The following is a 115343-nucleotide window of genomic DNA, read 5'->3' on the forward strand; positions in this document are numbered from 1 at the left end:
CCCGGAACACAGCCACCCCCAGCCCCCATCCCACCCGGAGCAGCCCTCACCCTCGCCGTCACCCGACCACACCCACCAGGCCCCTGATGCCGCCTCCGACGAGCCCGGGATCGTCACACCAACGGGTGCCTACGTCGGGCTCGGCCTCGCCGCGCTGATCACCGCCGCGTGGGCCACCCTCCAGCTCCGCCGCCGCATCCGCTACCGCCCAGGCACTCCTCGCCACCACGAACCGGCCATCGCGCCCATCGTGCGCACCCTGCGCGCCACCGTCCACGACCGGGCACACCCCTCCGCACCACCCACCGACACCGAAGAAGACCCCGAACACCTGGCCCTGGAACCGGCACCCACCACGCCCCCGCCTTCCGTGCCCGAGGTGGCTGCCGTGCGCGAGCACGCCCACCGCCTCGCCCACGCCACCGCCGCCGAAGACGGACCCGCCACCGGTACCCGCGACGGGCACGCCCTCGCCGTCGACCTCGCCCGCACCCGAGGACTCGGCCTGACCGGACCCGGCGCCCACCACGCCGCCCGCGCCCTCCTGATCACCATCGTGGCCAACCACCACCGCCCAGGCGCCGACCCCACCCGGCTGCTGATCCCCGCCACCGACGCCGCCCAACTCCTCGGCCCCGACGCAGCCCGCCCGCCGCACCCACCGCGGCTGCACCTCGTCGACGACCTCGACGCCGCCCTGGAGGTGATGGAGCACCAGCTGCTCACCCGCACCCGCACCAGGGCCGACAGCGAAGTCGCCTCCACGGAGGACGAACTCGTTCTCCTGGCCACCCCTCAGCCGCAGTCCGCCCGGCGGCTGCAGGCCATCCTCGACAACGGCTCCACCCTCGGCATGACCGGCATCCTGCTCGGCCCCTGGCAGCCAGGATCGACGCTCCGCGTCCGCGACGACGGCCGCATCACCGCCACCAGCCCCGACACACCCCAGGCCCTGGCCGCAGGCGCACGACTGTTCACCGTCCCCCAGACGGACGCCCGCGACCTGCTGAACCTCCTGCGCCAACCAGACCTGGCCACCCCACCACCGAAACCCGCCCCCCACCGCGCGGTCAGCATCGCTGAGACCGGCAACCCGGCACCCGCCCCACCCACCTCACCATCGACCCCGAACCCAGCCGACGACGAGAAGAACGAGGCCGAGGACGACGACCCCACCGCAACGCCCGACAGGCCGGAGTCCACCCCGCCGAAGCACACCGACGGCGAGCCTCACCCCCAGGCTCCACCGGCGCCGCGAGCCGCCGCCCCCTCCCGGCTGGCGGACCTGGCGGTGCTCGGCCGGGTTCGCCTCACCCACCACCAGGGAGCCGACAGCACGGCCGAGATCCGGCTGGCTCCACGGCAGCGCGAAGTGCTCGCCTTCCTCGCCCTCCACCCCCGAGGCGCGCACCGCGACGTCATCTGCGCCGCGCTGTGGCCCGACTCCCGCCAACCACGCAACACCTTCCACGCCACCGTCAGCCAACTCCGCCGCACCCTCACCACCCACGACGACGCACTCGCCGACCTTCTCCAACACCACGACGGCACCTACCACCTCGACGTCGACCACGTCCACGTCGACCTGTGGGAACTCCACGACCAACTCGCCACCGCCGCCACCAGCGACACCGAGCAGCAGAAGACCGCACTGCGCCGCATCGGCGCTCTCTACGACGACCTCGCCACCGACCTCCACGGCGAGTGGCTTCACGCCCCCCGCGAAACACTGCGCCGGGACGTCCTCGACGCCCACAGCACCCTCATCCGCGAACTCCTCCGATCCCACCCCGACACCGCCGCCCACTTCCTCGAACAAGCCCGCCGCATCGACCCCTACAACGAAAGCCTCTACCGCGACATCGCCCAACTCCAATCCCGCACAGGTCAGCACGACAGCATCCCCCGAACACTTGCCCTCCTGAGAACCTCCCTCGCCGAAATCGACGAAACCCCCAGCGTCGAAACGCTCAGATTCTTCGAGATAACCCGCGACAGGCACACGAGGAACGCGCCGAGGTAACTCTCCCTCAAGCTCACCTCTCGATCCTGTACAAGGCCCGTCGCCTGGCGACGGGCCCTCGCGGCTCCGTTGATCAGAGCGGGGCCCTTGACCGGGCCTCGATGGCGATGAACTGCGGTGGCCCCGGAGTGTCGGCGTGGGATGTCAGCCAGTGCCCTTTTCTCGTCGTTCCCGTTCGAGATATGCCTGGGCAGCCGCCCGCTTCTCGCGACGGAATCGTTCCGGGTCGGTGTCGTATTTCGTGCAATCGGCTTGCCAGCGCTCAAATGCCAGAACGATGTCCTGGTCGGAGTGCAGATAGTCGTCGCCGGTTCGGTCTGTCGGATGAGATGGGTTTGGGCCGACCGTGAGCCCGAATCCGTGCAGATAGAGAAGTGCGGTGTCGACCATGGGATCGCTGATGGGGACGTTGCCGACCCACTGTGCCGCCCAGGCGTGGATGTCTTCGCGGGTCATGTTTCCGTCGATGAGGGCTCTCCAGCGGGCGGCCACGTCGTCTCGCGAGGGAGGAGGAATATGATCAGCCATCAGAACCACTCTCCCGAGTCCACTCGCCTCTGGACGTAGTTGTTAGGTGCATTGAATCTCGTGATCGGTTGACCGCTCGGGTTCGAGGCGTCCTTGATGACGATATCGGAGGTGCCGTCTCCCTTGTCGAGGACTTTGATCATGTTCCCGTTGTTGCTGTTGATGTACATGTCGCCGTCTCTCCAGACGACTGCTTCATCGATGTTGTCTCGTTCTCCCTTGCGGACCGCGTTGTGCACGTCTCGCGGGCTCGTTGAGCCGCTACTGCGGGGCGGGCCGCTGCCGCTGTTGGCTTCGTTGAGGGCGATCGTGGTTCCGCCGCCGAGGATGCCGGCGGCGATGGCGTAACCGCCGAGGTTGGCGCTGATCGCGGCACCGCTTCCAGCGGTGCCGCCACCGACGAGGGCCAACGCTCCCGCGCCTGCGGGCGGGAAGAGCGCGAACAGGCCGACCGCGAACAGGGCCAGGCTCAAGCCGAACAGGAGCTCGTCCAGCGCGGCGAACAGCGAGGCGGCCTCGGTGTCGAGGACCTCCTCGTCGAGCGCGGTGCCGGTCAGGCGGATGAACAGGAGCCAACTGCCCGCGAGCAGCCCGCCGACGGCGGCGGCGAGCCGGAGCCCGAGGGCGGCGGTCGGCTCACCGATCGGCTGGGCGCGCGTGGAACGCCAGGAGCGGATCAGCCAGACCAGCACCACCAGCGTGAGGGCGAGGGAGACAACGGCGGTGACGAACAGGAGCGTCAGGCCGGCCGGCCGGGTGAACCATTCGCCCAGCTCGCGGGTGGAGGGGAAGTTACCGATGCCGAGGTAGAGCAGGGACGGCAGCGTCAGCAGCAGCGAGAGGCCCAGCAGCACCCAATGCGCTGTGCCGCGGCGCGCGGCGCGCCGCCCGGTCGTGACTGCGGAGCGGATGCGGTCGGTGTCCCAGTGGCCGTGGACGGTGGCGTTGTCGATGAGCGCGGCGGTCTCGGCGATCGCCGCGCGGAGCGGCTCGATCTCGGACAGGCGGTGGGTCGGGGTGCGCGCGGCGGCGTAGCAGAGGGCGCGGCGGGCACGGGCGAAGCGCAGCACGGCCAGCGTGGTGTGAGGGAGGTAGCGGTTGGCCGGGGCGGCCAGGCCGGCGACGCGGTGGCGGTGCTCGCCGGCCAGGAGGACGCCGGGGACGGTGGCCTTCCCCCAGCGCAGGTGCCGCCAGTCGATGACCATCGCGAGGATCAGCAGGCAGGTCGCGGTCTCGACCATCCCGTCGTCCGCGGCGGCGACCACGTCCCCCGCCCAGCCGGGGAAACCCTCGACGCCACGGTTGTTCACGCCCCAGTGGTGTGCGACGGCGGCGGCCAGGGGGACCACAGCCAGGCTCCTGCGCCAGGCACGGGCACGGAAGAACAGGCCCACAGCCAGGCCGTCAGCGATGCCCCACGGCACGTGGCGCACCGTGCCGATCGTGGCGTCGAAGCCGAGACCCAGATCGACCACGCCCGTGGAGGACGGCAGCCAGGAGGTGAACGCCTCGCTCGGGAACGGGTAGAACGGCGCGGTCAGACTCAGCCGCGCCTGACCCATCCAGCCGCCGTCGATCTCCGTCAACGACGCCGGGTCCGGTGGATGGTTGAACAGCGTCTCCAGCAGCCCGAAGCCGGCACCCACCGCCGCGCCGAGCACAACGAAGTCCGCCACGCCCCACTGCCGGCGCATCCCCAACCACCCGGCCACCAGCAACGGTAAGACCTTCGCCAGTTCCTCAACCAACGGCGCCACGTGCCGGGAGACGGTGGTGGAGACCTCCTCAGGCACCCCGCCGGCCTCGACACCGATCCGCCACCAGGCCAACGTCACGACCAGCACCAGCACGCCGGTCCCGTAGGCGCCGACGACGAACCCCAAGAGGATCGTCGAGACGCGCGAGGCACGCACCGGCCAGGACAGTAACGCCAGCTGCAGCACGCCGTAGACGGCCACCCCCACCATGATCAGACCCACCGGGCCTCCCCACCCCTTCCGAGACCGACGATCGTGACTGTGCGTGTCACGCCAGTCGCTATTCCTATCGGATCGTAGGGCAGCAGGCATCGGCGGGGGGACCGAAGTCCCGTGTCGCCACGGCACCATGCGACAGCCACCTGCCCGGCGACCCGGTGGACTCCGCGCACCGAGAAGGGAGAGCGAGACACGATCTCCGCGTGGGCGGGAGAAATTCGAGGAGGATGAAGGCGGCCGGCGCCCGTGGCCGAACTCTCTGATGACCTCACGCCACAGAGGAAAAAAGGGGGCTTCAGGAGATGGTAAAGGGTGCAAGGCGAAGGCTCTCTCGCCCGCTCTCCCTGGCCGCCGTGGCATTGGCTTCGAATTTTGAGACGCGTGCCCTGATACCAAAATCTCGGCGAATCAGAGTGGAGGTTGAGTGCACGGCGTAATTCTCGCCCGAACCCCCTGTCGGTCGAGTCGAACAGGACCACGTTTTCCGGCCACAAGAAGGATCGAGCCCGGATACTTGTCCTCGCCCCTCCAGCTTCCCGTCTCGCTACCCACCGGCCTTCCCACCCGGGTGCCCGCCAGACGGGAACCCCCCAACAAGCACCTTGTCGCAGGTCAGCTGCTTCTTTTCCCCTTCCCGTGTGACGCCCGACTGTACATACAGACGTATGTCAACAATAGTTCTGCGTGGGTGCGGGCGTGGACCCGGTTTCCTTTTACGCTGCCTCCGGATTTCTATTTTAGTATCCGCCCGGTCGGGAATGCCCTTGTCGTTCGGCATGCCTTTTCTGGCTCCGTTCACCCTGCGCGCGCTTCCTTTGTCGTCGCGTCCCGTCCATCTTGATGGCGACCGCAGAAAAGATCTTGAAATTATCTGCCTCGCGGGGTTCTCATGGGCTCGGACATGCGCTAGAAAGGAAAGGCGTTGAGGCGCAGCGCAAAGGGCGCGCGTCTGGAAAGTATCGGAGTACGTTCATGGCAGAGCAGATTTCCACAGCGACAAGCGACGACGTTACCGAAATTTGGGACATTGCGCCCGAAGATATGGCGCGTGTGCGTCCCGAAGATTTCCGAGACCTCCAGGATCTGGCACGTCGGTACTGCCGTGTTGTTGACTCCACCCGGTCACGCAAGCGCATGAACGGCAGCGCCACGGTCGCACCGGGCGGGCGGGCGCGGTACGGCACGGACGACGTCAGCGACGACGTGACGCAGGACGCCGTGATGATCTTCGCCAAGCGGCTGGGCAAGATCATCGACACGTGTGAGGCTGCCGCATGCTGGCTGGAGACCCGCGAGGCATCCGCGTGGCAGTACACGCGCCGCGACGGACGGGTGATCGTCATCACCCGCACGACCCTGCACAGGTGGGCGGTGAAGGATGCCGCCCGCCGGAACGGGTACCGGCTCGACGTCGCGCCTGACGCCATCGACGCCATCCCCGGAGCACAGACCATGCGCGGCGTGCCCCACGCGGACACGCTGGCCTCATTGGCTGTGACCCCCTACCTGGCCGGACAGAGCGAAACGATCTTCCGCACCGCATGGGGGGACGGGACAGACTTCCCCACCCTCGGCGTGATGCTGCGCCTTGGGAACGAAGCGAGCGATCTCAACCGGGCCGGGGTCATCAGCCACGCCGCGCAAGCGATCCACGGCGGGCGGCGTGACTCCCGATACAAGGTGCGCCGTACCCGCGATGCCGCCCGTGAGGAGTGGCGTGAATTGCGTGCCGCACTGGACTCGGCACGTGACGCCATGATCTACGAGTCCACGCGCGGACGGTAACCGTTTTCCTGCGTGAGAGCCGGGTCACGACGACTCGGCTCTCACGCATGCCGGAAACACCCGGCACAAGAAATTTTGAAGAGATGGGGACCGCGATCGACGATCGGGACTCCCGCGCCGCCGTATTCAGGTGAAGGGCACACAGCAGACCCGCAACAGCATGCGTGCCACACGATCCGTGCTGGCGCGCCCGTGCAATGGTTCTGCTGGCCGCTCCTCCGATTCTAGGTGGGAAGTTGATCGCCGACGGGTCAGATTCGGCGACACGATGACACTGTCAAACTCTCGTTGATTCTCTGACATGCGTTCGTTAGATCAGGCGCTGTCGCGTCCATGTAGCTGAGAGCCGTGGTGACCTTCCGTGGTGCCCGGGGCGCATTGCCTGTTCGGTGACCGATGTTCCGTGTGTCGAAGCGCGCGGAGAAAAAGAATCTTGAAAAAGGTTGCGTTGCGATCGACGATCGGGTCGTCCCGGTCGCCGTATTCAAGTAGAAGCGCGACCAGCGACCACAGCGCGGTTGCGCTTGGGAGGCGATGAACCCGCCGACACCGAGGGAGGATCATGTATATTCGCGGAGTTTCCCTGAATGATTTCTGGAGGATCGTGGACGTCGTCTCATACCGGAGCTACGCGGGAAACGTGACTGTGTCAGCGGATGCCCATTCCTCCGGGCGCGGCGCCGTGACGGCCCGCTTGCGCGTGACGGACAGTCGAGGTCTGGGCGCGCGAACGGCAGCGTCGGGGCGACACGGGCCGTATGCCTGCTGGCATGCCTACCGGGATGTTCTTGCGGCCGTGTTCAGCAAGGCGCCGCACGCCACGGTCCGGACGGCGCTTGCGACGTACCGGGGAGAGAACGGGTTTGAACACGACTACCCAAACACTGCCTATCGGAACGTGGGCTCTGAGATAAATCCGGTACACATGGCGCAGTTGTGCGTCCGCGCCGGCTGCGGGGATCGACCTGCCGCCTGGGAACCGCAGATCAGCGAATCGGTGGAGACCGACATGGTGGAGCGTATCCGCCGCGAGCTGCGACGGGCGGAGCATATGGCTTCAGAGCCGTTGACCTTCGAGGGGCCGGAATCCCTCAACGGCGTGCCTGATCTGGCCTACAGCGGTCGCTGAGCCCGCTTTTCAGTCTCCCTCCGGGATTCCGTGGCGCATGGGCGTTTCTTCTGCTCACGGCGCCGGGGCGCCCATGCGGTCCCACGCCACCAGCGGGCGACCGGGGGGCACGCGTCCGCGCGCCACCGTGCGTGATCCAAGAACCATGTCGACGCCTGATTACGCCGCGACCACGGTCTGTCGCACGCCGTACGGGAGAAAGTAAAGAAACGGAGTCACGGACATGATGGATGGGCCCCGAGTCCCGGGCGCCATGCGGGAGTTTCGCGTGTGGCGCGAGAACGGTGACCTGATAGGCGTTCACGCCACCTACGACGATGCCGCTGACACGCTGCGCACCGCCGCCACAGCCGACATCGCGCGGTTCGGTGAACAGTCCGCCGCCAGCGGCGTGCTGTCCACCTTCGGCTACTCCCTCCAGATCATCGAGGACGACCAGGACATCACGCAGGGTTTCGCGATCAACAATCCGGAGTGCCCGTTGGACGACGTCGAGATCGTCGGGCAGGGGTGATGAGAGCGATGCATCTTCACGTCGGTAGCAACATCCCCGGATGCCTGCCGCAGACGGCTCCGGCGTGCGTGGGTGACCTTGACGACGCCGTGGAGTTCCTGCGCGCGGAACTGCGGGCCGTACAGGACGACTTCTACGAACGCTGTATCGAGTGCCACTTCGACGCCACGGGTGACCCGTGCGGGTGGTGCGACGTGGCCGGTGACGTGGAAGCCGCGCTTGTCGCGATCGCGGATGGTGACGCGGCGTACTGGCTCCGTCGTGTCCCGGAGATCGGCTGGGTCTTCCGTCCGCCGGAAGGCCCCGACATCCACTACTGGTGCGTACGCCTGAGCACGACGGCCACCGTCTGCGAACTCGCCGACGCACTCACGCTCTAACCGTCCACAACAACCGTTGCGGGCACACCGAACCGCCCGGCACCCACGCGCACGGGTCATGTCGCAGTTCGAGGGCTGCCCCCCATGGAGGCCGAACCGAGCGGTCGGGCAATTCGTTCGAGGCGGGCTCCGCTACCCCACTACCCCTTTTCCCACGGCCTGATCCGGCGCCGTCCGGCGCGTCACGGAATAGATTTAGCCGAGGGATCGACGATCGGGCCGTCTACGCCGCCGTATTCATACGAAGGGACAATCCAATGCCCCAGCGGCTCCGCTATTCCCTTATACGCGGCTGCCGTCGCGGCTCGTAGAGTTCCTGCCTCATGAACACCATTTTCCATCACTCCTGAGAAGGGGGATTCGGCATGTCCAGGGAAACGTTGGAATGGCTGAATCAGAACACGTTGATCGGATTCACCGAGAAGCGGGGAACGGCCTGGCACTACCACCGTGGCCTGCAAGGCAGCGAGCCCAACCACTACGTCGGGCCGATCCCGGTCGAGAGCGTCCACCACCGACTGTTCCACTGGGAGGCGGTGCCCAGCGACGTCTACGTGACCAACCCGCGCACCGGCCAGCCCGAACGGGACGAGGAGAAGGTGGCCTTCTGCCGCAGCGACACCGGCCGGGTACTGGGGTACTTCGGCACCGGCTACGAACCCCACCCGTACGCGGAGTGGCTGTTGGACAAGGTCGCCATGCTGCTCGACGGCGAGCTTTCGATCGGTTCCGCCGGGCTGCTGCGCGGCGGAGCGGTCGCCTGGGTGAGCGTGGAGGTGCCAGAGAACGTCGTCACCCCCGAGGGAGTCACCTTCCGCCCGCACCTGCTGGCCGCGACGAGCTTTGACGGCTCGCTGGCCACCACCTACAAGCGGGCCATCACCAACGTGGTGTGCGACAACACCATGTCGGCCGCGCTCGGTGAGGCAGGCCAGACCATCAAGGTCAAGCACTCACGCCGCTCGGCACTGAAGGTAATGCGGGCCCGCGACGCTCTCAACCTCGTCTACCAGGTTGCCGACTCCTTCTCCGACGAGGTGGCCCGGCTGTGCCGGGTCACAGTGACCGACCGCCAGTGGCAGCAGTTCCTCGACGCACACGCCGCGCTCCCCGAGGCGCCGGGGCGTGGGCGCACGCTGGCAGCTAACAAGCGGGAAACTCTCAGCCGGCTGTGGACGCGTGACGAACGCGTCGCCCCGTGGCAGGGCACCGCGTTCGGCGTGCTCCAGGCCGTGAACACGTGGACGCACCATGAGCAGTCCGTGCGCGGCTCCACCCGCCCCGAGCGCAACGGGCTACGCGCCGTGACCGGCGCCATCGATGACCTCGACCGCGCCACCCTTACCACCCTCATGACCGTTCTGGACCGCCCTGACCTGGTCCGCGCCGCCTGAGCCCACCCCGGGCAGGCCCGCCCGGGACAGGGGCATGCCGCAAAGCCCGGCCCGCGCCGGCCTTCACCGGGCCTGCGCGGGCGGGGAAGGGCTGGACGCGCCGCCCCGGCGGCATGACGCGCTGCGGTACCGAGCGCCGCCCCCCGGGCGCCTGCATCGTTGCGCCCCACCGTCCCAGCTCACGTCAACGCGGCACCGCATCGGTGCACGGTCGACATGCCATCGGTGTGCCGGCGCCTCGCGCGACATCGCGTGCCTCCCGCGCCACGGCACCCACGCCCTTCACGCCCTGATCGGTTGGGCGCCGCCGGTCCCCCCGGGACTCCACGGCGCTCGCCGTCTTTCCACTGGTTCCTGGAAGGGATGAAGCCGTGATTCCCCTTGACGTATCCGCGCGACGGCGTGGGCACTTCGTACGCAACATCCTGCGGGTGTGGCAGTCGGCCACCGTCGAGCAGGAACAGCGCGGACGCGCGTGGTACCCCGCAGCCCACCAGCTGGCCGCAGAGCTCACGGGCGGCGACGCGCGGGCAGGCGCCGGGGTGATCGCTGCCCTGTCCGCCAACACCTCCTGGCAGCGCAACCTCGCGCTGGCACGCACGGCCTGCGGACACGGTCTGACGCGCGGGCATCTGAAGGACGCGCTGACCAAGGCTGCGGCCATCGCGGCGGGAGCCGATCCGGCTCAGGTGCTTCCGATGACGCGGAAGACGGGACAGTTCTTCTGGTGCATCGCTGACCCGACCACTGACGAGGCGGTTGTCATCGACCGGCACGCCCACGACGTGGCCGTCGGCCGCACCTACGGCAGCCGGGAACGCGGGCTTTCCAACGCGCGCCGGTACGCGCTGCTGGCTGACTGCTACCGCCAAGCGGCACGGCGACTGGGCGAACTCCCCAGCACGGTGCAGGCCGTCACGTGGGTCGTCCACACCGACCACATCGCTGGCACCAGCACACGCTCCTCCCACCCCCACGCCTGGCCCTCCCCCCTTCAACCCCCTCGCCCGACCGCGACGTCAGCAACGTGACGCAACAGCACGCGCGACAACACGAGCCTCCGGTTCACAGCCCGTCTCGGGTCCCCCGGTCAGATCGTGCGGTTCCGGTGCCCACGGACCATCCCCAGGGCCATCCGTGGCAGCGCCGGCTTGTTTGTTCTTCGATCAAAATCCGAGAAAGGAGACAGCAATCTATGGGATACACACACTATTTCAGCTATGCGCCGCGCACGGACAGCTTCCGCGCAGCCTGGCCACAGATCGTCAACGACACCCGGCGCATCGTGAACCACATCATGGACCTCGGCATTCCGCTCGCCGGCCCTGACGGGAAGGGATCACCGGAGGTCACGCGTGAGGGAATCAGGTTCAACGGCAAGGGAAGAGATGCCTATGAAGCGCTGGCGATATGGCCTCACCCTCCCTCGCCCGACGACGATGCATGGCAGGCTTCTCAGTACAACAAGCGGCGCTTTGTATGGTACTTCTGCAAGACCGCCCGGCATCGGTATGACGTCGCTGTCGCAGCGACCCTCCTGCGCTGCCATCAGCTCGCATCCGATGCGTTCGTAATCGGCAGCGACGGGCGATGGGAACTCGAATGGCGCCACGGCTCATTCTCGGCGCGGAGTGTTGTGGAGGATCTGTTCGCCACGCGAATGGATCTTTCTCCCTTTGGCAGAGACACCGTGGACGGGCCACCTTCTGTCGATCCGATCTGACGAGCGAAGGCCGCGTCATGCCTTCCTGTGTCAATCGGTTGCGCGTGACTGTATGTGATTCAGGTTGGTCGCATGCGCCCACGACTGGCACCAATCAGAAACTGCGCAGGTACTGACCGGTCATTCCCTTAACGATCAGCTTCGAGGAGATGAAGCAGTGAGTGAAACCTACAGTCGGGAAGAGATTTCCCAGGCCGTCAACACGGGCGCGGATCTCGTCCTGATGGAATTCGACCTCGGCGACCGCGACACGGACCTGTTGGCCCTGGTGATCAACGCCGCCCTAACTGTGCTCGACGTCCCCGAAGCGACGATGAACGACGTCGTGGAGTCGTGCTACGGCGAATCGCTTGACGACATCCGAGGCTGGTGGGACTTCTCATGAAAACGAACACAGACTGACCTTCCAACGCCCTCGACCGGCCACTTTTTGGCACGCTGCCCTACCACCGCGACGACTCACCTGACGTCACCACCACAAGGAGGTGCCGACCCATGAACCGACCCCTGTCCGATGACGACTGGTTCACCTCGGTAGTGGGCTGCCAGCCGCACAGGCTGGGCCCCTACCCTGCCGAGATCACCGCCGAACGCCTCAACGGTGTGCCCGAAGCGCGGTTCACCCGCACCGCAGTCGATCAGATCGCGCGTGACATCATCCGACACGCGAACCCTCGCCACCCCACGCTTCGCCTGAACGGGGATGTCGCCGAGATCCGAGCCCCGCTGGCCAGCCCTGAGCGCGGCCAGCTCCTCGCCCGGGTCGAGCCCGACACGAACGACTGGTACCGACTGGGCCGCGAACCCTGGCCGTGGACGGAGCACACCGACGACGACCACCCCCGCTTGCACGCGCTGCTCCGGGACATGGCGCACCATGGCTACCCGCCAGCGGGATCACAGGAGTGGACAGTGGCGTTCGACGACCACGGCTGGCGGATGGTCGTGTTGGCAATCTTCCCCACCCCGGCTGACGAGTCCCTCCACTCCGACCTGTGGCTCACCCTCTATGACTCGGCACTGGCCAGTTATGAGGTCACCGCTCCCGACGCGTCCAGCGCCGAGCTGGCCGCACGCCGGTTCTTCGCCGCCGACCGAGTGGCGGCCGATCCCCATTCCAGCACCCAGCTGCTCGCCATGCCGAGCACGCGTATTCCCGGCCCTTCCGAATCCTGAGCCCCTACCCCAACCCCGGTGATTGCTGGCGGCTCGCATCGCTATCACCCAACGCCGCACACCATTCTCAGTATTCACAGGAGGCTGTGAGAATGCCCGACACCAAGACCGTTCCTCCGCTGACCGTCGCAGAGTTGCGAACTCTGATGCGAGATGTCCCGGGGGACACCATCGTCGTCCTTTCTGCCGACAGCGAGGGGAACCGTTACTCGCCGCTGTTCGAGATAGCAGAAGGAATGTACGACTCGGATGAACTCCTGGGCGACGTCTATCCCATCCCTGAGCAGCTTCGGCAACAACCTGAACTCCGCACCGTCTATCCGAACGGGATACCCGCGACCGCCGTGTCCGCTCTCATCCTGTATCCCCAGAGTTGACATGCACCCTTCTTCTGCCCCAGCCGCACCAACAAACGCAAGCACGAGAGTAGAACTCTCACAGCCACAGCGAATCCTTGACCTGTTGCTGACCGCACCACTCACGGGAACGCCGCCAGCACGCCACCAAGTCAAGCTCGCGCCCTGGACTCAGGGCTCCCTCCCTCAAGGGTGACGACGCCGATCTCCGCCCGGTCAGTGCTCGACCACCACGCAGGTCTGCCACCTCTCAGATGACCCACCGACGGATCGGCCCCTACGAACACGCCTCGCGGTCGAACGGCTCACCCTTTTCGACTCTTCTCCAAAAATCGGTGAAACATGACGAGAGACAAGTCAGACCTCGCCTGCCTACTTCAAAACATCGCAAACATCATTCCTGTGGAACACATGGAATGGGCAGAACAGGAGATACAGTCCGCCCAGGAACGGCACGGCGAAAGAGGTCGAGGACCGATCTGGAACAGCTGGCGACTACTTCGCCCGAACCGGCCGCTCGTGACGCCAGAGCGCCTTTATCGCGCCCATTGCAGAGAGATTCTGCAACGCGTCGCCCTCGGGGAAGACACGCGTGTGGCGACGGACGCTGAGAAGCTGGCAACCCTGTCAGCGGCCAGCACGGCATCTCCCCTCCCTGAGGGCGCAGTGTGCCTCTACTTCCGAATCTACAAACGATTGTTCTCGAAAAGCTGGGACGAGGACGTCGCCGCATCTCTGGACCTGGAGGCTTACGAGCGCATTCATGGACAAAGTGCTGACGACTATGACGCGTGGCTGAATACGAAGCTGTATCAGAAGGAGCGCACATGACGGACCGATCAAAACCCAGGGAGCCTTTTCGAGGCCCCTATGGTGGAACTATCAGCCACGTGCCGAATCCGCGCGACCATCATGGCTACCGGTACATCGTCGCCTGGAGCGCGGCGATGGGCTCCTACGCCTCCTACATCAAGGACAGGTGCGACGAAGCCCGCGCCGACGACGCACCCAAGGACGCGGTGTACCGGAGGAACGACGGCACCTGGGCCAGATTCGATAGGACGTGGCCCGACGCCGAGCGCTACCAGTCGTATGTAGACGCCATGATCCGCTACGAGAACGACGACCCGGCACGCCGGACGGGACGCGGCACGTGAGCCGCCCCCACGATCCCGAGGCCGAGGCGAAGCCGGACGCGACCGCGCCGTTGGCCGGCTGTCTCCCGGCGTTCGCGCGGCACAACGGATACCCGCCGCGCCACGGATGGCTGGCGAAGGCCCACGCCGCGCTGCGCGAGGATCCGCTGGCCTTCTCGCGCCGCGATGCTCCTGTGACGCTGGGCGTGGGATCGTCCATGGTGCCCGCCCTGCGGTTCTGGTCCCGAGCCTTCGGCCTGATCGACGAGGACGAGCGCGTCGGCCGGCACACGCTGGCCCGCCCCACCCGGCGGGGAACCTGGCTGCTGAACGAAGACGAAGGCGCCGACCCCTACCTGGAGGACCCCGCCACGCTGTGGTTGCTCCACTGGTGGCTGCTGAGCGCGCGGCCGTGCCGCGTGCCCACCTTCCGCTTCCTGTTCGGGCACTGGCCGAGCTCGCGCTTCACGCACAGCGAGCTGCGCACCGCCGTCCAGAACGCCGCCATTACCACGGGTTGGCCCCGCCCCGCTGACCGCCGCGTCTCCCGCGACATCACCGCGCTGACTGCCATGTACGCCACCACGCCGCACCAGCGGGAGCGGCCGTCCGGAGGTGAGGTGGAAGAGTTCGTGAGCAACCCGTTCCGCCAGCTCGGGCTCCTGTCCGCGCCCTCCCGGGCTGACGGTGCGCGGCCCGGCACCACGGCAGGACGCGGCAGCAGCAGGGGAAGCGAGCTGCTGGTGCACCGGTTCCGGGGCGCGACGGCTCCCCGGGTGGTCCTGACCTACGCCTGCCTGCGCTACGCCCACGACTGCGGATTCCTGGGGCCCGGAAGCATCGCGCTGGCCCGGCTGCGCACCGAGCCCCGAAGCCCCGGCCGGCTGCTGCTGGCGGACGACCGGGCGCTGCGCGCCGCCGTGGCAGCCACCGCACAGACCCCGGCCGGGCGCGGCATCGACATCACCACCTCACCGGCCGGCGAGGACGCCGTGTGCTTCGCCGCCGCGCCAGCCACCGTCGCCGATCGCCTGCTGACCGCCCACTACCGCGTCCCGAACGGCCCGGACAGCGACCGCTGAAACGACCCGCGAGCCGCGTCGAGGCGGCGAGCGGCGAGCCCCCAGTCCACGTGGCTTCACCCGGAAGGGGCACGCACGCGCACACAGCCGGACCGTTCCGAGACCACTGGTCGCCGGCGCGCCGGGGCTCCGGGGCGGGCGCCGCCCGGAGGCGCCTTGTCGATCCCGAGATGTCTTGTCGATCGGGTGGTGCGGTCCTTTGATCCCTATCACGTGAGGAGAGCATGTTATGCCCGTATCTGCGATGACATTCCCGGAGGGAGGGGCCGGCTACCGCGACGTCGTGCCACGGTATCTGGCCGGACCCGGGAGCAATCTGCGCTCGGTGACCGAGCCGTTGGAACTCGGCGGCTGGTGGTCGTTCACCGACCATCGCGACACCCTCCGCTACCTCTCACCGGAGCAGGACCGCTGCGTTGCCTACCTGCCGGAGGAACACCTGGAGACCCCTCCGCATTCGGACGAGCTGCACCGGCTGTGGCACGTGTGGGGACGTGATGCCACCGCGGGCCCCGCCAGGTGGCATGCCACCTTCACGATCCGCTGCCCGGTGGAACTGATCGCCGCCGCGACGACGGCTCTGACGCTGCCCGAGGCCGACGAGGACCACGAGGACACCGAGCGCCAGCCGGCGGCGGGCGACCAGCAGGCCGCGGCGGTGCTCATCGAGGCTGGCTGGCGGTCCCGTTCCACGCACCGGGGCGTGCGCTACACCGCCCCCGGCGGGCAGGCCACCCTCCTGCGCCGTGCCATACCCGAGTTCGTGGAGGACTGGCAACGCTCCCACCTGGTCGCCTGGCGCGCGGCGGTCGCCGTGGACGTGGACGAACCCGTCCTGTGGCGGGCCGAGTTCACCGCCGATGTCCCTCGCGCCCTGCTCGCGGCGTTCTGCGGCGCGCTGGCGGACCCCACGCCCCTGCCCCGCCGCGACCGTGACCTCGATGACACCACCCGCCCCTACCTCCACCTCACCTGACCGCAGCCACGGCGCGTTGTCACGCACGTCCGACCGTGGGCGGCGCACCCGTCGCGCAGCGGTCCGCCTGGGTCGGTTTACCGCCGTGGATGCGGCAGACTGCCCTCCGGGGATTAAGGAGGCGTGCGGTGAGGATCAACCTGGACCAGGCCGTGGAAGTCGCCGAGCACCTGCTCGCCGAACTGAACAAGCTCAACGGGTCCGAGCCGGACGACGCGCCGACCAGGGCAGCACGCCAGCAGCGCGCGGAGATCACACGCACCCTGCTGTATCTGTCGCATCTGGGGGACCGCCTCTCCGTGGAGATCATGGGCGCCTACCACGACTACAAGCGGCAGGACATCCGCTCCGGAGGCGACACGGCCGGTGAATGAGGCGACGCTCGACCTGCTCGACGCCGTCGTCGCCCGGCTGGAGCAGGCCATCCGGGCCCGCGACTGCCCCGCCATCGTCACCCTGGCCGGCGAGCGGACGCTGACCCTCTCCGACTACGACTACCTGCGCGACGAGCGGACCGCCACCGCGTTCGAGAACCGCGTGGCCGATCACGCCCGCACCCTCAACGCCCGACGGTGGGTCTTCGCGGTACCCCAGGTCTGGTTGGAGACACCGGAGGGTATCTCCGCACGGGCCGTGTCCAACCACCCGCTGCGCGCGGGCGAGCAGGAAGCCATCACCTGGACCGCCTGCGACGTCACCGAGGGCGTGGACTACGGCATCGTGCCCTACACCCGACGCCCGAGCGGCGAACCCGTCTTCGACGACCCCGAAGTCTTCACCGTCGCCGTCACTCCGGGCCCACGAGCACCGGGCGCGACCCTGCTTCGCGCCCTGACGCAGCACGACGAGGACCACCCCCCACCCGCCGTCTGAGACCTCAGGCTCCCACCCCACCGCAACGATCGCGTGTGCGGGATGCTCCGCGTCGGGCAACGGGGCCGTCCAACGATCGTCGCCAGGGGGCGCGTCTGCGCTGCGCCGATGGCAACGCCGCGCGTTGAGCGGCATCGTCGGACCCCGCCTCTGATCACCGCCCGACGACGGCATCGGTCGCGCGGCAGCGCGGGCTTGGACACTTTGCCACCGCGCCGATTGTCCCGCCACCACGGGCAGGCCGAAGGCTGATCGACCTCCGTGTTGACCTCGTCCGTGGGCGACCTCACCGCCACGCCATCACATCCCGCAGCACGGCCAACCACCCCTTTGGTGTGCCGGTCGAGAAGGCCGTTATCGAATCATGTCGACCATGAGGAGGCAGCAGTGATATTCAGACTGATCTCGTGTGGAAAGGTTCTCTGCGAAATCGACGTCGACGAGAACGAGCAGGTGGTCGTCGAGCGGGAGGACGCCACTCCCGTGGTGGGTCTGTCCTTGAACGAACAGGGCGGCGTGTCGGTCGGACACTGGCCGGACGGCGATATCTGGCGAGAGGTCCTGGCAGAGAACGCGGAGGCTGCCCATCGCTCCGGTGGGAAGCAGGGTGCACTCGGCCGTGCGAGCGAAAACGACGCTGAGCATGCTGGCCAGTCGCTCCCCGCCGGGTGGGCGCCCCATGTCCAGCCGGGCCGCCGGGACACGGTGTGGGTGTTGCGCCGCTTCGATCGCCACGACGATGTGGTGACGCTTCACGCGGACGAGAACGCCGCGTACGTCGACCTCGCCGGCTACGTCGACCTGGCATGGGACACCGTCGCGGGTCGCGACGGCGTCCCCGACGATCCACTCTCCGACGCCCGCGAAGCCGTTCGCCTCTACTACGGCCCCGACCGCGACCGGCTGCCGGACGAGGGATACGACTTGTTCGAACAGGAGATCCCGTCCGGCCCGTCACGCGCGTCATCCTGTCCGACAACTGGGTTCCTCACTCCGGAGCAATGTGCTGAGGCGAACCACAACGCGGTGTTCCACCCACAGACCGGAAACGAGGACCTGCCCTGCATCGAGGTCGCTGGGGTGATGGTGTTCGCCTATCTCAACCCCGCAACGGGCGCCGTGCACGTGTCCGTCGACCTGGACACGGCTGACACCCAGATCCTCCTCCCTGACGGCACCGTGCCGTTGCACGTCGACGTCCAAGGCGCGGCGGTGACCCCGTCACCCGCCTGACGCGCACCAGTTCTCATCTGACGTATCGATGATTCCCATGAATTCTCGACCAGAGAAAGAAAACAGGATGGAGAAATGAAGAACCATGATGACCGCCTCCCGTTCGACGAATGGACGAACGGGCAACTATGGAAAATTCCCGGGGTCAATGCCAAGCAGCAGAAGACCCTGCTGTTCGGGGGAAAAGGCGGGAAACGATCGAACACGCCGGGTCCGGCACGGCTCGCCGCAGTCACCTACACCGGGGACGGCCGGTACGAGGTGTGGGACATCGAGACGAAGGAGGTGTTGTTGGAGTGCAGCCTTCGGACCCCCGTCTGGTGGGCTCCCGCGCCCCGACAGCAGACCCCGCCGACGTGCGGGCGGTGATGGTGGCCCGTGGTCTGCGCGAGCCCGGAGACGACTCGGAGCCGACCCCGCCGGAGTACCGGCTCTACGCCATGGTGCAGCAGCACGAAGCCCAGATGGCTGAAATCGCGGTGCGGGCCGCGCGCCGAGAAGCGGACCAGGCCGAGGTCGCCCGCGAGAAGAAGGTCCAGGAGCGGGTGTTGACCTGGTCCTGGCGTGTCCAGGCGGCCCGCGCATGGGCGCAGAGAAACGGATACCGCGTCGCGGCGCGCGGGCGCGTCCCGCGGGCGGTGATGGCCGCCTTCGACGAAGCAGTCGAGAAGGGAGAGTTGAACATGTCCGAGCCGCCGTTCGCGGTGGGTGACCTGGTGACGCACGGGCGGGAGCCCGAGCGCGTCGGGACGGTCGCCAGCGTCCAGCCGGACCGCTACAGCAACGAGTACGTGACCGGCGTGCGGTGGACCCCGCAGGGCCCGGTCATCCCCTACCGGTCGGGCCTAACCCTGCACACCCCAGCCGCCGCCATGAAGGAGCCGACCCGTGACGCCTGACGACTTCCTGCGCCTGCTGGTCCCGTCCATCTTCGACCACTTCGACGGAGACTGCTTCCCCGACCAGGACTCGGTCGCCGGACTGCGGATCGACGAGACCGCCATGTATCGCCGCGCGGTCACCGTCGAAGGGACAGACCCCGAGACCAGAACACCGTTCTTCGCCACGATCCGAGTCCACGTACGAATACCAAGCACGACAGCCACCCCCGGCAGGTGAGCTCGTGACCTGTGTCCAACGGTTCGCACAAGACCATGCAGAGATGACCGCCCACGCAGCCGACAACGCGTGGCTGCCGGACGGACGCGCCCGTACGACCGCCCTCGCCGCGCACTTCCACGACGCCGGAACCACGGCCAGCTATGACCCGGTCGCCGAGCAGGCCGAGCGGAAGGCGGCGAACGCCGCCGTCGTGGCTTACCAGGGTGCAGGCGCGATCCGGCACGGCGTCGAGCTGGATACGACCCAGGCGCGACTCGTCCGGCGTGATGGCACCGTGCCGCTCCGAGTCGATGTCGGAGATGCCGTGGTGCTGGACGACAGCGCTTCGGGCCTCCCGGCAACGCCCAAGAACCGGGTGGCGCCGTGAGTAAGCGATATGAAGTAGACGGCGCCGACACCGATCTGGAGATCGTCTCGCCCGAGTCAGACCGGGATGAGTCCGGCCTGGACCTTGACAGCGGCAACTACGCGCTGGTGATCGGCAACCCGTGGGCTTCGGCATTCGCGATCGAGGGTTCTCCCACCGACCTACGAGAGTTCGCGCGCCGGGTATCCGAGCTTGTACAAGAGGCTCTGCCCAACGACGCGGCGCACCTTACTTCGCAGGAGCCATAAGCCAGGAACTCGTCCCTGAATCAAAGGACGCCCCGATTCGGGGACGAGTTCCCGCACACGCGCCTCCGCACCACCGCACGGCCGGCCGGGCCGCTGAAGCCCTCACCGTCAACGGCGGGTTGCTCCTCGTGTTGTCGGTCCGGTACGGGCTGGTCCGCCTGGATAAGGAGATTGAGCGCTTCGGCCTGCGCGTGGCGGACCCGGAAGGTTCCTTTTCATTACGTCGCTGTCAGGCGGCCCGGCTTGGGGGTGGCTTACGCGACGGTGACCCTCGTCGTGGGCCGCGCCTACGCCGAACTGGCCCGGCAGGTCTGGCCGGACGCCCACACCCCGCTGCACGGGTCCCGAGGCATCGGCGAACAGCGCGCCATCCTCGCCGCCATCATCAAGAAAGGAATGAATTCATGAGCTTCGAGGCGATGACGTACGGCCCGATCGGCTCGGCCGTCGACGCCGCGGTTCCCCACAGCGAGGCCGACCCGATCGGCATCTACGCCGCCACGCTCGCGCTGTACTCCGCGGCGCTGGCCGGGCACGTCGAGATGGACACCGGTCGGCCGGTGACCGTGTGGACCGTGCTGGCCGGACGATCCGCGATCGGTCGCAAGGGCTACGCGCTACGCACCGCCCGGCAGCTGCTCGACCCGTCGATCGGCGCCTTCCTCGGGGCCCGGGTCGTCTCCGGGATCTCCTCCGGGCCGAGCCTGGTCAACCACCTGTGGGAGCTGGAGCTGGAGACAGCCGGGAGCGAGAGCGGAGTCGACGGCCGGGCGCTGGTGATCGAGGAGGAGTGGGCGTCGGTGCTCAAGCGCAGCCGCCGCTGCCCGACCTTCAGCCAGCAGCTGCGCGCCGCGTGGGACGGCGGGTCGATCAGTAACACCACCAAGGTCAAGAACAACGGCTCCCAGATCGTCCAGCGCCCGCTGCTGGGGTTCCACGCCCACATCACCCCGGGCGAGTGGGCCACCTACGTGACGGCTTCCGAGGCGTTGGGCGGCACGTTCAATCGTGTGCTGCCGGTGCTGGTCGAGGGCAGCAAGATGCTGCCCTACAACCACCGGCCGACGATCAGCGAGACGCGGGCGCTGACGGAGGCGTATCAGTGGGCCACCAGCCGCAAGCGGGTGATCGGCTTCACCGCTCAGGCCGGGCAGCGCTTCGACGAGCTGCGCGCGGAGATTGAGGACCGCATGATCGCCATGCCGGAGCACCTGTCCTGCTACATGGAGCGTTCCGCGGAACAAGTAGCCCGAGTGGCGGCGGTGCTGACCGCAGCGGAGCAGAAGACGCGGATCGGGAAGACCGCCGTCGAGGCCGCGTGGACGTTCGTGCAGTACAGCATGGCATCCGTGGAGAAGCTGGTGACGGAGGCAGCCACGGGCGGCTCTTCCCGGGTCGTCAAGAGCCTCCCTGACCTGATCCGGGAGACGCTGCACCGCCACGCCGGCCAGGCCACGTCGACCATCATGCTCCGGGCCCTGGGGACCCGCGTGACCGCCGGCTCGCTGAAGGAAACCGTCGATCGGATGGACGACGTCGAGGTGTTCAAGGACACCACGGCGACAGGCCGGGGCGCCAAGCCCACCGTCTACCGCCTGGTCCGCCCCGACCAGCAGCCACCCGGCGAACACCACACACACCCCGAGACCTCCAACGCCGCGACGACCGTCACGGCCGGACAGAAGGAGCCTCCGTCGCTGCGGGTCGTTCCGACATCTCCGACGACAACGACGTTCGATCTCCGACTTCCAGCCGAAGGCTGAGGAGGGAGAAGTGTGAGCGTGTCAACGCCTTACGCGAGTGTGTCGAGCCGTTGACAGCACCGCGCGGCGCACAGTCGACGGGGGAAGGTCCTACCCACGATGCCAAGAGCACTGGGAGCGCGGCACAGCTCACGAGGGACGCCTGGCCCCGACCTCCTACGCCCGGGAGCCGTCTGCTGCTCGTCCTCTGACTACCTCCAGCGCGGGCCGATCCGCCGACCCCGTCCGTCTGGACATCACCTTCCTCCGGAGGTCTCCCGAAGGAGGAGATACCGACGTTCGCAGCATTGTCCAACGGGCTGCGACGCAATGCGGAAGGGTCACCGCACCACTCCAACGGCCCTATACTCCCCATCATGGCGAAGAAAGTTGTCACTATCTACACCGATGACCTCACCCAGGAAGAGTCGAGTGAGGTCACTACCCACACGTTCAGCCTCGACGGGGTGAGCTACGAGATCGACCTCTCTCCGGACAGCTTTGACAAGCTGCTGGAAGCACTTCAGCCCTTCAGGGACAGCGGCCGGAAGCTGCCCCGGACCAAGCGCGCCGGGACAGGCGCCAAGTCACCCGCACCGACCCAGGACACGGCTGCCATCCGCCAGTGGGCCAAGGAGGAGGGCTACGAGATCAACGAGCGCGGCCGGGTACCCGCCAACGTGCGGGAAGCCTACGAGAAGGCCCACTGAGCTGAAGCAGCGGAACTCCGCGAATGCCGGCCCTCGCGCGAGCAGCGAAACCCCTCTCTACACTACATAGATTGTAAATTTTCGTTTGATTTGCCGGTCGGCGTTCGTCTGACCTGGGCGGATGATCCCGTGTCGCGTCGTCTTGTCGGGGCCTCGTCCCACCGACTTGTCGAAAACCTCGGACCAGACGGGCTTGGTCGAGGGGCCGACAATCCGGTGGGACGCACGACCTGTGGGTTTGCCGGCGGTGTGACAGGTAGTTGACATAATGGTGGGACACCGTCGTTTCCGACGGGAAACTACGTCATCCCTATTCGGCAGGGCGTGTGGCACCCGCGTAGTCGTCTCCGGGATATCGGTAGGGGGAGATCTGAATGAGCTCCCCTGTTCGTGGGGCGTGGATCATGTGTTCGCCTCCGATGTAGAGGCCGACGTGGTGAATGTTGGTGGGGGTTCCGTAGAACACCAGGTCGCCTGGTTGGAGGCGGTCTTCTGTGACGGGCTGTCCGGCGTTGTATTGGTCTTGGGCGACGCGGGGGATGGTGATGCCGGCGGCTTGGTAGGCGGCGCGGGTGAGGCCGGAGCAGTCGAAGCCGTCTTCTCCGGCGGCGGGTCCGTCGCCGCCCCAGAGGTAGGGGAGGCCGAGTTGGCCTTCGGCGTAGTTGAGGGCTTGTAGGGCGGCCGGGTTGGTGGCGGTGGTGCCGCCGATGGTGGTGGGGCTTTCGTAGTGGGCGGCCTGGGCGAGGATGTCGGCGACGTACCAGTCGGCCCTGTTGTAGGTGAAGATCGCGCCGGTGAGGTCGTGGCCGTCGCGGGCGCCGGAGTCGCACAGGTAGGCGGCGGCTGCGTAGACGGCGTCGTGGAGGTTGTAGGGGCTGGGCGGGTTCGCGCCGCCGGGTGGTGGTGGGTGTTCGGCGACGACGGCGTCGAAGGTGGGTTGGAGGAACTGCATCGGTCCCTTGGCGCCGGCGTGGTTGGTGCCGCTGGTGACGCCGGGGAGGGTGGAGCGGCCGTGGTCGGATTCGGTCTTGCCGATGGCGGCCAGGATGCTCCAGTCCAGGCCGGGGCAGGTGGCGGCTGCCTGGGTGTAGAGGGTGTAGTTCTCGCCCGGGATGTCTTCCATGGCGGTGTGGCTGGGGCGGGCGCCGGGCTGTCCGGTGAGTGAGGAGAGCGCGCCGACGGCTCCGGCCGCCGCGAGGGCGACGAGGAGGAGGATGCCGGAGAGGAAGGCGAGGGTGGACTTGAGCACGGAGTTCACCACCTGAGTCGTTCGCGCGTGTGCGGCGGGGGTGGTCAGCGGCTTGGGGGCATGGGCGGCGGCGGTTGCAGGGCGGTGGGTGGGGTGAGGTCCGCGGTGGATCCCGAAGTGGGGGCGACCGCCGGCAGGTGGGGCCAGGCGCGGGTGAGTTCCGCCAGCGGGAAGCGTCCGTGCACGCCGGTGGGTGTGTCGGTGAGGGGGAGCCAGCGGGCGGCGGCGGGGTCGGTCGGCTGGTCGGGCGCGGCGTCGGGGCTGGTGGTGGCGACCGGGACCAGGGCGGGGTTGGGCAGGCGTTGGTGTGCTGCCGCGAGTGCGGTGCGGGCGCCCGCTTCGCGTCGGGTGCTGGGGAGCCAGAACAGCACGGGGGTGGTGACTGCGGTGGTGCGGGCCAGCTGGTGGTAGCGGTCGAGTTTGCTGGCCAGCTTGGCGAGAGGTTCGGTGCCGCGGTCGTATTCGAGGAACCATTCGACGGTCCCGGTGAGCTGGTGGTCGAGACGGCCGTAGGCGTCGGGGCGGACGATGTCGCCGAAGTGCCGGCCACAGCGGGTCTCGGACCACCAGGCGGTCAACCGCTCGGGTGAGTGGGGTTGGCGGGCGCGGGCGATGAGGGTGGTGAACAGGCCGTTGACGCCGAGGGTGTGGGGCAGGAGCAGGGAGTGGGCGATGCCGATGGCCGTTGAGTGTCGGTAGGACAGCTGGCGGGGGTCCTTCCCGTCTTCGGCGGCGAGGACGTGGGCTCCGGCGACGTCGAGGACGTAGTGCATCGGTGCCGAGCCGCTGGCCGTGAGGGGCTGGAAGCGGTCCAGGACGCGCCACTGGTAGAGCTCGATGAGTCGGTCGTTGGCGGCGCGGCGGGACGGCCAGGCTGCCTGCACGATCTGGTGGACGGTGAGGACCTTGTGCTCGTGCACGAGGCGGGCCAGCCACCGGTCGCGGGCGGTCAGCCGCCTGGCCATGCGGGCGAGATGCTGGCCGTTGACGGCCAGGCGTGGGGCGAGCCTGCCGGGACGGGGGCTGCGTTGGGGGCTTCGGCGAGGATAGGTGTGGATCATGAAGGGCACTCCTGACGTTCGTGGGTGGGAGACGCGACGCGCCGGTGCCTTTCCGTGCTCGTGAGGTGGGCCGGCGGGGCGTGTGGGTGGCTGGCTCTCGTCAGGCGAGGCGTCGTGGATCCGGGCCCGGCTCCGGCTGGTGGGGGTGCCTGTCCGGTGTCGTGGTGGCGTTCGAGTTGTTCGCCGCGGCGCGGATGGTGGCGGCGCGGCCGGGGATTTTCGGTGGCAGCTTGGTGGTGGTCGCGGTGAACGCGGGCGCTTCGGCGCCGTTCAGAACGGGGCGGACCGCGACGGTGAAGGCGCCCAGGTTCGACAGGTCTCCTTCGGCCAGCCGGGGCGCGGTGTGGCGGGCCAGGTGCCGGGCGTCCTCGGGTGAGGCGTTGAAGAAGATCTTCGTTCTGGCGTTGGCGGAGATGCCTTCCTCCAACTCGCGCGGGAGCTGGCGCAGGTACTGGTGGGCCAGGGTGATGGACAGCCGGTAGCCGCGTGCCTCGGCGAGCATGTCCTCCAGCGGGTAGGCCAGGTTGAGGAAGTTGTGGGCTTCGTCGATGTAGAGGGAGGCGTCGGGACGCTGGTGCTGTGGGAGGCGGGAGCGGGCGGTGGTGGCTTGCCAGGTGCGGGCGACGATCAGGGAGCCGACCAGGCGTGAGGTCTCCAGTCCCAGGGCGTTGCGGCTGATGCGTACCAGGCAGATGCCGCCGTTGTTGAGGATGTGGCCGAGGTCGACGGTGGAGGTGCCGCCGGCCAGCGCGTGGCGGACGAAGGGGCGTAGCAGCAGGCCGCGGAGTTTGTTCATCAGCGGGGCGATGTGCTGCGCGCGGGCAGGGTCGGACAGCTGGCCGTACCAGGTCCAAAAGCTCTTGAGCAGGTCGTCGTGGAGTGCGTTGATCGCGCGCTGGCGGGCGGCGGGGTCGGTCAGCAGCGCGGGCAGGTCGGTCAGCACGGGCGCGCCGCTCTTCCCGGGCACGGCGCGCAGGGTCAGCAGCCCGGCGCGGAGGATGTCGTCGGTGCGCGGGCCCCAGGAGGAGGCGTAGACGCGGGAGAAGACGCTGGTGAGGTTGTCGACGACGCGGGCGGTGTCGGCTCCTTCGAGGGGGTTGAGCACGGGGGGTCGGGGGTCGTCGGCGTCGAAGAGCACGACCCGCTGCCCGGCGTCCTGTGGCAGGCGGGCGAGGACGTCGTTGATCATGTCGCCCTTAGGGTCCACGGCGACCAGCCCGCGACCAGCCGCGGCGTCATCAAGGATCATGCGGGCCATCAGCTCGCTCTTTCCGGAGCCGGTGGCGCCGAGGATGTGCAGGTGGTGGCGGGCATCAGCCAGGGCGAGACCGACGGGGCGGGGCCGGCCCGCGGTGTCGGTGGTCCCGATCGGCTTCACTCCCGGCCCGGGGGCGGGGATGCCGGGAGGCGGGGGGACGGAGCGGGCGCCTGCCCGTTCCAGATGCGCGAGGTCGGGGTCCCAGGGCAGGTGGGCGAGCACCGCCAGTTCGGGGACGCTCATCACCTCCCCGCCGTCGAGCCGCCGCTGCTCCAGCCGGGGCCGGGCGCGGCGGGCGCTCAGGCGGGCTCGGCAGAAGTAGTTGTGCTCACTGAAGACGGCGCAGGCGGCGGCCAGGGCGTGGGCGCGTCCGGTCAGCCGTTCGCGCACCTCGGCTCGGCGCCGCCGGTCCACGCTGGTGGGCATAGGGCTGGCGACGGCGAAGCGGATAGCCACCTCGTAGTGGGCGCCGCGGGCCTTGGCCACGATGGCCCGGTCCTCGGCCGCCGCCTCCAGCGCGCTGTGCCGGTCCAGACCCGGCGCCGTGCGCGGCCATCGGCCCGGGGGGCGGGAAGGGCCGGGCAGCAGCGCGTGCAGCAGGTGGCTGAGCAGGTGGGGGGAGTGCCCGGCGCGCAGGCGGCGCGCGGCGCGGCGGGTGGCCCGCACCCGGCGGCCGGCCACGGGCCGGGCGAGGACCTGCACGACGGCGCGTTCGGTGGGCCCGAGACCTGCGGGGGCGGCGAGCAGGGCACGGAGAGGGTCGTTGGTGAAGTCGGTGCGGATGGGCAGCGCTTCGCTGCGCGCCAGCCGCACCCGGCCCGCCACCAACGCGACGTCCTCACCCTCCGACGGGGTGGGCAGCGGAGAGCCGGCCGGGGCGGTGCGGGTGCGCGCGCCGGGCCAGGCCGCCTCGATCGCCCGCTCCACCAGGCCGGGAGGCACCAGGCCGGGCACCCACACCTGGAGGGTGAGCCGTTCGCCGTCGGTGACGTACTCCCACACCACGTGCGGCTGGCCCGCGAGGCGTTTGAAGCGCGGGCGCATCAGGCCGACGAGGTTGGCCCACAGCGCGGCGGCGCCGGCCGGGTCGACCTGCGGTGGCGGAACGACACGCACGATGCGGGCGTCCGCGGCGATCCGCTGCCGGCAGCGCCGTCGCCACCACCACCAGGCTCCGCCCAGTACTGCGGCGGTGAGCAGGGTGGCAGCGGTGAGTACGCCCCAGGCGGCAGCCTGGTCACGCAGGCCGGTCACGACGCGTTCGAGCGCCCCGGACGGGTCGAGCAGGTAGCCCTCCAGCAGCGAGTCCGAACCTGCGGGGGCATCCGGGGAAGGCGAGGAGGCAGAGCGGGCAGGGATCACGAGCAGAGCACCTCTCGTCAGCGGTGGTGGACGGGTCGACCGACGGCAGCGGCCAGGGCCGCTGCCGTCGCGGGGTCGTGGGGGGTCTGGGTGCGCGGTCAGGCGGCGCGCTCTGGCCGGGTGACGGTCGTGCGCCGGCTGGCGGTGGACGGCTTGGTGCCCTGGCCAGGAACGAGGCGGAGATGGCCCCGCCCGGGTGCGTCAGTGCGGCGGGATGCGCGTGCGGCGTCGACCTCGGCTTGCCAGCCGCGGAACGTCCGGCCGGCGAGGCGCTTGAGGTAGTGCGGGATGCGATTCGCCGGTATGCCCACCAGGGTGGGCCCCAGGACGGCGAGCAGGTCGCTCGCTTCCTGGGAGTGCCAGCCGGCCGCGGTGATGGCGTCCGCGTCGGGGAAGACGTCCGCCACCCGGTCATGTGCGGGGTCCAGGCCGGCGTCCTGGGTGCCGCCGTAGCTGTAGACCCACAGGAAGTTCTCCGGCGGGTCCGGCTCCACCACGATGCGGAAGCGCGCGACTTCCTTGGTGTAGGCGTAGAAGTTCACGCCGGGCCGGGCGCGGATGATCCGCAGCCATGCGGCGAGGTAGGCGTCGGAGAAGAAGTCACCGGCGTCGTGGATTCTGATCCACGCGCCGTGGAAGCGGCGGGCGCCGAGCTCGGCGATCATCGCGTGTTCCCACGCGTCGGGTTCGTCGAGGACGAAGCGGAGGTTGGTCTGGTGCTTGGCCTTGACCTGCGGCCAGGTGTAGGTGCCGTGGCGGGCGTAACACACCTGGGCGCACACCCCGGCCGAGGGGCAGGTGTTGTACGTGCGGCCGTCGGACAGGCGCCCCGCCCACGCGGGCAGCGTCCAGTTCCACACGCCGATGGCTCTCAGCGCACGGTTCTGGGTCAGCAGCCGCGCCGGACGGACGGCATGTTCCTGCGAGACGAGCACGGTAAGAACAGTTGTTCGATGCATAGGCAAGGGCACCTCCGGGGCGGAAGCGAACGAGGGGAAGCGGGAGTGCGGCGACGGTGCTAGAGGGCGATCTGGGAGGGGTCGGGTCCGAGGTCGACGAACGGGTCCTGCTGCTCCGCGGAGGCTGTGGGGGTGGCGGCGTCTTCGGCGGCGGTGAGTTCCGCGAGTTCGGCCGGGTTGGTGGTGATGAGCTGGTGCTCGGCCGGTGAGGCGATGGCTTGGAAGGCCACCCGTTGGGTGCCGGTGGACAGCAGGCCCTGTCCCCTGTCGGCGGACAGCAGGAACTGACGTTCGCCGTCGCTCAGGTTGAAGGTGGTCGCGATCTCGTCGATGGCCTGGTCGGCCTGGCGCAGCAGGATCTGTGTGGCGGCGTTGGCGACGACGGCTTTGCCGAGGTCGGTGCCGAGGACGTCGGCGGTGTCCTGGGTCGCCACGGTCAGCCCGGCCCACTGCTTGCGGCTGGCCTTGGCCATGCGGAAGAGGAAGTCTGCCCCGGCCGGGTCTTTCATCAGCAGCCAGGCTTCGTCGACGACGACGAGGCGGGGGCGGCGGAGGGCGGGGTTGGTCACGCGGCGCCAGACGGCGTCCAGGGTCAGCAGGGTGCCGATCGCCTTGAGTTCGTCGGGAAGGTCCCGCAGGGAGAAGACGACGAGGTGGCCGTCGGGCCGGCTGGTGGTGGGCCCGTCGAACAGCCCACTGAAGGCTCCGTTCACGTAGGGGTGGAGGCGGGCGGCCAGGTCGGCGGCCTCGGCGTCGGCCGAGGTGTGGAGTGTGCGGGCGAGGTCGGCCAGGAGCGGGGCCGGGCGGGTCCAGGTGCGGGGGTCGGCGGTGATCCCGGCCTGCTGGTAGGTGGCGGTGATCGCCCGATCGAGGGTCGCGCGCTCGCCGGGGGTCAGCGCGGCGCCGAGGAGGACGCCGATGACGGTGTGGAGGAACAGGGAGCGGCGTACGAGCGCGTCGCGGGGTGCGGTGCGGCGTCCGTCGGGTCGGGTGTGGACGGGCAGATCGAAGGGGTTGACGCGCACGCCCTCGCCGCCGAGGTGGACGTGGGTGCCGCCGACGGCGCGGGCGAGGCGGGCGTACTCGTCTTCGGGGTCGATGACGTGGATCTCGATGCCGCGGTAGAGGGAGCGGAGGAGTTCGAGCTTGACGAGGTAGGACTTGCCGGCGCCGGAGCGGCCGAGGATGACGGAGTTGTGGTTGTCCAGCGCGAACCGGTCCCAGTGCACGAGTCCCTGGGAGCCGATGTTGTAGCCGTAGAGGACGCCGGTGGGGGCGGCCACGGAGGTGGGGTCGGCCGGGGGCAGGTCGGGGCTGGTGAAGGGGAAGGCCGCGGCGAGTGCGCTGGTGTCGAAGGTGCGGCGCATGCCGAGCAGGTCCATGCCCATGGGCAGGCAGGTCACCCAGCCCTGCAACGAGCGGTAGGAGGCGGGTTTGGCGTCGAGCAGCAGGCTGGCCGCGAGGGTGCGGACGGCGGTGACCTCGGTGGCCAGTTCCTCGCTGCTGGCGGCGTGGACGGTCAGGTACAGGCCGAGGCGGAACAGCTTGCCCTCGCCCCGGGCGACGCGGGAGGACAGGTCGTAGGCGTCTTCGGTGGCGGCTTCGACGTGGGGATCGGGCAGGCGGCCGTGTTCGTCGGCGTGGCGGCGACCGGATTCGAAGCGGGCGAGCTGCCGTTTCAGGCGGCGGGCGGCGGTGACCGGGTCGATCGGGTCGACGTGGACCGATACGTCGACCCGGCCGGGGTAGGTGAGCAGCGGCTGGAGCCACCCGGCGTGGACCTCTCTGGGGTAGCCGACGATGGCGAACGAGGACAGCCACTCGCCGCCGACCTGAAGGTGTCGGGTGCCCACAGCCAGGGAGTCCGGGGCGAACGCGCTGCTGTGTGCGGCGTCCGGCTGTGCGGCGGAGCGGGTGCTGCGGGAACGGCGTGTCACAGCCCCTCACCTCCCGAAGCCGTTGCTGCGGCGGCCATGATCCGCTGCTGCGGGTCGGGAGCGGTGGCGGCCGTACCGCCCTCGTGCTCCCCGCTCATCTGGTCGTCATCCATGCTTGGGGCGGTGGTGATCACGTCGTGGGCGGCGGCCAGGTGGGAGGAGGGCGGCAGCAGGCTGTCGGGGTTGCAGGCGGCGGCGAGCACGGCCGTGGCCTGGCCGGCGTCCAGCGGTGTGACGGTGATGCCGACCGGGCCCAGCATCTGCGCAGCCTCCTCCGCGCGGCGGACCAGCCGTGCCTCGGCGGCCCGCCGTGCCGCCTCCACGGCCTCCTCCTGCCGTCGTCTGCCGCGCCGGCCCTGCCTCCCGGTGCGGCCGGGAGCGACGCTGAAGACGTCGGCGGGGCCGGTGGTGCGCAGGGGTTCGCGGAGGATGAGCAGGACCTGGCGACGCAGCAGGGTGGACGTGCGCCGCAGCTCGTCGAGGTAGGTGGCGTGTTCGAGGGCGGCGTGCTCCAGCGCGGGGTGGGGCAGGTGCGGGGCGGTCTCGTGCAGCTCGGCGATCTGCGCGGACACGTCCAGGCGTTCGGCGCGCACCACGATCTGGACGGGGGCGGTCAGGGAGTGCAGGTAGCGGCCGAACGCCGCGGTCAGGGACTCCTGCTCGCTCGGGGTGCGCAGGGCGAAGTTCACCGTCGAGCACACCGCGACGACGGCCATCCCGTCCCGGCCCAGGTCGATGACCCCGGCTTCGGTGACCGAGCGGGCGGGGAGTTCCAGCGGGGCGGGTGAGATCGTCTGCGGCGTCGGCTGGTCGGGCTCATCGGCTGGGACAGCCCGCGCGGCGAGCCATGCGGGGGCCGGCTGGACGCGCGCGGGGGCGGCGATGCGGTGACGCGGGGCCATGTGCTGCCGTATCGCGGCGAGCAGAAGCCGATCCAGCGGCAGTCCGTCGCGCCGCCCCAGGGCGAGCAACACCGCCACTCCGGCGATCGGAAGCGCGGCCACCAGGAACACCGCCGGGGGCAGCAGGGTGGCCGTGGCGGTGTAGAGGGCGTAGAGCACCACACCGGCAGCCGACAGCAGCATCAGCTGGCGGGCGGTCAGGCCGAGCAGCACGGTGTCCTCGCGCTCGACATCGGCGGGAATCCGAACAGGTGTCGTCACGATGGGGCTCCTTCTCACCGGGGGGCGGGAGGCGGCGGGGGCGGGCGGAACGTCGCTGGGGGCGGCGGGTGCCGCCGCAGCTGCGGCGGAGGGTTCACCGCCGGAGACGGGGGTGTGGGCGAGCGGAACGTCGCGGCCGGTGCCGGGCCGGCGGCACGACGCGGCGGCGGCGCGGCGGCGCGTTCCGGCGCACGGAAGTGCGGCCGGGGCGCCACGGGCGCGGGCCTGCCAGGCGAAGGAGTGCTCGCCCGGTTGGCCGGGTCGGGCCGGGGTGAGAGAAACAGCGGCGGGCCCGGGGAGACATCAACCCGCCGCGGCGGGGCGGTTGGGCGTTGGTCGGGCACCGGAGCCTGGAAGCGGGGCATGCCCGGGGCTCCGGCAGCACGGCGCGGCCGAGGCGCGGCGCTCGCGGGAACGGGCTGGCGGAAGGCCGGCGGCCCCGGCGGGCGGCGCGCGAGGCCACGCCCTCGGGCCGGAGGAGCGTTGACGGAAGCCGCCCTGGCCGTCGAGGTGCCGCGGGGGCGCGCCTGCCAGCCTCTGCCGCCGCCGGCCCCCGCGGCCTTGCCGGCCCTGGCCGCCGTGGCGCCGCCACGCAGCAGCCCGAATGTCTTGTAGGCCAGGTAGGTGCGGGCCGCGGAGCCTGCCAGGGAGCGCCCGCCGCCGGGCAGGCGGGTGGCCGCGAGAATCCAGGCGGGGATCTTGAACAGGATGTAGAACAGCGCCAGCGCGACGCTCAGGTTGATCAGCCCGGTGTGTCCTCCCCCCAGGACCTGGAAGCCCTCGGGGCCGAGGAACACGTTCAACGCGGCCACCAGCGTCAGGGACTGGGCGACCTGGATGGCCAGCAGACCCGCGAAGGCGCGCCACCACCACCTGGCGATGGACTCGGTCTGCGGCAGGGCGTGGCAGGCCAGTGCCAGCGGCGCCCCAGCGATCATGATCACCGTCAGGGCCACCCGCACCACGTACGAGACGATGATGGTCAACCCGAACGCCGCGATGACCAGGCCGATGAAGACGGTGAACATCCCGTCGCTGGCCAACGAGCCGTTGATCATCCCCTTCAGCACGTTGGCGGTGCCCTCGACCTCGACGCTGTCGCTCATCAGCGCCTGGGACAGCCCGTTGGCCAGGACGATCATCCGGGTGGCCACCCACAACGACAGGAACGAGGCCAGGAACCCGACCACGATCCGGGGGGCGATCTCGCGGGCCGAGTGCTGGGTCTGCACGGTCTGGTGGCCCATCACGATCAGCCCGGCGGCCGTCACCAGCAGGCTGTAGCAGGCCACGGCGATCTGCCACGACCGCGACCACAGCACGTCCACCTGGGGCAGCTCGTCCGGAGTGGGCGTGACCAGCAGCGTGCGGCCCAGCACGTCCAACAGCGGGTCCAACGCGGCGGAAGCCAGGTCAGCGAAGAAGCCGTTGATCGCGGCCGTGACGCCTTCCAGCACCCAGCCGGCGAACCCTCCCGGCCCACCCCCGCCCTCCTCCAGCTCATCGGTCTCCTCGCCACCGGGTTCGGTGGTGCTGCCGTCTTCCGGCAGCGGGACGGGTTCGGGGATGCAGCCGAAGTCCTCTACGGGATCGCACGGCTCAGCCGGTGCTGCCACGAGCGTGGCGGCGGGCGTGGTGTTCTGGCCGGGGGTGGCCGCAGCCGGGCTGGATGCCAGCCCGACCAGCGCCACCCCCGCCATGGTGACCAGCAGTCGAACGGCGCGCCCGCGTCGGCGACGCCAGGCGGCACGCCCGCCGGCCGCGCCCCTGCTACGGCCACGGATTCCCAGCGTGGTGATCACCGGCTCACTCGCCCACGATGCCCTTGAGGATTTCCACGACCAGCGGCGCGAGCGCGGCGATGCCGTATCCCCACGCCGCCGACTTGAACGCCCGATTCGAGCGCTCGATCTCCCCGGGGTCACCGCCAGCCAGCATGCGGATCACACCGCCGATGCTGAGCATGACCGTCGCCAGCGTGGCGGCGATGCCCATGATCCAGTTGCGGAGGTTGTTCAGCACCGTGTCGAGAGAGGTCGCCGCCGCCAGCATCGTCTCCGACCGAGCGTGGGCAGGAGCAGCGATCACCAGGAGAACGGTCGCCACCGTCACGGCCACCGCCAGCCGGCGCCCACGCCGGCCCGCGCGGTGCGCGCCGCGCCGGTCAACCGCTGTGGCAGGAGCTGGGGTAGTGGCCGGTGTGCGACCCAGGCGGGCACGGCGGGCGGGGGGTATCAGGCGCATCGGGGGACCTCCGAGGTCTCGTCGTCCGGTCGATCGGGCGTGGTGGGCCCGCATGAGAAAAGACCGGAATCAGCACCTGCTTTGGACACCGCACCCGCAACAATCCCTGTTTGCTCCGCCCTCTCGCCTCCCGGCGAAGGAGTCACGTTCCGTGGCGACTGTCGGGCGGTCGGCGGCGTCGGGTCAGCCAGGCGGGAGGCGACGTACTCGCTGACCGGATCGCTGTCATCGACGTCACCAGCGGCCTGGCGAAGATAGGCGGCGAGTCGGTGCTCAGCGCGACGGCGGCTCTTGTAGGCCGCACCGATCGTGGTGTCGTGCTCGGCCGCCCAGCGCCCGACAGCGACGTCCTCCAGGCGAGTCGACCCGATCAGGTCCGCCTCGGTCGGGGTCAGGACTCCTTCCCGCACCGCACGCGCGAGCACCAGGTCGGGGTGCCCCCACGGCGGATGCGGCGGCGTGGAGCGGTACCCGGGCGGCAACGGAGTGGGAGCGTCCAGCGCCTCGCGCAGCGCGGCCATCCCTGCCCGGAACGCCGCCCACCGCAACCGGGCCAGCACATGGGGCCGCCCGATTTCGATGCGCGCCAGCGCGTCCAGAAATCCGGTCAACACCTCGGCGTGCACATCGAACGGATCACCATCCGGGTAGCGAACCGAAAGCCACCGTGCCGTGGACGCCAGCATCGGCAACGCCATCCCGGCACACGCCACCGTCCAACTCGCCCCCTCACTGCGAGTGCGGGAAACCAGCTCGCCCCATACCGCATCCCGCGTCCCCTTCGGGCAGTCGCGCCGCAGCAGCCGGTCACGCAGTTCATCCAGCGGGATCGTCCGATCCGGCAGGCCAGCAAAGGGCCGGCCATCCAAGGCCAGCGGGTCGGGGCCGGTCACCAGCCAGCCGAAACACTCACGCGCGACATCCAACGGCAACCGCCGGCACTCAGCGTCCCCCAGGCCATCCTGCGAACTCAAAGCCATCGGAGCATCTCCTTCTCTCCAGCGAGGAATGACGCACCCAGGAACGCAGACCGACGACAAGAAAAAGACAAGGAACGGCAAGAGGCGACAGGTAACGGCAACGAGATCACGCTGGCACGGATTTCAGCGCCTAAAGATCACTGAAGAAACAGGCTCCTGTAAGGTCCCGACCAGGTCCTGGACAATCGACCATCCCGCCCCCATCTTGGCGAGCTTTAAGGGGCTGTGACCTGCTGTTTTAAGAGGTTCGCAGGAGATCTTTCAGCGGCCAGGGTGCCAGACCATCACGGTGAGCACCCCAATTCCTGGGGCACTGGCGGGCCAATCATGCTCGGACGAGGATTCGCGACGGCCGCCGGCAACAGCCACCCGCCCCACAGATTGCGGTCAGGAATCATCGTCATGCCGGACTCAGGACCGTCCAAGGCACTCCGGACCGTCCAAGGCACCCGGGAGCGAAGGCGGCGCCGAGGGAAGTAACCGGAACCACTGACCGCATCGTGCCTGTTGGCTACCACGGGAAGAAGGGAACGGGAGCATCGGCTTCTGTCGGCCCTCGCCCTCAGTTCCCTGGGGCCAGATGGGGAAGACGTTCGTGTTCGCCTGTCCAAAACAGGCCGTGTTTTCGGGTTTTTGAGTGTCAGGACCTCTCACCCCGACCGGGAGTGACACGCATGACCTCACACTCCGACCCCAACCGGCCGTTCACGCCGGCCCTCAGACAGTGCCCACCTCCCTCGCGGAGAACCCGGCGTACCGCGTCCGTCTGGGCCCTGCCCGAACACCCCTGCCACGAGAATTCCTCACTTCTCCCTGGCTGGCTGAGCGAAACCATGCGCCGCGTGGTCTGCACCTACTCCCACGCCGGCGACCCCGTCCTCCTGCTCGCCCCTCCCGCACCCGGCGACAGCGACCCGGACGGCTTCGATGTCGTGTCCGCCGGTTGGACCGCCGCCGCACGCCTCCTCACCCCCCTCGGGCGCTCGACCCACGTCCGTAGCCCCGCCTCGCTGACCTACCCGACCGACCCGGCCGCCCCCGCGTCCGTCACCGAGCCCGGACCCCGAGAGATGACGCGGACACTCCGGCAGAACGCGCGCCGCCACCGAGCCGGACCGACCGACCTCCACCCCGGACCGTCCGCAACGCCAGCCGCCGCCCGACGCGAGCCCGACCGGTTTTCCCTGGTGATCACCCTCCTCGATCCGCAGTCCGACTGGGCCGCCACCGTCCCCTGGACACGGCTGCTGACCCGGAACGGCACCCTCACCTTCATCACCCACAGCAATGCAACCAGCGAGCGAAAAGGCCGCTTCCATAGTTTGCTGACGCACATCGCCGAGTGGGGTGGAGTGGACTGCGTCGATCGGATCGCGCTCGTAGCCGCACCGGACCAGGCCCACCCCACCACGGCCGACAAGCCGCGCTCCGGGCCCCGGGTGCACACAGAGCTCATGGTCTTCGCGCGTCCCCGCCCGACCGGCACCTGCACCACGAGGCAGGCGGTGGCCAGGTGATCTGGTTCCAGCTCCCGCAACTTCCCGTTGATCCGCAGAAGGTGCCGCGGCCGGGCCTGGTGCCGTTGGTATGGCCGACCGGCCAGCACGGCGAGCGCCTCCTCGATCGCGGCTACGCCCCCGACACGATCCGAGACCACCAGCGCGTCCCCCCGGCGACGGCCGCCTTCGCCATCCGCGCGCTCACCCCACCCGGTGGCACCGTGGTCGACCCCGACTGCGGAACGGGCACCGTCGTGGCCGAAGCCCTGCGCTGCGGGCGGCACGCCGTCGGCATCGCCCAAAGCCGCCGCTGGTGGACCCTGACCCGCGCCAACCTCACCGCCGTGAAGCGTGAGGGAGCGACCACCGACGGGATGGTGCTGCCCACCGCAGGCTCCCAGGACATGCCCGCCACCGCCGACCTCGTCCTGACCGCATGGCGCCACCCGGCCGTCCCCACGGCCGGCGAACCCCACGACCACAACGCCGCCATCGCCCGGCTGACCGAGATGCTGACCTGGTCCCGCACCGTCCTCAAGCCCGGCGGACACGTCGTCATCGTCACGCGCCCCCAGCGCCGCCACGGCTACCTCCTCGACGCCCCCGGACACATCCACCGCGCCGCCGTCGCCGCCCACCTGGCACCGGTCGCCCGATGCATCGCCCTCACCGTCCCGATCCGCAACGGCCGGCTGATCCTCCACCCCACCACAGCCCAGCGCAGCGCCGCCGCCCGCGCCGAGCGCCACACCGGCCAGCCCGTCACGCTGCCCGCCCACCACGACGTGCAGATCTTCCACGCCCCACCAGCCCACGCCGCCGAAGTCGCGGTCTCCTCGCCGTGGCCTGACCCGCTTCCCCTCTGTACGGCCGACGCCCGTCGCCGCACCCTCGTCGACGAGGCCGTGGCGTGAACACGATCACCCCGGATGTCGCGACCGGACAGGTCACGCTCTACACCGGAGACACACTCCAGGTTCTCGCGCAGCTGCCCGACGCCAGCGCCGACTGCGTGGTCACCTCCCCGCCCTACTACTTCCGGCGCGACTACGGCGTCCCCGGCCAGTACGGCCTGGAAGAAACACCCCAGCACTACCTCGACACCCTGCGGTCGGTCTTCTCCCAGGTCCACCGGGTCCTGGCCCCCCATGGCGCGCTGTGGCTCAACCTCGCCGACACCTACTCCCAACGCACCGTCCTCCGCGGCTCCTCCCACCAGGACGGCCTCCACGGCCCTCGCGGCTCCCGGCCCTCCTGGCGGCAGCTACGGGCCGCCGGCCGCACCCGCATGCCCGCCCAGAACCTCATCAACGGCCGGCCCGTCGCCGAGAAGAGCCTGATGCTGCTACCGGAACGACTCCTGACCGCGCTGATGGACGACGGCTGGCTGGTGCGGGCGAAGATCGTATGGGCCAAGACCAACTGCCTACCCGACCCCGCCATCGACCGCCCCGCCCGCCGCTGGGAACCGCTGTTCCTGCTCGCCAAAGAACCCCACTACGCCTACGACCCGGCCGCCGTCCGCGGCGACGTGTGGAGCCTGCCCGCCAGCCGCGGAGCCGGCCCCCACCGCTCCAGCTACCCCGTCGACCTGCCCCAACGCTGCATCGCCGCCAGCTGCCCCACCGGCGGACTCGTCCTCGACCCATTCTCCGGCAGCGGCACCACCGGCCTGGCCGCCCGCCGCCTGGGACGCTCCTACATCGGGATCGACATCAACCCCACCTTCACGCGCGTCGCCGAGCTCGCCTTGGCCCCCGCACACACCACCGCACCAGCCACGGGGGGCCACGACGTGCCCCACCCCACCGCAGCACCACCACGCCAGGCCGAGGCTGGGACACGACCTGCATCGGCACCGGGATCCTCAGGCAACGCGAATCGACGTCTCCGCCGAGATGAGGAGAGGGGCCGGCCATGACGAAGACGAAAATGCTCACGCTCGATGAGGTCGCCGCCTACCTCGACAAGCCGAAGGGCTGGGTCTACGCCAACTGGAGGCCCGAAGGCATTCCCTTCAAGCGCATCGGCAACCAACTCCGCTGCCGCCCGGCAGACCTCGATGCCTGGATAGACCGGCAGGCCGCTGCCTAGGTTGGGGCGAGTCCGAGCTTCGTCAGTACCCGCGCTGACTTGGTTGTGGGCTCGCCCCCGGGCTTCCCGGCGACCGAAGCCGTCAGGAAGCCGTCCTTGCGGGCCTGCTTGAGATGATCGCTGACCGTGGGCACGCTTCGTCCCACCAGTTCGGCCAGGTGCGGCACCAGCGGCCGGACTCCCGTCCGGGACAGCTCGTCATACACGGTGGCCAGGGCCGCCAGGTACGCACCGGACACCCCGTGCTCCGCCAGCAGCCGGGGCAGCGCGTCGCGCAACTCGGGATGAGCCACCTCAGCGGCTCTCGGCTTGTGGCTGCGCTGCTTCGCGGCACTTTCGGTTGACGCCACCGGGTTGAGCGACCCAGCACCGTGGTCGAGAAATGCCGGGCGATGTCTCTGGTAGCTGCGTCGATCACCACCCGCTGAGGGCCCCTTCGATCGCCCCCGCAGGCCACCACACCCGCACGGTTCACGCGCGCCATGGCGCTCACTGACCTCCCCGCCATCGCTGCTGCTCCCCTGCCAGAACCCCAGAACAAGGGAAGGTGTTCACCCTTTGGCTACCACATTCCAAAAGTGCAAGAACGATAAGAAAAACCCCTGCGCCAGGATCCGGTGCGGGCACCCCTGGACCGTCCGATACCGCGAGCCGGGCGGGCGCTCCGGCCGTCAGCGTGAGAAGACGTTCCCCACCAAGCGGCAGGCAGAGGCCCACGGCAACAAGATGGAGGCCGACAAGCTCACCGGCGTCTACCTCGACCCGGACCGAGGGAAGATCACCGTTGCCACCTGGTGGGCTGAGTGGCTGGAGGCCCAGGTGCTCAAGCCCAACACGCTCCGGGACTACAAGGGCTTCGCGAACAACTACCTCATACCGACTATCGGCCGGAAGACACTCGCCGGGGTCACACCCAACGACGTTCAGCGTGTCGTGGCGGCCCTGTCGGACGCCGGGCTCATGGCATCGACCATCGGCACGCGGGTGATCCCGATGAAGGCGATGTTCAAGGCGGCCGTGGAGAACGACCGCATAGCCAAGGACCCCTGCCGTGGCCTGAAGCTGCCCCGGGTTGCCTCGAAGGCCGTAGACCCCGACGACATCCCCACGCTTGAAGAAGTCGTCCAGATCGCCGGGCGCATGCCTGACGAGTACCGACTGATTGTGTGGCTCATCGCAGGTTCCGGGCTCCGCCCTTCCGAGTCCTTCGGTGTCTCGGAGGACTGTCACCGTGGCGACGTGCTCAGGGTCTACCGGCAGACGACGGAGAAGGGGGACGGGAAGGGCAACCGCAAGGCGCTCGTGCCACTCAAGCACCGTGCGGAAGGCGACTACCGAGAGATCCCGCTTGCCGACTGGCTGGGGGAGGAGATCGACCGGCACCGTGAGCAGCACGGCACGTACGCCCTTGCCGGGGCGACGGGCTTGCTGTTCGCGACCGGCACCGGGGCCCTGCTGACCCATGAGGGCTTCTACTATTACTGGCGCAAGGTCATGAAGGCGCTCGGTTTCTTCTACAAACCGCATGACCTACGCCACTTCTTTGCCTCCACCATGCTGGCGGCCGGCGTGTCCCTGCTGGAGGTGAGCCGCTGGCTCGGGCACCACTCGATCAGGATCACGGCCGACACGTACGGGCACCTGGTACCCGACTCCTGGCAACGCGGTCGGAAGGCCATGCAGGACGCTATGCGAACCCGGTTCCGGGTGATAAGGGGCGAAACCCTGTCCGCTTCGGAGGCGGTCGCCAGGACCGCGTGACGACTACCTGGGCCCGTACACGCCGAAGACCCCCCAAGGGTTAGTTGGGGGGTCTTCGTGCTGACCAGGCTAGTCCCGTGCTGACGCGGTGCTGACACGCGGTCCGCTTGGGAGCCGTCCTACCAGCTCAGACGGACGACCTCAGACGCTCAGTTCCCAGTCCTGGGCGCGGATGAACTCCTCGTTGTATCCGCCCTCCCGCTCCAGCACCTCGCGCCGGAAGACGCCCAGGTACACGGTCTCGGCCTCGCCTGCCTCGCCCCCGGTGTGGAACGCGGCGTTGCCGACCCCGATGCGGGATGTCATGGCGGCGGCCACGGCCTGCTCCCAGGGGGTCTCGCCCTCGGCGTGCATGAGGCCGCCGACGTTGGCCGCGCCGGTCTCCGCCAGCAGGCGGACGGCGGTGGTGATGTAGTTCGGCGAGAGCATGCCGTGCCCGTCGACGCGGACGACCACCGGGTGCCGGGAGGCGGCGATCGCGGCGTTCAGCCCGGCCGGGGTGCGACCCGTCGGGTTCGGCACCGTCCGCACGCGGGGGTCCTCGGCGACCAGCTCCGCGGCGATCTCGTCGGTCCTGTCGGTGGAGGGCCCGAGTGCCATCACCACCTCGATCTCGCCGGGGTGGTCCTGCGCCAGGATGTGCCGGACGGCGGCGCGCAGGTGTCGCTCCTCGTTGAGGACCGGCATGATCACGGAGACGGCGGGAGGGGTGTCGGGCGGAGTCGTGGTCACCGGCTCACGTTACCGCGATCGGGGGACCCCGACGCGCGCCGCCCCGGGCCGTTGATCGTATCGCCATACGGTGGCCGCGATGGCTTCCCCACGCCCCCGCCCCCGCCTCCACCGCCGACCCAGGGCAGTGCCCCGGTCGCGGTTCCGCCAGCGGCCGCGCCGCCAGGCGCGCCGCTCCGCGGTGCGCGCCGCCGCGGCGCTGGCGGTGCTGGTCCTCACGGCTGGTGGGGTGGGGCACGCCGTGGTGAGCTCGGCGGAGCGGGAGCTGGTCCGGGTCGACCCCTTCCAGGCCCTCCCCGACGACGAGCGTCCCGTCGACGACGGCGGGGAGGACCTGAACGTCCTGGTCATCGGCACCGACTCCCGCGAGGGCCTCAGCCAGGCCGAGCGCACCCGGTACAGCCTGGGCGGCGAGGCGTGCCACTGCGCCGACACCGTGATGCTGCTGCACCTGTCCGCGGACCGGGAGCACGCGAGCGTCGTGAGCCTGCCCCGCGACAGCTACGCCGAGCTGCCCGCCCACACCGTCGAATCCACCGGCGAGCGCCACGAGGCCCACCCCGACAAGCTGAACGCGGCCCTGGCCCACGGCGGTCCCGCCCTCATGGTCAGGACGGTCGAGCAGCTGACCGAGCTGCGCGTCGACCACTACCTGGAGGTGGACTTCAGCAGCTTCCTGCGGGCGGTGGACGAGGTGGGCGGCGTGGACGTGTGCACCACCCGGCCGCTGCGGGACGCGTACTCGGGGCTGGACCTGCCCGCCGGAAGCCACCGGCTCGACGGCGAGACGGCGTTGGCGTACGTGCGGGCGCGGCACGTCGACGGCACCGCCGACCTGGGGCGCATCGAGCGGCAGCAACGTTTCCTCGCCGCCTTCCTCGACCGGGTGGCGAGCAGCGGGGTGCTGCTCAGCCCGGGCCGGCTCAGCGGGACCGCGACGGCCCTGCTGCGCTCGGTGCGGGCCGACCCCGCGTTCGGCGCGGAGCGGATGCTCGACGTGGCGGGCGCGCTGCGCCGGCTCGCCTCGGACGGCGTCGCGTTCGCCTCCGTGCCGCTCGGCGACACCGACCGCCGGGTGGCCGGCATCGGGTCCACCGTCACCTGGGACGAGGAGGAGGCGGCGGAGGTCTTCGACGCGCTGCGCGCCGACCGCCCGCTGCCCGACTCCGTGGTGACCTCCTTCGACTCCTCCGAGGGGGCGGGAGGCCGCGGCGGCGAGCGGAAGGAAGAGCCGAAGGAAGAGCCGAAGGAAGGGGAGGAGAAGGAGGAGAGGGGTGGGGCGAGCGAGGCAGGAGGGGCAGAAGGGGCGGGAGGGGCGAAGGAGCAGCGAGGGCAGGGGGAGTCGGGCGGGAAGTGCGGCGAAACGGGGTCGTAAGGACACGGTCCAGGGCAGGCAGCGACGGACGCCGGAACGACCGTTGCCGACCGCACATGAGCGAAATGTCGCGAAGCGCGACGTCATGGTCATCACATCGGGTGAATCCATGGCCGGCCCTTGCGGGCGGCGACCCTGTGTCGTCAAGCTGTTGCTGTTTGTTAGTGCGATGTCAACGCGAAACGCGCAGAAGGCGCGAATCGTGGAGAACCACTGGGAGGGCCGGTGCCGTTCGGTGAGCAGCCCGCATATCTCCGGGTCGCGGACGACCTTCGACAGCAGATCGCCAACGGCACCCTGCCGCCACACTCCAGGCTGCCGTCACAGGCGAGTATCCGCGCCAGGTACGGCGTCTCCGACACGGTGGCGTTGGAGGCCCGCAAGGTGTTGATGGCCGAGGGGCTGGTGGAGGGCCGCTCCGGCTCGGGGACGTACGTCCGCGAGCGCCCCGAGCCACGGCGTGTCAGCCGCAGCGGGTACCGCACCCTGGGGGAGTCCTCGCCGTTCCGGCAGGAGCAGACCGACGAGCGGGTGCGCGGCAGCTGGGAGGCGCGCAGCGAGCGGGCGGAGGCGAGCGAGGCCGTCGCCCGCCGGCTGCGGATCGATCCGGGCGAGGCGGTGATGTGCACCCGGTACGTCTTCCGCACCGGCGGCGAGCCGGCGCTGCTGTCCACCTCCTACGAGCCGCTGCGGCTGACCGGCCGCACGCCGGTGATGCTGCCGGAGGAGGGGCCGCTGGCCGGCAGGGGCGTGGTGGAGCGGATGGCCGCCATCGACCTCGTGGTGGACAACGTGGCGGAGGACGTGACGGCCCGGCCGGCGCTGGCGGCCGAGGCCCGCGCGCTGGGTGGCGTGCCGGGGCACCCGATGCTCGTCATCATCCGCACCTTCCGCGCCGGCTCCCTGCCGGTGGAGACCGCCGACGTGGTCATCCCCGCGGACCGCTTCCGCGTCGGGTACCACCTGCCGGTCCGCTGACGGGAAAGCGCCCCCGGCCCCCGGCTCGCCGGCCCGTGACGGGGCGTCACCCCCGGCCCGTCACGCGGCGGACCGGTGCCCGAGGCGCGCCATCAGCAGCGCGATGTCGTCCTCGGAGGACTGCGGGTTGAGCGTCGCCACGACGGTGTCGCAGAGCGGTTCGAGCGGCACGCCGGGCCGGCTGGCGCGCACCAGCAGGGAGCGCAGCCGCTCGATGCCGTCGCCGATGTCGCCGCCGCGGGACTCCACCAGGCCGTCCGTGTAGAGCACGAGCACCGCCTCGTGGGGCATGGCCAGGCGCCGCTCCTCGAAGCGCGTGCCCTCCAGCCCCAGGGGCGCACCGGGGGGCAGCCGCAGCACCTCGGCGCTCAGGTGTCCGGAGGCGGGGCGCTCGGGGTCGACGCCGCACAGCACCGGCGGCAGGTGGCCGGCGTTGGCGAGGGTGCAGCTGTGGCTCGCCGGGTCGTACACCGCGTAGAGGCAGGTCGCCAGCAGCGGGTCGTCGGGGTGCTGGGCGATGTCGCTGCTGAGGGCGTTGACGCGGGCGAGCAGTTCGGCGGGGGAGAGGTCGAGCGCGGAAAGGGTGCGCACGGCGGTGCGCAGCCTGCCCATGGTGGCGGCCGGGCGCAGCCCGTGCCCGGTCACGTCGCCGATGACGAGGGCCACCCGGCCCCCGTGCAGCGGGATGACGTCGAACCAGTCGCCGCCGGCCTCGGCCCCGATGGCGCTGGGCACGTAGCGGTAGCCCACCGTCACGCCCGGCGGCTCGGGCACGGCGCGCGGCAGCAGGCTGCGCTGGAGCATCAGGGCGCGCTCGCGCTCCCTGGCGTAGAGGCGGGCGTTGTCGAGGTAGACCCCGGCGCGTGCCGCGATCTCGGTGACGAGGGCGATGTCCCGCTGGTCGAAGGCGGCGCGCCGCTCGGCGCGGGTGAGGGTGAGGGCGCCCAGCAGGGTGCCGCGGGCGGGCAGCGGCGCGGTGATCATGGAGTGGATGCCGAGCTCGCGGGCCGCGGCGGCCTTGTCGTCGTCCGGCGCGGCGGCGCGGATCTCCTCCTCGGAGGTGAAGAGGGTGGGGGTGCCGTTGATCAGGGCGTTCCCGAGAACGTGCCCGGCCGTGACGGCGACGTCCTGGCCCTCGGTCATCAGCCGCTCGACGGCGGGATCCTCCCGTTTGGCGCTGCCGGCCAGCCGGACGAGGGTCTGGTCGGGGAGGGCCTCGGGCGAGGGCAGCCGGCCGCCGCGCACCACCGGGCGGAGCACGGCGACGGAGGCGTAGTCCGCGAAGCGGGGCACGAGCAGCCCCGCGAGCGCCTCGGCGACCTGGCGCACGTCCAGGAGGTTGCCGAGGGCGGTCCCGACGTCGTCGAGGAGGGCGAGGTTCTGCCGGGCCTGCTCCACGCGGGTCAGCGCCTGGCGCCGGCCCGTCACGTCCATGACGGTGCAGCTCAGCCCGAGGGTGCGGCCGTCGGCGTCGGTGAGGCGGGCGACGGAGACGGAGCTGGTGCCGGTGCCGTCGGGCGCGGTGGTGATGAGGTCGACCACCGGGTCTCCCGTGCGCAGCGCCTGGCGCAGTGCCTTGTCGAGCTCGTGCGAGACCGGCGGCGGCAGGGCCTCGGCCACGGTGCGCCCGAGCAGCCGCTCCGCTGCGGCGCCGTGGAGGCGGAGGAGGGCGTCGTTGACCCGGACGAAGCGGCGGTCGGTGTCGAGGAGGGCGATGCCCAGCGGTGAGGCGGCGAAGAACGCCTCCAGCGTGTCGAGGGCCGCGAGCCTGCCTTGGGCCACGGTTGTCGGCCCGGCGTCCACGAGATTGGCGAGAATGAACGGGGTCCCGGCGCCGTCGACCAGCAGCGAGACCGTGACCGCCACCTCCACGGGCCCGTCGTCCCGGTGGCGCAGCCGCAGGGTGCCGCGCCACACGTGCTCGCGCAGCAGGGTGCGGTGGATCACGGGGACGGCGCTCGGGTGGCCCTCGGGGAGGAGGGCGGCGAGGTGGAGGCCGACGGCCTCGTGGGCGGTCCAGCCGAGGACCTGTTCGGCGAGGGGGCTCCACAACAGGACGCGGCCCCGGCCGTCGATCAGGACGGCGCCGGAGCGGGCCGCGTCGAGGGCGGGTCCGAGGGCGGCTGGGCCCGGGTCCGTGGGGCCGCCGGAGGAAGGGGCGGGAGCCCCGGCGGCGCCGGGCACGTCGCGTGACGGCCCTGGATATCCCATATGTCTGATTGTGCCCCGGTGGCGGTCGCGGAGCCCGCGCACCGCCGCCGCCCGGCGGCGCCGCTTCACGGTGCGGGCCGCCGCTCCCTGCGCGCGGGAGCGCGGGCGAGCCGGTCAGTGCGGCGTTCGGGTGGCGGTCTCGACGCGTTCCACCAGGTACCGGGGCGGAGGCTCGGCGGCGTGCGCGCCGGCGGTGGTCGCCTGGCTCAGTCGTGTGATGAGTCGCTGTGCCTCCGCGCGGGTGGCGCAGTGACCTATGCGATAGCGACCGCCGTTCTCATCCTGCCGGATCACCAGCCACGGTCGCAGGTTGCTGCCGTTCATTCCTCACCCCCGATCCGCATATGCCAGACCTTACGCCAGCACATCACCGTGCGCACACGGTTCAGGCCACCGAGGCTGCGGAGGACGGGGGTGAGGACGACGGCCACGAGCCGGGTCCGGCCTAGTCGGAGGAGCGACGACGGCGGATCTTGCTGCCGAGCCAGACGAGGGGGTCGTACTTTCTGTCGACGGCCCGCTCCTTCATGGGGATCAGCGCGTTGTCCGTGATCCTGATCCCCTCGGGGCAGACCTCCGTGCAGCACTTCGTGATGTTGCAGAAGCCGAGCCCGTGCTCCTCCTGGAGGGAGCGCTGCCGGTCCAGGCCCTCGCGCTCGGCGTCGTCGAGCGGGTGCATGTCCAGCTCGGCCATGCGCATCAGGAACCGCGGACCGGCGAACGCCTCCTTGTTCTCCTCGTGGTCACGCACCACGTGGCAGACGTTCTGGCACAGGAAGCACTCGATGCACTTGCGGAACTCCTGCGAGCGCTCGACGTCGACCTGCTGCATCCGGTACTCGCCGGGGCCGAGGCCCTCCGGCGGCACGAACGACGGGATCTCCCGGGCCTTGGCGTAGTTGAAACCGACGTCGGTGACGAGGTCGCGCATCACGGGGAAGGTGCGCAGCGGCGTCAGCGTGATCGTCTCGTCCCGCTCGAACTGCGACATCCGCGTCATGCACAGCAGCCGCGGACGCCCGTTGATCTCCGCACTGCACGAGCCGCACTTCCCGGCCTTGCAGTTCCAGCGCACCGCCAGGTCCGGGGCCTGGGTGGCCTGGAGCCTGTGGACGATGTCGAGGACCACCTCGCCCTCGTTCACCTCCACCGTGAAGTCGGCGAGCCCGCCACCCTCGGCGTCCCCGCGCCACACCCGGAAGTGGGCGTCGTACCGTGTGCTCTCCGGGGCCGTGGTCATGAGGTGAGCTCCTCGTCGGTGAGGTACTTGGCGAGTTCTTCCTTGTCGAACAGCTCCAGCAGGTCCTGCCGCAGCTCGGGCAGGTCCCTGCGGGTCAGCTCGATGCCGCCCGCGTCGTTCAGCGTGCAGAGCAGGTTGACGCGGCGCCAGGCGCGGTCCATCTGGGGGTGGTCGTCCCGGGTGTGGCCGCCGCGGGACTCGGTGCGCTCGCGGGCGGCACGCGCCACGCACTCGCTGACCAGCAGCATGTTCCGCAGGTCCAGGGCGAGGTGCCAGCCGGGGTTGTACTGCCGGTGCCCCTCCACGCCGGCGCGGCGGGCGCGCTCGCGCAGCCCGACCAGCCGCGACAGCGCCTCGGTCATCTCCGACTCGCGCCGGATGATGCCGACCAGGTCGTTCATGGTCTGCTGGAGCTCCTGCTGCACCGTGTACGGGTTCTCCGCCGGCGCCTTCGCGGCGTCCTCCTCGTCCAGAGGCTGGAACGGGCGCAGCGCCTCGGCCGCCGCCGCGTCCAGCTGGGCCTGGTCGGCCAGCGGCCGCTCGCCCTCGGCGATGTCGGCCGCGTACCGCGCGGCGTGCAGGCCGGCGCGGCGGCCGAAGACCAGCAGGTCGGAGAGGGAGTTGCCGCCCAGGCGGTTGGAGCCGTGCATGCCGCCGGCCACCTCGCCCGCCGCGTAGAGCCCGGGCACGCCGGTGGCCGCGGCGGTGTCGGGGTCGACGTCGACCCCGCCCATCACGTAGTGGCAGGTCGGGCCGACCTCCATCGGCTCCTTCGTGATGTCGACGTCGGCCAGCTGCTTGAACTGGTGGTGCATCGACGGCAGGCGGCGCCGGATCTCCTCGGCCGGCAGCCGGGTGGAGACGTCGAGGAAGACCCCGCCGTGCGGGGAGCCGCGGCCCGCCTTCACCTCCGCGTTGATCGCCCGCGCCACCTCGTCGCGCGGCAGCAGCTCCGGCGGGCGGCGGTTGTTGTCCGGGTCGGTGTACCAGCGGTCGGCCTCGGCCTCGTCCTGCGCGTACTGCTCCTTGAAGACCTCGGGGATGTAGTCGAACATGAAGCGACGGCCCTGGTTGTTGCGGAGCACGCCGCCGTCGCCGCGGACGGACTCGGTGACGAGGATGCCCTTCACCGAGGGCGGCCAGACCATGCCCGTCGGGTGGAACTGGATGAACTCCATGTTCACCAGCGGCGCGCCCGCCAGCAGCGCCAGCGCGTGCCCGTCGCCCGTGTACTCCCACGAGTTCGACGTCACCTTGAACGACTTGCCGATGCCGCCGGTGGCCAGCACCACCGAGGGCGCGTCGATGACGAAGAACGCGCCCGACTCGCGGTCGTAGGCGAACACGCCCGCGACGCGGCCGGTGCCGTCCCCGTCGGGGACGGTCAGCACCCGCGTCACGGTGCACTCGGCGAAGACCTTCAGCCTGGCCTCGTAGTCCCCGGTCTCCTTGAAGTCCTCCTGCTGGAGGGCGACGACCCGCTGCTGGAGGGTGCGGATCATCTCCAGGCCCGTGCGGTCGCCGACGTGCGCCAGGCGCGGGAACTCGTGCCCGCCGAAGTTGCGCTGCGAGATCCGGCCGTCCTTCGTGCGGTCGAAGAGCGCACCCCAGGTTTCCAGCTCCCACACCCGGTCGGGTGCCTCCTGGGCGTGGAGCTCGGCCATCCGCGGGTGGTTGAGGAACTTCCCGCCCCGCATGGTGTCCCTGAAGTGGACCTGCCACCCGTCGCCCGAGTTGACGTTGCCCATGCTGGCGGCGATGCCGCCCTCGGCCATCACGGTGTGGGCCTTGCCGAAGAGCGACTTACAGATGATGGCGGTCCGCAGACCCTGCTCGCGCGCCTCGATCGCCGCGCGCAGCCCGGCGCCGCCGGCGCCGACCACCACCACGTCCCACTGCTGCCGTTCCACTGTCGTTCCGGTCCTTTCCTCGTTCGTGGGTCGTCAGAACAGCTGCGGGTCGTCGAACACGTCGGTGGCCAGCAGGTACACGTACAGGTCGCACAGGGCCAGGCTGGTGAGCGAGGCCCACGCCAGGGCGGAGTGGTACCCGTTCAGGCGGCTGATCCAACCCCACATCCGGTACCGCACCGGATGCGCGGAGAAGTTCTTCAGGCGGCCGCCCATGATGTGGCGGCAGGAGTGGCAGGAGGCGGTGTACCCCCACACCAGCACGATGTTGACCAGGAAGAGCAGCGAGCCGAGGCCCATGTGGCCCCACTCGTACTCCTCGTTCCTGAAGCCGAGCACCGTGTCGTAGGTGAGGATCACGGCGATGCCGGCGGAGGCGTAGAAGAAGTACCGGTGGCTGTTGTTGAGCAGCAGCGGCAGGCGGGTCTCGCCGCTGTAGCGGCGGTGCGGCTCGGCGACGGCGCAGGCCGGGGGGGAGGCCCAGAAGCCGCGGAAGTACGCCTTGCGGTAGTAGTAACACGTCAGGCGGAAGCCCAGCGGCAGGAAGAGGAAGAGCAGCGCGGGCGAGAGCGTCCACCAGTCGCCGAAGAGCGCCCAGTTGGGCCCGCCCTTCATGTCCTCGCAGTTCTCCGCGAGGCAGGGGGAGTAGAACGGCGAGACGTACGGCGCCGCGTAGTAGTCGGAGTTGGCGAACGCGCGCCACGTCGCGTACACGACGAACGCCAGCAGGACGGTGACGGTGACCGTGGGGGCGAGCCACCATCGGTCGGTGCGCAGGTGCCGCTCGCTGATCGCGGCGCGCGCGGGGGCAGGGGAGGGTGGTGGGCTCGGGTCGGTTGTGGTGGCCAAGGAAATCTCCGGGCGCGGATAGACGAGATGAGCGAACGTCAACGGGCGGCGGGCCGCGTCGGCGGGGACAGGGGCGTCAGGGCTGGTGGCATCTCCCGCCCTCGTCGCGGGCTCGGGCCCCCTGCCGGCGGTCGTGGGGCGGCTCGGACACCCGTATCGGCTCCTGGCGCGCGGTGGGGCGCGCGGGCCGTGGGCGGTCCGTGTCACCGCACGCCCGACGCCGGTCAGGGCCGCCGCGTGTTCCGCGTGCGGCACGCCGCGCCAGGCCGTCCGCGCGCCCTGGGGCCACGCGGAACTCGTCGTGCAGCGACATCCCTCAAACCACCTCCGTTGGTGGTGCATCACCGGACCCTGCGAGTGTGTCCCCTCACGCGGCGGGTTGGGAAGAGGGAGGCACGGATCGTCACCACTCCGGTGGCCCGTCAGGGCGATGCGCCGAACAGGTGAGCTGCCGCCGCGCCACCGACGTGTCGCCGGGTCCCACCGGCCACGCTGGACTTCAGTGGCACGGAAAGGCCCGCCGGTGTGATCGCCAGGAGACAGCCAATGCCGGGAACGACACGCCGCCGATGCCGACTCTCCGTCACCGTCCTCGCGGTGGCGGTCTCGACCCTCCTCGCGGGCTGCTCCGGCGGCGGCACCGAGGGGCCCGGCACGCCGACCGCCGCGACGCACGCCGTCGCCCTCGTCCCCCGGGCGGAGCTGAGGAGCGGCGGCTCGGTCACCTGGGCCGTCGACGAGCTGCCCGCCAGCCTCAACGTCTACCACCACGACGCCGGCCAGCTCAGCCAGCACGTCGCCCAGGCCGTCATGCCGATGCTGTTCACCCTCGACCCCGAGGGCGAGCCGGCGCCCAACCCCGACTACCTGCGCTCCGCCGAGGTCACCACCAGGGAGCCGCGGCAGACGGTCGTCTACACCCTGCGCCCGTCGGCGCGGTGGAGCGACGGCGAGCCCGTGGACGCGGCGGACTTCCGCGCCCAGTGGCGGGCCCTGCGCGGGGACGACCCGGCCTACGCGGCGGCGCGCGCCGCGGGCTACGACCGCGTCGAGAGCGTGACCCAGGGGCCGGGGAAGCACCAGGTCACCGTCGTCTTCTCCCGCCCCTACGCCGACTGGCGCTCGCTGTTCAGCCCGCTCTACCCCGAGGCGCTCACCGCCGACCCCGAGCTCTTCACCGAGGGCGTCGCCCCCGGAGCCGGCTCCTCGCCCTCCTCCCCGCCCTCGTCCTCCCCCTCCTCCCCACTCCCCTCCGCGGGCGCCTTCGCCGTCGCCGCGGTGGACCGCGAGGCGGGCACCGTCACCCTCGCCCGCGACGAGGCGTGGTGGGGCCAGCCCGCGCTCCTGGACGAGCTGGTCTTCGCGGCCGTGCCACGCGAGCGGCGCGAGGAGGCGCTGCTCGCCGGGGAGCTCGACGTCGCGGAGGTGACGCCCGCGGTGGCCGCGCGGCTGGCCGCCACCGCCGACGGCGAGGTGTCCCCCGGGCAGTCCCGGCCCCGTCGCGCCCTCACCGTCCACCGCGCCTACGACGCCGCCTACACCCAGCTCACGCTGAACGGCTCGACGCCCGCGCTCGGCGACGAGCGGGTCCGGTGGGCGCTGGCCCGCGCGCTGGACCGCGACGCGCTGGCGGAGGCGGTCCACGCCCCGGCCGGCCTGGTGGCCCGCCCCGTCGGCAGCCACCTGCGCACCCTCGGCCACGCCGGGTACGAGGACACGTCCGACGCCCTCGGCGACAGCAGCGAGGGCGCCAGCACGGCCCTGCTGGAGGAGGCGGGCTGGCGGTACGCCGACCACGTGGGCACGGTCGACGACAACGCCGCGCCCGCCCGGCGGGGCGCGGGCGAGACCGTGCGCCTGAAGGACGGCGACCCGCTCCAGCTCCGCCTCCTCCACCCCACGGGCCCTGGCTCGGAACACCTGAGCACCACGGCGCGGAACATCGCGGACACCCTCGCGGGCGTCGGCGTCCTCGTCGAGGTCAGGGAGGTCCCCTCCGAGGAGTTCTTCTCCCAACGCGTCCCGGCCGGCGACTTCGACCTCGCCCTCTACTCCTGGCCGGCCACGTCGTTCCCGGCCACCGACGCCCTGCCCCGCTTCGCCAAGCCCCAGGGCGCCCTCGCCACCGGCGCCCCCACCGGCGTCGCCGCCGGCCTCACCACCGGCTCCAACCACGCGCGCCTGGGCACCGACCACATCGACCAGCTCCTGACGCAGGCCGGCTCCGAGCTCGACGACGAGCTGCGCGACGAGCTGCTGACCACGGCGGACGCGCGCCTGTGGGCCCTGGCCGGCTCCGTTCCCCTCTACCAGCCGCCGCAGCTGGTGGCCGCTCCCGCCACCCTCGCCGGCGTCGGCGCCCACGGCCTGGCCACCCCCCGCTACGAGGACATCGGCCACCGCCGCTGACCGCGCCGCGCGACGGCGGCCCGCGCCACCGCCGTACGATGTCCGAGGGGCCGGTGCGCCGCCGCCCGAGTCGCCCTCAACCACCACCGCCGGGAGAAGCACCGCGCCATGCCCACGCGCCAGGACATTCGCAACGTCGCCATCGTCGCCCACGTCGACCACGGCAAGACCACACTCGTCGACGCCATGCTGCGCCAGGCAGGCGCCTTCGCGGCCCACCAGCAGGTCGACGAGCGGGTGATGGACACCGGTGACCTGGAGCGGGAGAAGGGGATCACGATCCTCGCCAAGAACACCGCCGTCCGGTACCACCCGAAGGGCGGCGGCGACCCCGTCGTGATCAACATCATCGACACCCCGGGACACGCCGACTTCGGCGGGGAGGTCGAGCGCGGCCTGTCCATGGTGGACGCCGTCGTGCTGCTGGTCGACGCCTCCGAGGGGCCGCTGCCGCAGACCCGTTTCGTGCTGCGCAAGGCGCTGGCCGCCCGGCTGCCCGTCATCCTGTGCGTCAACAAGACCGACCGCCCCGACGCCCGCATCTCCCAGGTGCTCGACGAGACCTACGACCTCTTCCTCGACCTCGACGCGGACGAGGACCAGATCGAGTTCCCCATCGTCTACGCCTGCGCCCGCGACGGAGTCGCCTCGCTGACGCAGCCGGCCGACGGCACGGTCCCCGGCGACAGCGACAGCCTGGAGCCGTTCTTCACCACCCTGCTCGACGCCGTGCCCGCGCCGGTCTACGAGGAGGGCGCGCCGCTCCAGGCCCACGTCACCAACCTCGACGCGGACAACTTCCTCGGCCGGATCGCGCTCTGCCGCATCCGCCAGGGCACCCTGCGCAAGGGCCAGACCGTGACCTGGCTGCGGCGCGACGGCACCGCGCAGAGCGTCCGCGTCACCGAGCTGCTGATGACGCACGCCCTCACGCGGCGGCCCGCCGAGGAGGCCGGCCCCGGCGACATCTGCGCCGTGGCGGGCATCCCCGACATCATGATCGGCGAGACCCTCGCCGACCCCGAGCACCCGGTGGCGCTGCCGCTGATCACCGTGGACGAGCCGGCGATCTCCATGACGATCGGCATCAACGCCTCGCCGCTCGTCGGCCGTGGCGCCAGCCGCGGCAAGCCGCACAAGGTGACGGCCCGGCTGGTGAAGGACCGTCTGGACCGCGAGCTGGTGGGCAACGTCAGCCTCCGCGTGCTGCCCACCGAGCGGCCCGACGCCTGGGAGGTGCAGGGCCGGGGCGAGCTGGCGCTGGCGATCCTGGTGGAGACGATGCGCCGCGAGGGCTTCGAGCTGACCGTCGGCAAGCCCGAGGTGGTGACGCGGGAGATCGACGGAAAGGTCCACGAGCCGGTCGAGCGGATGACGATCGACGCGCCCGAGGAGCACCTGGGCGCGATCACGCAGCTGATGGCGTCGCGCAAGGGCCGGATGGAGACGATGACCAACCACGGCTCGGGCTGGGTGCGGATGGAGTTCCTGGTGCCCTCGCGCGGACTGATCGGCTTCCGCACCGAGTTCCTGACCGAGACCCGGGGCACGGGCATCGCGCACAGCATCTTCGAGCGGCACGAGCCGTGGGCCGGCGAGCTGCGCACCCGTCGCAGCGGCTCGCTCGTCGCCGACCGCTCGGGTGTGGCGACGGCGTACGCCATGCTGAACCTCCAGGAGCGCGGCACGATCTTCGTCGAGCCGGGCACCGAGGTCTACGAGGGCATGATCGTCGGCGAGAACTCCCGCTCCGACGACATGGACGTGAACATCACCAAGGAGAAGAAGCTCACCAACGTCCGCTCCTCCACGGCGGAGGTGACGGAGAACCTGGTGCCGCCGCGGAAGCTCTCCCTCGAACAGTGCCTGGAGTTCTGCCGCGAGGACGAGTGCGTGGAGGTCACGCCCGGCGAGGTGCGCATCCGCAAGGTGGTGCTCGACCAGCGCGACCGCGCCCGCGCCACCGCGCGCGCCAAGCGGCAGTAACGCTCCCCCTCCCGGGCCGCGCACGGCGTGGCCCGGGTCGGGGTGACACGGGCCGGCGTGGTCGGTGCGGCGTGGTCGGTGCGGCGGGCGAGGGTGGTCAGCCGCCGCCCAGCACCACCGTGTGCCAGGTGAAGCCGTCGGCCGAGAGGCGGTAGTGCCCCGGGTTGGTGAGGTCGGTCAGCAGGTACCCGGCGCGGGTCAGCAGCGGCTCCTCCGGCGGCGGCCCGGGACGCTCCACGGCGAAGGTGTACCCGCCGTCGCGGCTGACGTAGATCGCGTCGTACCCGTAGACCCGCAGGCTGCCGTCGGTGGCCGTCATGGGCGTGCCGAGGAGCGCCCCGGGGCGGCTGTCGCCGTCCAGGTGCCGCCACACGCGGCGCCAGGACCGCCCGTCGTCCTCGCTGACGTGGATGCCGAGGAGGCTGTCGCCGTACAGGCTGGAGGTGCCGCCGTCGGGCTCGTCCGACAGGCCGTTCTCGAGCGCGTACAGCCCGTCGGGGCCGGCGGCCAGCCACACGTCGCGGTGCCGGACCAGGTTCCGGAACGGTGGGGCGGTCGGCAGCGGCGCGAGCGTCCGCCAGCCGCGCCCCGAGGCGCGGGAGACCGCCAGGGCCGGGTCGCCCGTCTCCGGGTCGCGGCCGGCGACCCAGTGCCGGCCGTCGCCCAGCGGGCGCGGCTCGCCCAGGTCGGTGAGGCGTGGCTGCTCCCGCAGCAGGCGGTACGCGGCGGTCTCGGGCATGAGCGCGACCAGGCCGTCCGTCGTCAGGGAGAGCCGGGCGCCGTCCGGTATCGCGGCCACCGTGCCCTCGGGCCGCGCCTCGCCGCTGGTCCAGCTGCGGCCGGCGTCGCGCGTGACCCACACGGCATCGTCCCCGAGGTCGTACGGGTCGCCCTGCGCGGACAGCCGCGCGTGGCCGGGGGAGGCGGCCTCGACGAGGAAGCCGAACTCGTCCAGGTCCCCGTCGCCCATCGGCGCCTCCCGCAGCCGCCACGCGCCGTCGCCGTCGAGCACGGCCACGCCGAAGGCACAGTCCCGGCCGGCTCCCCGGGGCAGCGTCTGCCGGCACTCGGCCAGCAGCGCGAAGCCGTGCTCCTCGTCCGCGAAGTCCAGCCCGAGGACCCGTCCCGGCAGCTCGGGGGCAGAGGGGACGCGCGGCGCCTCGACGGAGGGGGCGGGGCTCGCGGCGGGGAGTGGGTCCGACGCGGCGGGGTCCCGCTCCGGCTCCTGCTCCCCTCCCAGTGAGCAGCCGGTCAGCGCGCCGGCGAGGAGAGCGGCCACGAGGGCCATCCGACCGTGCGCGCGCCTCAGCCCGCGTCCACGCATGAGCCCCTCCCCGAATGGCGGAGTCGTTATGAAAACGATATATCAGCCGCCGCCTCCGGCATACGGGCGGTTTCCGGCAACACGCCACCCGTCGCGTCGCCGGAGGGTCGGGCGGCGGAGTCGCGCAGGGGATCTCATGGTGTGTAGATCTCTTATGTCCGTTATGTCGTCGTACGGGAGGCCCCATGCGCACCGCGACTCGTCTCTCCAGCGCGTTCCTCGCCGTCTCCGTCGCCCTGGCAGCCGCGGCCTGCGGCGGGGGTGGCGGCGACGGAGGTGACGGCGGCGACGCGCTCGTGCGCGCCTCCTGGGGCGATCCCGCCCACCCGCTCGAACCCGCGAACACCAACGAGGTGCAGGGCGGCAAGGTGCTCGACATGATCTTCCGGGGCCTGAAGCAGTACAACCCGGAGACCGGCGAGGCCGAGGACATGATGGCCGAGTCGATCGAGACCGACGACCAGCAGACGTTCACCATCACCATCGAGGACGGCTGGACCTTCCACGACGGCACCCCCGTCACCGCCGAGTCCTACGTCGACGCCTGGAACTACGGCGCCCACCTCGACAACCAGCAGGTCGGCAGCTACTTCTTCCAGTTCATCCAGGGCTACGAGGACGTCCACCCCGCCGAGGCCGACACCCAGCCGAGCGCCGACACCATGAGCGGCCTCGAGGTCGTCGACAGGCACACCTTCCGGGTCACCCTCACCCAGCAGTTCAGCCTCTGGCCCGAGACCCTCGGCTACGCCGCCTACGCGCCGCTGCCCAAGGCGTTCTTCAACGACCACGAGGCGTACCTCGCCAAGCCCATCGGCAACGGGCCCTACCGGGTGGACTCCTACACCCGCAGCCAGAGCATGCGCCTGCTGGCCTACGACGACTACGCCGGCCCGGACGAGGCGAGGAACGAGGGCGTCGAACTGCGGGTCTACACCGACAACAACACCGCCTACACCGACCTCCAGGCAGGGAACCTCGACGTCATCGACGACGTCCCCGCCTCCCAACTCGCCAACGCCGAGGCCGACCTCGGCGACCGGTACATCAACCAGCCCGCCGGCATCATCCAGACCGTCACCTTCCCCCTCTACCGCCAGGAGTGGCAGGGCGAGGACGCCCGCCAGATCCGGCGGGGCCTGTCGATGGCGATCGACCGCGACGCGATCACCGACCGCATCTTCCACGGCACCCGCACCCCCGCCTCCGACTTCACCTCACCCGTCCTCGGCGAGGCCGGCGGCTTCGACCCCGGGATCTGCGGCGACACCTGCGAGTACAACCCCGACGAGGCCCGCCGTCTCATCGAGGACGCCGGCGGCCTGCCCGGCGGCTCCGTCAGCCTCTCCTCCAACGTCGACACCGGCTCCCACCGCCAGTGGATGGACGCGGTCTGCAACAGCATCAACAACGTGCTCGGCGACACCGGCGCCTGCACCGTCGACCCCGTCCCCACCTTCGCCGACTTCCGCAACCGGATCATGGCCGACGAGATGACCGGCATGTTCCGCACCGGCTGGCAGATGGACTACCCGCTGATCCAGAACTTCCTCCAGCCGATCTTCTACACCGACGCCTCCTCCAACGACGGCAGCTACAGCAACCCCGAGTTCGACAACCTCGTGGACGAGGCCAACGCCACCGCCGACGCGGACGAGGCCGTCGGCCTCTTCCAGCAGGCCCAGGAGATCCTCGTCGAGGACCTGCCGGCGATCCCGCTGTGGTACCAGAACGGCACGGCCGCCCACTCCGAGCGCGTCAGCGACGTCCGGCTCAACCCGTTCTCCGTCCCCGTCTTCACCGAGATCAGGGTCAGCTGACCGTGGGGCGCTACGTCATCCGGCGCCTGTTGCAGATGATCCCGGTCTTCCTCGGCGTCACCTTCCTGATCTTCGTGATGGTGTACGCCCTGGGCGACCCGGTCACCGCACTCTTCGGCGACCGCGCCCCCGACCCCGCCACCGCCCAGGCGCTGCGCGAGGAGTTCCACCTCGACCGCCCGCTGTGGCAGCAGTACCTCTACTACCTCCGCGACATCTTCTCCGGCGACTTCGGCACCGCCTTCAACGGGCAGCCCGTCAGCGAGCTGATGGGCAGCGCGTTCCCCGTCAGCTTCCGCCTGATGCTCGTCGCCATCGTCTTCGAGGCGATCATCGGCATCACCCTCGGCGTCCTCACGGGCCTGCGGCGCGGCCGGCCCCTGGACACCGGCGTCCTGCTGGCCACCCTCGTGGTGATCGCGATCCCCACGTTCGTGCTGGGCACCACCGCCCAGTTCTTCCTCGGCGTCGAACTGGGCTGGATCGACCCGGCCGTCAGCCCCGAGGCCACCATCGGCGAGCTGATCGTCCCGGGCCTCATCCTCGCCCTGGTCTCGCTCGCCTACGTCACCCGCCTCACCCGCGCCTCCGTCGCGGAGAACGCCCGCGCCGACCACGTCCGCACCGCCGTCGCCAAGGGCCTGCCCCGACGGCGCGTCACCGTGCGCCACCTGCTGCGCACCTCGCTCATCCCCGTGGTCACCTACCTCGGCACCGACATCGGCAACCTCATGGCCGGCGCCATCGTCACCGAGCGGATCTTCAACATCCAGGGCGTCGGCTACCAGCTCTACCAGGGCATCCTGCGCCAGAACTCGCCCACCGTGGTCGGCTTCGTCACCGTCCTGGTCGTGATCTTCCTCCTCGCCAACCTCCTCGTGGACCTCCTGTACGCCGTGCTCGACCCGAGGATCCGCTATGCCTGAACAGCTGCCGGGACAGCCCGACGAACGGCCCCGCGGAGGCCAGCCGCCCGAGGCGCCGCAGGGCGCCACGACCGGCCGTCCGCCGGTCGAACCCGCCGCCGAGACCGACGCCGAGATCCTGGCCGCCCCACCCGCCGAGCAGCAGCTGGCCACCGAGGACGCCGAGGCGGCGCCCCCCCGCGGCCTGTCCTCCGACGCCTGGCGCGACCTGCGCCGCAACCCCGTCTTCCTGATCTCCGGCCTGCTGATCTGCTTCCTGATCGTCATCGCGATCTGGCCCGGGCTCATCGCCTCCGGCAACCCCCACCGCTGCGACCTCGCCCACTCCCTCCAGGGCCCGAGCGCGGGGCACTGGTTCGGCTACGACACCCAGGGCTGCGACGTCTTCACCCGCACCGTCTACGGCGCCCGCGCCTCCATCACCGTCGGCGTCTTCGCCACCCTCGGCGTCGCCCTCCTCGGCGGCGTGCTCGGCGGCCTCGCCGGCTGGGTCGGCGGCGCCTTCGACGCGGTCCTCTCCCGCCTCACCGACGTCTTCTTCGGCATCCCGATGGTGCTGGGCGCCATCGTCTTCCTCAGCATGATCACGCTGGAGGGCGTCTGGCCCGTCGTGCTCGTGATCGCCGCCCTGGGCTGGCCGCCGGTCGCCCGCGTCGCCCGCGGCTCCGTCGTCACCACCAAGCAGAACGACTACGTCCTCGCCGCCCGCGCCCTCGGCGCCGGCACCCCGCGCCTCCTGCTCCGGCACATCCTGCCCAACGCCCTCACCCCCGTGATCGTGATGGCGACCATCGTGCTGGGCACGTTCATCGCGCTGGAGGCGACCCTCAGCTACCTCGGGGTCGGCCTGCGGCCGCCGACCGTCTCCTGGGGGGTGGACATCTCCGCCGCCTCCGACGGCATGCAGTTCCGCAACGCCCCCCACATCCTGCTCTACCCGGCCGCCGCGCTGAGCCTGACGGTGCTGGCCTTCATCATGCTCGGCGACGCCGTCCGCGACGCCCTCGACCCGAAGCTGCGCTAGCCGGCGGCGGCTGCGCCAGGACCCAGGACCCACCCCGAGAAGCCCAGGAAGCCCAGGAAGCCCAGGAACCAGGAACCAGGAAGCCCGGGAGAACGGAGAACGCCGATGCTGCTGGAGGTACGGGACCTCGCCGTCGCGTTCCACACCCGCGACGGCGAGGTGCCCGTGGTCAACGGCGTCAGCCTCGCCGTGGACGCCGGCGAGACCCTGGCGGTGCTGGGGGAGTCGGGCTCGGGCAAGTCCGTCACCGCCCAGGCCGTGATGGGCATTCTCGACACCCCGCCCGCCCGGGTCACGGGCGGGGAGATCCACTTCCAGGGCGCCGACCTGCTGACCGTCAGCGCCGAGGAGCGGCGGCGCGTCCGCGGCGCGCGCATGGCGATGATCTTCCAGGACGCGCTCTCCGCCCTGAACCCCGTCCTGTCCGTGGGCTTCCAACTCGCCGAGATGTTCCGCGTCCACCGCGGCGCCTCCCGCGCCGAGGCCCGCGACCGGGCCGTCGAGCTCATGAAGCGGGTCGACATCCCCGCCGCCGAGCAGCGCGTGGGCGACTACCCCCACCAGTTCTCCGGCGGCATGCGCCAGCGCATCATGATCGCCATGGCGGTGGCCCTCAACCCGGCGCTGGTCATCGCCGACGAGCCGACCACGGCACTCGACGTCACCGTGCAGGCCCAGGTGATGGACCTCCTCGCGGAGCTGCGGCGCGAGCACCGCATGGGCCTGATCCTCATCACCCACGACCTCGGCGTCGTCGCCGACGTGGCCGACCGCATCGCGGTGATGTACGCGGGCCGCGTCGTCGAACACGCGCCGGTCCGCGAACTGTACGCCGCGCCCGCCCACCCGTACACCCGGGGACTGCTGGAGTCGGTGCCGCGGCTGACCGGCCGCCGCGGCGAGCTGCCCGCCATCAGGGGCCTGCCGCCCAGCCCGCTGGCCGTCCCGCCCGGCTGCCCCTTCCATCCGCGCTGCCCGCTGGCCCGTGACGTCTGCCGCGTCGACCGGCCGCCGCTCTACCCGGTCTCCGAGGGCCGCCGCAGTGCCTGCCACTTCTGGGAGGAGGCCATCCGTGGCTGAGCCCGCCGAGCCCGCCGAGCCCGCCGAGCCCGCGAACCGGTCCGAGCCCGCGGAACCCGCGGAGCGGGCCGAGCCCGTCCTCGAGGTGGACGACCTGGTCAAGCACTACCCCCTGACCCGGGGCGTCCTGATCCGCCGCCGGATCGGGGAGGTGCAGGCCGTCTCCGGGATCTCCTTCACGCTGCGGCCCGGCGAGACCCTCGGCATCGTCGGCGAGTCGGGATCGGGGAAGTCGACCGTGGCGAAGCTCGTCACCGGCCTGGAGAAGCCCACCTCGGGCCACATCCGCTACCGGGGCCAGGACGTCACCGCGATGACGGGCCGGGCGCTGAAGGCGATGCGCCGCCACGTCCAGCTCGTCTTCCAGGACCCCTACACCTCGCTCAACCCGCGGATGACGGTCGGCGACATCGTCGGCGAGCCCTTCGCCATCCACGCCGAGACGGTGCCGAAGGCCGAACGCCCGCGCCGCGTGCGGGAGCTGCTGGAGCTCGTCGGCCTGAACCCCGAGTACGTCCGCCGCTACCCCCACCAGTTCTCCGGCGGCCAGCGGCAGCGCATCGGCATCGCCCGCGCCCTGGCCCTCCACCCGGAGATCGTGGTGGCCGACGAGCCGGTCTCGGCCCTCGACGTCTCGGTGCAGGCCCAGGTGATCAACCTGATGGCGCGTCTCCAGCGGGAACTCGGCCTCGCCTACGTCGTCATCGCCCACGACCTGGCCGTGGTGCGGCACATCTCGGACCGGGTCGCTGTGATGTACCTGGGGAAGATCGTCGAGGTCGGCACCGAACGGGAGATCTACGAACACCCCACCCATCCCTACACCCAGGCGCTGCTCTCGGCCGTTCCCGAGCCCGTGCCGCCGCAGGACCGCGAAGGGGCGGGGGAGCGGATCGTGTTGACCGGCGACGTGCCCTCGCCGGCCGCGCCGCCCTCCGGCTGCCGCTTCCGCACCCGCTGCTTCAAGGCGCGGCCGAAGTGCGCGGAGGTGGAACCGCTGTTGGAGGTGCCGCCGTGGTTCCGCGACGCACCGGGAGCGGTGAACCACCCCTCCGCCTGCCACTACGCGGCGGAACGCGAGGCGTAGGGCCTCGGACGGGCTTTGGGCGGCACGGCGCCTCGGCGACGCGGCCTGACCTGGCACGATCCACCGGACAGACCCCAGCGCGCGAGGCGCGGGGAGACGCGCACCGGGGCGGTGCGGACGCACTGGCCGCACCGCCCCGGTCTTACGGCACCCGCACGGCCGTTGCGGCTGAGTCTTCTGCGTCCGCATATCGGTGCGGCGACGCCGGTGTTGCTGACGTGTTAACACCCCGTGGGCCAGCATTCATGCGCGTATGTCCGGAATCTGAGAGGGAAGTCAATCACGATTCAGACTCAATCCGCATAATCTTGCCTTCCAATTATCTCTCATGGGCTCATCACATCGTCATGGCTTGACGAGCATCCTGATGGCTTGCCACAGTCGCGAGCTACCAACGATCTACACGCGCAGCATGTCGACACCGTCGGGGGGCACGAAGCCTGATGTCCAGCCCAACCAAGGTCGTCGGATCCGCCGAGACAGCGGAACCGGCCGTGACCGGGCCAGTCACCGAACTGGCCGGTCGTTCCCCCGGGCAGCTGATGTGGCGCCGCTTCCGGCGCGACAGGACCGGAGTCGTGGCGGCCTGCGTCGTCCTGGCGTTCTTCGCGATCGGCCTGCTCGCGCCGCTCATAGCCAGCCTGTACGGCAAGGACCCGTACACCCGCTACGGCGACATCCAGCCGGGCCTGCTCAACGAGTACGGGTACCCGGTGAAGCCCAACGGCGGCATCGACGGGGAGTTCTGGTTCGGCGTGGAGCCCCGCTCCGGCCGCGACGTCCTCACCCTGCTGCTCTACGGCATCCGCAACTCGCTCCTGATCGCCGTCGCCGTGGCCCTGATCGCCACCGTCATCGCGATCGTGCTCGGGGTCGCCGCCGGCTACCTCGGCGGCAAGTGGGACTACTTCATCAGCCGGTTCACCGACCTGCTGATGGCCTTTCCCCAGCAGCTGTTCTTCGTCGCGTTCATCCCGATCGTCACCACCTTCTTCGTGGCCAACCAACGCGAGGAAACCCCGAAATGGGTCGAAGTGGTCGCCATCATCCTGGTGCTCTCGATACTCGGTTGGATGACCCTGGGCCGCATCCTGCGCGGCGTGACGCTCTCGCTGCGTGAGCGCGAGTTCGTCGAGGCCGCCCGCGTCAGTGGCGCGGGGCCGTGGCGCATCATCCGCAAGGAGCTGCTGCCCAACGTCGTCTCGCCGATGCTCGTGCAGTCCACCTACATGCTGCCGAACTTCGTGACCTCCATCGCGGGCCTGTCCTTCCTCGGCGTCGGAATCCGCGAACCCACGCCCGACTGGGGCCGGATGTTCGCGACGGCCGCCGATGTCTACCGCGAGGACGTCACCTACATGTTCTTCCCCGGGATCGCGATGGTCGTCTTCGTCGTCGCCTTCAACCTCCTCGGGGACTCCCTCCGGGACGCCTTCGATCCGAAGACGGCGCGGTGACCCCGGTGACCACTGACACCTACGACCAGACGGACACGAACAGGCAGGAGCACACAGACCGATGAGCGAGAGAGCACGGGCCGGCGGGCGCACCCTCAGGCTGCCCCCCTACCTGTCGAGAAGAGCGGTCCTCGCCATGGGCGGCGGCCTCGCCGTGGCCGCGTGCAGCAGTGGCGGCGGCGGTGGCGGCGAGAACCTCGAGGGCAACGGGCCGGAGGAGCTCAAGGGCATCCTCTTCGGCACCGAGGAGCAGTCGCGCGGCCCCGCCCCGGCGGTCGAGGGCGGCCGCCCCGGCGGCACCATCTTCATGATGAACCAGGTCGCCCCCGAGCACCTCGACCCTGCCCAGATCTACGTCTCCCACGAGATGATGCACGCCAAGCTGTACCACCGTGGCCTGACCGGCGTTCAGCTGGACAACCAGGGCAACTACACGGTCGTCGGCGACCTGGCCACCGACTCGGGGCGGACCTCCGAGGACGGCAGGACCTGGACGTTCACCCTGAAGGACAACATCCTGTGGGAGGACGGCAGCCCCATCACCTCGGCCGACGTCCGGCACACGGTCGAGCGCATGTTCGCCGACTTCGTCGCCCAGGGCCCGAAGTACCTCCAGGGCTGGCTCGCCGGTGACGCCGCGAACTACCGCGACCTGCTGCCCGGCGGCCCCTACAACGGCGACCACCTGCCGGACTCCGTCCTGGAGACCCCGGACGAGAAGACCATCATCTTCCACTTCGAGCAGCCCCAGCTCGACCTGCCGTACTGCCTGGCCATGGCCGGCTACGCCGTGGTCTCCCAGGCCCACGACACGAACCCGGACACGGGCCAGGAGAAGTACGACCAGACCCCGCTGTGCTCCGGGCCGTACCGCATCGACGCGCACGAGCCGGGCAAGTCCATGGTCCTGGTGCGCAACGAGCACTGGCAGGCCGACACCGACCCGCTGCGCAACGCCTACCCCGACCGCTGGGAGATGTCCTACGGCCACTCGCCCGAGGACTCCACCGCCCGCCTGATGGCCGACCGCGGCGACGACCAGTACGCCGTCAACTTCAGCGACGGCCTCGACGGGAACAACGGCCCCGGCGTCATCGAGGACCCGCAGTACCAGGACCGCCTGCTCGACGGCTACCAGTCCTACGTCTGGCTGCTGGCCATCAACCAGGACCGCGTCACCGACAAGCGGATCCGCGAGGCCATCTGCCACGCCCTGCCGCTGACCGGCATCCGCAACGCCTACGGCGGCGCGCTCGGCGGCGAGTTCGCCGGCGGCATGATCAGCCCGCTGCTCCCCGGCTACCAGGAGGGCTACGACCCCTACGGCAAGCTCGCCAAGCCCGAGGGCGACCGCGAGAAGGCCCGTCAGCTGCTGGAGGAGGCCGACGCCGTCGGCTACGAGCTGAACTTCTACCACCACAACGGTACGGAGGACCAGCAGTACGGCCCGGCCATCGAGGCCGCCCTGGAGGACGTCGGCTTCCGCGTGAACCGCACCCAGGGCCCCTCGGAGACCTACTACGACGAGATCGGCGTGGTCGAGAACGGCCTGGACATCTACCGCTCCTCCTGGGGCCACGACTGGCTGTCCTCCTCGACCATCATCCCGCCGCTCTTCGACAGCCGGCAGATCGAGGACGGCGCCGCCACCTACGCCCACCTCCGCGACGACCACGTGGACTCCGAGATCGACCGCATCTCGGCCATCGCGGACCCGGAGGAGCAGGCCACGGAGTGGTTCAACCTCAACAAGCACATCCTGGAGGAGATCCTCCCGGTGGTGCCGGCCTTCTACTACCGCATGATCCTGCTCCACGGCTCGAAGGTCGGGGGCGCGGTCTTCAACGACGACCTCAGCAGCATCGACCCGACCAAGGTCTTCGTCACCGACGCGTAACGCACCGCCCGCAGGGTGCCCCGCCCCCCGCCTGACACGCGGGGGGCGGGGCACCTCCCGACCCGCGCCGGATCCGACCGCTCCGGCCCACCCACCCGGTTTCCCAGAGGCTGCGACCGATGCTCCGATTCCTGGTCAGGCGAACGCTTGGCGCCATCGTCATCCTGCTGCTCATCAGCGCGACCACCTTCTTCCTCTTCTGGGCGGTGCCGCGCAACCCGGCGATCCTCGCCTGCGGAAAGGGCAACTGCACCGCCGCGGAGTTGGCGGTCGTCGAGCGCAACCTCGGCATCGACTCCCCCATCCCCCAGCAGTACTGGGACTACATGGTGGGGCTCTTCATGGGCCGGTCGTTCCCCGCCGGAGAGTGCCCCGCGCCCTGCCTCGGCTTCTCCTTCCGCAACAACGCGCCCGTCTGGGAGACCATCCTCGACCGGATGCCGGTCACCATCTCCCTGGCCGTCGGCGGCGCCGTGGTGTTCCTCGTCCTCGGCCTCGGCTTCGGCATGCTGGCCGCCTGGCGCCGCGGCACCCTGCTCGACAAGTCGATGAGCTCCGCCTCGCTGGTGCTCAGCTCGATCCAGATCTACTTCCTCGGCCCGCTGGCCCTGTTCGTCCTGGTCCACAGCACGGGACTACTCAGCCAACCGGAGTACGTGCCCATCAGCGAGGATCCCGGGTCCTGGTTCGCCGGCATGCTCCTACCCTGGCTGGTGTTGGCGACGATCTTCACCGCCAACTACACCCGTATGTCGCGTGCCACGCTCATCGAGCAGCTCCAGGAGGACCACGTCCGCATGGCGAGAGCCAAGGGCATGTCACGCCGCACGGTCTTCTTCCGCTACGCCTGGCGAGGCTCGCTGATCCCCGTCGTCACCATCCTCGGCGTCGACATGGGCTCGCTCCTCGGCGGCGCGATGATCACGGAGTACACCTTCACCCTGCACGGTCTGGGCAGGCTCGCGGTGGAGTCGGTGATGGAGTCCGACCTGCCGATGCTCATGGGCGTGATGCTCTTCTCCGCCTTCATGATCGTCATCTTCAACATCATCATCGACGCCTGCTACGCGCTCATCGACCCGCGCGTACGCCTGGCCTGAAGGACGGGGAGTGGACGACGTGACCCTCACCAAGACCGACACCCCGAAGCCGGCGGACGCCTCGGGCGGCGACGGCACCGGCGCCGCCGACGACACACCCTTCCTGTCCGTGCGCGACCTGCGGGTGCAGTTCCGCACCGAGGACGGCGTCGTGAAGGCCGTCGACGGCCTGTCCTTCGACGCCTGGCGCGGCAGGACCCTCGGCATCGTCGGCGAGTCGGGCTCCGGCAAGTCGGTGTCCACCCAGACCATCCTGGGCCTGCACAACCCCGACAGCACCACGATCACCGGCGAGATCCTCCTCGACGGCCAGCAGCTGGTCGGCGCGGGCGAGCGTCAGCTCCAGCGGCTGCGCGGCAACACCGTGGCCACGATCTTCCAGGACCCGCTCACCGCGCTCTCGCCGTACTACACGATCGGCCGCCAGATCGCCGAGCCGTTCCGCAAGCACCGCGGCGCCGGCAAGCGGGAGGCGCGCGAACGCGCGATCGAGATGCTGTCGAAGGTCGGCATCCCGAACCCCAAGCAGCGGGTCGACGACTACCCGCACCAGTTCTCCGGCGGTATGCGGCAGCGCGCCGTGATCGCCATGGCGCTGGTCTGCAACCCCGACCTGCTCATCGCCGACGAGCCGACGACCGCGCTCGACGTCACCGTGCAGGCCCAGATCCTGGACCTGCTGGCCGAGCTCCAGCAGGAGTTCGGCTCCGCGATCATCCTCATCACCCACGACCTCGGCGTCGTCTCCCAGGTCTCCGACGACATCCTCGTGATGTACGCGGGTCGCGCCGTGGAGCGCGGCAGCGTCCGCGAGGTGCTGCGCGCGCCCCAGCACCCGTACACCTGGGGTCTGCTGAGCTCCATGCCCCGGCTCGCGGGAGACGTCAGCAAGGAGCTGGTGCCGATCGTCGGCACCCCGCCGAGCCTGCTCTCCCCGCCGCCCGGCTGCCCGTTCGAGCCGCGCTGCTCCTACCCCTCCGAGGTGACGGGATCGGCCAGCTGCGCGAGCGACCGTCCCGAGCTGCCCGCGGGGCGCGGCGCCGCCTGCCACCTCACCCCCGAGCAGAAGCGGACGTTCTTCATCGAACGCGTCCTGCCCCGCCTCGGCTAGCGAACGTCTCAAGGTTGGATAGCGATGACCACCGTCAGCACGAAGAAGGACCAGGGAAGCACCGGCCAGGGCGGCGCCGACCAGGGCGGCGCGACCCGGGAGCCCCTGATGACCGTCGAGGGACTGGTCAAGCACTTCCCCGTCAAGGGCGGCTTCCCGATCCGCAGGACCGTGGGCGCGGTCAAGGCCGTCGACGGCCTCGACTTCACCATCCACGCCGGCGAGAGCCTGGGCCTGGTCGGCGAGTCGGGCTGCGGCAAGTCCACCACGGGACGGCTGCTCGCCCGGCTGCTGGAGCCCTCCGCCGGCACGATCCGCTACCGCGACCGGGACATCACCCGCGCCAACCGGCGGCAGCTGGCCCCCATCCGCTCCGAGATCCAGATGATCTTCCAGGACCCGTACTCCTCCCTCAACCCGCGCCAGACGGTCGGCACGATCATCGGCGGGCCGATGGAGGTCAACGGCATCAACCCGCCCGGCGGGCGCGAGGCCCGCGTCCGCGAGCTGCTTCAGACCGTCGGCCTCAACCCCGAGCACTACAACCGCTTCCCGCACGAGTTCTCCGGCGGCCAGCGGCAGCGGATCGGGGTGGCGCGGGCCCTGGCGCTGGAGCCCAAGCTGATCATCGCCGACGAGCCGGTCTCGGCCCTCGACGTGTCGATCCAGGCCCAGGTGGTGAACCTGCTCCGCCGCGTCCAGCGGGAGCTCGGCATCGCCTTCCTCTTCATCGCCCACGACCTCGCCGTGGTGCGCCACTTCTCCGAGCGCGTCGCCGTCATGTACCTGGGCAAGATCGTCGAGGTCGGCGACCGCCAGGCCATCTACGAGCGTCCGCGCCACCCCTACACCCACGCCCTGCTCTCCGCCGTGCCCGAGGGCGTCCTCGACGAGGTCATCGACGAGCGGCTGGAGGAGGTCACCGACGAGGAGACCGCCGACGAGGAGGCCGCGGCCGGGCGCCGCGAGCGGATCCGCCTCACCGGCGACGTGCCCTCGCCCACCAACCCGCCCTCGGGCTGCCGCTTCCGCACCCGCTGCTGGAAGGCGCAGGACAAGTGCGCGGCGGAGGAGCCGCCGCTGGTCCGTCTCTCGGGCAACGCGGAGGGGCACCTGACCGCCTGTCACTTCCCCGAGGAGGGCACCACCCTCGCCCGAGGCGAGGACATCATCATGAAGGCTGGCTGACCACAAGCCGGTTGAGTGGCGCACCTCCCGACGCGACGGGGGCGTGCGCCCCTCATCTGCACCCATGCATCCACCATGCCGTCACACGGACCGTTAGGATCCGTCGCGCGGGGTGGTAAGAGGCATGCGAAGCCAGACGTCATGGAGGTGACCCACGTGCTCTCCGTATCCGCGGTGCTGCTGCTTGGCGTCGTTGTCGTCCTGTTGATAAGGAAGCAGGGTCTGAAGGCCCTGCACGCCGCGCTCTGCGTCCTCCTCGGCTTCTACCTCGCGAGTTCCAGCATGGCGCCCAGCATCAACGACTTCGGCGACACCATGGCCGAAGTGATCAACAACATCAGCGACGCCGCCTCCTGACCCCCGCCCGACCGGCCCGGCCGGGGGGCGGGCCGGTCGCGCCCACGACCGCGCCGGGCGGTTAGGCTCACCACCATGAGGAGCGGTGGTTCTGGCCAGGCAGGGGGGCGGCTGCTGCTGGTGCACGCCCACCCCGACGACGAGTCGATCAACAACGGCGTCACCATGGCCGCGTGCGTGGAGGCGGGGGCGCACGTCACCCTCGTCACCTGCACGCTGGGCGAGGAGGGCGAGATCATGGTCCCCGGCCTGGCCCACCTCGCGGCCGACCGGGACGACGCCCTCGGCCCGCACCGGGCGGAGGAACTGGCGGCGGCGATGCGGGCCCTCGGCGTCACCGACCACCGGCTGCTGGGCGGCCCAGGACGCTGGCGCGACTCCGGCATGATGGGCCTGCCGTCCAACGACCGGCCGCACGCCTTCTGGCAGGCCGACGTGGCCGAGGCCGCCGCCGTCCTGGCCGGCGTGATCCGCGAGGTCCGCCCGCACGTGCTGGTCACCTACGACCCCCACGGCGGGTACGGCCACCCCGACCACGTCCAGGCCCACCGGGTCGCCACGCGCGCGGCCGAACTCGCCGCGGCCGACGGCGCCCCCGTCGCCCGCGTCCTGTGGAACCGCCTGCCCCGCTCCGTCGCGGAGCGCGCCGTCGGCAGGCTGTGGGCCGAGGGCCCCGGGCGCTTCGGCGGCGTCGTCGACCTCGAGGACCTCCCCGGTCTGGTGCCCGACGAGCGCGTCGCGCTCGCCGTCGAGGGCACCCGGGCCCAGCTCGCGGCCAAGACGCGGGCCATGGCCGCCCACGCCACCCAGCTGGAGGTGGAGGCCGACCGCGGCACCTTCTCCCTGACCAACGACCGCGCCCAGCCGCTGTGGAGCACGGAGTACTACGAACTCGCGGCCGGTGACCCGCTGCCGCCGGGTGCCCGTTCCGTCTTCGACGGCCTCGACCTGGCGGGTGCCCGGTGACGGGGCAGGTGAGCCTCGGGCGGGCCCTGGCCTACGTGGGCCTGGTGGTGCTGGGGTTGGCGGCCGGCCTCGCCGGCTCGTTGGTCCAGGCGGGCTGGTTCCCGCTCGGCCTGCTGCTGGCGTTGGGCGGCGCGGCCGGCCTCTTCTGGGGCGGCGCGCTGCTGACCGGCAGCCGGGCGGGTGCCGCCGCCCCGGCCGGAGGCTGGGCGTTGGCCGTGATGCTGCTGACGGCCTCCCGCCCCCAGGGCGACTTCATCTTCGCCTCGGGCGTGGGGAGCTACCTCTTTCTCTTCGGTGGCATGCTCATCGCCACGCTCTGCGCCACCCTGGCCCCCAGCCGTCGCCCCCTCTTCGTGATTCCCGACACCCCCACGCGTCGCTGAGAAACGCCCACCCGGCCCGCCACCCCGTCCCACCGGCGCGCCTTCGTGCAACGGATCCTGTGGCGGCGGCGTCGCAACCCTCCGGCCCCAGTATGGTGGGGCTCGCCACCCGAGCCCGCCGTTGTGGGCCGGCTGGTGTAGCCAACCGGGAGATCCTGCCTTGAGTCGTGAACCAGACAGTCCGTCCCCCATGCCCGGCGAGGGGGAGAACGTGGGCCACGCCGGCGCCCCGAAGCCGGAACAGCAGACAGAGACCACGCTGACGACGCGCGCCCGGATCAACATCCCAGGATCCCGGCCCATTCCGCCCATCGTGGTGCGGGAGACCGTCAACGAGACCACCGCGCAGGGCCTGCCGGCGGCGGCACCGCCACCCGAGGCGGCGGCGAGCGCCGACGCGGGAACGGCCGCGGGCGCCGGCGCGGGCGAGGACAAGGGCAAGAAGACGAGCTCCTGGTTCGAGCCCCGCAAGCCCCCCCGGCCCGGCGGCGTCCCGATGCCCGGCACGGTCGGCGCGGGGGCCGCCGCGGGGGCCGGAGAGGGCCGCCCGCCCCGGCCGCAGGACGGGCCGCCGTCCCGGCACGCGTCGACCCCGCCGCCGCCCGGCCCGCCGAGCGAGACCCCGGCCGGTGGCATCCCCGGCCTCGGCCGTTCCGCCCCCACCTGGTTCCCGGCCACCGACACCCCGCCGGACGGCACCGCCTCGGTGCCGGCCATGCCCCCCGCGCCACGGCCCGACGGCGGGCCGCTGCCCGCGCCCACGCCCCAGCGCTCCTCGGCGCCGCCCACGACGCCCGCGCCCCGCGCCGCCGCGTCGGCCTCGGGCCCCACGCCGACGCCGCCGCACGGCGTCGGGCCGCTCGGTCCCGGTATGGGCGGTCGTGGTCCGGCCGGGCCGACCACGGGCCCCGGCACCGGCTCGACGCCCATGCCGCCGCCCGGCGAGGACCTGGCCGCCACCACGATGGACCTCGGCGGACCGTTTCCTCCGGCGCCGCCGCCCGGCCGGGTCGACTCCGGTCTGACGGCCACCGGCTCCCTGCCGACCTTCGGCCCCGACGCCCGCCCCACCCCGGGCGGCCCTCCGACGCCCGCCGGCGGGCTCCCCGGCCTGGCCAGCATCGACGGACCCGACGCCGCCGAGCGCGACGGCCGGGAGGGCCGGGAGCGCCGGGACGGAAAGGACGAGGAGCCGGCCGCGGCGCCCGCGTCCGCCGGGCCCTCGGCCGCGGCGGCCGCCGCGCGGCGCAGGAAGCGGGGCAGGCTGCGGCTGGCGCTCCTCGGCCTCGCCGGCGTCGGCGTCGTCGCCTACGGCGCCGGTCTGTTGCTCAACTCCGACGACGTGCCGCGCGGCACCACCGTCCTCGGCGTCGACCTCGGCGGCACCACCTCGCAGGAGGCCACCAACCGGCTGGAGTCCGCGCTCGACCACGCCAACAACGACCCGTTGACGGTCGTCGTCGGCGGCCAGGAGGTCAAGCTGCTGCCCAGCGTCGCCGGCCTGGCCGTGGACACGGAGGCGACGGTCCGCAGCGTCTCCGGCCAGGACTACAGCCCCGTCACCGTCATCGGCTCCCTCTTCGGCGCCGAGCGGGCCGAGGAGGCCGTCTTCGCCATCGACCGGGAGAAGCTGACCGTCGCCCTGGAGGACATCTCCGCGGAGCACAGCGGTGACGGGGCGCCGATCGAGGGCGACGTCACCTTCGAGAACGGCGAGGCGATCGGGCATCCGGGCGAGCCGGGCCGCGCGCTCGACGTGGCCGCGGCGGTCGAGGCCGTCGAGGCCGAGTTCCGGGAGCGGGCGGCGACCGGCCGCGAGACGGCCCTCGAACTGCCGATGACGGAGCAGCAGCCCGCCGTCGACGCGGCCGAGGTGGAACGCGCCATGGACGAGTTCGCCGAGCCGGCCATGTCCGGCTGGCTGTGGGTGGTTGCCGGAGACGCGGAGCTGGCGTTCGCCGACGACGGCACGCTGAGCCGGCTGCTGTCGATGGAGCCGAGCGACAACGGCACCCTCCAGCCGGTGATGGACCTGGAGGGGCTGGCCGAGGCGTACGGCAGCACCTTCGACAACGTGATGATCGACTCCGCCAGCGGGCTCGTCCCCGTGACGCCCGAGCACATCGCGGCGGCGATGATCAACGCGCTGCGCGAGCCCGCCGTCGCCAACGAGGGCGTCGACCGGCGCGAGGCCGTGGTCACGAACGCCGTCAGCCAGTAGCGCGGCCGGTCCGTCCGCCCGCCCGTCCACCCGCCCGGTCGGCTCTTGCCGGCCGGGCGGACCTACGGCAGCTCGCGGTAGTGGTAGCGGTGGTGCTCGGTGAAGCCGAGGCGGCGGTAGAGGGTCAGGGCGGGCTCGTTGTCGGTCTCGACCTGGAGGTACGCCGCGCTCGCGCCCTCGGCGAGCGCGGCCTGTGCCAGCGCCGCCATCACGGCCGTCGCCAGACCGCGCCGTCGGTGCGCGGGTGCCACCTGGATCGCCGCGAAGCCGGCCCACCGGCCGTCCACGACGCAACGGCCCACGGCCGCCGTCTCCTCGCCGTCGCCCGCGCCGTCGTCCGCGGCGGCGGGCTGCGCGGCGGCGGTGGCGAACCACACGGAGGGGCCGCCGGTCAGCACGCGCCGGGCCGTTCCCGGATCCTGCTCGGCCCGCGGGTAGCCGCGCAGCCACGCCTCGGTCAGCTCGCGCCCCACCTCGATCCGCTCCCGCGGCGGCCGGCCGTTCGAGGGCACGTCGTCCGGGGCCAGGTCGGCCAGCGGTGCCAACGGGGCGACCAGGCAGGCCGTCTCCGCCACGGCCCGCCAGCCGGCCGCGGCCAGCGCGGCGTCGAGTGACGCGGCCGCCTCCGCGTCGGGGTCCGGGGCGCGCTCCGCGCCCGCCGCGGGCGTGACCACGTGGAGCCGGGCGGGCAGGCCGCGCGCGGCGTACCAGGCCACCACCCGGTCCAGCTCGGACGGGTCCGCCTCGGGGCGCTCCGGCGCGGCGTGAGCCCCGGTGCGGTACGCGGAGTTCGCCCGCCGCGTCCATCCGCCGCCCGCGCCCGCGCTCCAGCCGCCGATCCGCTCCCGTTCCGGCGCGGGCCAGCCCCGGGCGGCGACCCACGTCAGCTCCCTGACGTCCGCCGCCGGCACGCCGCGGGCGCGCGCCGGGGTCGGTGGCACCACCTTGGCGGCGACCAGGTCGGACTCCGCCAGCCGCGCGACCCGCCCGTCCCGGCGTGTGACGCGCAGCACGCCGTTCTCCCAGGAGCTGAGCACACCGAGCGTGTCGGTGAAGCGGGCGGGCCAGTCGCCCGGCGCCGCCACCGTGCGGACGGACACGCGTCGGCCCACGTCGGAAGGGGTGATGCGGACCTCAAGCCGTCCGCCGGCCACGAAATCCACCGGGTTTTACCCCCTCGTTAGCGTCCTTCGACCCTCAGCGGCGATACTAGGGCTCAGCATCGACGACCATGCGCTCCCCGCGCTGAACGAGGAGGACTGACGGCGTGACCTACGTCATCGCGCAGCCTTGTGTTGACCTGAAGGACAAGGCCTGCATCGAGGAGTGCCCCGTCGACTGCATCTACGAGGGGAAGCGCTCCCTGTACATCCACCCCGACGAGTGTGTCGACTGCGGCGCCTGCGAGCCGGTCTGCCCGGTGGAGGCGATCTTCTACGAGGACGACACCCCAGAGGAGTGGAAGGACTACTACAAGGCGAACGTCGAGTTCTTCGACGAGCTGGGCTCGCCCGGCGGCGCCAGCAAGCTGGGCCTGATCGAGCGGGACCACCCGTTCATCGCGGCGCTCCCGCCGCAGGAGCACGACGAGTAGGCCCCGCGCCCGCGTTCCCCGCACCGCTCCGCTCCGCTCTCCCCATGACGTCGTCCCCACCCGAGCAAGGCCCCTGAGCACCGTGCCCTCTCTCGCATCCCGCGTCCCCGCCTTCCCCTGGGACCGCCTGGAGCCGTACAAGGCCACCGCGGCCGCGCATCCCGACGGCATCGTCGACCTGTCGGTCGGCACCCCCGTCGACCCGGTGCCCGAGCCGGTCCAGCGGGCCCTGAGCGACGCCGCCAACAGCCCCGGCTATCCCACGGTCTGGGGCACGCCGGCGCTGCGGGACGCGATCCTCGGCTGGTGCGAGCGGCGTCTGGGCGCGCGTGGCGTCGGCCTCGCGCACGAGAACGTGCTGCCGGTCATCGGCTCCAAGGAACTGGTCGCCTGGCTGCCCACCCAGCTGGGCCTCGGCCCGGGTGACCGGGTCGCCTTCCCCGAGCTCGCGTACCCCACCTACGAGGTGGGGGCGCGGCTGACCGGCGCCGAGCCGGTGCCGTACCGGGCCGGCGAGCTGCCGGATCCCGAGGGGCTGCGCCTGCTGTGGCTCAACTCCCCGGCCAACCCGACGGGGCAGGTGCTGACGCCGACGCAGCTGCGCGAGGCGGTGGCGTTCGGCCGCGAGCACGGGGTGCTCGTCGTCAGCGACGAGTGCTATCTGGAGCTGGGGTGGGAGGCCGACCCGCGGTCGGTGCTCCACCCGGAGGTGTGCGGCGCGGCCGACGGCGGCACGGAGGGGTCGCGGGGGCCGGGGGGACCGGGAGTCTCGGGGCTCGTCGCCGTGCACTCGCTGTCCAAGCGGTCGAACCTCGCGGGCTACCGTCCGGCGTTCCTCGTCGGCGACGCCACGGTGCTGGGCGAGCTGCGGGAGATCCGCAAGCACGGCGGGATGATGGTCCCCGCCCCGGTGCAGGCGGCGATGGTGGCGGCGTTGGGCGACGACACGCACGTGGCGGTCCAGCGCGAGCGGTACGCGGCCAGGCGTCAGGCGCTGCGGGCGGCGCTGGAGCGGCGCGGCTTCCGCGTGGTGCACAGCGAGGCGTCGCTGTACCTGTGGGCGACGCGGGACGAGCCGTGCTGGGACACGGTGTCCGACCTCAGCAAGCGGGGCGTGCTCGTGGCGCCCGGGGACTTCTACGGCGCCGCGGGGGAGCGCTTCGTCCGGGTGGCCTTCACCGCGACGGACGAGCGCGTCGCGGAGGCCGTGCGCCGGCTCGGCTGACGGCCGGACGCGTTCGAGGGGTCGGGCTGCGAGGCGTCCAAAGCGCGTCAGGGACGCGTGCGTCGGGACGAACGCGCGGAGGGCGGGAACGTGGGGTCCCGCCCCCCGCGCGTCAGGTCTCGATCCCTGGTCACCGACTCCGCCGAGCGCGGCGCGTCAGAACAGCGCCTGCCCGTTCAGCTGGTCGCTGATCGAGGGCAGCGACTGAAGGAGGCTCCGCGGGCTGGTCGCCTCCTCGACGAGCGTCCTGGTCACCTGGCCGACGAACTGGCCGCCGGTCTGGCCGACGTCGCGCGAGGCCTGCTCGACGACGGGCGTCACCGCCGGCATGGTCGCCTGGACGGCCTCGCCGCCCGCCTGCCTGACCAGCTGGTTCCCGGTCTTCACCGTCTCGTTCACGGCCTCGTTCACGGCGTCGCTGTCCAACACGGTCAGCGCCCCGGTCAGCCCGTTCAGATCCGCCGGCAGTCCGCTGGCGTGGGCGTCGGCGCCCGTGGCCACGACGGGAGCGGCGCCCGCGGCGAGCACGAGCGCGGCCTGGGCCATGCGGCGCTTGAGAGGGTTGGACATGTTGCTCCTTCGGGATGACGTGCGAAGTGTGGGTGGGTGCGCCGTGCCTATCTGCTCAAGGGCTGGTGAAGTTGCGGCCTTCGTTGGTAAAGGATTGGCAATGTGCCGCCATGTCCCTTCCGTCGGCACATCACCCGAAACGGCACGGTGCGCGCGGGGCCCACACGACGTCTAGCCGGCCGGGAACATCCCGAGCCGCAGACCGCCCACGGCCCCGCCGGCGGTGAGCTCCTCCTCGGTCGGCTCCCGCCAGCCGTCCGAGGACCGGTCGGCCTCCCAGATCCGCTCCCCGTAGTCGATCCGCCGGATGCCCAGCTCGGCGGCGTGCGCCACCGCCCAGTGCGCCAGCTCCCACCCACGGTCGGGACCGTCCGCGCTCGCCGCGGCCTCGCCGGACGCGTCGGGGGACGCCTCGGGGGTCAGCAGCAGCCCGCCCTCGGGGCCCTCCTCGACGGTCACCGGCACCTGCCCGCCGAACTGGCGGTCGACGCGTTCCGCCGTCTCCTCCGGCCGCCCCGGCACCGGCTCGTCGCCGACGACGCAGTTCAGCGCCGCCGCGCGCCGGCCGGTCAACGCCGCGGCCAGCAGCGCCGCCTCCTCCTCGTGCTGGGCGTACGCGTCGGGGAAGCCGCTGCGCTGCACCGCCTGCGCGGCCTCGGTCAGGGGCAGCGTCTCGTAGTCGGGCACCTCGACGAGATGGTCGTAGAACTGTTCGGCCGCGTACACCGGGTCCAGGATCTCCTCGGGCGTCCCCCACCCCTGCGACGGGCGCTGCTGGAACAGGCCGAGCGAGTCCCGGTCCCCGTAGTCGATGTTGCGCAGCCGCGACTCCTGGATGGCGGTGGCGATCGCTATCGTCACGGCGCGCTCCGACAGGCCGCGCGTGGAGCCGACGGCGCCGATGGTCGCGGCGTTCGCGGCCTGTTCCAGCTCAAGCGTCATGCCGGTCTCGCCGTCGGGCAGGCTGACCGCGCAGTGCGGCTCCGCCGGCTCCGACAGGTCGAGCCGGCTCACCGCGTAGGCCGCGGAGGCGGCCACCAGCAGCGCCGCGGACGCGCCGAGGGGCCAACGGCGACGGCGGCGGGTGGATGGACGTTCGGACATCCGCACACCGTAGCGGCTGTCTCCGCGCTGGTCACCCGGCCGTTGGCCACCTGCCGGTACCGTGACGTCATGCAGCCAGTCGCCCCCGCCACCCCCGCCCCGTCCGACGCTCCCGTCCGCCTCGACCTGGCGCTCGACGCCGCCGCGCTCACCGCGCGGCTGGTGGACGTCCCCTCGGTCAGCGGCACGGAGGCGCGGCTCGCGGACGCCGTGGAGGCCGCCCTGCGCGAGCTGCCGTGGCTGCGCGTGGACCGCCACGGGAACAACGTCGTGGCCCGCACCGAGCTCGGCCGCGCCGAGCGGGTGGTGCTCGCCGGGCACATCGACACGGTGCCGGTCGCGGACAACCTCCCCTCCCGCCTGGACGAGGACGGCGTGCTGTGGGGGTGCGGCACCTGCGACATGAAGTCGGGCGTCGCCGTGCAGCTGCGCGTGGCCGCCACCGTGCCCGAACCGGTCCGCGACCTGACGTTCGTCTTCTACGACAACGAGGAGGTCGAGGCCGAGCGCAACGGGCTGCGGCACCTCGCCGCCGAGCACCCCGAGTGGCTCGCGGCCGACTTCGCCGTGCTCCTCGAACCGTCGAGCGGGCAGGTCGAGGGCGGCTGCCAGGGCACGCTGCGGATGCTGCTGCGGCTCGCGGGCCAGCGGGCCCACTCGGCCCGCTCGTGGATGGGCTCCAACGCCATCCACGCCGCCGCGCCCGTGCTCGCCCGGCTCGCCGCGTACGAGCCGCGCCGCCCGGTCATCGACGGCCTGGAGTACCGCGAGGGCCTGAACGCCGTGCGGGTCGAGGCCGGCGTGGCGGGGAACGTCATCCCGGACGCCTGCACCGTCGCGGTCAACTACCGCTACGCGCCGGACCGCGGCCCCGAGGAGGCGGTCGCCCACGTCCGGGAGGTCTTCGCGGACTGCGGCGTCGCCGAGTTCGTCGTCGAGGACCACGCCCCGGGCGCCCTTCCCGGCCTGAGCCACCCGGCGGCCCGCGCCTTCGTCGAGGCGGTCGGCGGCCAGCCGCGGCCCAAGTACGGCTGGACCGACGTCTCCCGCTTCAGCGCCCTCGGCGTCCCCGCCGTCAACTACGGCCCCGGCGACCCGAACCTCGCGCACCGGCGGGACGAGCGGGTCGAGACGGCGTTGATCACCCGCTGTGAGGAGCGGCTGCGCGCCTGGCTGAGCGCGTAGCCTTCGATCACGAGGCCCTCTGGCCCGGAGAGCTCCGGGCCCCGGACATCCCGGCCTCCCGGCCCCCGGCCTCCCGGCCCCCGGCTTCCCGGCGCCTTCGGCCCGGAAGGCTGGCACCCGGGGACGTCCGGGGCCACCGGGACGTTCGGAAGGCATGGAGCCGGGGCCTCGGTCAGCCCTCAGCCGAGGAGACCTCCGGTCGAGCCATCAGTCGAGGAGAGCACACCATGCACGACAGTCCCCCCGAGCGGACGCGCGACGCAGAGCCCGAGCGGAGCCAGGGCGGTGACGCGGCCTGGCCGTCGGCCGACGGCCGCAGGGAGCAGCGCCTCGGCCCGGTGGTGCGGCGCCGTGGCCAGGTGATGACCGGGACGGCCGACCAGCGGCTGCTCGACACCAGGGGGCCCACGGACTGGGTGCACCACGACCCGTGGCGGGTGCTGCGCATCCAGTCGGAGTTCGTCGAGGGCTTCGGAGCCCTCGCGGAGCTGGGCCCCGCCATCTCGGTCTTCGGCTCGGCCCGCACGCCCCCCGGCTCCCCGGAGTACGAGCTCGGGGTGCGCATCGGCGCGGGGCTGGCCGAGGCCGGCTTCGCCGTGATCACGGGCGGCGGTCCCGGCGCGATGGAGGCGGCCAACCGCGGCGCCAGCGAGGCCGGGGGCGTCTCGGTCGGCCTGGGCATAGAGCTGCCCTTCGAACAGGGGCTCAACGAGTACGTCGACATCGGCGTCAACTTCCGGTACTTCTTCGTGCGCAAGACGATGTTCGTCAAGTACGCGCAGGGGTTCCTCGTGCTCCCCGGCGGCCTCGGCACCCTCGACGAGCTCTTCGAGGCGATGACCCTCGTCCAGACCAGGAAGGTGACCCGCTTCCCGATCGTGCTCGTCGGCACGGCGTACTGGCAGGGCCTCGTCGACTGGGTGCGGGAGACCGTCATCGCCCAGGGCAAGGCCTCCGCGCCGGACGAGGGCCTGTTCCAGCTCACCGACGACATCGACGAGGCCATCGCCCTGGTCACCAAGCCCTGAGCCTCCCGCCACCGCATCCGCCGGGGCCCGGCGGACGAGCCCGGGGCCGTGTCGCCGCCCGTCGCTGCCCGTCGTCGCCTGGCGCCGTGGGGTCGCCCGTCGCCGGCTACGCCAGGCCCCGGCGGGCCACCGCCGGCGGCCTGCGGCCGGCGATGGAGGCGACCATGTCGAGGACGTCGCGGGTCTCCGCCACCTCGTGCACGCGGTAGACCCGCGCCCCGAGCCACGCCGAGACGGCCGTGGCGGCGAGCGTGCCGAGCAGCCGCTCCTTGACCGGGCGGTCCAGCGTCTCGCCGACGAAGTCCTTGTTCGACAGCGACACCAGCACCGGCCAGCCCGTCGCCGTCATCTCGTCCAGGCGCCTCGTCGCCTCCAGCGAGTGCCGCGTGGCCTTCCCGAAGTCGTGACCCGGGTCGATGATCACCGCGTCCCGGCGGACGCCGAGCCGCACGGCGCGCTCCGCCAGCGCCAGCGTGTCCCGCAGGATGTCGGCCATGACGTCCTCGTACGTCACCCGGTGCGGGCGGGTGCGCGGCGCGGCGCCGCCCGTGTGGGTGCAGACCAGGCCCACGCCGTGCCGGGCCGCCACCTCGGCGAGCCGGGGGTCGGCGCCGCCCCACGCGTCGTTCAGCAGGTCGGCACCGGCCTCGCAGACGGCCTCGCCCACCTCGTGCCGCCAGGTGTCGACGCTGATCACCACCTCGGGGAAGCGGCGGCGGACCTCGGCGACGAACCCGGCGGTGCGGCGGATCTCCTCCTCGACGCCCACCTCCGCGCCGGGCCCCGCCTTCACCCCGCCGATGTCGACGATGGCCGCGCCCTGGGCCACCACCTCCCCGACACGCTCCATCGCGGCCTCGTCCCGGAACGTGGCGCCCCGGTCGTAGAACGAGTCGGGCGTGCGGTTCACGATCGCCATGATCACCGACTCCTCGGGAGGGAACTCACGCGGCCCCAGTCGCAGCATTCCGCTCAGCTCTCCGATCTCGCTCTTTCCGTCCACGCCATCATCCATGTCATCCACGCGTTCCGCTTTCGACGCTACCTTCCGGGACTGTCAGTGCTTTGTGCGACGATCAGCGGGTCCCTCGGAAGTCACGGATGTGCGGGGAAGGGGAGGAGAGGTCGTGTTCTGGTTCCTTGTGGCGGCGATGGTGGTGGTGATCGCCGCGGTCACGCTGGCGGTGCTCGGCAGCGGTGACGGCTCGGGAGGGCCGGTCACCGGAGGGCTGCCCGAGGCCGAGCCGGACCGCATCGACGACCCGCTGCCGCTCCACCGGCCGGTTCTCCCGGCCGACGTGGTCGCGGTCCGTCTTCCCGTCGCCCCCCGCGGATACCGTATGGCCGAGGTCGACGAGGTGCTCGACCGCCTCGCCGCGGAGATCGCCGAGCGCGACGCGCGCATCGCCGAGCTGGAGACGGCGCTCGCCGAGACCCGGCTCACGGCTCCGCGCGAGGAGAGCCAGGCCGGCGGATCCGGCGCCTCGACCGACTAACAGGGTGTTCGCCGTGGTGAAGGCGCAATCGCCGAATTGAGGGGGTTTGCGGGCGCGCGTTGCCGAAGGGATACCGGCCGATGTTGGTCACGAGGTCGTTCGATGCGAGATAATGAGTGAAGCAACGTGTTCGATGCCGATAGCGCTTCTCGTTGTCGGCTGCGATGAGCTGGTTCAGGAAGGGGAACGAGCATGGCGGCCATGAAGCCGCGGACGGGCGATGGCCCGCTCGAGGTGACCAAGGAGGGGCGGGGGATCATCATGCGCGTTCCGCTCGAGGGTGGCGGGCGACTCGTCGTCGAGCTGAGCCCCGACGAGGCGGTGGCCCTCGACGAGGAACTGAAGAAGGTGACCAGCTGAACCGCCCCGCATCGCGCCGGCCCTTCGCCGCCGCCGAATGCCCGGACGAGCGGCGGTCACCGATGTCGGTCTTATCGGCGCTGCCTCGGCCCCGTCACGGCGCTGTCCCGGATCACTCCGGGGCGGCGCCGTACGTGTCTCCCGGCTCGTCACTCTCCGCGGGAGGAACGCTCACCCTTCGTGGGCGCGAACGGCGGACGCCGACGGTCCCGTGACGACACGGCCGTGACGCGCGCCGTCCCGGACCTGTCAGAAGGGCTCGCGACGCCCGGCGACCTCCCCGCCGCGTTGGCGCCGGTCGCCGGCCTCCCGCCGGTCGACTCCCTCCTCCCGCTCGCGCGGAGCCGCGCGACGCCGCGTTCCGGTCCGCCGGCAGCCCGCCACCGGGCACGACGTCACCGGGGACGACGGGGAGGCCCTCAGGCGCGGGCCGCGCAGAGCAGCCCGTCGCCGACCGGGAGGAGGGCGGGCACCAGGTCCTTGCTCTCGCGCACCGCCCGCAGCAGCTCGCGCAGCCGCAGCACCTCCGCCGGCTGGATCCCGGAGTCCACGGTGCGGCCGTCGGCGAACACGCCGGTGAAGCAGACCAGCCCTCCCGGCCGCAGCAGACGCAACGATTCTCCGAGGCATTCCAGGCACTCCAGCCGGCTGCCGTCGTAGAAGACCAGGTCGTAGCCCCCGTCGGTGAGGCGGGGCAGGACGTCCAGCGCGTGTCCGGAGATCAGCCGGGTCCTGTTGGCGGCGAAGCCGGCCATGCGGAAGGCCTGCCGGGCGAACTGCTGACGCTCCGGCTCGATCTCCACCGTGGTGAGCACACCCTCCGGCCGCATGCCGTGCAGCAGGTAGATCCCCGAAACGCCGGTGCCCGTGCCGATCTCCACCACCGCGCGGGCGCCGGCCGCGGCGGCCAACAGGCGCAGCGCGTCCCCCGTGCCGGGGGAGACGGAGCGCAGACCGGCGTCACGTGCACGGTCCCGGGCCCAGCGCAACGCCGACCCCTCGCTGCTGTCGGCGTCCGGTGCGCCGTACGCCTCGGCGAACGCCCAGCTCGTCAGCCGGTTGCCGGTAATGGCCCTCTCCTGTCCCCGTCTGTCACGCCCTCTGAGGGTATCGACTCTCCTGGGGAACAGCTCGGCTGGACCAGACGTTGGACCCCATGACCGGTGGTCGCGCGACCGGCTCGAAAAGACGGTCAAAAATGCTTATCCGGAGCTAACGGGTGAGGTGGTTATGGTAGGGGCCCCACTGGACACCACCAGAGCCGACAGGGGAGGTGCGGCCAGGTCCGCGAGCCGGGGGGTGCTGGGGCGCCTACTCCGCTCGTCCGACAGGCCGAATTCCGTGACAGAGCACGCTGACGTCGCCCGACCACACGACGCCGCCAGGCCCGTCGAGAGCGCCACGGCCACCGCCGAGATGGCGACCTTCGGCACGGGCTCGGACGGCGAGCCGTGGGCGCCTCCCAGCTGGGAGGAGATCGTCAGCACCCACAGTGCCCGGGTGTACCGCCTGGCCTACCGCCTCACGGGGAACCAGCACGACGCCGAGGACCTCACGCAGGAGGTCTTCGTCCGTGTCTTCCGCTCGCTCTCCACGTACACCCCCGGCACCTTCGAGGGCTGGCTCCACCGCATCACCACGAACCTCTTCCTCGACTCGGTGCGGCGCCGGCAGCGGATCCGCTTCGACGCGCTCGGCGAGGACGCGGCCGACCGGCTGCCCAGCCGCGAGCCCACCCCCCAGCAGCACTTCAACGACACGCACTTCGACGCCGACGTGCAGCAGGCGCTCGACACCCTGGCCCCCGACTTCCGCGCCGCCGTGGTGCTGTGCGACATCGAGGGCCTGAGCTACGAGGAGATCGCCACCACCCTCGGCGTGAAGCTCGGCACCGTCCGCAGTCGGATCCACCGCGGCCGTTCCCACCTGCGGAAGGCCCTCAAGCACCGCTCGCCCCGCGTGCGTGGTGAGCAGGACGAGGCCGGGCCGTACGAGGGGCGTCAGGCCCACGAGGAGCACGAGACCCTGCTGGCCACCGTGCCCGCCCCCGCCGCCCCCGCGGCGGAGGAAGGCAGGGCCGGGTGACCAGCACCGCCGAGACCGGGCCAGCGGACCAGCATCTCGGGGAGAGCCTCGCCGCGCTGATCGACGGCGAGCTCTCCCACGACCGCCGGGACCGCGTGCTGGCGCACCTGGCCACGTGTCCCAGCTGTAAGGACGAGGCCGACGCCCACCGCCGGCTCAAGAGCGTCTTCGCCGCCAGCCCGCTGCCCACCCCCTCCGCCACGCTGATGGCTCGCCTCCAGGGCCTGCCCGCCACGGGCGGGGACCCGGGGTCCGACGCCATGCCGCCGCCGGGCCCCCCCTCGTCCTCGTCCTCCTCCTCGCGCGAGGAGGCGTTGGACCCGTTCCCCCCGATCTCGCCGCCCGGGGGGAGAGGACGCTCCTCGTTCTTCGCGCAGCCCCTGCTGGACGCCCGGCGAGGCTTCCGGATACACGAGCCGGGGGCCGCGACGCGCTCGCAGCGCGGTCACCGGCTTGCCTTCGCCGCCGCCGGCGCCGTGTCGCTGGCGGCCTTCGCTCTGGGGGGTGCCGTGACCAGCCCGAGCACCGCCACCACGACGGCCGCGGCCGGCGCCGGGGGAGGCACCGTCGCCGCGGGCAGCGGCGCGCCGTCCACCACCTCGCCGGTGAGCACGGTCCGCACCGTGGGAGCCCGGCTGGAGAGCACGGAGGAGGCGTCCCAGGAGACACGCGGGGCGCAGACGACACAGGACGCGACATGGCCGGTCGGCCAGGGCACGCGCCTTTTCCCGGTCCTTGGGCCCATACTGGCACCGGATCCGGGGTTCTCGGGGTCGACGACCTCGCTGCCGGCACCCATGTTCAGCACCCACGCCCCCGTGGGCGGGCTGGGCATCGTCGGTGGTGTCGACCCGCGTTGAGCCGGGTTCCGTGACCGGGTGGCGGGCCACCTGGTTGAATCCCCTACCGGAGACTCGGACTAGCCGGTAACAGCGCGGCGCACACGATGGGGACGGGCATGGAGAACCGGAACAGCGCTTCCTGGGGGTCCTCCGGGCGGAGCCAGAGGGAGGACTCCGAGGCGCGGCACGGCGAGGAGGCGTACAGCACGCCTCCCTACGGGCAGCCGGGTCCCTGGGCCCCCGCACCGCCCGTGCAGCGCCCCGACCCCACGCCGCCCGGCGGCGTCCGCACCGGCACGCTGGCGCCGGCCCCCGCGGCGGCCGACGCTGCCCGCGGCGGCACGCCGTCCCACGGCACCCCCACGGGGCAGGCGCCGACGGGCCAACCGCCGACGGGCCAGGTGCCGACGGGCCCGCCTCCCGGGACCGCCGCGGTCCCCCCCGCCGCGAGCCCGGGCGCCCCGGCCCCGGGTGTGGGCCAGCCGGCCGGTCATCCCACCGCCCAGACGGCGCCGCCCCACGCGGCCCCGCCCCAGGCGGGGGCGCCACAGCCTTCGCCGGCCCCGACAGGCGCGCATCACGTGCCCCAGGGCCACGCCCCGGCGCAGGCCACCGCCTCGCTCCCGGGTGAGCCGCTGCACCGGTACGACCCGTGGGGCGCCACGGGCGCCGGCGCCGGCGGCGTGCCGCCGGCCCCCGCGGCACCCGACGCGAGCCCCCGCCGGGGACGCCGCGGCCGGCTCGTCGCGGGCGCCGCCGCGATCGCGCTCGTCGCGGGCGTCATCGGGGGCGTCATCGGCGTGCAGCTGGAGCGCGACGGCGCCTTCACCGAGGTGGACCTCCCGCAGACCGGCTCGCAGGAGCGGCCGCCGGCGGAGGGCAGCATCGCCGGCATCGCCGAGGCGGTGCTGCCGGGCGTGGTCACCCTGCACGTCTCGGGCACCGACGCGGCGAGCACCGGCACCGGCTTCGTCCTGGACGACCAGGGCCACATCCTCACCAACGCGCACGTCGTGGACCCGGCCGGGGAGAGCGGCGTGATAGAGGTCACCTTCAGCAGCGGCGACACCGCGCGGGCCGAGATCGTCGGATCCGACGCCGGGTACGACCTGGCCGTCGTCCAGGTCAGCGGCGTCTCCGGGCTGACCCCGCTGGAGCTCGGGAACTCCGACAGCGTGCGCGTCGGCGACCCGGTGGTCGCGATCGGCGCCCCGTTCGACCTGGAGGGGACCGTCACCTCCGGCATCATCAGCGCCACCGAGCGCCCCATCACCACCGGCGGCCTGGAGCTCGACGGCTCCGACGTGAGCTACGTCAACGCCCTCCAGACCGACGCCCCGATCAACCCGGGGAACTCCGGTGGCCCGCTCGTGGACGTCAACGGCCGGGTCATCGGCATCAACACCGCGATCCGCACCCCCGACTCCGGGGGCATGGAGGGCGGCTCCTCCGGCAGCGTCGGCCTCGGCTTCGCCATCCCGATCAACCAGGGCAGCAACGTCGCCGAGCAGTTGATCAACGTCGGCTACGCGAGCCACCCCGTCATCGGCGTGATGCTCGACACGAGCTATCCGGGCGAGGGCGCCAGGGTCGCGAGCACCACGGGCGAGCCGGCCGTGGTCCCCGGCGGCCCCGCCGACCAGGCCGGCGTCCAGGACGGCGACATCATCACCGCCGTGGACGGGCAGCGCGTCCGCAGCGGCGACGAGCTCATCGTGAGGATCCGCAGCTACCAGCCGGGAGACGAGCTGGCGTTGACCATCGACCGCAACGGTCAGGAGACCGAGGTCATCGTCGTGCTCGGTGAGGAGACGGGTGGCTGAGGGGGCGTGACGGCCCGGTGAGAAGACGCGAGGCGGCGGACTCCCATCGGTGGCTACGGGCAGGTACCGTTGCCCATGACCGTATGCGTGGTATGCGTGCGCGACACGAGCCCGGATCGCCGGGATGAGTCGGGATTGAGGGAGCTGTCAGGTGTTCTTCGACATAGGGTCCCTGGAGTTCATGTTCCTCATCGTGCTGGCCATCCTGGTCTTCGGCCCCGAGAAGCTGCCGAAGATGATCCAGGACGCCGCGCGGTTCGTTCGGAAGATCCGCGAGTTCTCCGACAGCGCCAAGAACGACATCCGTAACGAGCTCGGTCCGGAGTTCAAGGACTTCGAGCTGGAGGACCTGAACCCGCGCACCTTCGCCAAGAAGCACCTGCTGGACAACGACGACCTCGGGCTGAAGGAGCTCGGCCAGAGCCTCGACATGCGCAAGGAGCTGACCGAGGTCGCCGACTCGGTCAACGGTCGGCCCACCAGGACCAACGGCAAGAGCGGCGCGGGCCTCGGCAAGGGGCTGTCGAAGGGTCGTGGCGCGGGCGCCGCGGCCACCTCCGCCTCCGCCGGCTCCTCCTCGACCGCCACCGCGAGCACCGCGGCGTCGGGGACCGCCTCGGAGGGCTCCGCCACGGCTGAGCCGGTGCGGCTGGCCAAGGACGGGGACCAGGCTCCGGCCGCCACCCCCCGCCAGGACCTGCCGCCGTTCGACGCCGACGCCACCTGAGGCCGACGCCACCTCGCTCGACACCGTCTGAGACCGGCACCGTCTGGGGCCCGCGCCCCGGCGGGCCTGCGAACGCGAGCCTGACGGCGGCAGCTCACCCACCCGAGACGCGCGCCGTCCGCGCGCGGCACGTTCCGACGTCCCCACGCCCGACGCCCCCACGCCCGACGACGGCTGCTTCGCCACCCTCCCCTCGCGTGGTCGCCCCTGGCGTCGCCGGTGCGCCGTCCCCGTCCCGCCGTTCGTGGCACGGGGGGCGCACGGGGAGACGGTGTTCCCCGCCTGCGCGCCTGTTCGAGGGCATATGACACCGCCTGATCCCTGCTCATGCCCGACACCCCGGACCCGGCTGGCTATCCTCCCTATGTCCGGGGTGTGCCCAGGACGAGGGCAACAAGGAGGCGTCGCACACGATGGAGACGACGAGTCGGGCAGTGCCGCAGGACGCGGCCGGCACCCCCTCACCCCAGGGGGTGCCAGGGGCCCGCCGCGCGGTCGACGGCTATCTGATGGCCGGCTTTCCCTGGTACGGACTTGACGAGGCGTTCACCGGCCCGCGCTGGCTGATGCAGGTCGGCATGGCCGCCGACGGCGCCGTCGAGCACGGCTCCACGGGCCACGGCGACGAGCCGTCGCTCCGCGGCGAGCTGGGCCACGGCGACCAGCGCTTCACCGTGGTCGTGACGGTCGCCGACCGGCCGCTGCGCCGTAGCCCCGACGGCACGGGTGTGCTGGAGGCCACCTCGGTCTCCTCAGCGGCCTGGCTGGCCGGCTCCGGTCTGCTGTCGTGCACCTGGCCGGCCCAGATGGAGCGGGCGCTGCGGCAGGACTGGCTGGAGCAGCAGACCGCCATCGCGTGGGAGCTCGCCGACGACCTGCACGGAGGTGGCTGGTCCGCCCTCTCCCTGCCGGTGGACGGCGAGCCCACGGACTTCCACTACCGGGAGTCGGAGTACGGCTGGGTGCTGGCCGGCGTGGCGCGCCACGGCGTCCACATCGGCGCGTACGGGCGCGGTATGAGCGCCTACGGCCTCGGCTTCGCCGTGATCAAGGACATCGAGAGCTACGCCTGAGCGCGGAGCGCCTGAGCCCCGGCGGGCGGCGCGTCGGCGGACGGCCCAGGAGACGGGACCGCCCGTGCCGCCCGTGCCGCCCGTGCCGTGCGTTCAGGCCCGCCGGGTCGGCGTGAGGCTCAGGGACATGCCCGCCAGGCCCCGCTCGCGGCGCGCCAGCGAGGACGCGACCGAGCGCAGCGCCGACCCCGCGGGGGAGTCCGGGTCGGTCAACACCACGGGCTTCCCCTCGTCGCCCCCCTCGCGCAGCCGCACGTCGATCGGGATCGTGCCGAGCACCGGCACCTTCGCGCCCGTGGCCCGCGTGAGCCCGTCCGCGACCCGCTGGCCGCCGCCGCTGCCGAAGACGTCCATCATCTCGCCGCAGTGCGGGCAGGGCATGCCGGACATGTTCTCCACCACGCCGACGATCTTCTGGTGGGTCTGCACGGCGATCGAGCCGGCCCGCTCGGCGACCTCGGCCGCCGCCTGCTGAGGCGTGGTCACCACGAGGATCTCCGCCCCCGGCACGAGCTGCGCCACGGAGATCGCGATGTCGCCCGTGCCGGGCGGCAGGTCGAGCAGCAGCACGTCGAGGTCGCCCCAGTAGACGTCGGCCAGGAACTGCTGGAGGGCCCGGTGGAGCATCGGGCCACGCCAGACCACCGGCGCGTTGCCCGGGGTGAACATGCCGATGGAGATGACCCGCACCCCGTACGCCGACGGCGGCATGATCATGTTCTCGACCTGGGTGGGCCCCCCGTCGGTGCCCAGCATGCGGGGCACCGAGTGGCCGTAGATGTCCGCGTCCACGACGCCCACGCTGAGGCCGTCGGCCGCCATGGCCGCCGCCAGGTTCACCGTCACGGAGGACTTGCCGACGCCGCCCTTGCCGGAGGCCACGCAGTACACACGGGTCAGCGAACCGGGCTTGGCGAACGGCACCTCGCGCTCGGCCTGACCACCGCGCAGCGAGGCAGCGAGCTCGCGGCGCTGCTCGTCGCTCATCACGTCCAGCTCGACCTCGACGCCCGTGACGCCGGCCACGCCGCGCACGGCCTCGGAGACGTTGGTCCGGAGGGTGTCCCGCATCGGACAGCCCTGGATCGTGAGGTAGATCCCGACGCGCACGACACCGTCGGGCGCGACCACCACCGACTTCACCATGCCGAGGTCGGTGATGGGGCGCCGGATCTCCGGGTCCTCGACCCGGGCCAGGGCGGCCCTGACCGCCGCCTCGGTCGGGGCGGTCCCGGGGATGTCGGTGCGGGTCTCAGTAGCCATGCCCCGATGGTACGGCGCACCCGCGACAACCCGTCGCCCGGCGGCCGGTACGCTGCCGCTCGTGACAGCGACGCGCCCCGTGACGACCGGTCCTGCGCTGCGTCGGGCGGCGCGCACGTGCCTCGCCGGTCTGCTCCTCGCCGGCACCGCCCTCGGCTGCGGCGGCGGGTCCGAGGAGGAGACCAACGGCATGGAGGACCTCTCCGCCGACGAGATCGAGGAGCGGGCCAGGGAGGCGGCCGGCCGGGCCCGCACGGTCCTGCTGACGGGCACGGTCATCTCGGGCGACGCCTCGTACCGGATCGACATGCGGCTCGGCGAGAACGGCGGCACGGGCGAGGTCTCCGCCGACGGCGGCACGACCTTCGAGCTGTTGCGGATCGACGAGGAGCTCTTCCTCCGGGCGGACGAGGCGTTCTGGCAGGCCGAAGAGCTGCCGGCGGAGCTGGAGTCCGACCCGGCGAAGAAGCTCGACGACATGTACGTCGCCGTCGCCCCCGACGACCCGGCCTACGAGGAGCTCAGCGGCTTCACCGACAAGAACGTGCTCCTCGACGGCCTCCTCACGCTCCAGGGCGAGCGGGAGACCGGCGACCGGAGCGAGGTCGGCGGCGTGAGGACGATACGGGTCGAGGCCGACGGCGGCGCGGGCGGCGTCATGGAGGTGGCGCTCGTCGGCCGGCCCTACCCGCTGCGGCTGGAGCGCGGCGGCAACGCGGGCCAGGTCACGCTCAGCGAGTGGAACGAGGACTTCCCGCTGAACCCGCCGGTGGAGGAGCAGATCGTGGACTACGGCGAGGACATGATCACCGAGGGGGACGGCGACGGCGAGTAGCCGGGAGGCCGTCCCCCGTACGGGGACGCGCTTCAGCGCTCGGTGGTCGCGACGGCGGCGAACGCGGACGCCGAGTCGACGTCGACCCGGCGTGGTCGAGCGAGCGGGTGGACAGGTCCCGCCCGGTGACGGACGCGCCGGTGCGGGCCAGGCGCGTGGTGTGGGGACCGGGTCCGCGGCCGAGGTCGGCGACGCGACGTCCCGCGCGGACGTCGAAGCGGTCGATGATCCATGCCACGACCCGTTCGAGGGACTCCGCCCGGCAGGAGGAGAGATCGAGGCGGGGGTCGAGGCGCGCGGCGAGCATGCGCTCGGAGAGGTGTGGGTGGGGTGAGTGGTGTGGGGAGCGGCCCGGTTCGGCGGTGCGGTGACGGGACGGGCCTCAGGGACGGGCCTCCGGTCCGCGCCTCGGGTCCCTCGGGTCCGCGCCTCGGTCCCGGTCTCAGCTCGACGCGCCGCCGGCCGCGTCCCCCGCGTGGCCGCCCCGGGCCCGACGGCCGCCGCGACCCCGCCGCACCGGGAGCCCCGAGGGGCGCTCCACGCGGGTGCTGGCGGGCGTCGGACGCGGCGGCTCCGCCTGTGAGTCGGCCGGCATGGAACCGGGTCGCTGCACGGCCGCCCCCGCGGGCGTGAGCCGCAGCACCCGACAGGCGCGGGCCCAGTGGTCGGCCAGGCCCTCGGCGTCGGGGGCGTTGAGCCGCTTGCCCCTCAGCTCCGCCACCACCGCCTGCCACGCCTCGCCCCGCGGCGGCAGCTCGGCCACGCGCGCCGGCCACACGATGAGCCGCCCGCCCTTGTCCTTGCTGCGGCAGGTGACGGTGGCCCGGCCGCCGTCGGTCAGCCCGAGGCCGTCCAGCGGCTGCTCGCCCGGCCCGCCGACCAGGCAGACGGCGCCGTCGTGCCACACGTGCCACAGGGCGCGCGACGACCCTCGCTCGCCCCGCACCCACACCAGGGCCGACTTCTTCGCCGACTCCTCGATCAGGGCGCGGTCCAGCAGCTCGCCATCCATGGGTGGGAGCGTAGGGCCTCGGCCCCTTCCCCGCCAGGCACGACGGCCGGGCGAACGTTCCGCTCAGGGAGCGGTCCGAGAGGCTCTGTGGCGGGAGTCAGGCGGAGAGCCCGAGGGCCGCCATGCGGCGCGTGTGCGCCTCGGTGATCCGGGAGAACATCCGGCCGATCTCCGCCAGGTCGAAGCCGTCGGAGACCCCGCCCACCAGCATCGTCGACAGGGCGTCCCGGTCCGCCACGACCCGCTGCGCCTGTGCCAGCGCCTCGCCCATCAGCCGCCGCGCCCACAGCGCCAGCCGCCCGCCGGCGGGCGGGTCCGCCTCGATCGCGGCCCGCACCTTCTCCACCGCGAACTCCGCGTGCCCGGTGTCGTCCAGCACCCCGAGCACCAGGGCGCGGGTGTCGGAGTCGAGGCGGCTGGCCACCTCGCGGTAGAAGTCGGCCGCGATCGCGTCGCCGACGTACGCCTTGACCAGGCCCTCCAGCCAGTCCGAGGGAGCCGTCATCCGGTGGAACTCGTCCAGCGGCGCCGCGAAGGGCTCCATCGCCGCCGTCGGCTCCTCGTCGATCTCCTCAAGCCGCCGCGTCAGCTGCTCGAAGTGGTGGAACTCGGCCGCCGCCATCCGCGCCAGCGCCGCCTTGTCGGCCAGCGACGGCGCCAGCTTGGCGTCCTCCGCCAGCCGCTCGAACGCGGCCAGCTCGCCGTAGGCGAGCGCCCCGAGCAGGTCCACGACCGCCGCCCGGTACCGCGTGTCGCTGCTGGCCCGCGGCCAGTCCTGCGCGGCGACGCCCGCCGTGGCCTCTGAGTCCCCGGCCGCCCCGGACCCCTTCGCGGTGCCGGTGTCCCCGGTCCTCGCGGTGTCTTCGGGGTTCTCGGAGTCCTCGGTGGCGTCGGCAGGAGCGGGGGTGTCGGGCGGCGTCTCCATGGTCAGCACAATAGCCCCCCGCCCGCTCCGCCCACGTCCGTGTGGCCAGGGAGGGGAGGACGCCGAAACGTGAGGTGTTCCACAGCCTGCCGTATGTGCGGTGTTCCGGGGTAGAGTGATATAGCGGTCCACTCGCCGTTCAGATGAGCGTGATGTCAGACGGGCGTCGGGCCGGAACCGCTTCCGAAGCTGCGGATGCCCGGTCGGTGGCCCGATCGGCTCCGACCTGACCAGCCCGCCGCGCGGGCCGTGCGTCCCGCACGCGCACCGCGCGAGGGGACCCGCTCGCGCGGTGCGTGCGCTTGAGCGAGATGACCGGGTCCCGCGCCGGACAGCCCTCCCCGGGCGTCACCAACCGGCGCGGTCCACACGACCCGCCTCGCCGCCGCGTGCCCGCACCACACAGAATGAGGCAGAACGCTGTCCGCTACGACAACCACAACATTCCGAGACCTCGGAATCCTGGCCGAGACCGCTGAGGCGCTCGACGCCGTCGGGATCACCGTCCCGTTCCCCATCCAGGAGATGACCCTCCCCGTCGCCCTCGCCGGCGCCGACGTCATCGGCCAGGCCAAGACCGGCACGGGCAAGACGCTCGGCTTCGGCCTGCCGCTGCTGGAGGCGGTCACCGTCCCCGCCGACGTCGAGGCCGGGCGCGCCAAGCCCGAGCAGCTCACCGACACGCCGCAGGCGCTCGTCGTGGTCCCGACCCGTGAGCTGTGCCAGCAGGTCACCAACGACCTCCTCACCGCCGGCAAGGTGCGCAACGTCCGCGTCCTGTCGATCTACGGCGGCCGTGCGTACGAGCCGCAGGTCGAGGCGCTGACCCGCGGCGTGGACGTCGTCGTCGGCACCCCGGGCCGCCTGCTCGACCTGGCCAGCCAGCGGAAGCTGCGGCTGTCGCACGTGCGCTGCCTGGTGCTGGACGAGGCCGACGAGATGCTCGACCTGGGCTTCCTGCCCGACGTCGAGAAGATCATCGAGCTGCTGCCCGCCCGTCGGCAGACGATGCTCTTCTCCGCCACCATGCCCGGCCAGGTGATCTCCCTCGCCCGGCGGTACATGAACCAGCCCACCCACATCCGAGCCTCCGAGCCGCACGACGAGGGCGCGACCGTCGCCAGCATCTCGCAGCACGTCTTCCGCGCCCACTCGCTGGACAAGGTGGAGATGGTGGCGCGGATCCTCCAGGCCAACGGGCGCGGGCTCGCGATGGTCTTCTGCCGCACGAAGCGGACCGCGGCCGACGTCGCCGAGCAGATGACGCGGCGCGGCTTCGCCTCGGCGGCCGTCCACGGCGACCTCGGGCAGGGCGCGCGCGAGCAGGCGCTGCGCGCGTTCCGCAACGGCAAGGTGGACGTGCTGGTCTGCACGGACGTCGCCGCCCGCGGCATCGACGTCGACGGCGTCACGCACGTGATCAACTACCAGACGCCCGAGGACGAGAAGACCTACCTCCACCGCGTCGGCCGCACCGGCCGGGCCGGGGCGGTCGGCACGGCCGTCACGCTGGTGGACTGGGACGAGATCCCGCGCTGGCAGCTGATCAACAAGGCGCTCGACCTGCCGTTCGCCGACCCGCCCGAGACGTACTCGACCTCCGAGCACCTCTTCCAGCAGCTCGACATCCCCGAGGGCACCCGCGGCGTGCTGCCGCGCGCCGAGCGGACCAGGGCCGGGCTGGACGCGGAGGAGCTGGAGGACCTCGGCGGGCGTGACAGCCGTCGCCAGCCGCGCGAGCGTGACCGCGACCGCGACCGCGAGCGGACGCGCACCCGCACCCAGACCCGCACGCGCCAGCGCCGCCGCACCCGCGGCGGGGTGGCGGTCGAGGGCACCGCGAGCGGGAACGGCGAGGGCGCGCAGCGGCCCGCCGCCTCCGCCGTGGAGCCGGAGGGCTCGAATGCGGCAACGGCAACGGCAACGGCGACGGCGACGGCCGCGCCGGCCGCCGCCCAGCACACCGCGCAGCCCACCGACGAGGCGGGACAGGCCACGGCCAGGCCGCGCCCGCGCCGTCGGCGTCGCCGCCGCACCGGCGTCGCGTCGGCCCAGGACCAGGCCCCGACCCAGGCTCAGGCGCGAACCGCGGCTGACCAGGGGCCCGCCGAGTAGACCCGGCCCCGGCCGGTTACGCTCGCACGGTGAGCAGACCCCCCTTCCTCCATCTCCCGGACGGCGTGCGCGCGACACGACTGGCCACCCGGCGCGGCGAGTTCGCGGTGCTCGACGCCGAGCCCGCCGCGACCGGCGTGGAGGCGTCATCCGCGTCGCCCGCGTCGCCCGCGGGCACGGCGCGGACGACGGGGGCGGCGGGGGCGACGGGGACGGCGGGGACCGTGCTGCTGGTCCCCGGGTTCTCCGGCAGCAAGGAGGACTTCGTCGCGATGCTCGCCCCGCTGGCCGAGGGCGGCTACCGCGCCGTGGCCGTGGACGGCCGCGGCCAGTACGAGACCCTCGGCACCTCCGCCCGCCACGCCTACGGGCTCGGCGCGCTGGCCGAGGACGTCCTCGCCCAGGCCGAGGCGCTCAGCCCGCCGGCGGGCGCCACGGCCGGCCGGCCGCTGCCGCTGCACCTGGTCGGCCACTCGCTGGGCGGCCTGATCGCGCGCGGCGCGGTGCTGCGCGCCGCCGCGCGGGGACTCGCGCCGTTCACCTCACTCACCCTGGTCGCCTCCGGACCCGGACGCGTCGCGCGCTGGCCGCGCTGGCGACTGCGGGCGTTGTCGGCCACCATGCCGTTCCTCGGCTCCGACGGCATCTGGCGGGTGCTCAACCCGCGCCCCAGAGCGGACGAGGTCTCGGCGTTCCTGCGCCACCGTTGGCTCTCCAACGCGGCGACGCAGCTGCTCGTGACCGGCCGCACGCTGCGCCACGAGCCCGACCGCGTCGCGCGCCTGGCCGCCACGGGGCTGCCGGTCCACGTCGTCTCGGGCGAACGCGACGGCGTCTGGCCGGTCCGGCTGCTGGACCGCATGGCCGAGGTGCTCGACGCCCGCCGCACCGTGATCAGGGGGGCGGAGCACTCCCCGAACGCGGAGCGCCCTCTCGGCACCGCCGCCGCGCTCCTCGACTTCTGGCGCTCGACCGCCCCACCCCCGCCCTCCGGCCGGCGGCCGAGCGGGAACGCCGAGACGCGGCCGGCGACGAGCGGCTGACCGCGGGGGAGCCACGAGTGCGTGGCTGATCGCCGCCGACGGCCCGGCTCGTCCGGGTTCGTCCCAGCCGGCGAAAGAGTGATGAAAGCGCGCTACGGCAGTGTTCGCCTTTCCCCGACCCGACGTTTCGGGCCGGCCAGACGCGACCACGCACGGAAGAAGCATGTCCAGCCCACAGCACCAGCCGCAGTACCAGCCGCAGTTCCCGTCCTCGCATCCCCAGCAGCCGCCGCACCAGCAGTACCAACAGCCGGCGCAGGCGGTCGCGTCGCCGCCGCCGTACCCCCAGCCGGCCGCGGCCGGGCCCGGCGGCCCGCCCGTGCCGCCTCCGCCGGCCGCCGGCCGTTCGAAGCGGCCGAAGGTCCTCCTCGCGATCGTCGTCGTCCTGGTGCTGCTCGCCGGGGCGGTCGGCGCGGGCGTCCTCCTCCTCGGCGGCGACGACCGGCCGGCCATGGCGACCCACCCGGACCTCACCGAGCTCTCCTTCCCCGACGCGGACGCCCTGAGCTACGAGGAGGGCGAGGACGCGCACTGCGCCGCCGTCGAGGAGCTGCTGGCCCCGCGCGGCTACGCCCTCTTCAACACCGAGGGCGGCAACGGCATCAGCTGCATGCTGGGCACGCCCGGCACCTCCTCGCTGGAGGACGGCTCCACCAGCATCAGCCTCCAGGTGGCGCTCACCCGGGGCGGCGAGGCGGGCTCCCAGTACGAGCGGTATCTGGACACGACCGTGGAGGGCACGGAGAACCTGGCCGAGGACACCTCCTTCACCTTCAGCGAGCTGTACGAGTTCCCGGTGGGGGAGGAGGGCTTCCTCAGCCAGAACGAGTGGACCGGCGGGCCGTCGGGCAGCGCGACCGCCGGGTTCCGCTCCGGCGACGACACCTTCTACGTCCACCTCAGCGGCAGCGTCCTGCGCCACGACGAGGACACCCCCAACGAGCTGCTGACGATGGACGTCACCCGCCAGGAGCTCGTGGACGTCGTGAAGGCGCTCGGCGGCGACGACTCGGCGGGCGAGCCGCTGATCACGCCGGTCGAGATGGCCACCTACGAGGGCCTGCCCGAGCTGGACGCGCCGGGGCTGGCGGAGGGTGCCTCGGCCGAGGAGCGGTGCGCCGTGGTGGCCGACGTCGCCGCGGAGCTCGGCTCGGACCCGGACAGCGTCAACTCCGCCGACGGCACCGTTCCCACCACGGTCTGCTCCTACCAGCGCAGTCTGGAGACCGAGGACTACGGCGCGAACGGGATGCCCATGTGGCGCATCGAGGTCACCGAGGACGCCTACGGCAGCGCGCCGGAGAACCTGATCCCGACGGAGGAGCTCGGACGCGACCTCGGGGACATCATGTCCGAGCCGGAGGACCCGTTCATGGAGGGCGACGTGATCACCCTCGGCGAGCTGTACGAGCTCCCGGTCGGCGAGTCGGGGTACATGATCTACTCGCACTCCGTGGGTGAGCACAGCTACGGCTCCTCGACCCAGCTCCGCGCCGGATACGTCCTCGACAACGGTGCCTACATGCAGTTCCGCGTCACCGGTGGCGAGTACGGCGACGACGGCTTCGAGGGCTACTCGGAGGAGGCGCTCGTGGAGGTCTTCATGGACCTCCTCACGGCGATGGACGGCTGAGCGCCGCGCCGCTGGTCGTGGCGCCGGCCGTGGGCGGGGCCGCGTCGGCCGCCACGGCCAGCCGCCAGGCCCCGCTGCCGGGCTCCGCCATCAGCGCGGCGGGGTCGACGACCCCGGCCCGACGGATCCACGCCACGAGCAGGGCGCGGATCTGCTCGGTGCCGGCCCACAGCCGGGGGGCGTCGGGCACGTGCGGGAAGTCCCCTCCGCCGGCCGCGCGGTACTCGTTGACCGCGAGGACGAAGACGGCGTCGTCGGCGACCCCGCGGTCGGTGGCGGGATGGCGCAGCGCGGTGACGCGGGAGCCCGGCGCCCGGGACGGGTCGATCACGTAGCTCACGCCGCTGACGGCGTCGAAGTGGTAGTCCGGTGTGCCGTCCGCGTTGGTCAGCTCCGCCGGGCGGGAGAGGTCGGGGGAGCGGACGAAGTACCGGGCGGAGTGCTCCAGGTAGTCCCGCAGCTGGGCCCCGGTGACGAGCCGCGCCTCCAGCCGGCCCTCGTAGGGGTACATCCCGGCGACGTCGCGGAGGGTGATCGGACCGGCCGGGAGCCCGGCGGTGCGGGAGACGCAGGCCGCCTGCGACAGCACGGGCAGGCCGGCGTGGGGCGTGCCCGCGAGCGCGCGGCGGACGGCCTGGCTCTGCACGTGGTTGAGGAGGCGCACGAGCGGGACGTCACGGTGGGGCGCCTCGGCCGCCGTCATCGCCGCCGTCGCCCGGCCGATCACCTGGTTGACGCGGGCGAGGACCCGGCGGTGGGGCTCCTCGACGAGCCGGAGGACCGCCGGGTCCTCCGCCGCGCGCGTCGCGTCCAGGAGCGTGGCCGTGACGGACGCGACCCGCCAGCCGTCGTCCTCTCCGGTCGCGTTCCGGCTCCCGTTCCTGGTCCCGTCCCTGGTCACCTCGATGTCGAAGCGGCTGACCCGCTTCCCCCAGTACAGCGGCTCGGAGAGCACCACCTCGCGACCGGTGGCGGCGTTGCGGACGCGCCGCTCGGGTATCTCCAGGTGCGCGTGGCCGACGAGGACCGCGTCGACGCCGGGGACCCGCTCGGCGACGAGCGCGGCGGCGTGCTCGGCGTGCGGCAGCCGCCGTCCGTAGGAGGAGGCGCCGTCGGCGCCGGAGTGGGCGGCCACGACGACGACGTCCGCCCCGGCGGCGCGCAGCCGGGGCACCCAGGCCGCGGCCTGCTCCGGCAGCCCGTCGAAGGTGAGCGCACCCTCGACGTGCGCCCGGTCCCAGACGGCGGTGCCCGGCGTCGTCAGCCCGAGCACCCCGACCGTCACGCCGGGGCCGACGCGGGTGAGCAGGTACGGCGGGAACGCCGGCCGGCCGGTGCGGGCGTCGAGGACGTTCGCGCCGAGGAGGGGGAAGGCGCACTGGCGTTGGAAGGCGCGCAGCAGCGGCAGGCCGTGGTTGAAGTCGTGGTTGCCGAGGACGGCCGCGTCGTATCCGAGGGCGTTCATCGCGGCGGCCATGGGGTGGACGGGCGCGTTCGGGCCGGTGATGGGCTCGACCCGGGCGAAGTGGTCCGCGAGTTCCGAGCCCTGGATCGTGTCGCCGGCGTCGAGCAGCAGCGTGTTCGCCCGGCCGCGCGCCGTCCGCACCTCGTCGACCACGGTCGAGACCTTGGCCAGCCCGACCGCCAGCTCGCCCTCGTGTGCCGTGTTCGCCACGTAGTCCCAGTTGAGGACGTGCCCGTGCAGGTCCGTGGTGCCGAGGACGGTGAACGTGTACGAGGACGGCGTGGCCGACATGCGACGGGGACCTCCTGCTGCGAGCGGCGCTGGGTGCGGCGCGTACCTCGCGTCGCGCGCCCCCGTACGTTACGACGCGCCCGCCAGGTGAAGGCGACGAGCGTGCCGCGCCCGTCCCTCCTGTCCGCCCCGGCCTGCCGAGCCGCCGGTGGTCGCCCAGACCTAGACTGAGTCATGACCGGCAGTCGCGAGGAGCCTGATGGACACCAAGACCTACGAGCGCCTGCGTACGATCGCACGCGAGCTCCCCACCGAACCGCCGGTCTGGGCGATCGAGATCGACGAGCAGGGCATCACCATGATGATGAGCCCGGTCAAGCGACACGAGCTCGTCACGCTCCGCCTCCGCCGCCAGCTCGACGCCCAGCTCGGTGCCACCCACCCCGGGTACGTCGCACACAGCGGGCCGGAGATCGAGGCACCGGCGATACAGCGCATGAGGCGCCCGGACCTGGTGGTCCTGCCAGAGGCGGTGTTGGAGGAGGAGGACGACTACGTCAATCCCGTGGACGTCGCCCTCGTCGTCGAGGTGGTGTCGCGCAGCAACCCCGACAACGACTACGCCCGCAAGACGGTGGACTACCCGGCGATGGGAATCCCGTTGTACCTGCTCGTCGATCCCCGGAAGTCCACCGTCTCGGTCTTCGGCGACCCGGGACCCACGCCGGAGGGCACCCGTTACCGGTCGCGCCACGACCACGTCTTCGGCGACACCGTCGCCGTCGGGCCGTGGACGGTGGACAGCGGGGAGTTCCTGCCGTACGGCGACCGGTAGGAATCCGACAGACAGTCGCCCCCCGAAGACCTACGCCGTGATCGGCTTGGCGCCCTTCGCGCGGGCGACGATCTCCTCGTACGCCTCGGGCGAGGTCAGGTCGTTGCCCAGGCCGACGTCCTTGACGTCGCCGTGGTAGTCGCTGGCGCCGGTGGTGATGAGGCCCAGGTCGGCGGCCATGGCGCGCAGGCGGGCGCGGTTGGCCTCGTCGTGGTCGTAGTGGTCCACCTCGAAGCCGTCGAGGCCGGCCTCCTCGGCGAGGCGCGCGATGGACTCCTCGGTGGCGACCTCGCCGCGCAGCACCGCCAGCGGGTGGGCGAAGATCGCGACGCCGCCCGCGTCGTGGATCATGCGGACGGCCTTGTACGCGTCGAGCTCGTGCTTGTGGACGTGGGCCCGGCCGCCGTCGGCGATCCACTCCAGCGTGAAGGCGTCCTTGACGGTCGGGACGACGCCCGTCTCGACCATCGCCGCCGCGATGTGCGGGCGGCCCACGGCGCCGTCGCCCGCGAGGCGCTGGACCTGCTCCCAGGTGACGGGGACGTCCAGCTCGTTGAGCTTGGCGATGATCGCCTTGGCGCGCGGCACGCGGTCGTCGCGCAGCAGCTCGCGCTGGGCGGCCAGCTCGGGCTCCTCGGGGTCGAACAGGTACCCGAGCATGTGGATGCTGACGCCGTCGAGGCGGCAGGAGAACTCCGTGCCCGTGACCAGGGTCATCCCCTCCGGCAGCGCGGCGGCGGCCTCGGCGTGGCCGCCGACCGTGTCGTGGTCGGTGAGGCCGACGACGTCGAGCCCGGCGGTCGCCGCGTTGCGGATCAGCTCGGTGGGGGAGTCGGAGCCGTCGGAGGCGGTCGAGTGGGTGTGCAGGTCGATGCGCACGGGAGGGTGCTCCTGACGATGCGGAGGGGGCGAGGGGCGCGGGAGCGCGGCGAGGCAGGGCCCAAGAATAACCGGGCCGTGAACGGCCCTACGACGGGTGCACACCCGTTCAGGACGCGTTCAGGACAGCGTTTCAGGACAGGGCGCGGCGCGGCGTTCAGGGACGTCAGGACAGGATGCGGGGGGAGAGCGCGCCGCAGGGGACGAGGTCGATCTCGGAGCCGGCGTCGCGGAGGTCGGCCAGGACGAGGCTGTCGTAGAGCAGCAGGCCGCACGGTGCCGGCCAGACCACGGCCCACAGCCACAGGCCCATCGCCTCGCCCGCGAAGACGACGCGGTCCTCGGGGGCGCCGTTCACCTGCCACAGGGAGGTGGGGCGGCCGGCGGCGACCACCTTGGTGGGTGGCGGGAGGTCGGTGCGCAGCCGGGGACCCGGGTCGGGGCCGTCGACGCCCGCGTACCGCGCGCCGAGGCCGACGCCGAGCTCCTCGGCGACCAGCAGCAGCTCGCCGGGGCCGCCCAGCGGGCTCGGGCCCGAGCAGGCCACGGCCGTGGCCCGGCCGCCGGTGCGGTCGTCACCGGCCAGGGCCACGCCCGTGAAGAGCCAGCCGACGGGGAGGGGCCAGGGCATCCAGACCGGGACCCGGGCGCGGCGCACGGTGACGGTGAGCGCCTCGGCGCTGGGGCGGACGACGGGCTGCATCGGATGAACCGGTCCGTGGGCGGCGCACTGCCAGGAGTCGGCGAAGAGCCCGGGAGCCCTCACCCGGCCTCCGCACCTCGGGCAGCTCGGTTCGCCCCTCATGAGCACCAACGGTCCTCGTGGGTCGCCCTCGCGTCAAGGCGTATCACTCGGTCAGGGGCGGCAGTGGGGTCAGCGGTACGGCTGACCTGCGAGGATCGTGCAGGTCGGTGTCGTGCTCACGCCAGCGTTGGCGCAGTGCGTCGGTGCCGCGGGCCCGGCGCCAGGCGGCCTCGGCGGGGGTCATGGGAACGAGGCGGAGGAACGGCTCGGGCCCCGGCTCGACGAGCACGGCGGTGAACGGGGAGCCCGGCCACAGCTCCTCGCCCAGTTCCATCGCCGCGCCGGGCGTCAGGGTCACGCCCTCGACCTGCGGCGAGGCCGCGACCACGGCCAGCGGGCGCAGCACCCCGTCCGTCGCGTCGGGTGCGGCCGTCGCGTCCGTCGCGGCCGTCGCGTCGGTCGCGTGCGTCGTGGCCCGGGTGTCCGGGGCGGCGGGGCCGGCGCGCAGGGTCAGCAGCAGCGAGGCGATGTCGCCCTGCCCGGGGGCGCCGGGGACGCCCAGCGTGGCGTAGTGCACCAGGCCGGCGGCCCGGTCGCGGAAGCGGCACACCTCGACGCGCTCGGCGCCGACGAACGTGACGGCGGCGCGGGCGTCCGGCTCGTCCAGGTCCAGCGCGGCGCGCAGCCGCTCCTCCGCGTCGGTCATCGCCGTGCCGCCCTGCTCGTCGTCGTGGGGTGTGTGGGTGCCGCGGGTTGCGTGGGTTCCGGGGAGCCCGTGTCTTCGGTGGTCCTCGTGGTCCTCGTGGTCCTCGGGGGAGGCGCGGGCGTCGCGCGCTCGCCGCGGACGACCAGGGCCAGGCCGGCGAGGATCAGCGCCATGCCGGCGTACGCCGCGGCCGGCGGGAACTGGCCGAGCCAGACGGCGGCGATGATCGCCGCCCCCGGCGTCTCCAGCAGCATCCCGAGCGAGGTGATCGACGGGCCGAGGCCGCGCACCACGCGGTTGAGCAGCGAGTGCCCGAGGAACTGCGCGAGCGCGGTGAGCGCCAGCAGCTTCAGCCAGGTCTCGCCCGTGTACCCGGCACCGTCGCCGAGGCCCGGCAGGCCGAGCCCGGAGCCGGCGAGGAGGCAGACCGGCAGCAGCAGCGCGGCGGTCGCGCCGTAGCAGACGGCGGTGTACGTCGTCGTGGAGAACGAGCGCCGCACCTCGGCGCCGAGCAGCACGTAGACCGCGCCGGCGACGCCGCCGCCCAGCGCCAGCGCGTCGCCCGCGAGAGCGCGGGCGGAGACCGTCAGGTCCACCCCGGTCAGGCAGAGCACGCCGCAGAACGCGACCAGCGAGCCGAGCCACGCCGAGGCGGGTGGACGGTGGCCCATCAGCCGCAGCAGCGCCGTGGTCCACAGCGGGGTGGTGGTGACGAGGGCGACGGACGAGGCCACCGACGTCATGTGCAGGCTCGGCAGCCACAGGCCGAAGTGCGCGGCGAGCGCGGCGCCGGCGGCGAGCGAGAGCAGCAGGGCGCGGCGGGAGGCGAGGAGACGGGCGAGCTCCGCGCGGACGCGGCGGCGCGCCGCCACGACGGGGGCGAGGCCGACGACGGCCAGCGCGTTGCGCCAGAAGGCGATGGCCAGGGCGGGCGCCGCCGTGGCCGCGATCAGGGGCCCGGAGGCCGACACGCCGACGACGCCGACCGCGAGCAACAGCGCGTCGAACCGGGCCGACGCGCCGCTCCCCGCGGTCCTTCCCGCCGTCTCCGCCACGGTCTCCCGTGCGCTCGGCGACCGGTGCGGGAGGCCGTCAGAGGGCGCCGAAGCCGACCCGCCGGTGGGCCTGCACGCCGATCTCCACATACGCCACCCTGTCGGCAGGGACGATGACCTTGCGCCCGCGCTCGTCGACCAGCGTCAGCAGCTTCCCGCTGCCGGAGAGCGCCTTGGCGACCTCGGCCTCCACCTCCTCGGCGGACTGCCCACTCTCGAGAACGATCTCGCGCGGTGTGTGCTGAACGCCGATCTTGATCTCCACAGCCGTATCCTCCGCTGGTCGGTAACTGACCACAGGCTAACCGGGTGCGCTGACGGCCCGTGCCGGCACGGGAACGCCCTGAGCGAACACCTCGGGGACCGGGCGCGTGGCGTGGGCGTCGCGCCGACGCCGTCGGGACCGTCCGCGCGGCCGTCAGTGCTGCTTCGGGAAGCCGGCGATGCCGCGCCACGCCAGGCCGGCGGTGAGGCTCGTCGCGACCGTCCGCGGCACCTCACGCCCCGAGCTGAGCCAGTACCTGGCCGTGATCTGGGCGACGCCACAGAGGCTGACCGCCAGCAGCATCGCCTGCTCCTCCGGCAGGTCGGCGTCCTCCACGATCAGTGGGCTGACCAGCTTGGCGCAGTCCAGCGCCACCTGGTCCACGCGCTCGCGCACGGCCGGCTCGTTGGTCAGGTCCGACTCGAAGACCAGGCGGAAGGCGCCGCCCTGGTTCTCCACGTACGTGAAGTACGCGTCCATGGTGGCGGCGATCCGCTGCTTGTTGTCGCTGGTGGAGGCGAGGGCCTGACTCACCGCGTTGACCAGGGCCGCGCACTGCTCGTCCAGCAGCGCGAGGTAGAGCTCCAGCTTGCCGGGAAAGTGCTGGTAGAGAACCGGCTTGCTGACCCCGGCCCGTTCGGCGATGTCGTCCATCGCCGCCGCGTGGTACCCCTGGGCGACGAACACCTCCTGCGCCGCGCCCAGCAGCTGGTTGCGTCGGGCCCGGCGCGGCAGGCGCGTGCCGCGGGGGCGGGCCTGGGTCTGCTCGGTGGCTGTCACGCCGCCTCCCGGTGGTGGTTGTCGATCCTCTTGGATGGCCATCGTACGTTCGGGAGATCCCCCGACGGTGCCGGTCGTGCGGCATTCCCTACCCAGAAACCGGTGGCCGGCCCGCGGCGCGGACACCACGGGCCGACCACACGGTCAGGGGACGGTCACCGGTACTCGTCGTCGCCGGGGTCGACCACCCGGGCCTGCTCGGCCGCGTCGGCCACGTCGCGATCGTCCCACGCCCGGTCCGTCAGCGGGGTGTCGCGGAGCGGGAGCAACTCCAGGCGCTGCTCCGCGGCGTCGGCCTCCGAGGCCTCCTCGGGAGCGGCGGGGCGTCGTGCGCCCGGCCGCGCGGTGTCAGGACCGCCGTCCTCGTCGTCGAGGTACTCGTCGTACGTCTCCGGCTCCGCCGGGTTCGGCTCCTGCGGCATCGCACCTCACCTCCGTTCGCCTGTGCCTGCGGGTGGGTGACACCAGCCTAGGAGGACGAGCACGCCGAGGCGAACCCGTCGTGTGACACCGGACACACGAATGGCACGCACACCCTCCACGGGACACGGAGTGACGGGCTCGTACTATTGCGCTATGTCGACGACCGGACCCACCGCCGAGCAGCGACGTGTCCACGCCGCGCTCGCGGCGGAGGAGGGCTGGCCCGGCATCCGGGAGGGCGAGACCCTGCGGACGGTCGCGCTCAGCGGCATGACCCTCGCCATCCGACGGCGCGCCACCGACCGTGACGGGCTGCCGCCCGCCCTGATGGTGCACGGCCTCGGCGGCTCCTCGCGGAACTGGTCGGCCCTGATGGAGCTGCTCTCCGGGGACGTGGAGTGCGAGGCGCTCGACCTGCCGGGCTTCGGCGCCTCGCCCCCGCCCGACAGCGGCGACTACTCCGTCTACGGGCACACCAGGGCCGTGATCCGCTGCCTGGAGTCGGGCGGGCGAGGGCCGGTCCACCTCTTCGGAAACTCGCTGGGCGGCGCCGTCGTCACCCGCGTCGCCGCGCTCAGGCCCGACCTGGTGCGCACCCTGACGCTGGTCTCTCCCGCCCTGCCGGAGCTGCGCGTCCAGCGCAGCGCCTGGCCGACGGCGCTGCTCGGGGCGCCGGGCATGGCCCGGCTGCTGCCCCGGATGCTGGGCGGCCTGCCCCCCGAGCGGCGGGCCCGCGACGTGCTGCGGCTGTGTTACGGGGATCCGGCGCGGATCACGCCCGAGGAGTTCTCCGCGGCCGTGGCCGAGTTGGAGCGGCGGCAGTCCCTGCCGTACTTCTGGGAGGCGATGAGCCGCACGGCACGTGGCATCGCCAACGCCTACACCCTGGGCGGGCAGCACTCGCTGTGGCGGCAGGCCGAGCGCGTGCTGGCGCCCACGCTGCTGGTCTACGGGGTGCGCGACCGGCTGGTGTCCTTCCGCGCGGCGCGGCGCGCGAGCAGGGCCTTCGGCGTGTCGCGGCTGGTGGTGCTGCCCGAGGCGGGGCACGTGGCGATGATGGAGTATCCGGGGGCGGTGGCGCAGGGCTTCAGGGAGTTGCTCGCCGACCTGCGCGACCCCCGAGCCATGAACGCGGAGCCGGTGCCCGAGGTGGAGACGGGGGCGGGTCCGGATGCGTGAAGGAGCGGGATAGCAGCATGAACGACCGCGACCGCGCCACCTCGGCCGCGACGAGCGAGGCGGCAGGACCGCGCCAGGAGTACATCGACGCCTTCGACGACACGCGCTACGGCCGCACGCCCGGGGAGGAGTCGGGGCGGGCGGCCACCTCGGGCGGCCGGAGGGCCACGGGCCGGCGCGCGGCGCGACGCGGCGGCGGCTCGGGCGGTGGCACGGGCGGCGGGGGACGCGGCGCGGGCGGCCCGGGACGGCGCGCTGGCTGGGGGCGGAGCCTGACGGGGGTGGCGGCGGCCGCGGTGGTGACCGTGCTGGCCCTCGTCACGGTGGGGCAGCTGACCGACCCCGACGAGGACGTCCCGGACTCGGGCGCGGCGGACGCCGCCGGCGCCGACGAGCTGACCGGTCCCACCCAGCCCGACGGCTCGGGTGAGGCGGGCGGCGTGGGTCCCGCCGATCCGGAGGGGCGGGAGCCCGGAGGGGGCGACGGGCGGACCTCCGAGCCCGAGCCCACGTTCGACGAGCTGATGGAGACCACCGTCCCGCTCGACCCCGACCTCACGGGCTCGGGGGAGCTGGTCCCGGTCGCCGGCAGCGACCCGGCGGCCGACCCGGACGCGGCCACCGTGGTGCGGTACCGGGTGGACGTCGAGGAGGGGCTCGGCATCGACCCGGAGTTCTTCGCCGACGCGGTCCACCGCATCCTGAGCGACGAGCGCGGCTGGGGGAACGACGGCGAGCGCAGCTTCGCCCGGGTCGCGGCCGGCACGTACGACTTCGTCGTCACGCTGGCGAGCCCGGGGACGACGGCCGACTGGTGTGACCGCTCGGGCCTGGACATCCGCGAGGACAACGTCTCCTGCAACTCCTCCAGCACCGAGCGCGTGATGATCAACGCCTGGCGCTGGGCGCAGGGTTCGGAGACCTACGGGGACGACATCCGCGGGTACCGGGAGATGCTGATCAACCACGAGGTCGGGCACCGCATCGGGTATCCGCACGCGCTCTGCCCGTCCGAGGGCGCGCTGGCGCCGGTGATGATGCAGCAGACGAAGTTCCTGACGACCGACGGGATCACCTGCGTCGCCAACCCCTGGCCACACCCCGACGCGGGTGACGGCGAGGGTGACGACGCGGGCGAGGACGGCTCCTAACGACCTGCCGCACGCGGACGTCACGTTCCCTCACACTTCTTCACCCCTTCCGGTGGTCTCAGGCATAACTCTGCGTCGAGGGTGCCGCATGTAGACATACCGTCTTTCCGCTGAAGTCCTTTGACGACTGACGGCCCTCGGGCCGTCCATCACGGAACAGGGGGTGCCCCGGTGCGCATGGCGTCGCTCACCCACAGTGGAGGCCCGTACGCAGAGGGCGAGGTTCTCCGTTGGGCATGCGGGGGCACGGTGCCCACGCGGAAGGGTGCGGAAGGACCGTTTCGCCACGGACCCTGCCAGACCGTCGGAAAGGGCCGGATGTCAGAGCAGTGCAAGCACCCAAGGAGGCTCGCCACCATGATCCCGCCGCTCCCCGGGCCGCCAGCCGGTCCGCCGCGCGCCTCGACCGGGTGCCCGGCGCACCCGGTCCGCATGGCCCGTCCGGTCCGCCCGGCCCGCCTGGTCCACCTCGCCAGGGGGGTCGAGCGATGAGGGTGCTGCTCCTGGGTGCGGCCGGGTATCTGGGCCGCTTCGTCGCCGACCGGCTGCTCGCCGACCCGGCCGTGCAGCTCACCGCGCTCGGCCGCGGCGACGACGCCGACGTCCGCTTCGACCTGTCCACCGGAAGTCCCGGGGCGCTGGCCCGCTTCCTCGACGCGGTGCATCCGGGCGTGGTGATCAACTGCGCGGGCGCGATCCGCGGCACGGCCAGCGAACTGGTCCGGCACAACACCGTGGCCACGGCCACCCTCTGCGAGTCGATGCGCCGCAGCCGATGTCGGGCCCGCCTGGTACACATCGGGTGCGCCGCCGAGTACGGGCCCTCGCCGCAGGGCAGTTGCGTCTCGGAGGACGCCATCGCCCGGCCCGGCGGCCCGTACGGCGTCAGCAAGCTCGCGGCCACCGAGCTCGTGCTGGGCTCGGGGCTCGACGCGATCGTGCTGCGGGTCTTCTCCCCGACGGGCCCCGCGACGCCGGCCGGTTCGCCGCTGGGGCGCCTGGCGGACGCGCTGCGGCGGGCGATACAGCACGAGGACGACGAGCTGAAGCTCGGCGGGCTCGCCGTGCAGCGTGACTTCGTGGACGTCAGGGACGTGGCGCGCGCCGTGCACGCGGCCACGTTGTCGGCGGCGCAGGGCGTGGTCAACATCGGCTCGGGCCACGCGGTGCGGCTGCGGGACGCGGCCCTCACGCTGGCGCGGATCTCCGGGTACGGCGGGACGTTGCTGGAGCTGGAGGGTCCGCCGCCGGGGGTACCTGTGCCGGTGCCGGCGCAGCAGGGGCCCGGGGGGTCCACGCACTCCTCGCCCTCGCACGCGGGTTCGTCGAGTCACCCCGAGCACGGGAGTCACGTTTCCCACTCCGGCCAGGCCGGCGCGGCGGGTCCGGCGGGCCACGCGGGTCACGTAGGTCACGTAGGTCACATGGGTAACGTCGGTCACACCGGACACGGTGGGCACGGCGGTCAGGCGGGACATCCCGGACACGCGGTGTCGGCGCCGATGCCCCCGTACCCGGACGGCTGCGGCGCCTGGCAACAGGCCGACGTGCGCACCGCCAGGGACCGGCTCGGCTGGCGGGCGCGCATCGGCCTGGAGGAGTCGCTGGCCGACATCTGGATGGAGGCGGCCTGCCGCATGTGAGCGCGGGGGCCCGCCACGTGGGACGGAGCCGTCTCGTGTCGCGGAATCCTCGTCTCGGAATGAGACCGGTCGTGGCAGTGTTAGGGAGAAAGCGGAACCGCAGACGCCTATACGTATTCGTTCACCCGATGACCTACGGAGTCACCCGTGTCGTTGCCACCCCTGGTCGAGCCGGCCGACGAGCTCACCGTTGACGAGGTTCGGAGGTACTCCCGCCACCTGATCATCCCGGACGTCGGGATGGACGGGCAGAAGCGGCTGAAGAACGCCAAGGTGCTGTGTGTCGGCGCGGGCGGCCTGGGATCGCCCGCGCTGATGTACCTGGCGGCCGCCGGGGTGGGCACCCTCGGCATCGTGGAGTTCGACGAGGTGGACGAGTCGAACCTGCAGCGGCAGATCATCCACAGCCAGGCCGACATCGGGAAGTCCAAGGCCCTCTCGGCGAAGGAGACCGTGCAGGGCATCAACCCGTACGTCCAGGTCAACCTCCACGAGGAGCGGCTGGACTCCACCAACGTCCTGGAGATGTTCGCGCAGTACGACCTGATCGTCGACGGCACGGACAACTTCGCCACCCGCTACCTGGTCAACGACGCCTGCGTGCTGCTGAACAAGCCGTACGTGTGGGGCTCGATCTACCGATTCGACGGCCAGGCCTCGGTCTTCTGGTCCGAGCACGGCCCGTGCTACCGCTGCCTCTACCCCGAGCCGCCGCCTCCCGGCATGGTGCCCTCCTGCGCGGAGGGAGGCGTGCTGGGCGTGCTCTGCGCGTCGATCGGCTCCATCCAGGTCACCGAGGCGATCAAGGTCCTCACCGGCACCGGCGACCCGCTCGTCGGCCGGCTGATGATCTACGACGCCCTGGAGATGAACTACCGGCAGGTCAAGGTCCGCAAGGACCCGAACTGCGCGGTCTGCGGCGAGAACCCCACCGTCACCGAGCTGATCGACTACGAGGCCTTCTGCGGCGTCGTCTCCGACGAGGCGCAGGCGGCGGCGAAGGACGCGACGATCACGCCGAAGCAGCTCAAGGAGTGGATCGACGGCGACGAGAAGATCGACATCATCGACGTCCGCGAGCCCAACGAGTACGAGATCGTCTCCATCCCGGGCGCGCGGCTGATCCCGAAGAACGAGTTCCTGATGGGGAACGCGCTCGGCGACCTGCCGCAGGACAAGCGGATCGTCCTGCACTGCAAGACGGGTGTCCGCTCCGCGGAGGTCCTCGCGGTGCTGAAGAACGCGGGCTTCGCCGACGCCGTGCACGTCGGCGGCGGCGTGATCGGCTGGGTCAACCAGATCGAGCCCGAGAAGCCCGTCTACTGACCGCCCGTCGGGCGCGGTCCGTCGTGTGCCGTCCGTTGACCTCTGCCCGTTGACCGCCGCCCGCTGACCGTCCGCGCCGCGGACCGTGCCCTCCGCCGGTCCGCGGCGCGCGGCGTGTGGCGCGTCGGTCCACGGGTGGCCGGTGCGGACGGCCCTCAGGGGCAGACCGTGCCGTCGCGCGGCAGCGTCCCCGACAGCAGGTGCGCGTTGACGGCGTCGGTCACGCACGCGTCGCCGCCGCCGTACGCGCCGTGCCCCTCGCCCTCGTACGTCAGCAGCACGCCGACGTCCTCGCCGAGCGCCTCGCGCATCCGCTCCGCGCCGACGTAGGGCGTCGCCGGGTCTCCCGTGGTGCCCAGCAGCAGGATCGGCTGGGCGCCGGTGGCCTCGACCTCCGGCTGGTCCCGCTCGCCGGTCACCGGCCAGTCGAGGCAGGACAGCAGCGACCACACCAGCTGCGGGCCGAAGACGGGGGAGACCCGTTCGAACTCGGCCTCGTGCGCGCGGACGGTGGCCAGGGTCGGGCGGGAGGAGAAGTCGGCGCAGTTGATCGCGCGGTTGGCGGAGTGGAGGTTGCTGTAACGGCCCTGCTCGTCGCGGCCGTTGTAGCTCTCGGCGGCGGCCAGCAGCAGGTCGCCACGGCCGGTGTCGCGGAGTTCGGCGAGCGCGGCGGTCAGGTACGGCCAGGAGTCCTCCGAGTACAGCAGCGTCAACAGCGCGCCGACCGCGAGGCCCTGGGTCAGCTCCCGGCTGGTGTCCGTCCGCGCGGGGCGCTGGCGGAGGTCGGCCAGCAGCTCGTTGATCACCTGGTACGCGTGGGGCCCCGCGCCCCGCTCGCCCGTGGGGCAGGCGGGCTCGGTGGCGGCGCAGTCGTCGAGGTAGTTGTCCAGCGCGAGGTCGAAGCCCTCGGCCTGGAGCAGGGCGCGCTGCACGACGTCGCGCGTCGGGTCGACCACGGCGTCGAAGACGGCGCGGCCGACGCGTTCGGGGAAGTGGTGGGCGTAGACCCCGCCGAGCTTCGTGCCGTAGGAGACGCCGAAGTAGTTCAGGTGCTTCTCACCGAGCGCCTGCCGCAGCAGGTCCAGGTCGCGGGCGGCGTTCTCGGTGGTCACGTGCGGGAGCACCTCCCCCGCGTTCTCCTCGCAGGCGTCCGCGTAGGCGCGGCCCTCCGCCACCAGCTCGCGCACCTCGGCCTCGGTCCGGGGCGCGCCGTCGTCCTCCTGCCCGAGCCGGTCGATCTCCGCGCCCGTCAGGCAGACCACGGGGGAACTCGCCCCGACGCCGCGCGGGTCGAAGCTGACGAGGTCGTAGCCGCCCTCGTGGAGGGCGCGGTACTGCTCGCTGGCGCGCGGCAGCGTCGCCACGCCGGAGCCGCCGGGGCCGCCGAAGTTGAACACCAGCGAGCCGAGGCCCTCCCGGCCCTCGGGCGCTGGCGCGCGGATCAGCGCGATCTCGATCGTGTCGCCCTCGGGTTCGGCGTAGTCCAACGGGACGGTGAGCGTGGCGCACTCCCACGCCGTGCCGTCGGGCAGCGGCTCGGGCGCCTCGCCGCCGCCCTGGCGGACGGTGGGGGCACCGCACTCTCCCCAGCTGAGGGTCTGGTCGCGGAACTCGCCGGGCACGGGGGGCGGCTCCTCCGCCTCGCCCGCGGGGGCCGGCTCGTTGGGGCGCTGCACCCCGTCGATCGGCTCGCGGTCCTCCGGGGCTCCGCCGTTGGTGCAGCCGGCGGCGCCGGCGGTGAGAAGGAGCGCCAGAGTCCCGGCCAGGGCGACCGTGCGCGTGCGACCCGTCGTCATGATCCCCCTCGCCGCCGGGCAACGTCCTGCCCGGCAGGCTACCGGCCGCCCCGCTCGCCGGGCCACACGCGGTGGGGAGGCACGGTCCCGGGGGTGCTGGTGGTCCCGTGGGCCTCAGTCGTCGCAGACCTTGCCGTCCCGCGGCACGTGGCCGTCCACGAGGTAGGCGTCGATCGTGTCGCGGACGCAGGCGTTGCCGCCGGTGTAGGCGCCGTGGCCCTCGCCCTCGTAGGTGAGCACGACGCCGACGTCGTCGCCGAGCGCCTCCCGCATGCGGCGGGTGCCCGCGTACGGGGTCGCCGGGTCACCCGTGGTGCCCACCAGCAGGATCGGCGGCGCGCCGTCGGCCGCGACCGGCGGCTGGCGGTCGGTGCCCCTCACCGGCCAGTACGCGCAGTTGAGCATGCCCCACGCGAGCGACTCGCCGAAGACGGGCGAGGCCGCGCGGAAGGAGTCCAGCGCGGCGCGGACGTCGGCGACGTCGTAGCGCTGGCGGGAGTCGGCGCAGCTGATGGCCGTGAGCGAGGACTGGAGGGTGGTGTAGGTGCCGTCGGGGTTGCGGCCGTTGAGCGCGTCGCCGAGGGCCAGCAGCACGGTGCCGTCGGGGTCCTGGCCCTCGGCGGGGAGCGCGTCGTCGAGCCCCTGGGTGAGGAAGCTCCAGAAGTCCTGCGAGTACAGGGCCTGGGCGATGCCGCTGACGGCGAGCGAGCGGGTCAGGCGGCGGCCGTCGGGGTCTCGGGTGGGCATCGGGTCCTCGCGCAGGTCGTCGAGGAGGTCGTTCAGGCGCTGGTTGGCCTGCTTCTCCGTGTCGCCCAGCGGGCAGCCCGCGCCCCCGCCCGCGTTCCCGTCCCCGGTGTCGTCGTCCGCCGCGCACGCCTCGACGTAGGCGGCGAGGGCCTGTTGGAAGCCGGCGGCCTGGCCGCGGGCGGACTCCTCGGGGGTGAGCGTCGGGTCGACGACGGCGTCGAGGACGGCGCGGCCGACGCGTTGGGGGAAGAGGTGGGCGTAGACCCCGCCGAGCTGGGTGCCGTAGGAGACACCGAAGTAGTGAAGCTCGTCGTCGCCGAGGACGTGGCGCAACAGGTCCATGTCGCGGGCGGTGTTGGCGGTGGTCAGGTGCGGCAGCAGCGCGCCGGCGCGGTCGGAGCAGGCGTCGGCGAAGCCCTGGAGGCGGTCGGTGAGCTTCGCGCGTTCCGCGCTGGTGGCGGGGACGGGGTCGGCGGCGAAGTACGCGTCGAGCTCGCGGTCGTCGAGGCAGACCACGCCCTGGCTGGCGCCGACGCCGCGCGGGTCGAAGCTGACCAGGTCGTAGTGCTCGTGCAGCTCCTCGTAGTCGCCCGCGAACGCCGGGAGCGCGGCGACGCCGGAGCCGCCGGGGCCGCCGAAGTTGAAGAGGAGGGAGCCGACGCGCTCCTCGCCGCGCTCGCGGGCGGGGGCGCGGATGAGGGCGATCTCGATCGTGTCGCCCCGGGGGTCGGCGTAGTCGAGGGGGACGGTCAGGCGCGCGCACTCCCAGGGGGTTCCGCCGTCGTCCCGGTCCGCGCTGCCGTTGCCGTTTCCGTCGCCGTTTGCGCTGCCGTCGTTGTCGTCGCCGTCGTCGGGGAGGGGCTCGGGGGAGGTCTCGTCGTCGCCCTGCCTCGAGTCGAGGACGTGGCAGGCGGACCAGTCCAGCGACTGCCCGGTGAGGGCGTCCGGCAGGTCCTGGGTGTCCACGGCGTCGGCGTCGGCGGAGTCGGCCGTCGCGACGGGCTCCGCGGGACCGGCGATGCCGCCCGCACCCGCCGTGCGGAGGCGTCCGCCGCCGTCTCCCCCCGCGTCACCCGAGCAGGCGGCGCCGGAGGCCAGCAGCGCGAGGGCGGCCAGCGAGGCGGGAAGGACCAGAACGGGGCGCGGTATTCGCGCGAGGGTCGTGGCCGTCGTCATGCGCCAAGCCTGGGTGGGCGGGCCGGGGACCCGCACGTGCTGGACCCCATCCGGGTGACGGCACGCGGCCCGGCGTCCCCTCGACGACAGCCCTCAACGACGCAGCGGCGACAGCCACCGGCCCCGGAGCGCGAGGAGCACGGCCGCGGCGATCCCGAGCAGCAGCAGCGACACGGCCGTGGCGCCGGCAGGGTCCTCCTGGAGCAGCAGGTAGACCCGGAGCGGCAGCGTCTGCGTCGTGCCGGGAAGGTTGCCCGCGAAGGTGACGGTGGCGCCGAACTCGCCGAGCGCCCGCGCCCAGCACAGCGCCGCCCCGGCGGCGAGCGCCGGCATCGTCATCGGGAGCGTGACCAGGCGCAGCGTGCGCAACGGGCCGGCGCCCATCGTGGCGGCGGCCTCCTCGAAGTGCGGGTCGAGACCGGTGAGCGCGCCCTCCAGGCTGATGACGAGGAACGGCATGGAGACGAAGACGGCCGCCACCACCGCCCCCGTCGTGGTGAACGGCAGCGTGACGCCGAGCGACTCCAACGGCCCGCCGAGGAGGCCGCGCCGGCCGAACCCCTGGAGCAGTGCCACGCCCGCCACCGTGGGGGGCAGCACCATCGGCAGGATCACCAGGCAGCGCACGAGCGTCCTGCCGGGGAAGTCGGTGCGGGCCAGCAGCCACGCCAGCGGCACGCCCAGCAGCAGCGACACCAGCAGCGCCCAGCCGGAGACCAGCAGCGACAGGCGCAGCGCCTCCGTGACGGCGGGGGCGGTGAGCCGTTCGCCCAGGTCCGCCCACGGGGCGCCCGCCACCACGCCGAGGAGGGGCACGGCGAGGAACGCCACGCCCAGCAGGGCGGGCAGGGCGAGCGTCAGCGGCGGGCGGCGGGTGTGGGAGCGCGGCTGGGCGCGGTCACGAGGGCGGGACGGAGGGCGGGCGCCGTCGGGCACGCGGGCGCCGAGACGGCGGGCGCCGAGACGGGTGCGGAGACGGCGGGCGCCGTCGGCGCCCGGGGGGACGCGGGGCGGCGCGGAGGGGGGCGTCACGGCGCGACGAACCCGGCGTCGCGCAGCAGCGACCGCGCCTGCCCGCCGGTCAGCCACTCGACGAACGCCCGCGCCTGCTCGGGGTGGGCGGAGGAGGCGAGGGAGGCGGCGGGGTACGTGGCGGTGACCTCCCCGGCCCTGGGGATCGGCACGGTCTCCACGGCGTCCCCGGCCACGGTCGCGTCCGTGACGTAGACGATGCCCGCGTCGGCCTCGCCCAGCTGGACCTTGCTCAGCACCGCGCGGACGGTGGGCTCCTCCGAGACGGGGGAGACGTCGACGCCGCGCGCGTCGAGGAGTTGGGCGGCGTAGCCGCCGGCGGGCACCTCGGGGGCCGCCAGCACCACCCGCAGGCCCGGATCGGCCAGGTCGGACAGCTCGGAGACCCCGCCCGGGTTGCCGGCCGGGGTGACGATCGTGAGCTCGTTGCGGGCGATGACCACGGGCGCCCGGTCCGTCTCGGCGGCGACGCTCTCCATGGTCTCGGTGTCGGCCGTCACCAGCACGTCGGCGGGTACGCCCTGCCGGACCTGGGAGGCCAGCTCCTGGGAGCCCGCGAAGGACAGGCTCAGCCGCACGCCGGGATGCCCGCTCTCGTAGGCGGACCCGACCTCCTCGAAGACGTCGGTGAGGGAGGAGGCCGCCAGCACGGTCAGCGTCACGCCGCCGCCGCCGTCGTCGTCGCCGCTGGCGTCGCCGCACGCGGTGAGGGTGGCCAGCAGCGCCGCGAGGACCGCGAGCAGGCCCCAGACGGCGGACGGCGTGGCGGGCGGGTGGGCCGCCCGGAGGCGCACGGCGTGGCGCGGCTGCCGCACGGGCACGGGCCTCATGGCCGGTCGTCCCCCGTCACGCGGTCGACGTGCACGTTCGTGGCCTTCACCCGGGCGACGGCCTCCACGCCGACGGCCAGGCCGAGCTCCTCCACCGCCTCACGGGTGAGCAGCGACACCAGCCGGTGCGGCCCGGCCTGGACCTCCACCTGGGCGGCGACGGTGCCGAGCGTGACCGCCGTGACGATGCCGGGGAAGGCGTTGCGGACCGAGGTGCGCGGCGCCTCCTCGGGCTCGGCCGACTCGTCGGCCGCGAGCGCCACCGCGAAGGCGGCGAGGTCGGTGCCCTCTATCCGCCGCCTGCCCGCGTCGTCCCGCCGCGTGGGAAGGCGGTCGGCGTCCGCCCACCGGCGGACCGTGTCGGGGCTGACGCCGAGCAGCCGGGCGGCCCGACCGATGCTGTAGGACGGCATGTGCGGCACGATACGGTGGATCGGCTCGCATCCACAAGGAGACACCGCTGATCGGGCTCGCGTCTGCGGCCGGGGAGATCCGCGCCGTCGGCCTCCCCGGACGGGACAGCTAGATCTGCTCCTTCCGCGTGAGCTGGGTGAACGCCAGCCAGCCGGGGATCACCGGCAGCCAGAACGTCATCAGCCGGAAGAGCAGCACCGCCGGCAGCGCCACGCTGTTGGGCACGCCGAACAGGAGCAGCCCGCCGCCGAGGGTGGTCTCCACCGCGCCGACGCCACCGGGTGTCGGCGCCGCGGAGCCGAGCGCGTTGCCCGCGAGGTAGACGACGGCGATGGTGGCGTAGTCCATCTCGTACCCGAAGGCGCGGAGGGAGGCGTCCAGGCACATCACGAACGCCAACGTCATCAGCAGCATTCCGCCGATGCCGCTGATCAGCTTCTTCGGCTGCTGCACCACGTCCAGCATGCGCGGCACCACGCCGGCGAACAGGCTCCGCACCCGCTCGGAGAGGTACTTCCGCAGCGGCGGCACCGCGGTGACCACCAGCAGCGCCACGGCCAGCGTCAGCAGGCCGGCGACGACGGCGCGGGAGGGGGAGACGTTGGGCGCCTGCCCGGCCCCCGTGATGTAGCCGAAGACCAGCAGCAGTACGACGTGGGCGCCGAGGCCGAAGAGCTGGGAGGCGCCGACGCTGGCGGCGGCGTGGCCGGGGCGCAGGCCCTGGCGCTGGAGGTAGCGCGTGTTCAGGGCCACGCCGCCGACGGCGGCCGGGGCCACCAGCTTCACGAACGAGGCCGCGACCTGCGCCATCACCGTGCGCAGGTACCCCACCTTCTCCGGCACGAAGCCGAGCAGGCTGAGCGCCGCCGCGAAGTACGTCAGCGCCGAGAAGACGGCGGCGATGATCACCCAGACCCAGTTCGCCTGCTCCAGCACCTCGCCGGGCCTGGCGTCGACGAGCTGGGTGATCAGGAAGTACGCGGCGAAGACCGCGGCGACGATGCTGACCAGCGTCCGTGGTCTGATCCGCTCGATGCGGGCGGGCTCGACGGGCGC

General features: G+C 72.1%; 108 protein-coding genes and 1 pseudogene (1 of these 109 running past the window's edge). 68 read left to right on the plus strand and 41 right to left on the minus strand.

Annotated features, from left to right (window positions below; translation table 11 throughout):
* Positions 1-2023: AfsR/SARP family transcriptional regulator (locus ACTWP5_RS18760; protein ID WP_443222155.1), on the plus strand; the 2023-nt coding region annotated here is incomplete at its 5' end.
* A gap of 144 nt (positions 2024-2167) precedes the next feature.
* On the opposite strand, the gene ACTWP5_RS18765 is transcribed toward ACTWP5_RS18760, so the two are convergent.
* Both ACTWP5_RS18765 and ACTWP5_RS18770 read right to left on the minus strand, forming a co-directional pair.
* Complete coding sequence (locus ACTWP5_RS18765; RefSeq protein WP_443222156.1) at positions 2168-2551, minus strand: hypothetical protein; 384 nt, start codon at positions 2549-2551, stop codon at positions 2168-2170.
* On the minus strand, positions 2551-4530 hold the full coding sequence (locus ACTWP5_RS18770; protein WP_443222157.1) for a PrsW family glutamic-type intramembrane protease: 1980 nt from the start codon (positions 4528-4530) through the stop codon (positions 2551-2553). Before ACTWP5_RS18770 ends, ACTWP5_RS18765 begins: the two co-directional genes overlap by 1 nt.
* Before the next feature lie 969 nt (positions 4531-5499).
* On the opposite strand from ACTWP5_RS18770, the gene ACTWP5_RS18775 reads away from it, so the two are divergent.
* The 24 genes from ACTWP5_RS18775 (at position 5500) to ACTWP5_RS18890 (ending at position 22473) form a co-directional block, all read left to right on the plus strand.
* Positions 5500-6312 carry a hypothetical protein gene (locus tag ACTWP5_RS18775; RefSeq protein WP_443222158.1) on the plus strand — a complete coding sequence of 271 codons (813 nt, stop codon included), beginning with the start codon at positions 5500-5502 and terminating at the stop codon, positions 6310-6312.
* 796 nt (positions 6313-7108) lie between these two features.
* Positions 7109-7441, plus strand: coding sequence for a hypothetical protein (locus ACTWP5_RS18780; protein WP_443222159.1), 333 nt, complete (start codon positions 7109-7111; stop codon positions 7439-7441).
* A gap of 268 nt (positions 7442-7709) precedes the next feature.
* Positions 7710-7955 carry a hypothetical protein gene (locus tag ACTWP5_RS18785; RefSeq protein WP_443222160.1) on the plus strand — a complete coding sequence of 82 codons (246 nt, stop codon included), beginning with the start codon at positions 7710-7712 and terminating at the stop codon, positions 7953-7955.
* A 68-nt stretch (positions 7956-8023) separates the two neighbouring features.
* Positions 8024-8335 carry a hypothetical protein gene (locus ACTWP5_RS18790; protein ID WP_443222161.1) on the plus strand — a complete coding sequence of 104 codons (312 nt, stop codon included), beginning with the start codon at positions 8024-8026 and terminating at the stop codon, positions 8333-8335.
* 365 nt (positions 8336-8700) lie between these two features.
* Entirely contained in the window at positions 8701-9729 is a 1029-nt protein-coding gene (locus ACTWP5_RS18795) for a DUF932 domain-containing protein (protein WP_443222162.1), read from the plus strand.
* 371 nt (positions 9730-10100) lie between these two features.
* On the plus strand, positions 10101-10760 hold the full coding sequence (locus ACTWP5_RS18800; protein ID WP_443222163.1) for a DUF7178 family protein: 660 nt from the start codon (positions 10101-10103) through the stop codon (positions 10758-10760).
* 164 nt (positions 10761-10924) lie between these two features.
* Complete coding sequence (locus tag ACTWP5_RS18805) at positions 10925-11452, plus strand: hypothetical protein (RefSeq protein WP_443222164.1); 528 nt, start codon at positions 10925-10927, stop codon at positions 11450-11452.
* Between the two features lie 157 nt (positions 11453-11609).
* On the plus strand, positions 11610-11837 hold the full coding sequence (locus ACTWP5_RS18810; RefSeq protein ID WP_443222165.1) for a hypothetical protein: 228 nt from the start codon (positions 11610-11612) through the stop codon (positions 11835-11837).
* Between the two features lie 110 nt (positions 11838-11947).
* Positions 11948-12628, plus strand: coding sequence for a hypothetical protein (locus tag ACTWP5_RS18815; protein ID WP_443222166.1), 681 nt, complete (start codon positions 11948-11950; stop codon positions 12626-12628).
* A gap of 92 nt (positions 12629-12720) precedes the next feature.
* Complete coding sequence (locus tag ACTWP5_RS18820; protein WP_443222167.1) at positions 12721-13005, plus strand: hypothetical protein; 285 nt, start codon at positions 12721-12723, stop codon at positions 13003-13005.
* A gap of 321 nt (positions 13006-13326) precedes the next feature.
* Positions 13327-13815: a hypothetical protein gene (locus tag ACTWP5_RS18825; protein ID WP_443222168.1), complete on the plus strand. Its 489-nt coding sequence runs from the start codon at positions 13327-13329 to the stop codon at positions 13813-13815.
* Complete coding sequence (locus tag ACTWP5_RS18830; RefSeq protein ID WP_443222169.1) at positions 13812-14141, plus strand: hypothetical protein; 330 nt, start codon at positions 13812-13814, stop codon at positions 14139-14141. Before ACTWP5_RS18825 ends, ACTWP5_RS18830 begins: the two co-directional genes overlap by 4 nt.
* Positions 14138-15202 carry a DUF4007 family protein gene (locus ACTWP5_RS18835; protein WP_443222170.1) on the plus strand — a complete coding sequence of 355 codons (1065 nt, stop codon included), beginning with the start codon at positions 14138-14140 and terminating at the stop codon, positions 15200-15202. The genes ACTWP5_RS18830 and ACTWP5_RS18835 overlap by 4 nt, the downstream gene beginning before the upstream one ends.
* Before the next feature lie 244 nt (positions 15203-15446).
* The gene (locus ACTWP5_RS18840) at positions 15447-16178 is read left to right on the plus strand and encodes a DUF317 domain-containing protein (protein ID WP_443222171.1); all 732 of its coding nucleotides are present in this window, start codon (positions 15447-15449) and stop codon (positions 16176-16178) included.
* A gap of 128 nt (positions 16179-16306) precedes the next feature.
* A complete protein-coding gene (locus tag ACTWP5_RS18845; protein ID WP_443222172.1) occupies positions 16307-16552 on the plus strand; it encodes a hypothetical protein in 246 nt (81 codons plus the stop codon).
* A complete protein-coding gene (locus tag ACTWP5_RS18850; protein WP_443222173.1) occupies positions 16545-17051 on the plus strand; it encodes a hypothetical protein in 507 nt (168 codons plus the stop codon). The genes ACTWP5_RS18845 and ACTWP5_RS18850 overlap by 8 nt, the downstream gene beginning before the upstream one ends.
* 387 nt (positions 17052-17438) lie before the next feature.
* Positions 17439-18284 carry a hypothetical protein gene (locus ACTWP5_RS18855; protein WP_443222174.1) on the plus strand — a complete coding sequence of 282 codons (846 nt, stop codon included), beginning with the start codon at positions 17439-17441 and terminating at the stop codon, positions 18282-18284.
* A 296-nt stretch (positions 18285-18580) separates the two neighbouring features.
* Complete coding sequence (locus ACTWP5_RS18860) at positions 18581-19183, plus strand: Lsr2 family DNA-binding protein (protein ID WP_443222175.1); 603 nt, start codon at positions 18581-18583, stop codon at positions 19181-19183.
* A complete protein-coding gene (locus tag ACTWP5_RS18865; protein WP_443222176.1) occupies positions 19173-19403 on the plus strand; it encodes a hypothetical protein in 231 nt (76 codons plus the stop codon). The genes ACTWP5_RS18860 and ACTWP5_RS18865 overlap by 11 nt, the downstream gene beginning before the upstream one ends.
* Before the next feature lie 43 nt (positions 19404-19446).
* Positions 19447-19773 carry a hypothetical protein gene (locus ACTWP5_RS18870; protein ID WP_443222177.1) on the plus strand — a complete coding sequence of 109 codons (327 nt, stop codon included), beginning with the start codon at positions 19447-19449 and terminating at the stop codon, positions 19771-19773.
* A complete protein-coding gene (locus ACTWP5_RS18875) occupies positions 19770-20021 on the plus strand; it encodes a hypothetical protein (protein ID WP_443222178.1) in 252 nt (83 codons plus the stop codon). The genes ACTWP5_RS18870 and ACTWP5_RS18875 overlap by 4 nt, the downstream gene beginning before the upstream one ends.
* A gap of 264 nt (positions 20022-20285) precedes the next feature.
* On the plus strand, positions 20286-20429 hold the full coding sequence (locus ACTWP5_RS18880) for a hypothetical protein (protein WP_443222179.1): 144 nt from the start codon (positions 20286-20288) through the stop codon (positions 20427-20429).
* Positions 20426-21784, plus strand: a complete 1359-nt coding sequence (locus ACTWP5_RS18885) for a DUF3987 domain-containing protein (RefSeq protein WP_443222180.1) — start codon at positions 20426-20428, stop codon at positions 21782-21784. The genes ACTWP5_RS18880 and ACTWP5_RS18885 overlap by 4 nt, the downstream gene beginning before the upstream one ends.
* A 356-nt stretch (positions 21785-22140) precedes the next feature.
* A complete protein-coding gene (locus ACTWP5_RS18890) occupies positions 22141-22473 on the plus strand; it encodes a histone-like nucleoid-structuring protein Lsr2 (RefSeq protein ID WP_443222181.1) in 333 nt (110 codons plus the stop codon).
* A gap of 310 nt (positions 22474-22783) precedes the next feature.
* Here ACTWP5_RS18890 and ACTWP5_RS18895 read toward each other — a convergent pair whose 3' ends face one another.
* From ACTWP5_RS18895 to ACTWP5_RS18935, 9 genes are all read right to left on the minus strand, one after another.
* Positions 22784-23722: a C40 family peptidase gene (locus ACTWP5_RS18895; protein ID WP_443222182.1), complete on the minus strand. Its 939-nt coding sequence runs from the start codon at positions 23720-23722 to the stop codon at positions 22784-22786.
* 44 nt (positions 23723-23766) lie between these two features.
* Positions 23767-24783, minus strand: a complete 1017-nt coding sequence (locus ACTWP5_RS18900) for a replication-relaxation family protein (RefSeq protein ID WP_443222183.1) — start codon at positions 24781-24783, stop codon at positions 23767-23769.
* 100 nt (positions 24784-24883) lie between these two features.
* Positions 24884-27403, minus strand: a complete 2520-nt coding sequence (locus ACTWP5_RS18905) for a type IV secretory system conjugative DNA transfer family protein (RefSeq protein WP_443222184.1) — start codon at positions 27401-27403, stop codon at positions 24884-24886.
* A 98-nt stretch (positions 27404-27501) separates the two neighbouring features.
* The gene (locus ACTWP5_RS18910; RefSeq protein ID WP_443222185.1) at positions 27502-28362 is read right to left on the minus strand and encodes a GP88 family protein; all 861 of its coding nucleotides are present in this window, start codon (positions 28360-28362) and stop codon (positions 27502-27504) included.
* A 59-nt stretch (positions 28363-28421) separates the two neighbouring features.
* The gene (locus tag ACTWP5_RS18915; protein WP_443222186.1) at positions 28422-30299 is read right to left on the minus strand and encodes a VirB4 family type IV secretion system protein; all 1878 of its coding nucleotides are present in this window, start codon (positions 30297-30299) and stop codon (positions 28422-28424) included.
* Positions 30296-31462, minus strand: a complete 1167-nt coding sequence (locus tag ACTWP5_RS18920) for a PrgI family protein (RefSeq protein WP_443222187.1) — start codon at positions 31460-31462, stop codon at positions 30296-30298. Before ACTWP5_RS18920 ends, ACTWP5_RS18915 begins: the two co-directional genes overlap by 4 nt.
* Before the next feature lie 14 nt (positions 31463-31476).
* Positions 31477-33264, minus strand: coding sequence for a hypothetical protein (locus tag ACTWP5_RS18925; RefSeq protein ID WP_443222188.1), 1788 nt, complete (start codon positions 33262-33264; stop codon positions 31477-31479).
* A 4-nt stretch (positions 33265-33268) separates the two neighbouring features.
* A complete protein-coding gene (locus ACTWP5_RS18930; protein ID WP_443222189.1) occupies positions 33269-33760 on the minus strand; it encodes a pilin in 492 nt (163 codons plus the stop codon).
* The gene (locus ACTWP5_RS18935; protein ID WP_443222190.1) at positions 33697-34686 is read right to left on the minus strand and encodes a hypothetical protein; all 990 of its coding nucleotides are present in this window, start codon (positions 34684-34686) and stop codon (positions 33697-33699) included. The genes ACTWP5_RS18930 and ACTWP5_RS18935 overlap by 64 nt, the downstream gene beginning before the upstream one ends.
* An 842-nt stretch (positions 34687-35528) precedes the next feature.
* On the opposite strand from ACTWP5_RS18935, the gene ACTWP5_RS18940 reads away from it, so the two are divergent.
* From ACTWP5_RS18940 to ACTWP5_RS18955, 4 genes are read left to right on the plus strand one after another with little or no spacing between them, the layout of a single operon-like run.
* Positions 35529-36203: a hypothetical protein gene (locus ACTWP5_RS18940; protein WP_443222191.1), complete on the plus strand. Its 675-nt coding sequence runs from the start codon at positions 35529-35531 to the stop codon at positions 36201-36203.
* Entirely contained in the window at positions 36200-37099 is a 900-nt protein-coding gene (locus ACTWP5_RS18945; RefSeq protein WP_443222192.1) for a DNA methyltransferase, read from the plus strand. Before ACTWP5_RS18940 ends, ACTWP5_RS18945 begins: the two co-directional genes overlap by 4 nt.
* Positions 37096-38106 carry a DNA-methyltransferase gene (locus ACTWP5_RS18950; RefSeq protein WP_443222193.1) on the plus strand — a complete coding sequence of 337 codons (1011 nt, stop codon included), beginning with the start codon at positions 37096-37098 and terminating at the stop codon, positions 38104-38106. Before ACTWP5_RS18945 ends, ACTWP5_RS18950 begins: the two co-directional genes overlap by 4 nt.
* Entirely contained in the window at positions 38103-38279 is a 177-nt protein-coding gene (locus ACTWP5_RS18955; RefSeq protein WP_443222194.1) for a helix-turn-helix domain-containing protein, read from the plus strand. Before ACTWP5_RS18950 ends, ACTWP5_RS18955 begins: the two co-directional genes overlap by 4 nt.
* Here ACTWP5_RS18955 and ACTWP5_RS18960 read toward each other — a convergent pair.
* Complete coding sequence (locus ACTWP5_RS18960; protein WP_443222195.1) at positions 38276-38572, minus strand: hypothetical protein; 297 nt, start codon at positions 38570-38572, stop codon at positions 38276-38278. The two genes, ACTWP5_RS18955 and ACTWP5_RS18960, sit on opposite strands and share 4 nt — an antisense overlap.
* Before the next feature lie 265 nt (positions 38573-38837).
* Here ACTWP5_RS18960 and ACTWP5_RS18965 point away from each other — a divergent pair, with 265 nt between their 5' ends.
* Complete coding sequence (locus tag ACTWP5_RS18965) at positions 38838-40040, plus strand: tyrosine-type recombinase/integrase (protein ID WP_443222196.1); 1203 nt, start codon at positions 38838-38840, stop codon at positions 40038-40040.
* A gap of 147 nt (positions 40041-40187) precedes the next feature.
* Here ACTWP5_RS18965 and ACTWP5_RS18970 read toward each other — a convergent pair.
* A pseudogene (locus ACTWP5_RS18970) lies at positions 40188-40772 on the minus strand (glycosyltransferase); the annotation flags it as partial.
* Between the two features lie 79 nt (positions 40773-40851).
* Here ACTWP5_RS18970 and ACTWP5_RS18975 point away from each other — a divergent pair.
* A complete protein-coding gene (locus ACTWP5_RS18975; protein WP_443222197.1) occupies positions 40852-42147 on the plus strand; it encodes an LCP family protein in 1296 nt (431 codons plus the stop codon).
* Positions 42148-42372: 225 nt separating this feature from the next.
* Positions 42373-43125, plus strand: a complete 753-nt coding sequence (locus ACTWP5_RS18980; protein WP_443222198.1) for a GntR family transcriptional regulator — start codon at positions 42373-42375, stop codon at positions 43123-43125.
* 60 nt (positions 43126-43185) lie between these two features.
* Here ACTWP5_RS18980 and ACTWP5_RS18985 read toward each other — a convergent pair whose 3' ends face one another.
* From ACTWP5_RS18985 to ACTWP5_RS19005, 5 genes are all read right to left on the minus strand, one after another.
* Positions 43186-45336 (minus strand): SpoIIE family protein phosphatase, encoded by a 2151-nt coding sequence (locus ACTWP5_RS18985; protein ID WP_443222199.1) that lies wholly within the window; start codon positions 45334-45336, stop codon positions 43186-43188.
* Positions 45337-45450: 114 nt separating this feature from the next.
* The gene (locus ACTWP5_RS18990; RefSeq protein ID WP_443222200.1) at positions 45451-45660 is read right to left on the minus strand and encodes an SPOR domain-containing protein; all 210 of its coding nucleotides are present in this window, start codon (positions 45658-45660) and stop codon (positions 45451-45453) included.
* A 121-nt stretch (positions 45661-45781) separates the two neighbouring features.
* Positions 45782-46576: a succinate dehydrogenase/fumarate reductase iron-sulfur subunit gene (locus ACTWP5_RS18995; RefSeq protein WP_443222201.1), complete on the minus strand. Its 795-nt coding sequence runs from the start codon at positions 46574-46576 to the stop codon at positions 45782-45784.
* The gene (locus ACTWP5_RS19000) at positions 46573-48486 is read right to left on the minus strand and encodes a fumarate reductase/succinate dehydrogenase flavoprotein subunit (RefSeq protein WP_443222202.1); all 1914 of its coding nucleotides are present in this window, start codon (positions 48484-48486) and stop codon (positions 46573-46575) included. Before ACTWP5_RS19000 ends, ACTWP5_RS18995 begins: the two co-directional genes overlap by 4 nt.
* Positions 48487-48519: 33 nt before the next feature.
* A complete protein-coding gene (locus tag ACTWP5_RS19005) occupies positions 48520-49335 on the minus strand; it encodes a hypothetical protein (RefSeq protein ID WP_443222203.1) in 816 nt (271 codons plus the stop codon).
* 546 nt (positions 49336-49881) lie between these two features.
* Here ACTWP5_RS19005 and ACTWP5_RS19010 point away from each other — a divergent pair.
* Positions 49882-51744 carry an ABC transporter family substrate-binding protein gene (locus tag ACTWP5_RS19010; protein ID WP_443222204.1) on the plus strand — a complete coding sequence of 621 codons (1863 nt, stop codon included), beginning with the start codon at positions 49882-49884 and terminating at the stop codon, positions 51742-51744.
* 108 nt (positions 51745-51852) lie between these two features.
* A complete protein-coding gene (gene typA, locus ACTWP5_RS19015; protein ID WP_443222205.1) occupies positions 51853-53730 on the plus strand; it encodes a translational GTPase TypA in 1878 nt (625 codons plus the stop codon).
* Between the two features lie 97 nt (positions 53731-53827).
* On the opposite strand, the gene ACTWP5_RS19020 is transcribed toward typA, so the two are convergent.
* Entirely contained in the window at positions 53828-55009 is a 1182-nt protein-coding gene (locus ACTWP5_RS19020; protein WP_443222206.1) for a hypothetical protein, read from the minus strand.
* 230 nt (positions 55010-55239) lie between these two features.
* On the opposite strand from ACTWP5_RS19020, the gene ACTWP5_RS19025 reads away from it, so the two are divergent.
* From ACTWP5_RS19025 to ACTWP5_RS19090, 14 genes are all read left to right on the plus strand, one after another.
* Positions 55240-56874 (plus strand): peptide ABC transporter substrate-binding protein, encoded by a 1635-nt coding sequence (locus ACTWP5_RS19025; protein WP_443222207.1) that lies wholly within the window; start codon positions 55240-55242, stop codon positions 56872-56874.
* A gap of 2 nt (positions 56875-56876) precedes the next feature.
* Positions 56877-57800 carry an ABC transporter permease gene (locus ACTWP5_RS19030; RefSeq protein WP_443222208.1) on the plus strand — a complete coding sequence of 308 codons (924 nt, stop codon included), beginning with the start codon at positions 56877-56879 and terminating at the stop codon, positions 57798-57800.
* Positions 57793-58824 carry an ABC transporter permease gene (locus ACTWP5_RS19035; protein ID WP_443222209.1) on the plus strand — a complete coding sequence of 344 codons (1032 nt, stop codon included), beginning with the start codon at positions 57793-57795 and terminating at the stop codon, positions 58822-58824. The genes ACTWP5_RS19030 and ACTWP5_RS19035 overlap by 8 nt, the downstream gene beginning before the upstream one ends.
* Before the next feature lie 105 nt (positions 58825-58929).
* Positions 58930-59904: an ABC transporter ATP-binding protein gene (locus ACTWP5_RS19040; protein WP_443222210.1), complete on the plus strand. Its 975-nt coding sequence runs from the start codon at positions 58930-58932 to the stop codon at positions 59902-59904.
* A complete protein-coding gene (locus ACTWP5_RS19045; RefSeq protein ID WP_443222211.1) occupies positions 59897-60991 on the plus strand; it encodes an ABC transporter ATP-binding protein in 1095 nt (364 codons plus the stop codon). Before ACTWP5_RS19040 ends, ACTWP5_RS19045 begins: the two co-directional genes overlap by 8 nt.
* 443 nt (positions 60992-61434) lie before the next feature.
* Entirely contained in the window at positions 61435-62448 is a 1014-nt protein-coding gene (locus ACTWP5_RS19050) for an ABC transporter permease (RefSeq protein WP_443222212.1), read from the plus strand.
* A gap of 61 nt (positions 62449-62509) precedes the next feature.
* The gene (locus ACTWP5_RS19055) at positions 62510-64345 is read left to right on the plus strand and encodes an ABC transporter substrate-binding protein (protein WP_443222213.1); all 1836 of its coding nucleotides are present in this window, start codon (positions 62510-62512) and stop codon (positions 64343-64345) included.
* A gap of 119 nt (positions 64346-64464) precedes the next feature.
* On the plus strand, positions 64465-65445 hold the full coding sequence (locus ACTWP5_RS19060; RefSeq protein ID WP_443222214.1) for an ABC transporter permease: 981 nt from the start codon (positions 64465-64467) through the stop codon (positions 65443-65445).
* 19 nt (positions 65446-65464) lie between these two features.
* Positions 65465-66556 (plus strand): ABC transporter ATP-binding protein, encoded by a 1092-nt coding sequence (locus tag ACTWP5_RS19065; protein ID WP_443222262.1) that lies wholly within the window; start codon positions 65465-65467, stop codon positions 66554-66556.
* A 108-nt stretch (positions 66557-66664) separates the two neighbouring features.
* A complete protein-coding gene (locus tag ACTWP5_RS19070) occupies positions 66665-67744 on the plus strand; it encodes an ABC transporter ATP-binding protein (RefSeq protein WP_443222263.1) in 1080 nt (359 codons plus the stop codon).
* Between the two features lie 141 nt (positions 67745-67885).
* Positions 67886-68101, plus strand: a complete 216-nt coding sequence (locus ACTWP5_RS19075) for a hypothetical protein (protein WP_443222215.1) — start codon at positions 67886-67888, stop codon at positions 68099-68101.
* Positions 68102-68176: 75 nt separating this feature from the next.
* Positions 68177-69067 carry an N-acetyl-1-D-myo-inositol-2-amino-2-deoxy-alpha-D-glucopyranoside deacetylase gene (mshB, locus tag ACTWP5_RS19080; RefSeq protein WP_443222216.1) on the plus strand — a complete coding sequence of 297 codons (891 nt, stop codon included), beginning with the start codon at positions 68177-68179 and terminating at the stop codon, positions 69065-69067.
* Positions 69064-69450, plus strand: a complete 387-nt coding sequence (locus ACTWP5_RS19085; protein WP_443222217.1) for a DUF6113 family protein — start codon at positions 69064-69066, stop codon at positions 69448-69450. The genes mshB and ACTWP5_RS19085 overlap by 4 nt, the downstream gene beginning before the upstream one ends.
* A gap of 190 nt (positions 69451-69640) precedes the next feature.
* Entirely contained in the window at positions 69641-71671 is a 2031-nt protein-coding gene (locus ACTWP5_RS19090) for a peptidoglycan binding domain-containing protein (RefSeq protein WP_443222218.1), read from the plus strand.
* A 62-nt stretch (positions 71672-71733) separates the two neighbouring features.
* On the opposite strand, the gene ACTWP5_RS19095 is transcribed toward ACTWP5_RS19090, so the two are convergent.
* Complete coding sequence (locus tag ACTWP5_RS19095) at positions 71734-72834, minus strand: GNAT family N-acetyltransferase (RefSeq protein WP_443222219.1); 1101 nt, start codon at positions 72832-72834, stop codon at positions 71734-71736.
* Positions 72835-72938: 104 nt separating this feature from the next.
* On the opposite strand from ACTWP5_RS19095, the gene fdxA reads away from it, so the two are divergent.
* Both fdxA and dapC read left to right on the plus strand, forming a co-directional pair.
* Entirely contained in the window at positions 72939-73265 is a 327-nt protein-coding gene (fdxA, locus tag ACTWP5_RS19100) for a ferredoxin (RefSeq protein ID WP_443222220.1), read from the plus strand.
* Positions 73266-73347: 82 nt separating this feature from the next.
* Positions 73348-74490 carry a succinyldiaminopimelate transaminase gene (dapC, locus tag ACTWP5_RS19105; protein ID WP_443222221.1) on the plus strand — a complete coding sequence of 381 codons (1143 nt, stop codon included), beginning with the start codon at positions 73348-73350 and terminating at the stop codon, positions 74488-74490.
* Between the two features lie 156 nt (positions 74491-74646).
* On the opposite strand, the gene ACTWP5_RS19110 is transcribed toward dapC, so the two are convergent.
* Together ACTWP5_RS19110 and ACTWP5_RS19115 are read right to left on the minus strand one after the other, a co-directional pair.
* Positions 74647-75060, minus strand: a complete 414-nt coding sequence (locus tag ACTWP5_RS19110; protein ID WP_443222222.1) for an ATP-binding protein — start codon at positions 75058-75060, stop codon at positions 74647-74649.
* A gap of 171 nt (positions 75061-75231) precedes the next feature.
* Positions 75232-76164: a hypothetical protein gene (locus tag ACTWP5_RS19115; protein ID WP_443222223.1), complete on the minus strand. Its 933-nt coding sequence runs from the start codon at positions 76162-76164 to the stop codon at positions 75232-75234.
* Positions 76165-76233: 69 nt separating this feature from the next.
* On the opposite strand from ACTWP5_RS19115, the gene dapE reads away from it, so the two are divergent.
* Together dapE and ACTWP5_RS19125 are read left to right on the plus strand one after the other, a co-directional pair.
* Positions 76234-77349: a succinyl-diaminopimelate desuccinylase gene (gene dapE, locus ACTWP5_RS19120; RefSeq protein WP_443222224.1), complete on the plus strand. Its 1116-nt coding sequence runs from the start codon at positions 76234-76236 to the stop codon at positions 77347-77349.
* A 227-nt stretch (positions 77350-77576) separates the two neighbouring features.
* Positions 77577-78377, plus strand: coding sequence for a TIGR00730 family Rossman fold protein (locus ACTWP5_RS19125; RefSeq protein WP_443222225.1), 801 nt, complete (start codon positions 77577-77579; stop codon positions 78375-78377).
* A 106-nt stretch (positions 78378-78483) separates the two neighbouring features.
* Here the strand turns inward: ACTWP5_RS19125 and folP are convergent, their stop codons facing one another.
* Entirely contained in the window at positions 78484-79344 is an 861-nt protein-coding gene (gene folP, locus ACTWP5_RS19130; protein WP_443222264.1) for a dihydropteroate synthase, read from the minus strand.
* 160 nt (positions 79345-79504) lie between these two features.
* Between folP and ACTWP5_RS19135 the strand changes: the two genes are divergently transcribed.
* Together ACTWP5_RS19135 and ACTWP5_RS19140 are read left to right on the plus strand one after the other, a co-directional pair.
* A complete protein-coding gene (locus ACTWP5_RS19135; RefSeq protein ID WP_443222226.1) occupies positions 79505-79873 on the plus strand; it encodes a DivIVA domain-containing protein in 369 nt (122 codons plus the stop codon).
* A 192-nt stretch (positions 79874-80065) separates the two neighbouring features.
* Entirely contained in the window at positions 80066-80233 is a 168-nt protein-coding gene (locus tag ACTWP5_RS19140) for a DUF3117 domain-containing protein (protein ID WP_443222227.1), read from the plus strand.
* Positions 80234-80652: 419 nt separating this feature from the next.
* On the opposite strand, the gene ACTWP5_RS19145 is transcribed toward ACTWP5_RS19140, so the two are convergent.
* Positions 80653-81303, minus strand: coding sequence for an O-methyltransferase (locus ACTWP5_RS19145; protein WP_443222265.1), 651 nt, complete (start codon positions 81301-81303; stop codon positions 80653-80655).
* Positions 81304-81463: 160 nt separating this feature from the next.
* Here ACTWP5_RS19145 and sigE point away from each other — a divergent pair, with 160 nt between their 5' ends.
* The 5 genes from sigE to ACTWP5_RS19170 all read left to right on the plus strand — a co-directional run bounded on the left by sigE (position 81464) and on the right by ACTWP5_RS19170 (position 86783).
* Positions 81464-82318 carry an RNA polymerase sigma factor SigE gene (gene sigE / locus ACTWP5_RS19150; RefSeq protein WP_443222228.1) on the plus strand — a complete coding sequence of 285 codons (855 nt, stop codon included), beginning with the start codon at positions 81464-81466 and terminating at the stop codon, positions 82316-82318.
* Entirely contained in the window at positions 82315-83178 is an 864-nt protein-coding gene (locus tag ACTWP5_RS19155) for an anti-sigma factor family protein (protein ID WP_443222229.1), read from the plus strand. Before sigE ends, ACTWP5_RS19155 begins: the two co-directional genes overlap by 4 nt.
* Positions 83179-83276: 98 nt before the next feature.
* Positions 83277-84983 carry a trypsin-like peptidase domain-containing protein gene (locus ACTWP5_RS19160; RefSeq protein ID WP_443222230.1) on the plus strand — a complete coding sequence of 569 codons (1707 nt, stop codon included), beginning with the start codon at positions 83277-83279 and terminating at the stop codon, positions 84981-84983.
* A 151-nt stretch (positions 84984-85134) separates the two neighbouring features.
* Complete coding sequence (locus ACTWP5_RS19165) at positions 85135-85710, plus strand: sec-independent translocase (protein WP_443222231.1); 576 nt, start codon at positions 85135-85137, stop codon at positions 85708-85710.
* Between the two features lie 413 nt (positions 85711-86123).
* Positions 86124-86783: a hypothetical protein gene (locus tag ACTWP5_RS19170; protein ID WP_443222232.1), complete on the plus strand. Its 660-nt coding sequence runs from the start codon at positions 86124-86126 to the stop codon at positions 86781-86783.
* Positions 86784-86876: 93 nt separating this feature from the next.
* Here the strand turns inward: ACTWP5_RS19170 and ACTWP5_RS19175 are convergent, their stop codons facing one another.
* A complete protein-coding gene (locus ACTWP5_RS19175) occupies positions 86877-88046 on the minus strand; it encodes an Mrp/NBP35 family ATP-binding protein (RefSeq protein WP_443222233.1) in 1170 nt (389 codons plus the stop codon).
* Positions 88047-88107: 61 nt separating this feature from the next.
* Between ACTWP5_RS19175 and ACTWP5_RS19180 the strand changes: the two genes are divergently transcribed.
* Entirely contained in the window at positions 88108-88881 is a 774-nt protein-coding gene (locus ACTWP5_RS19180; RefSeq protein ID WP_443222234.1) for a hypothetical protein, read from the plus strand.
* A gap of 442 nt (positions 88882-89323) precedes the next feature.
* Here ACTWP5_RS19180 and ACTWP5_RS19185 read toward each other — a convergent pair whose 3' ends face one another.
* Entirely contained in the window at positions 89324-89893 is a 570-nt protein-coding gene (locus tag ACTWP5_RS19185; protein WP_443222235.1) for a hypothetical protein, read from the minus strand.
* Positions 89894-89990: 97 nt separating this feature from the next.
* A complete protein-coding gene (locus ACTWP5_RS19190) occupies positions 89991-90818 on the minus strand; it encodes a ferritin-like fold-containing protein (protein ID WP_443222236.1) in 828 nt (275 codons plus the stop codon).
* Between the two features lie 525 nt (positions 90819-91343).
* On the opposite strand from ACTWP5_RS19190, the gene ACTWP5_RS19195 reads away from it, so the two are divergent.
* The 3 genes from ACTWP5_RS19195 to ACTWP5_RS19205 all read left to right on the plus strand — a co-directional run bounded on the left by ACTWP5_RS19195 (position 91344) and on the right by ACTWP5_RS19205 (position 95609).
* Complete coding sequence (locus ACTWP5_RS19195) at positions 91344-92933, plus strand: DEAD/DEAH box helicase (protein ID WP_443222237.1); 1590 nt, start codon at positions 91344-91346, stop codon at positions 92931-92933.
* 29 nt (positions 92934-92962) lie between these two features.
* The gene (locus ACTWP5_RS19200; protein ID WP_443222238.1) at positions 92963-93976 is read left to right on the plus strand and encodes an alpha/beta fold hydrolase; all 1014 of its coding nucleotides are present in this window, start codon (positions 92963-92965) and stop codon (positions 93974-93976) included.
* Between the two features lie 163 nt (positions 93977-94139).
* Positions 94140-95609 carry a hypothetical protein gene (locus ACTWP5_RS19205; protein WP_443222239.1) on the plus strand — a complete coding sequence of 490 codons (1470 nt, stop codon included), beginning with the start codon at positions 94140-94142 and terminating at the stop codon, positions 95607-95609.
* Here ACTWP5_RS19205 and ACTWP5_RS19210 read toward each other — a convergent pair.
* On the minus strand, positions 95590-97365 hold the full coding sequence (locus ACTWP5_RS19210) for a bifunctional metallophosphatase/5'-nucleotidase (protein ID WP_443222240.1): 1776 nt from the start codon (positions 97363-97365) through the stop codon (positions 95590-95592). The two genes, ACTWP5_RS19205 and ACTWP5_RS19210, sit on opposite strands and share 20 nt — an antisense overlap.
* Before the next feature lie 199 nt (positions 97366-97564).
* Here ACTWP5_RS19210 and ACTWP5_RS19215 point away from each other — a divergent pair, with 199 nt between their 5' ends.
* Positions 97565-98140, plus strand: coding sequence for a Uma2 family endonuclease (locus ACTWP5_RS19215; protein ID WP_443222241.1), 576 nt, complete (start codon positions 97565-97567; stop codon positions 98138-98140).
* Positions 98141-98170: 30 nt separating this feature from the next.
* Here ACTWP5_RS19215 and ACTWP5_RS19220 read toward each other — a convergent pair whose 3' ends face one another.
* The 7 genes from ACTWP5_RS19220 to ACTWP5_RS19250 form a co-directional block, all read right to left on the minus strand.
* Positions 98171-99019, minus strand: coding sequence for a PHP domain-containing protein (locus tag ACTWP5_RS19220; RefSeq protein ID WP_443222242.1), 849 nt, complete (start codon positions 99017-99019; stop codon positions 98171-98173).
* A gap of 166 nt (positions 99020-99185) precedes the next feature.
* Entirely contained in the window at positions 99186-99824 is a 639-nt protein-coding gene (locus ACTWP5_RS19225; protein ID WP_443222243.1) for a DUF6758 family protein, read from the minus strand.
* A 43-nt stretch (positions 99825-99867) separates the two neighbouring features.
* Positions 99868-100470 (minus strand): suppressor of fused domain protein, encoded by a 603-nt coding sequence (locus tag ACTWP5_RS19230; RefSeq protein ID WP_443222244.1) that lies wholly within the window; start codon positions 100468-100470, stop codon positions 99868-99870.
* The gene (locus tag ACTWP5_RS19235; protein ID WP_443222245.1) at positions 100467-101525 is read right to left on the minus strand and encodes a DMT family transporter; all 1059 of its coding nucleotides are present in this window, start codon (positions 101523-101525) and stop codon (positions 100467-100469) included. The genes ACTWP5_RS19230 and ACTWP5_RS19235 overlap by 4 nt, the downstream gene beginning before the upstream one ends.
* A 37-nt stretch (positions 101526-101562) precedes the next feature.
* Positions 101563-101790 (minus strand): DUF3107 domain-containing protein, encoded by a 228-nt coding sequence (locus tag ACTWP5_RS19240; RefSeq protein WP_443222246.1) that lies wholly within the window; start codon positions 101788-101790, stop codon positions 101563-101565.
* Positions 101791-101943: 153 nt separating this feature from the next.
* Positions 101944-102570: a TetR/AcrR family transcriptional regulator gene (locus ACTWP5_RS19245; RefSeq protein ID WP_443222247.1), complete on the minus strand. Its 627-nt coding sequence runs from the start codon at positions 102568-102570 to the stop codon at positions 101944-101946.
* Between the two features lie 155 nt (positions 102571-102725).
* Positions 102726-102992: a hypothetical protein gene (locus ACTWP5_RS19250; protein WP_443222248.1), complete on the minus strand. Its 267-nt coding sequence runs from the start codon at positions 102990-102992 to the stop codon at positions 102726-102728.
* A 154-nt stretch (positions 102993-103146) separates the two neighbouring features.
* Between ACTWP5_RS19250 and ACTWP5_RS19255 the strand changes: the two genes are divergently transcribed.
* From ACTWP5_RS19255 to moeZ, 4 genes are all read left to right on the plus strand, one after another.
* Complete coding sequence (locus ACTWP5_RS19255; protein WP_443222249.1) at positions 103147-104172, plus strand: alpha/beta fold hydrolase; 1026 nt, start codon at positions 103147-103149, stop codon at positions 104170-104172.
* A 17-nt stretch (positions 104173-104189) separates the two neighbouring features.
* Complete coding sequence (locus ACTWP5_RS19260) at positions 104190-105323, plus strand: DUF3152 domain-containing protein (protein WP_443222250.1); 1134 nt, start codon at positions 104190-104192, stop codon at positions 105321-105323.
* A 488-nt stretch (positions 105324-105811) separates the two neighbouring features.
* Entirely contained in the window at positions 105812-106966 is a 1155-nt protein-coding gene (locus ACTWP5_RS19265) for an NAD-dependent epimerase/dehydratase family protein (RefSeq protein ID WP_443222251.1), read from the plus strand.
* Positions 106967-107113: 147 nt separating this feature from the next.
* The gene (gene moeZ / locus ACTWP5_RS19270) at positions 107114-108292 is read left to right on the plus strand and encodes an adenylyltransferase/sulfurtransferase MoeZ (RefSeq protein ID WP_443222252.1); all 1179 of its coding nucleotides are present in this window, start codon (positions 107114-107116) and stop codon (positions 108290-108292) included.
* A 155-nt stretch (positions 108293-108447) separates the two neighbouring features.
* Here moeZ and ACTWP5_RS19275 read toward each other — a convergent pair whose 3' ends face one another.
* The 6 genes from ACTWP5_RS19275 to ACTWP5_RS19300 form a co-directional block, all read right to left on the minus strand.
* Positions 108448-110088: an alpha/beta hydrolase gene (locus ACTWP5_RS19275; protein ID WP_443222253.1), complete on the minus strand. Its 1641-nt coding sequence runs from the start codon at positions 110086-110088 to the stop codon at positions 108448-108450.
* Between the two features lie 114 nt (positions 110089-110202).
* Positions 110203-112011: an alpha/beta hydrolase gene (locus tag ACTWP5_RS19280; RefSeq protein WP_443222254.1), complete on the minus strand. Its 1809-nt coding sequence runs from the start codon at positions 112009-112011 to the stop codon at positions 110203-110205.
* A gap of 93 nt (positions 112012-112104) precedes the next feature.
* A complete protein-coding gene (locus ACTWP5_RS19285) occupies positions 112105-113043 on the minus strand; it encodes an ABC transporter permease (protein WP_443222255.1) in 939 nt (312 codons plus the stop codon).
* The gene (modA, locus tag ACTWP5_RS19290; protein WP_443222256.1) at positions 113040-113873 is read right to left on the minus strand and encodes a molybdate ABC transporter substrate-binding protein; all 834 of its coding nucleotides are present in this window, start codon (positions 113871-113873) and stop codon (positions 113040-113042) included. The genes ACTWP5_RS19285 and modA overlap by 4 nt, the downstream gene beginning before the upstream one ends.
* Positions 113870-114286 carry a TOBE domain-containing protein gene (locus ACTWP5_RS19295; RefSeq protein ID WP_443222257.1) on the minus strand — a complete coding sequence of 139 codons (417 nt, stop codon included), beginning with the start codon at positions 114284-114286 and terminating at the stop codon, positions 113870-113872. Before ACTWP5_RS19295 ends, modA begins: the two co-directional genes overlap by 4 nt.
* Before the next feature lie 109 nt (positions 114287-114395).
* A protein-coding gene (locus ACTWP5_RS19300; RefSeq protein WP_443222266.1) for a flippase-like domain-containing protein crosses the window boundary here: on the minus strand, positions 114396-115343 show its 3' portion. It continues 1731 nt past the right edge of the window; only the last 948 of its 2679 coding nucleotides appear in the window; its start codon lies beyond the right edge, outside the window; its stop codon occupies positions 114396-114398.

It is taken from the genome of Streptomyces sp. 4N509B (assembly GCF_052245655.1).
In the GTDB taxonomy this organism is placed as follows: domain Bacteria; phylum Actinomycetota; class Actinomycetes; order Streptomycetales; family Streptomycetaceae; genus Streptomyces.

Excerpts from the sequence above, each read along its gene's own strand:
- ACTWP5_RS18890 (WP_443222181.1), top strand. The coding sequence starts at position 22,141 with ATGGCGAAGAAAGTTGTCACTATCTACACCGATGACCTCACCCAGGAA.
- ACTWP5_RS19040 (WP_443222210.1), top strand. The coding sequence starts at position 58,930 with ATGCTGCTGGAGGTACGGGACCTCGCCGTCGCGTTCCACACCCGCGAC.
- mshB (WP_443222216.1), top strand. The coding sequence starts at position 68,177 with ATGAGGAGCGGTGGTTCTGGCCAGGCAGGGGGGCGGCTGCTGCTGGTG.
- ACTWP5_RS18795 (WP_443222162.1), top strand. The coding sequence starts at position 8,701 with ATGTCCAGGGAAACGTTGGAATGGCTGAATCAGAACACGTTGATCGGA.
- ACTWP5_RS19255 (WP_443222249.1), top strand. The coding sequence starts at position 103,147 with ATGTCGACGACCGGACCCACCGCCGAGCAGCGACGTGTCCACGCCGCG.
- dapE (WP_443222224.1), top strand. The coding sequence starts at position 76,234 with ATGCAGCCAGTCGCCCCCGCCACCCCCGCCCCGTCCGACGCTCCCGTC.
- ACTWP5_RS19115 (WP_443222223.1), bottom strand. The coding sequence starts at position 76,164 with ATGTCCGAACGTCCATCCACCCGCCGCCGTCGCCGTTGGCCCCTCGGC.
- ACTWP5_RS19175 (WP_443222233.1), bottom strand. The coding sequence starts at position 88,046 with ATGGCTACTGAGACCCGCACCGACATCCCCGGGACCGCCCCGACCGAG.
- ACTWP5_RS19055 (WP_443222213.1), top strand. The coding sequence starts at position 62,510 with ATGAGCGAGAGAGCACGGGCCGGCGGGCGCACCCTCAGGCTGCCCCCC.
- ACTWP5_RS19125 (WP_443222225.1), top strand. The coding sequence starts at position 77,577 with ATGCACGACAGTCCCCCCGAGCGGACGCGCGACGCAGAGCCCGAGCGG.
- ACTWP5_RS18930 (WP_443222189.1), bottom strand. The coding sequence starts at position 33,760 with ATGCGGGCCCACCACGCCCGATCGACCGGACGACGAGACCTCGGAGGT.
- ACTWP5_RS18995 (WP_443222201.1), bottom strand. The coding sequence starts at position 46,576 with ATGACCACGGCCCCGGAGAGCACACGGTACGACGCCCACTTCCGGGTG.
- ACTWP5_RS18840 (WP_443222171.1), top strand. The coding sequence starts at position 15,447 with ATGACATTCCCGGAGGGAGGGGCCGGCTACCGCGACGTCGTGCCACGG.
- ACTWP5_RS18775 (WP_443222158.1), top strand. The coding sequence starts at position 5,500 with ATGGCAGAGCAGATTTCCACAGCGACAAGCGACGACGTTACCGAAATT.
- ACTWP5_RS19035 (WP_443222209.1), top strand. The coding sequence starts at position 57,793 with ATGCCTGAACAGCTGCCGGGACAGCCCGACGAACGGCCCCGCGGAGGC.
- ACTWP5_RS18805 (WP_443222164.1), top strand. The coding sequence starts at position 10,925 with ATGGGATACACACACTATTTCAGCTATGCGCCGCGCACGGACAGCTTC.
- ACTWP5_RS19280 (WP_443222254.1), bottom strand. The coding sequence starts at position 112,011 with ATGACGACGGCCACGACCCTCGCGCGAATACCGCGCCCCGTTCTGGTC.
- ACTWP5_RS18955 (WP_443222194.1), top strand. The coding sequence starts at position 38,103 with ATGACGAAGACGAAAATGCTCACGCTCGATGAGGTCGCCGCCTACCTC.
- ACTWP5_RS19250 (WP_443222248.1), bottom strand. The coding sequence starts at position 102,992 with ATGCCGCAGGAGCCGAACCCGGCGGAGCCGGAGACGTACGACGAGTAC.
- ACTWP5_RS19195 (WP_443222237.1), top strand. The coding sequence starts at position 91,344 with ATGACCCTCCCCGTCGCCCTCGCCGGCGCCGACGTCATCGGCCAGGCC.
- folP (WP_443222264.1), bottom strand. The coding sequence starts at position 79,344 with ATGCTGCGACTGGGGCCGCGTGAGTTCCCTCCCGAGGAGTCGGTGATC.
- ACTWP5_RS19090 (WP_443222218.1), top strand. The coding sequence starts at position 69,641 with ATGCCCGGCGAGGGGGAGAACGTGGGCCACGCCGGCGCCCCGAAGCCG.
- ACTWP5_RS19185 (WP_443222235.1), bottom strand. The coding sequence starts at position 89,893 with ATGGATGGCGAGCTGCTGGACCGCGCCCTGATCGAGGAGTCGGCGAAG.
- ACTWP5_RS19070 (WP_443222263.1), top strand. The coding sequence starts at position 66,665 with ATGACCGTCGAGGGACTGGTCAAGCACTTCCCCGTCAAGGGCGGCTTC.
- ACTWP5_RS18900 (WP_443222183.1), bottom strand. The coding sequence starts at position 24,783 with ATGATCCACACCTATCCTCGCCGAAGCCCCCAACGCAGCCCCCGTCCC.
- ACTWP5_RS18990 (WP_443222200.1), bottom strand. The coding sequence starts at position 45,660 with ATGAACGGCAGCAACCTGCGACCGTGGCTGGTGATCCGGCAGGATGAG.
- ACTWP5_RS19050 (WP_443222212.1), top strand. The coding sequence starts at position 61,435 with ATGTCCAGCCCAACCAAGGTCGTCGGATCCGCCGAGACAGCGGAACCG.
- ACTWP5_RS19205 (WP_443222239.1), top strand. The coding sequence starts at position 94,140 with ATGTCCAGCCCACAGCACCAGCCGCAGTACCAGCCGCAGTTCCCGTCC.
- ACTWP5_RS18975 (WP_443222197.1), top strand. The coding sequence starts at position 40,852 with ATGGCTTCCCCACGCCCCCGCCCCCGCCTCCACCGCCGACCCAGGGCA.
- ACTWP5_RS18985 (WP_443222199.1), bottom strand. The coding sequence starts at position 45,336 with ATGGGATATCCAGGGCCGTCACGCGACGTGCCCGGCGCCGCCGGGGCT.
- ACTWP5_RS19225 (WP_443222243.1), bottom strand. The coding sequence starts at position 99,824 with ATGAGGGGCGAACCGAGCTGCCCGAGGTGCGGAGGCCGGGTGAGGGCT.
- ACTWP5_RS19140 (WP_443222227.1), top strand. The coding sequence starts at position 80,066 with ATGGCGGCCATGAAGCCGCGGACGGGCGATGGCCCGCTCGAGGTGACC.
- ACTWP5_RS18825 (WP_443222168.1), top strand. The coding sequence starts at position 13,327 with ATGACGAGAGACAAGTCAGACCTCGCCTGCCTACTTCAAAACATCGCA.
- ACTWP5_RS19190 (WP_443222236.1), bottom strand. The coding sequence starts at position 90,818 with ATGGAGACGCCGCCCGACACCCCCGCTCCTGCCGACGCCACCGAGGAC.
- ACTWP5_RS19215 (WP_443222241.1), top strand. The coding sequence starts at position 97,565 with ATGGACACCAAGACCTACGAGCGCCTGCGTACGATCGCACGCGAGCTC.
- sigE (WP_443222228.1), top strand. The coding sequence starts at position 81,464 with ATGGTAGGGGCCCCACTGGACACCACCAGAGCCGACAGGGGAGGTGCG.
- ACTWP5_RS19060 (WP_443222214.1), top strand. The coding sequence starts at position 64,465 with ATGCTCCGATTCCTGGTCAGGCGAACGCTTGGCGCCATCGTCATCCTG.
- ACTWP5_RS18820 (WP_443222167.1), top strand. The coding sequence starts at position 12,721 with ATGCCCGACACCAAGACCGTTCCTCCGCTGACCGTCGCAGAGTTGCGA.
- ACTWP5_RS18910 (WP_443222185.1), bottom strand. The coding sequence starts at position 28,362 with ATGCATCGAACAACTGTTCTTACCGTGCTCGTCTCGCAGGAACATGCC.
- ACTWP5_RS19010 (WP_443222204.1), top strand. The coding sequence starts at position 49,882 with ATGCCGGGAACGACACGCCGCCGATGCCGACTCTCCGTCACCGTCCTC.
- ACTWP5_RS19230 (WP_443222244.1), bottom strand. The coding sequence starts at position 100,470 with ATGACCGACGCGGAGGAGCGGCTGCGCGCCGCGCTGGACCTGGACGAG.
- ACTWP5_RS19170 (WP_443222232.1), top strand. The coding sequence starts at position 86,124 with ATGGAGACGACGAGTCGGGCAGTGCCGCAGGACGCGGCCGGCACCCCC.
- ACTWP5_RS19210 (WP_443222240.1), bottom strand. The coding sequence starts at position 97,365 with ATGTCGGCCACGCCGTCCTCGTACACGTTCACCGTCCTCGGCACCACG.
- ACTWP5_RS19025 (WP_443222207.1), top strand. The coding sequence starts at position 55,240 with ATGCGCACCGCGACTCGTCTCTCCAGCGCGTTCCTCGCCGTCTCCGTC.
- ACTWP5_RS19295 (WP_443222257.1), bottom strand. The coding sequence starts at position 114,286 with ATGCCGTCCTACAGCATCGGTCGGGCCGCCCGGCTGCTCGGCGTCAGC.
- ACTWP5_RS19265 (WP_443222251.1), top strand. The coding sequence starts at position 105,812 with ATGAGGGTGCTGCTCCTGGGTGCGGCCGGGTATCTGGGCCGCTTCGTC.
- ACTWP5_RS19275 (WP_443222253.1), bottom strand. The coding sequence starts at position 110,088 with ATGACGACGGGTCGCACGCGCACGGTCGCCCTGGCCGGGACTCTGGCG.
- ACTWP5_RS19075 (WP_443222215.1), top strand. The coding sequence starts at position 67,886 with ATGGAGGTGACCCACGTGCTCTCCGTATCCGCGGTGCTGCTGCTTGGC.
- typA (WP_443222205.1), top strand. The coding sequence starts at position 51,853 with ATGCCCACGCGCCAGGACATTCGCAACGTCGCCATCGTCGCCCACGTC.
- ACTWP5_RS18830 (WP_443222169.1), top strand. The coding sequence starts at position 13,812 with ATGACGGACCGATCAAAACCCAGGGAGCCTTTTCGAGGCCCCTATGGT.
- ACTWP5_RS18765 (WP_443222156.1), bottom strand. The coding sequence starts at position 2,551 with ATGGCTGATCATATTCCTCCTCCCTCGCGAGACGACGTGGCCGCCCGC.
- ACTWP5_RS18870 (WP_443222177.1), top strand. The coding sequence starts at position 19,447 with ATGACCGCCCACGCAGCCGACAACGCGTGGCTGCCGGACGGACGCGCC.
- ACTWP5_RS19160 (WP_443222230.1), top strand. The coding sequence starts at position 83,277 with ATGGAGAACCGGAACAGCGCTTCCTGGGGGTCCTCCGGGCGGAGCCAG.
- ACTWP5_RS18815 (WP_443222166.1), top strand. The coding sequence starts at position 11,948 with ATGAACCGACCCCTGTCCGATGACGACTGGTTCACCTCGGTAGTGGGC.
- ACTWP5_RS18935 (WP_443222190.1), bottom strand. The coding sequence starts at position 34,686 with ATGGCTTTGAGTTCGCAGGATGGCCTGGGGGACGCTGAGTGCCGGCGG.
- modA (WP_443222256.1), bottom strand. The coding sequence starts at position 113,873 with ATGAGGCCCGTGCCCGTGCGGCAGCCGCGCCACGCCGTGCGCCTCCGG.
- ACTWP5_RS18885 (WP_443222180.1), top strand. The coding sequence starts at position 20,426 with ATGAGCTTCGAGGCGATGACGTACGGCCCGATCGGCTCGGCCGTCGAC.
- ACTWP5_RS19260 (WP_443222250.1), top strand. The coding sequence starts at position 104,190 with ATGAACGACCGCGACCGCGCCACCTCGGCCGCGACGAGCGAGGCGGCA.
- ACTWP5_RS19110 (WP_443222222.1), bottom strand. The coding sequence starts at position 75,060 with ATGTCCAACCCTCTCAAGCGCCGCATGGCCCAGGCCGCGCTCGTGCTC.